Genomic DNA, 114,552 nt, shown 5'->3' on the forward strand with positions numbered 1-114,552 from the left:
CTGCGCGTGCCCGCCGGTGGTGTGCACGCGTTCCTGGGGCCCAACGGCGCCGGCAAGACGACGACCATCCGGATGCTCCTGGGGATGGTGCGACCGGACGCCGGGGAGATCCGTCTGCTCGGGCACGCGCTCCCGCAGGGCCTCGAGCCCGCGTTGCGGCACGTGGGTGCGGTGGTGGAGCAGCCGACGTTCTACCCGCACTTCTCCGGCCGCGAGAATCTGATGCTGCTCGCCGTGGCGGCGGGCGTTCCCGCGTCGAAGGTCGATGCGGTGCTGGACCAGGTCGGCCTCGCCGGGCGCGGGCGCGACCGCTTCCGCAAGTACTCCCTCGGGATGCGCCAGCGGCTTGCGATCGCCGCAACCCTGCTGCGCGACCCGCAGCTCGTCATCCTCGACGAGCCGACGAACGGGCTGGACCCCGCGGGGATCCACGACGTGCGCGAGCTGATGAGGTCGCTCGCCGACCAGGGCCGGACCGTGCTCGTCTCCAGCCACGCGCTCGCGGAGGTCGAGCAGGTGGCGGACACGGTGTCGATCGTCGTGCGGGGTGCGTTGGTCGCGGAAGGGCGCGTCGCGGACCTGCTCGGTGAGCGGTCGGGCACGACCGTGCGGGTACGCGTGGACGAGACGGACGACGCGGCCGCCGTCCTGCGGCGCACCGGGTGGACCGTGCGCGACGACGCCAACCACCTCGTCGTCGACGGTGCGCCGTCGGCGGCCGAGGTGAACCGCTCGCTCGTGGCGTCGGGCATCTACGCGCACGAGCTGAGCCTGGTGCGGCCCGACCTGGAGGCGGTCTTCCTCGACCTCACGCGCGAGGTGGCCTCATGACGCGTGCCCTGCGCGCCGAGCTCCGTCGGATCCGCCTGCGGACCGTCACGTGGCTGATGCTCGGCCTCCTGCTCGTCGTCGCCGCCGGGTTCGTCGCCACGTCGTGGGACGACGCGCGGCCGAGGACGGCCGCCGAGCTCGCAGCAGCCCACGAGGCGTACGAGGACGACGTCCGCACCATCGCGGACATGGTCGTGCAGTGCCGTGCGCTCCGCGAGAAGAACCCTGACTTCGATCTCGACTGCGATCTGAAGGCCAACCCTGAGTCGTCGTATCTCTGGAGCGGCAGGTCCTTCGCTGACGTCCTGGCCAGTGCGGTCGACGGGCTCGCCGCGCCGCTCGCGGGCGCTGCGCTCGTCGTCGCGGTGTCGTTCGTGACGGCCGAGTTCGGCGCTCGGACCATCGCGCCCTGGCTCGTCGTTGTCCCGCGCCGAACCCGGGTGGTGCTCAGCAAGACCTCGGCCGCCGCGATCGCCTCCGTGCCCGGCGCAGTGGTGACCGTCGCGGTGACCGCGCTGGGCCTGATGGCGTTGTACGCGGCCTGCGGGCGCTCGGTCGGTGCGGCGGGCGTCTGGGGGCCCGTGGTGGGGACGGTCGGTCGTGAGCTGGTCCTGGTGGTGCTCGCCGCCGTCGTGGGCACGGGACTCGCCTTCGCGCTGCGGCACGCCACCGCGGTTCTCGGCGTCCTGGTCTGGTGGGTGATCGCCGTCGAGGTGACCCTCCCCGTGGTCCTGCCCGGGTGGGTCCCCGTGACGGTCGCGACGAACGCGAGCGCCTGGCTGACCGGTCGGGCGACGTACACGGTCGAGCAGTGCACACCCGATCCTGCCCAACCCACGACGCCGTGGTGCCAGGACGTGGAGCACGTCGTCGGCGGGGGGCAGGGACTGATGGCGCTCGTCGTGCTGGCTGTGGTGGTCGCGCTGGCCGGCGTCCTCGTCTTCAAGCGACGGGACGTCACCTGACGCCCGTCCACTTGCTGGTCTCGTGAACCACGATGTGAGACGGATCATGGGTGGCGTGACACCGCGCCTACGGAGGCGTAGCCTCGCAGGCGTGCAGACGATCCTCCTCGTAGTACTTCCTGAGCGCGCCGGCTGAGGCCACCCGCACAGGCCTCGTCAGCGCGCTCACCCCTCGTTCGCCCGTGCCGGGCCCGGGGGGTTTTGTTTTGCCCACCACGCACGACCTCGCAGAGCAGCACCACCAGCAGCACCAACCCGAGCAGCACCACCGCACGCAGGGAGACACATCGATGGTCACCGGTCCTCACCCGGCGCCGCCGCGCACACCCGCCCCGTCGCCGACCGCCGTCCCGACCCCCGCCCGCACGACGCCGAGCGTCAGCGAGCAGGTCACCGGCGCGCAGTCGATCGTGCGCTCGCTCGAGGAGGTGGGCGCCGAGGTCGTCTTCGGCATCCCCGGTGGAGCGATCCTGCCGACGTACGACCCGCTGATGGACTCCACCCGCCTGCGCCACATCCTGGTGCGCCACGAGCAGGGCGGCGGGCACGCCGCGGCCGGCTACGCGTCGGCGACCGGGCGCGTGGGCGTCTGCATGGCGACGTCCGGTCCCGGCGCGACGAACCTCGTGACCCCCATCGCCGACGCGCACATGGACTCGGTCCCGCTGGTCGCGATCACCGGGCAGGTGGGCGCGTCGCTGATCGGCACGGACGCGTTCCAGGAGGCCGACATCGTCGGCATCACGCTGCCCGTCACCAAGCACAACTACCTGGTCACCGACCCCGACGAGATCCCGCGCGTCATCGCGGAGGCGTTCCACATCGCGTCGACGGGTCGCCCCGGCCCTGTGCTCGTCGACATCGCCAAGTCCGCGATGCAGAGCCAGACCACGTTCGCCTGGCCGCAGGAGATCTCGCTGCCCGGCTACCACCCGGTGACCAAGCCGCACGCCAAGCAGATCCGCGAGGCGGCCCGGCTGCTCGCGACGGCTCGTCGGCCCGTCCTGTACGTCGGGGGCGGCGTGATCCGCGCCCGCGCATCGGCGGAGCTGCGCGCCCTCGTCGACGCGTCCGGCGCGCCCGCGGTGACCACCCTCATGGCCCGCGGCGCGCTGCCCGACTCGCACCCGCAGAACCTGGGTATGCCCGGCATGCACGGCACCGTGGCCGCCGTCGCGGCGCTGCAGAAGGCCGACCTGATCGTCGCCCTCGGTGCCCGGTTCGACGACCGCGTCACGGGCCTGCTGTCGAGCTTCGCGCCCGGTGCCGCGGTCGTCCACGCCGACATCGACCCGGCCGAGATCGGCAAGAACCGCACGGCGGACGTGCCGATCGTCGGCGACCTGCGCGAGGTCATGGCCGACCTGCTGCCCGAGCTCGCTCGTGAGCACGCCCAGCACGGCAAGCCTGACCTCGAGGGCTGGTGGAAGACGCTCGACGACCTGCGCGAGTCCTTCCCGCTGGGCTTCGACGAGCCGTCGGACGGGCTGCTCGCGCCCCAGCACGTCATCTCCAGGATCGGCGCGCTGTCCGGCCCGGAGGCGACGTACGTCGCGGGCGTGGGCCAGCACCAGATGTGGGCCGCGCAATTCATCCGCTACGAGCGCCCCAACGCGTGGCTCAACTCGGGCGGTCTCGGCACCATGGGCTACTCGGTCCCCGCGGCCATGGGCGCGAAGGTGGGGGAGCCGGACCGCACGGTCTGGGCGATCGACGGCGACGGCTGCTTCCAGATGACCAACCAGGAGCTGGCCACCTGCACGATCAACGAGATCCCGATCAAGGTCGCGATCATCAACAACTCATCGCTCGGCATGGTGCGCCAGTGGCAGACCCTGTTCTACGAGTCGCGCTACTCCAACACGGACCTGCACACGGGCCACGGGACCAAGCGCGTGCCGGACTTCGTCAAGATGGCGGACGCGTACGGGGCCGTGGGCCTGCGGTGCGAGTCCAAGGCCGACGTCGACGCGACGATCAAGCGCGCGCTCGAGATCAACGACCAGCCCGTGGTCGTCGACTTCACGGTCTCGCGCGACTCGATGGTGTGGCCGATGGTCGCCGCCGGCGTGAGCAACGACAAGATCCAGTACGCCCGGGGCATCAGCCCGGCGTGGGACCGGGAGGACTGAGCGCGATGAACCTTGATGCCACAGCCCGACCCACGGATGCAGAGGACTGAACCATGAGCCGTCACACCCTGTCGGTGCTCGTCGAGAACAAGCCCGGCGTGCTCACCCGCGTCGCGGGCCTGTTCGCCCGACGCTCGTTCAACATCCACTCGCTCGCGGTGGGCCCCACCGAGCACGCCGAGATCTCGCGGATCACGGTCGTCGTGGACGTCGACGAGCTCCCGCTCGAGCAGGTGACCAAGCAGCTCAACAAGCTGATCAACGTCATCAAGATCGTCGAGCTCGAGGACGCGGCCTCGGTGCAGCGCGAGCTGCTGCTGGTCAAGGTGCGCGCCGACGCGTCGCAGCGCACGAGCGTCCTCGAGGTCGTGAACCTCTTCCGCGCCCACGTCGTCGACGTGGTGCCGGACTCGGTCGTCGTCGAGGCGACCGGTTCCCCCGCCAAGCTGGAGGCGCTGCTCGCGGCGCTCGAGCCGTTCGGCGTCCGCGAGATCGTGCAGTCCGGCACGGTCGCCATCGGACGCGGCTCCCGATCGATCACGGACCGGGCGCTCGAGCGCGTCTCGCGTTCGGCCTGATACCTCTTGTCTCGCACACCCACATCACCTAAGGAGTTCCACCGTGGCTGAGCTGTTCTACGACGACGATGCCGACCTGTCGATCATCCAGTCCAAGAAGGTCGCCGTCATCGGCTACGGCAGCCAGGGGCACGCGCACTCGCTGAACCTGCGCGACTCCGGCGTCGACGTCACCGTCGGCCTGCGCGAGGGTTCCGCCTCGCGTGCCAAGGCCGAGAACGAGGGTCTGAAGGTCGCCTCGGTCGCCGACGCCGTGGCCGGCGCCGACGTCGTCGTCATCCTGGCGCCCGACCAGGTCCAGCGGATCGTCTACCGCGAGGAGATCGAGCCCAACCTGCGCGACGGCGCTGCCCTGGTCTTCGGCCACGGCTTCAACATCCGCTTCGGCTACATCAAGCCGGCCGCGCAGCACGACGTGCTCATGGTCGCCCCCAAGGGCCCGGGTCACCTGGTGCGCCGCGAGTACGTCGACGGCCGCGGCGTGCCCGTGATCGTCGCCGTCGAGCAGGACGCCTCGGGCTCCGCCTGGGACCTGGCGCTGTCCTACGCCAAGGCGATCGGTGGCCTGCGTGCCGCCGGAATCAAGACGACGTTCACCGAGGAGACCGAGACCGACCTGTTCGGCGAGCAGGCCGTCCTGTGCGGTGGCGTGTCGCAGCTCATCCAGTACGGCTTCGAGACGCTGACCGAGGCGGGCTACCAGCCCGAGGTCGCGTACTTCGAGGTGCTGCACGAGCTCAAGCTCATCGTCGACCTCATCTTCGAGGGTGGCATCACCAAGCAGCGCTGGTCGGTCTCCGACACGGCGGAGTACGGCGACTACGTCTCCGGTCCGCGCGTCATCACGCCCGACGTCAAGGCGAACATGGGTGCGGTCCTCGCGGACATCCAGTCCGGCGCCTTCGCCGAGCGCTTCATCAACGACCAGGACGCCGGCGCGCCGGAGTTCAAGGCGCTGCGCGAGAAGGGTCAGAACCACCCGATCGAGCCGGTCGGCCGCGAGCTGCGCAAGCTGTTCGCGTGGGTGAAGCCCTCGGACACCGATTATGTGGAGGGAAGCGCCGCGCGCTGATCTCGACTCACGGAACGGCACCCCGGGGCTCCTGGGGTGCCGTTCGTCGTTCGTGCGCAAGGATGGACCGACGACGACGAAGGGTTGACGATGACCGACACCACGGCTGACGACGAGTACGGCGCGGACGCGATCGCGACGGACGGCGACGACCGCATCAGTGCGTTCTGGCAGGCGGCCCGTGGCCACCTGGGCTTCGGCAAGATGGAGTCGATCGTGGGCGGCAACCCGCTCGACGTGGTCCCGCCGCCGTCGTTCTCGTACGGCGAGGGTGCGGAGGCCGACGAGGTGCTGGCGCAGATCCTGGCGGGCTCGAAGACGGAGTCGTCGTACCCGCGTGCCGAGTCCGGTGACGAGCTCCCGCGGGTGGGGGACGTCGCGATCGTGCTGGACGGCAGCGGTGAGCCGAAGGCGCTGATCCGCACCACCGAGGTGGAGGACGCGGACCCGGTCGTGGAGCGGTTCGAGCTCGTGTACCCCCTGAACGGCCCGACGCCTGCGGTGGACTGACCAGCGCGATGGCCGAGGAGTGAGACGGGCGTCCCGGTGGGTGGGATGCGGTCGTAGGGTGGCGACATGAGCACCCCGCTGGGATCCCGTGACATCAACCTCGCCGTCGTCGCCGGCGACGGCATCGGCACCGAGGTCGTCGAGCAGGGTCTGCTCGCGCTCGAGGCGGCGCTCACGGGCACCGGCGTGACGGTGAGCACGACGGACTTCGACCTGGGTGCGCGCCGCTGGCACGCGACCGGCGAGACGCTGACGGACGCCGACCTCGGCGCGATCCGCACGCACGACGCGATCCTGCTGGGCGCCATCGGCGACCCGACGGTGCCGAGCGGTGTCCTGGAGCGCGGGCTGCTGCTCAAGCTGCGCTTCGCGCTCGACCACTACGTCAACCTGCGTCCGTCCAAGCTGTTCCCCGGCGTCCCGACGCCGCTGGCGAACCCGGGCGACGTCGACTTCGTCGTCGTGCGGGAGGGTACCGAGGGGCCGTACGTCGGCAACGGCGGCGCCATCCGCGTCGGCACGCCGCACGAGATCGCCAACGAGGTCAGCGTCAACACGGCGTTCGGCGTCGAGCGCGTGGTCCGTGACGCGTTCGCCCGTGCTGCGGCCCGCCCGCGCAAGAAGCTCACGCTCGTGCACAAGCACAACGTGCTGGTGCACGCCGGTCACCTGTGGCGCCGCACGGTCGAGGCCGTCAACGCCGAGTTCCCGGACGTGACGGTCGACTACCTGCACGTCGACGCGGCCACGATCTTCCTGGTCACCAACCCCAGCCGGTTCGACGTCATCGTGACCGACAACCTGTTCGGCGACATCCTCACCGACCTCGCGGCCGCGATCACGGGCGGCATCGGGCTGGCAGCCTCCGCCAACATCAACCCCGACCGCACGGCGCCCAGCATGTTCGAGCCCGTGCACGGCTCCGCCCCCGACATCGCCGGTCAGGGCAAGGCCGACCCCACCGCCACGGTGCTGTCCGTCGCGCTCCTGCTGGACCACCTGGGTCTGTCCGACGAGGCCCGCACGGTCGAGGCCGCCGTCGCCGCCGACATCGCCGAGCGTGGCGGCCGAGTACGGTCGACGGCCGAGGTGGGCAAGGACCTCGCCGCGCGCATCGCCGGCTGATCCGCCGGCGCAGCCCTCGTCGGACCGACGTGGGCGCGGCACCGCTGTCCCCCCCGCCGTCGTCACCGGTACCGTCGACTCGACCCTGGTGAAAGGCCCCATGATGAGCACCCTCGCAACCCCCACGTCCGCGGACCTGTTCGAGATCCGTCGCACCACCACCCCCGTGCCCGACGAGCAGCGCGAGGCCGCGCTGGCCGCGCCCAAGTTCGGCACGGTGTTCACCGAGCACATGGCGCGCGTGTCCTACACGCACGAGTCCGGCTGGCAGGACCGTCGGGTCGAGCAGTACGGCCCGCTCCAGCTGGACCCCGCGACGTCGGTCCTGCACTACGCGCAGGAGATCTTCGAGGGTCTCAAGGCGTACCGGCACGGCGACGGGTCCGTCTGGACGTTCCGGCCGCAGGCGAACGCGGCGCGCTTCGCGCGTTCCGCGACCCGCCTCGCACTGCCGGTGCTCGACGAGGCCGACTTCCTCGGCGCGATCGAGGCCCTGGTCCGCACCGACCTGGCCTGGGTGCCGTCGGGCGAGGAGACGAGCCTGTACCTGCGGCCGTTCATGTACGCCTCGGAGCCGTTCCTGGGCGTGCGGCCCTCGCTCGAGGCCGAGTTCCTGGTCATCGCCTCGCCGGTGGGCCCGTACTTCGCGGGCGGCGTGCGCCCGGTGGCCATCTGGGTCGACCAGACCTACCACCGCGCCGGTGCCGGTGGCACGGGCGACGCCAAGTGCGGCGGCAACTACGCCGCCAGCCTGCTGCCGCAGCAGAACGCCTACGACAAGGGCTTCGAGCAGGTCTGCTTCCTGGACGCGTCGACGAACACGATGCTCGAGGAGCTGGGCGGCATGAACGTGTTCCTCGTGAGCGCCGACGGCAGCGTCTCGACGCCGCCCACGTCGGGCGCGATCCTCGAGGGCGTCACGCGGTCGTCGATCATCCAGCTGCTGACCGACGCGGGCCACGAGGTCTCCGAGCGCCCGCTGCCGCTGACCGAGGTCACGGCCGGGCTGGCCGACGGTTCCATCGCCGAGGTCTTCGCGTGCGGCACGGCGGCGGTCGTGACGCCCATCGGGCGCCTGGCGAGCGACGACTTCGACCTCACGGTCGGCGACGGCGCGGCCGGTGCCGTGACGAGCCGCATCCGCACGGAGCTCACGGACATCCAGTACGGCCGCGCGAGCGACCGGCACTCCTGGCTGCACCGCCTGGCCTGATCGCGCGCCGGCGTGACGAAGGGCCGCACCGATCGCTCGGTGCGGCCCTTCGTCGTGCTGGAGGTCAGCCGGCCGGCACCATGCGGGCCGTGCGGGACAGGACGCCGGAGAGCAGCGACCAGACCGCGATGCCGATGAGCAGGTTGACGAGCCCCGAGCACAGGGCCGTCTCCGTGTCGTCGGTCCAGGTCAGGGGCAGCAGTGCGACGACGAGCGTGCCGAGCCCCATGATCCAGCCGAAGAAGGCACGGGGCTTGGGCGTGGACAGGACGAGCGCGTACAGCAGGGCGCCGGCGACGACGGCCGTCGCGACCCCGCCGACGACGTACGCACCCATGGTGCTGTCCGTGCCGAACGGGTCCTGCGTGACCAGGTCGACGTCGAGGATGCTCTCGAAGATGACGGTGCCGGCCACGCCGATCAGCGCGGCGACCAGCGCCGTGGCGACGACTCCGGCCCAGTACGGTCCGGCGGCGATGGCGGGCCGGGTCGCGGCGGGGGCCGGCACGGCCGTCGGCTGTGGGGGAGCCGTGTCGGGGGCAGGGGTCGCCGCGTACACGGGCTGGGCCGGCTGCAGTGCGGGCGGCTGGTCGGCCGGGGCGGCGGGCTCGGGTGGGATCGACCGTCCGGCCGCGGGGATCCGGGTGGTGGGAGGCTGGTCCGGTGGGACGGACATGCGTGCTCCTTCGCTCGGGGGACGTCGGTGAGCGAGCGCCCACCACGACGTGCTGCTCGCCCCAAACTAGCGACGGCGAGCGGATCAGGCCCGGCGAGAGCTGCCGTGGACGTCGTCGGAAGGCCGTCGCGACGCGGTCGCGTCCAGCAGGTGGAACACGTGACCGACGGGCAGGACGTGTGCCACGATGGGCTCGTGACCACCGTTCGTAGCCTGGCGCTCATTATCGAGTAGCGCGTCGACCCACCCGTCGACGCGCAGACCTCCCGTACCTCGGGGGGTTTTTTTGTTGGTCCGGCACCACCCCCGCCGGCCGGCAGCGACGTCGTCCCGCATCCCGCACCACCCCCGCGGCACCGGGACGACGCAGCCAGGCATCGAGCACAGCACGTGAGCCAGCGAAGTCTGCACCGAAGAGAGCCGATCGTGACCCCCAGCACGGAGTTCCACGTCTACGACACCACCCTGCGCGACGGCGCGCAGCAGGAGGGCATGAACCTGTCGGTCGCCGACAAGCTCGCGATCGCCCCGTTGCTGGACGAGCTGGGCGTCGGCTTCATCGAGGGCGGCTGGCCGGGTGCGGTGCCGAAGGACACGGAGTTCTTCAAGCGCGCCGCCAAGGAGCTGGACCTGCGCAACGCCGAGCTCGCGGCCTTCGGGTCCACGCGCAAGGCCGGCACGCGCGCGGCCGACGACCCGCAGGTGCGGGCACTGCTCGACTCCGAGGCGCCCGTCGTCGCGCTCGTCGCCAAGCACGACCTGCGGCACGCCGAGCGCGCGCTGCGGACCACGGGCGTCGAGAACATCGCGATGATCGCCGACACGGTCCAGCTCCTGGTGCGGGAGGGCCGGCGCGTCGTGGTCGACGCCGAGCACTTCTTCGACGGCTACCGGTTCGACGCGGCCTACACGCGCGAGGCCGTGCTGGCGGGGTTCGAGGCGGGCGCCGAGGTCGTCGCGCTGTGCGACACCAACGGGGGGATGGTCCCCACCTGGGTCGCGGACATCGTGCACGAGGTCCGCGGGTTCGTCGGGCCGGACGCGATCCTGGGCATGCACGCGCACAACGACTCGGGCTGCGCGGTGGCCAACACGCTCGCGGCGGTCGAGGCGGGCTGCTCGCACATCCAGGGCACCGTCAACGGCTACGGCGAGCGCACCGGCAACGCGGACCTGCTGGCGGTCGTCGCGAACCTGGAGCTCAAGTACGGTCGCAGCGTCCTGGCGACGGACGACGAGCACTCCGGTGGCCTCACCGAGCTGACGCGGATCGCGCACGCCATCAGCGACATCACCAACATCTCGCCGTTCGCCCGCTCGCCGTACGTCGGTGCGAGCGCGTTCGCGCACAAGGCTGGCCTGCACGCGTCCGCGATCCGTGTCGACCCCGACCTCTACCAGCACATCGACCCGGCCGAGGTCGGCAACGACATGCGCATGCTGGTCAGCGACATGGCGGGGCGGGCGTCGATCGAGCTCAAGGGGCGCGAGCTGGGCTTCGACCTGTCCGGCCGCGCCGACCTCCTGGGCCGCGTCACCGACCGCGTGAAGGACGCCGAGGCGCACGGGTACACCTACGAGGCGGCCGACGCGTCGTTCGAGCTGCTGCTCGTCGAGGAGATCGAGGGTTCGCGACCGAAGTACTTCACGGTCGAGTCGTGGCGCGCGATCGTCGAACGCAGCGGCGGACGCGGAACCCCCGCGACGGCGGAGGCGACCGTGAAGCTGCACGCCGGGGGTGAGCGTCACGTCACGACGGGCGAGGGCAACGGACCCGTCAACGCGCTCGACCACGCCCTGCGGCTTGGACTGCTGCGCGTCTACCCGGAGCTCGAGGACTTCGAGCTCATCGACTTCAAGGTCCGCATCCTCGACTCGATGCACGGGACGGACGCCGTCACCCGCGTCCTGATCGAGACGAGCGACGGGAACACGTCGTGGAGCACGGTCGGTGTGGGCCCCAACCTGCTCGAGGCGTCGTGGGAGGCGCTCACGGACTCGGCCATCTGGGGGTTGCGACACCGCAGGATCGCGCCGCGCTGACGCCGCACCGGGCGAACGTGGCCTCTGCGTCATAGCCTCGGACCACACGACGACGAGGGGAGCACCGTTGGCCGGCACGCAGCCGTCCGGGCGCGTCCCGGACGACGCAGCCGAGGACCTCACGGGTCCGTCGCGCTGGGGGTGGTGGCTGGTGGTCGTCGCGGTCCTGGCCGTCGTCGTCCTGCTGGTGGTCCAGCCCTGGACGGAGCACGAGACCGAGCCGGCGGCCACCGACACGGCGTCCGGTCAGAGCTCGTCGGCGTCCGACGTGCCGAGCCCCACGACCACCGGCGCGACCTCGTCGTCCACCACGCCGCCTGCGCTGCCGGGGTCGGACGCCGTCTTCGACGGGACCACGCTCGCGGCGCTCTTCGTCACCGACGACCAGCTCGTGGCGACGGTCCCCGCGGCATCCAGCGGCGTGCAGCCCAGCATCGGGCCGGACGAGGTGGCGTGGGGCCTGCCGGCGGGGTCCAGCGTGGACCCGGCGTCCTGCACCACTGCCGTCACGGTGGTGAGCAAGAAGCCCAAGCAGTTCGACGCACGCTCGTCGGGCAACGACGCGATGACCTGGCAGGAGCGCGTGACGGTGCTGAGCACGGCGACCGCCGCGCAGAAGGCGTTCAGCGACCTCGTGGCGACGGTGGACGCGTGCCCCGCGTACTCGCAGGTGAACCCTGGTTCCGCCGGCGACTCGTGGAGCGCGCAGCCCGCCATCGAGGGGCAGAGCGCGTACCCGTCCATCGTCCAGGAGGTGAACGCGACGCGAGACGGCACCGCGGTCCCCGAGTACCACGGGCACCTGCTCGTCGGGAACGCGATCGTCACCTGGACGGCGAGCGCCCTGACCCCGGGCGACCAGACCGCAGCTCTCGCGACCCTGGGCGACGCGAGCACCCTGGACGCGATGGTCCAGGACCGAGCACAGCTGGCGGTCGCCGCGGTCGGCTGACGACGTACGGTGGTGACGGGACGTCGCCCGGACGTCGGCGGGACGAACGAAGGAGCACGGTGCACGGCGAGTACAAGGTCGCGGGTGGCAAGCTCGTCGCGGTCGACGTGGACGTCGTCGACGGGCTCCTGCACGGCGTCGTCGTCAGCGGCGACTTCTTCCTGGAGCCCGACGACGCACTGCCGGTGCTGGGCGCCGCGCTGGAGGGACTGCCGGCAGACGCGCCGCCGGCCCGCCTCGCGCAGGCGGTCACCGACGGGCTGACGACCGCCGAGCGTGCGGGCACGATCGCCGGGCCGGTCGCGATGGTCGGTTTCGACGCCCGCGCCGTCGCGCTGGCCGTCCGCAGGGCACTGGGCCACTCGACGGCGTGGTCGGACCACACCTTCGAGCTCATCGACCCCGGCCCGCTGCCGCCGGCCGTGCACGCCGCGCTCGACCAGGTGCTCACCGAGGAGCTGGCCGCCGGCCGGCGAGGGCCGACGTTGCGGTTCTGGGAGTGGGTCGAGCCGGCCGTCATCATCGGGTCGTTCCAGTCGGTCCGCAACGAGGTCGACCTCGAGGCCGCGCAACGGTACGGGATCACGCTGGTCCGGCGGATCTCCGGCGGCGGTGCCATGTTCATGGAGGCCGGCAACTGCATCACGTTCTCCCTCGTGGTGCCCGTCTCGCTCGTCGACGGCATGACCTTCGAGGAGTCGTACACGTTCCTCAACCAGTGGGTGCTCGGCGCGCTCGCCGACGTCGGGGTGCAGGCGTTCGTCACCGGGCTCAACGACATCGCCTCGCCCGCGGGCAAGCTCGCCGGCTCCGCGCAGAAGCGGATGGTCGGCGGTGCCGTGCTGCACCACGTGACCATGTCCTACGACATCGACGCCGACAAGATGCTGCAGGTGCTGCGCATCGGGCGGGAGAAGCTGTCGGACAAGGGCACGACCTCCGCGAACAAGCGGGTCGATCCCGTGCGCTCGCAGACGCAGCTCCCGCGCGAGGCCGTGATCGACGCGTTCGTCGCGCACTTCCGCAGCCGTTACCGCCTGGTCGACGGGGCCTTGCGCGACGACGAGCTCGCCCGCGCGCACGACCTGGCTGCCACCAAGTTCTCCGACCCGTCCTGGACCCTGCGGGTACCGTGATCGCATGCGCACGCTGCTGAACATCATCTGGCTGGTCCTCGCGGGCTTGTGGATGGCGCTCGGTTACGTGCTCGCGGGGATCATCTGCTGCATCCTGATCGTCACCATCCCGTTCGGCATCGCGTCGTTCCGCATCGCCGCGTACGCACTGTGGCCGTTCGGGCAGACCGTCGTCTCCAAGCCGACGGCTGGTGGGTGGTCGGTGCTCGGCAACGTCATCTGGTTCATCGTGGCGGGCATCTGGCTCGCGCTGGGTCACATCGCGGCGGGCATCGCCTTCTGCCTCACCATCATCGGCATCCCGCTGGGGCTCGCGAGCTTCAAGATGGTGCCGATCTCGCTGTTCCCGCTGGGCAAGGACATCGTGCCGTCGGACCGCATCATGGCGGCGTACGGCTGATCCGTCAGGCGGTGAGCACGTAGAGCAGTGCACCCGCGCCCAGCACCACGGTCACGACTGCGCAGGTCGTGACGAGCCGCGCCCCGGTGACCTCGAGCCGGGAGCGGTGGTACGACCCCCATGCGAGCGCGCACGCGAGGACCAGACCGAGTCCGGCCAGCCCCCACGAAGCCGGCCCGAGGACGGGCTCGAGGACCTTGCCGGCGGCGACCGACACGGCGAGCAGCGACAGGCTCGTGCGGCGCCACGCCAGCTCGGTGCGGTGCGGCTGCAGGCCGTGGTCGCCGACGTGCCGTGCGGGTCCGGCCTCGCTCATCGCAGCCTCACGACGAGCTCCCCAGCAGCGTCCCGACCAGGACGGACAGGCCCGCCAGGACCACTCCGACGGCGAGCACGATCGACCCCGTGGGTGCGGGCAACGGTTGGGACGTCCGCGCCGCGCGCTCGTTGCGGGCCCAGGAGTACCAGGCCCACGTGGGTGCGACGATGCCCAGCACCACCAGGATGATCGCGGCCGTCCGACGCCACGGCGCGTCGATCGGCAGGTCGAGGGCCTCGAGCGCCACGCCGCCCGCGAGGAGCGCGAGCGCCGTACGGATCCATGCCAGGAACGTGCGCTCGTTGGCGAGGGAGAAGCGGGCGTCGGGTTCGGAACCGACGCCGAAGAGCCAGCGCGGTCGGCGCGAGTCGGAGGACACCACGTCGTCAGTATGTCGCGCGCCGGCGGGTGACGATGCGATCGGGGGGTATCTGGTGCCCGCGCGCGTGCTCCTGCTGCCCGACGAAGGAGATGCCATGACCGACCTGGAGCGCGACCTGCGCCGCCTCACCGTCCTGCGCTCGCGGGAGGTCGCGGCCCGGCGCCGCCGCCGCGTGCGCGTGCGTCAGGAGCTGGTGCTGCGCGGCGTCGGGGTGCGTCCGTCCGCCTGACGAGCGCCGCGACGAGCAGATCAGCGCGGGCCGAACACCGCGGACCCCACACGGACGAGCGTCGCCCCCTCGGCCACGGCCGCCTCGAGGTCCCGGCTCATGCCCATCGACAGCCCGACCGCGGTCGGCACGCGCTCGACGACCTCGTCGCGCAGCTCGCGCAGCGCCCGGTAACCGGCCCGGACCAGTGCGTCGTCGGCCGAGTTCGCGCCGACCGTCATGAAGCCGGTCAACCGCAGCCCACCCAGGCCCGCGACATCGGCGGCCATCGCGGCGGCCTGCTCGGGCCGGACGCCGTGCTTCGTCGGCTCGCCCGAGACGTTGACCTGGACCATCACGTCCAGGCCACCCGGCGCGCGGTCGGCGAGCCGCTGCGCGAGCTCGATGCTCGCCACCGACTCGACGCACGACGCCCACCGCAGCGCCGGGTTGACCTTGTTGGACTGGAGCGGCCCGATCACGTGCCACGTCGGATGCAGGTCCGCGAGCACCGGGGCCTTCGCGACGAGCTCCTGCACGCGGTTCTCGCCCAGCAGCACCGGCAGCGCGTCGGCGCCGCGGTCCTCGTCGGCCGCGAGCGCGGCTGCGACCACGTCGGCCGGCATCGTCTTGGAGGCCAGCAGCAGCCGGACGTCGTGCGGGTCGCGGCCGGCGGCGTCGGCGGCCGCCGCGATGCGTCGGCGCACGGCGGTCAGCCGGGCCGCGACGGCGCGGCGCAGGTCCTCGTCCATGGCTGCTGACGCTACCGGGAGCGGCGCTCAGTCCCGTGCGATGTCCGCCACGGTCGCGGACGTCAGGCGCACGAGGTCGTCGGGTGCGAGCTCGACATCGAGGCCGCGCCGGCCGCCCGAGACCAGGACGGTGTCGAACAGCCAGACGGTCTCGTCGACGACGGTCGGGTGCGGCGTCTTCTGGCCCAGCGGGGAGATGCCGCCGACGACGTAGCCGGTGGCCCGTTCGGCGTCGTGCTTGTCGGCCATCGCGGCCTTCTTCCCGCCGGCGGCGTGCGCGAGCGCCTTGAGGTCGAGCGTGCCCGTGACGGGGACGACGGCGACGGTCAGGACGCCGTCGACGCTCGTCATGAGGGTCTTGAAGACCTGCTCCGGCGGGACGCCGAGCACGTGCGCCGCCTCCAGGCCGTAGCCCAGGTCGGACGCCGGGTCGTGCTCGTACGGGTGCGCGGTGTGCGGGACGCCCGCGGCTTCCAGGGCGACGAGGGCGGGCGTCGCCGCGTGGGCCTTCTTGGTCACCGTGCCAGGGTAGAGGCGGTCAGAGGGCGAGGCCGACGAGCGCGCCCACGCCGTAGGTGATCGCCATGGCCAGCGAGCCGCCGACGACGTTGCGCACCACGGCGCGTCGCACGGGCGCGTTGCCGATCCGGGCGCTGACCGCACCCGTGACGACGAGCGCGACGACGACGGCCGCGAACACCGCGGGCACGACTCCTGCGCCCCAGGCGGCGAGCGCGACGAGGAGCGGGATCACACCCCCGACCAGGAAGGACGCGAGCGAGGCGACCGCCGCGTGCCACGGGTTGGTGAGCTCGTCGTCAGGCGTGGCCAGGCCGGCGCGCTCCGCGTCGCGCTGCGAGCTCACCGAGACGTACTCACCGGCGGCCATCGACAGGGCACCCGCCACCAGGCCGGCGACGCCGGCGGTGAGCACCGACGCGCGCGTCGCCGACGCCCCCGCCACACCGACGACGATCGCGGCGACCGACACGATGCCGTCGTTCGCGCCGAGCACGCCGGCACGCAGCTGGTTGAGCCGGCTCGCGCTGACCGGTGCGGGCGCGACGGGCTGCACGTCCGCCGGGGCGTGCGGGGTCAGGAAGTGGGCCGAGATGGTGCTCATGGAGCCCACCGTAGGACGGTCGGTCGTGTCTGTCATCGAAGCAAAGCCTCCCCTGACCTGCGCAAACACAGGAAAGCCTTGCCTTGTTCCCGCGCATCGGCGACCGCCGCCGGGAGCTCGCGTCAGAGCGCCCCGACGGCCGTGATCCGCAGCTGGACCTCGCCCACCTCGTCGGACGCGACCAGGTCGACGAGGGCGTCGATGCGCCAGTCGTGGTCGCCCTCCGCCTCGTCGAGCACCTGCCGGACGCGCCACACGCCGACGGCCGGGGTGACCTGGAACAGCGCCGGTCCGCGGGCGGGTGGTCCGGTGAGGATCTCGTCGTGGTCGTCGTAGAACGGGTCGAGCGCGGCCGACCAGCGCTCGGACGTCCACGGCTCGCCGTCCTCGTCGACGTCGCCCAGCGCCGCAAGCGCGCCGTACGCCTCGCGGGACGCGAGCTCGACCCTGCGGAACATGGCGCCGCGGACCAGGGCGCGCAGGACGCGGGGGTTGGCGGTGAGGGGTTCGGGGGTGTCGTCGTCGACCGCGCCCGGGCCGTCGGCGCCGTGCTCGTCGAGGGGGTTGGACAGGCGCTCCCACTCGTCGAGCAGGCTCGAGTCGGTGCGTCGCACCAGGTCGCCGAGCCACTCGACGATCTCCCACAGCTCCTCGGTGCGCGCGTCCTCGGGGACGGTCTGGCGCAGGGCCCGGTAGGCGTCGGCGAGGTAGCGCAGCAGCACGCCCTCGGTGCGGTCGAGCTGGTAGTGCGAGACGTACTCGGCGAACGTCGAGGCGCGCTCGTGCATCTCGCGCACCACCGACTTGGGGGACAGGGCCAGGTCGGCGACCCACGGGTTCGTCTGGCGATACGTCGCGAACGCGGCGTCGAGCAGCTCGGCGAGCGGCCGCGGATAGGTGACGCCCTCGAGCAGCGCCATGCGCTCGTCGTACTCGATGCCGTCCGCCTTCATGGCCGCCACGGCCTCGCCGCGAGCACGGTTCTCCTGGGCGGCCAGCACCTGGCGCGGGTCGTCGAGCGTGGCCTCGATGATGCTGACCACGTCGTGCGCGTAGGCCGGGTCGTCGCGGTCCAGCAGGTCGAGCGCGGCGTAGGCGAACGGGGACAGCGCCTGGTTGAGCGCGAAGTTGGCGGGCAGGTCGTGCGTGAGGCGCACGGTCCGGCGACGACCCTTCGGTGCGCTCGGGTCGTCGACCCAGACGCGCTCGATCACGCCCGCGGCGCGCAGCGACCGGTAGACGGCGATCGCCCGGCGCACGTGCAGTCCCTGGGCGCCGGCGGGCTCGTGGTTGTCGGTGAGCAGGCGTGTCATCGCGGCGACCGGGTCGCCCTCGCGGGCCAGGACGTGCAGCACCATCGCGTGGCTGACCTGGAAGCTGGACGTCAGCGGCTCGGGCGGGGCGTCGCGCAGGCGCTCGAACGTCTTGTCGGTCCAGTTGACGTGGCCCTCGGGGGCCTTCTTGCGGACGATCTTCTTGAGCTTGCGCGGGTCGTCGCCCGCCTTCTCCAGCAGCTTGCGGTTCTCGATGACATGGTCGGGGGCCATGACGATGACCTCGCCGACGGTGTCGAACCCCGCGCGGCCGGCGCGGCCCGCGATCTGGTGGAACTCGCGTGCCGACAGGTGCCGCATGCGGACCCCGTCGTACTTGACCAGGCTGGTCAGCACCACGGTCCGGATGGGGACGTTGATGCCGACGCCGAGCGTGTCGGTGCCGCAGACGACGGGCAGCAGCCCCTTCTGCGTCAGGCGCTCGACGACGCGTCGGTACTTGGGCAGCATCCCGGCGTGGTGGACCCCGACACCGTGCCGCAGCAGGCGGGACAGCGTCTTGCCGAATCCCGGGCCGAACCGGAACGCCCCCAGCTCGGCGGCGATCGCGTCACGCTTCTCGCGGCTGGCCAGTGGCGTGGACAGCAGCGACTGCGCCCGCTCGACGGCCTCCTTCTGCGTGAAGTGCACGACGTAGACGGGGGAGCGCTGCGTGCGGACCAGCTCGTCGAGGAGCTCGTGGAGCGGCTCGACGGCGTAGGTGAAGGTCAGCGGGACGGGCCGTTCCGCGCTCGCGACGACGGCCACGTCCGTGCCGGTGCGACGCTCCAGGTCCTCGGCGAAGAACGTGACGTCGCCCAGCGTGGCGGACATCAGCACGAACTGCGCGCGCGGCAGCTCCAGGAGCGGCACCTGCCACGCCCAGCCGCGCTGCGGGTCCGAGTAGAAGTGGAACTCGTCCATGACCACCTGACCGACCTCGGCGTCGGGGCCGTCGCGCAGCGCCAGGTTGGCCAGGATCTCGGCCGTGCAGCAGATGATCGGCGCGTCGTTGTTGACCGACGAGTCGCCCGTCATCATGCCGACGTTCGCCGACCCGAACGCCTCGACCAGCGCGAAGAACTTCTCGCTGACCAGCGCCTTGAGCGGCGCGGTGTAGAACGTGCGCCGGCCCTGGGCCAGCGCGACGAAGTGCGCAGCCGTCGCGATCAGGGACTTGCCCGAGCCGGTGGGGGTGCTGACGATGACGTGCTCGCCGCTGACCAGCGACAGCAGCGACTCCTCCTGGTGCGGGTAGAGGACCAGCCCGCGCTCGGTCGTCCACTCGACGAACGCCTCGTAGAGCGCGTCCGGGTCGGTGGGGTCGGCCGGGATCAGGTCGGCGAGGGTGGGCACGGGGCTGATCCTCGCACGCGGGTCCGACGGGCAGTGCTCGTCGGACCCCTCAGGCGGGCGGCGCTTCGTCGTCGGACAGCATGAGCTGTACCCACGCGACGTCGCGCCACGCACCCAGCTTCCATCCCACCTCGCGGTACGTGCCGACGGGTTCGAACCCGAAGGAGCGGTGCAGAGCCGCGCTCGCCTCGTTGGGCTGTGTCATCCCCGCGACCGCGGACCGGAACCCGGCCGCGCGTAGTGCGGGCAGAAGCTCGGCGTAGAGCGCCCGGCCGACACCGGACCCGCCATGACCCTGCTCGACGTAGGCGCTGACCTCGGCAGTGAACCGGTAGGCCGGGCGCGGACGGAACTGGCCGCCGTAGGCGTACCCGCGGACGGCGCCGTCGACCTCCGCCACCAGCCACAGGTGCGCCGCCGCGATCCGCTCCGCCATCTGCTCGGTGCTTGGTGGCGTCGTCTCGAACGTCGCGGGCGAGTCCGTCACATAGGGCGCGTAGATGCGGGCGCACTCCGCGGCGTCGTCGGGCGCCGCCGGACGGACGATCATCCCAGCCAGCCGCGCGTCGCCGACGTCACGCGCGAGCCGTCGAGGTCGGCGAGCTTGAGTCCCGCGAAGGCGGCCGCGACGGGCGAGGTCTGGACGCGGAACGGCGGGTCGTCACGCTCGAGGGCATCGAGGATCACCTCGGCGACGCCGTCGGGGTGCTGAGCGTTCGCGAAGACCGCCCCGGTCCGGCCCAGGTAGGCGCGCAGGGCGTCCTCGTACGGCCCGGCCGCGGCCAGCATCGCGTCCGAATCGGCGACGGCCGATCCCGCGAAGTGTGTGGCGACCGCGCCGGGCTCGACGACCGTGACGGCGACGCCCTGCGAGGCTGCGACGGGGTGCAGGCTCTCGAGGAACCCCTCGGCCGCGAACTTCGCCGCGCAGTAGGCCTCGTTGAACGGCTGCCCGACGACGCCGCCGACGCTGGTCACCGTCACGACCCTGCCGCCACTGTCACGCAGGTGGGGGAGTGCCGCCCGGGTGGCCGCCACGACCGCGAAGAAGTTGACCTCCATCGCGGCACGGAAGTCGTCGAGGTCCAGAATCTCCGCAGTGCCGACCAGGCCTGCGCCCGCGTTGTTCACCAGCGCGTCCAGGCTGCCGTGCGTCGCGACGACGTCGTCGACCAGCGCGGCGACGTCGTCGGCCCGCGTCACGTCCAGGTCGCGCACGTCCAGCGTGACGCCGGACTGCGTGGCGGCGTCCGTGAGCGCGGCCGCCCGGCCCTGGTCGCGGACCGTCGCGACGACGTCCCAACCGCGGCTCGCCGCGAGGACGGCGGTGGACAGGCCGATCCCGGAGGACGTGCCGGTGACGAGGAGGGTGCGTGAGGTCATGGGCACAGTCTGCGCCCGCTCGTCGCGCGACGGCGCGGCGGCGTCGCTAGTTTCGGAGCATGCTGCCGTTCGTGCTGCTGGCGTCGCGGGCGCAGGACGTCGCCGCCGACGGTGAGTACGCGGCGATGCTGCGCTTCGGCGGGCTGTCCGCGGACGAGCTGGTGCGCGTCCGGCTCGAGGCGGGTCCGATGCCGGAGCTCGACCTCGACGCGATCTCCGGGGTGATCGTCGGCGGCAGCCCGTTCGACGCGAGCGCGGCGCACAAGTCCGACGTGCAGGTCCGCGTCGAGGCCGAGATGAGCGCGTTGCTGGACCGGCTGGTGGCGCGCGACTTCCCGTTCCTGGGGGCCTGCTACGGAGTCGGCACACTGGGGGTGCACCAGGGCGCGGTGATCGACCAGACGTTCGGGGAGGAGATCGGGCCGGTCGCGGTCACCCTGACCGACGAGGGTCGCGCGGACCCGCTGCTCGTCGGGCTGCCCGAGACGTTCGACGCGTTCGTCGGGCACAAGGAGGCCTGCCGCGTCCTGCCGCCGTCGGCCACGCTGCTGGCGTCGTCGGCGACGTGCCCGGTGCAGATGTTCCGCGTCCGCACCAACCTCTACGCCACCCAGTTCCACCCCGAGCTCGACGCGGAGGGCATCGCCACCCGCATCCGCGTCTACCGGGAGTTCGGCTACTACGACCCGGTCGAGGCCGACGCCGTCCTGGCCCGGGTCGAGGGTGTCCAGGTGCCGCACGCGCACCGGATCCTCGCGGAGTTCGTCACGCGCTACGCCCGCGCCTGACGCGCCACCGCACCTGGTCCTGGCAGGCGCGCCCTGTTCACTCGTCCGGGTGATACCGCCAACCGAGCGAGTGCTGGGAAGGTTCGCGTGGCCGCAACTGCGCGGCATGGAGCAGGGGGAGTGCGCCGTGAGGTCTCGTCTTGTCGTCGCCGTGACGGCGGCCGCCGTCGTCGCCGGACTGTTCGGAGCGCCGCCCGCGGTCGCCGTGGAGTCCTACGGGCTCACGGTGAGGGTCGAGTCGGCGACGGGGACGCCCATCGCGGGTGAGGACGTCGCGGTCTGGTTGCCAGGCGCGGACCACACTCGCGACGACAACTCCGACGGCGAGCCCGACGGTCGCGTCGCCGTCGGCACCACGTACAGCGACGGCGTCATCGTGTTCCACGACATCGCCGAGGGCGACTACGTCGTGCAGATGTCGAGCGTCAAGGACTTCGGCACGACCTACGACGCGTCCGTCACCGTCGCGGGCGGACCCGCCGCCGTCTCGTTCGTCGATCAGCACGTCGTGACCCTTTCCGGGACGGTGCGTGACGCGGTCACGGGCAAGGGTGTGCCGTACGCGAGCCTGGTCGGTTACCAGCCGGGCGGGAGCGGCTACCTCTACCTGAACACCGACGCCGACGGGACCTACCGCACCCTCACGCGCACGGGGACCTACACCGTCGACGCCACGGCGTACGGCTACCGCGCCGACAACAAGTCGGCCACGCTCACCGTCCCCGAGGGCGCGGACCGATCGGGCGGCGACGTCCGCATCTACGCCGAGTCGTGGATCGGCGGTCAGATCACGTCAGGTGGCAAGGGCGTGGACTCATTCGTCCACGTCGGCTCGGTCGCGTCGCACAGCTCGCCGTCCGGTGTATGGCACGAGCAGGTCACGCCGGGCCGATCCGTCACTCCGTATGTCGCCGGCGGCGCCTCGACGTTCACGACGTATTACGGGAACACGGTCCGCAAGCCCGATGCCAAGAAGGTCACCGCCTCGCTCGGCCGAAGCGTCGACCACGTCGACATCGCGATGGTCCGGTCGGCGACGATCTCCGGGACCGTCGTCGACCGCAAGGGGAAGCCCGTGCGGAACAAGACCGTCCAGGCCGTCAACCTGGGGCGTGCGGGCACGGCGAAGACGAAGACCGACTCGAAGGGGAGGTACACGCTCGGTCGCCTCGCCACCGGCAAGGTCGTCGTGTACGTCTCCGGAGGCTCGAAATCGCTGCCCGCGTACGGCCAGCGCACCGTCACCGCGACGCAGGGCAGGAAGGTCAGCGGCGTCAAGGTGACGTTGTCGTCGGACGCCGTCGTCTACGGCCGGATCACGACCACGGGGTCCAAGGTCACCCGGCAGGACGTGAGCCTGAAGGACTCGCACGGCGAGTACTACGGCACGCTCCGGCCGGACTCGCAGGGCTGGGTCGGGTTCGCGGCGCTCCCGGCGGGGACGTACTACGTGCACGTCGACGGCTCCAACGTGCGCAAGAAGGTCACGGTCAAGGCGCACCGGCAGGTGTCGTTCGGGACGATCACGCGTGGCCGGCAGGTCACGGTCAAGGGAGTCGTGCGCACGGCCGCCGGCAAGCCGGCGACGTCAGCCCTCGTGTCGGTGGCTGACTCCCACGGGATGGTCTACGCGACCGTGCGGACGAACAGCCACGGCTCGTACTCCGCGAAGGTCGTCTCGGGGAAGTACACGGTCACGGCCATCGCCAGCTCCGGCACGGATGCACCGGCTCGCGTGAGCCTGACGGTGAAGAAGGGCAAGTCGGCGAAGAAGAACCTGCGGCTGGCGCACGGGGCCACCATCACGGGCAAGGTGCTCAACTCCCACGGTCGTCCCGCGATCGGGGTGCGCGTCGAGACCCTCGACGGCCGGCACGCCACGACCAGCACCGCGGGCACGTACACCATCACCGGCGCCCGCGCAGGGCGCACGACCCTGATCGTCTGGGACCCGAGCTACGTGGGTGGCTACCGTTCGACCACGACGACGGCGACCGCCAAGGCCGGCAAGACCGTCACGGCGCGGACGGCGTCCGTGCACTGAGGCCGCACGCGGAGACGAGGCGGTTGCGCAGTTCGTTGGAGCGCTCCGCGTAGTCGCGCTGGCGGCGGACGTAGTCGGCCTTGCCGTCCGGGGTCTCGATGGCGACCGGCTCCAGGTCGTACGACGAGAAGTCGTACGGGGACGCGGCCATGTCGGTGTAGCGGATCTCGCGGGCCAGCTCGAAGGAGTCCAGCAGGAGGTCGCCCGGGACCAGAGGCCCCAGCTTGGTCGCCCACTTGTAGACGTCCATCGCGGCGTGCAGGCAGCCCGGTTGTTCATCGGCGACCTGCGTCGTGCGGGTGGGCTGGCGTGCGTTCAGTGGGCCCGCCTCCGGCGTGAAGAAGCGGAACGCGTCGAAGTGGCTGCAGCGGATGCGGTGGCTCTCGACGACGGCGTCGGTGGCGGCCTCGCCCAGGCGCAGGGGGAGCGCGTGGCGGTGCTCGTCGGGCCGCTCCCGGTAGACCATCGCCCACTCGTGCAGGCCGAAGCAGCCGGTGAAGGCGGGGCGGGAGGCGGTGGCCTCCAGCAGCCCGACGACGAAGGACACGGCGCTGCCCCGTTCCGCGAGGAAGGCGTCGACGTCGAGCGAGACCCCGCCGTCGTCGGCCGTCCGGTACCAGCGCCTGCCGGCGAGCGGAGAGGGGCCGTCCGGACCCGGCTCCAGGACCACGCCGGCACCCGGGTGCCACACCCGCAGCGTCGCCGGCTTGGTGGGGTAGTACTCGAAGAGGAAGTCCTCGACCGCGTGCTTCTCACCTCGCGCCCGGCGGGTGCGGTGGTCCGCCGTGAGTGCGTCAGCCCGGGCCGCGTGCGCGGTCGCCGTCGGCAGCCAGGACGCGGCCGGGAGCCGGGTCAGGTGCTGCGCGTCGGGCGTGATCCTCACGCACCCAGGGTAGGTGTGTTGTCCGGCGCGACCATCGCGGTCAGACTGCGAGCATGCTCACGCTCTGCCTGGTCCTGGCTTCGCTCGCGGCGCTGCTGCACGTCATGTTCTTCGTCATGGAGTCCGTGCTGTTCACGCGGCCGGCCGTGCACGCGCGGTTCGGGACGCGGTCGCAGGACGTCGAGGCCGCCAAGCCTTGGGCGTTCAACCAGGGCTTCTACAACCTGTTCCTCGCGGTCGGCACGCTGGTGGGGGTCGTGCTGGCGGCGGCCGACGAGGCCACGACCGGGCTCGCGCTGATCCTGTTCGGGTGCGGGTCGATGGTGGCCGCGGCGCTCGTGCTGGTGATCCCGCAGCCGCAGATGGCCCGTGCGGCGGCGATCCAGGGCACTCTGCCGGCGCTCGCGGTGGTGCTGGCGATCGTCGAGCTCGCGTCCTGAGGACCTGTGCTGCGGTCTCGCATCCTGGAAGATCCCGTTCCGAGGATTGAAATACTCCCCGGGTGCGGGCCTACAGTGCCATGTGAGTACTGACGCGGCACCGGCCCACCGGGACATCTACACGCACGGCCACCACGAGTCGGTGCTCCGCTCGCACCGCTGGCGCACGGCCGAGAACTCGGCCGCCTACCTGCTCGGTGTGCTCGAGCCCGGCCAGAGCCTGCTCGACGTCGGGTGCGGCCCGGGCACCGTCACGCTGGACCTCGCCAAGCGGCTCGCCCCCGGCGAGGTCGTCGGGATCGACATGTCCGCGACCGTCATCGAGAGCGCGCGTGCCGCCGGCAAGGACGCCGACGCCGCCAACGTGACGTTCGACGTCGCCGACGCCTACGCGCTGCCCTACGCCGACGACTCGTTCGACGTGGTCCACGCGCACCAGGTGCTGCAGCACCTGTCCGACCCGGTCGCGGTGCTGCGCGAGATGCGGCGGGTCGCCAAGCCCGGCGGGTTCGTCGCGGTCCGCGACGCCGACTACGCGGGCATGACGTGGTTCCCGTCGTCGCCCGGGCTCGACGAGTGGCTCGCGCTCTACCACGAGGTCACGCAGGCCAACGGAGCCGAGGCCGATGCTGGTCGACGGTTGCTGTCGTGGGTGCGCGAGGCCGGGTTCGACCCCGCAGGCATCGTCCCGAGCGCCGGCGTCTGGTGCTACGCGACCCCGGAGGACCGCGCCTGGTGGGCGGGCCTGTGGGCGGACCGCTCGGTCGCGTCCAACTTCGCCGCGCAGGCGATCGACCACGGCCTGGCCGACGAGGTGGGCCTGGAGCTGCTCGCCGACGCGTGGCGCGAGTGGGGTCAGCAGCCCGACGGCTGGTTCTCCGTGCTGCACGGCGAGGTGCTGGCCCGCGTCTGACGGGTTGGCCGCTGTGCACCGCGGCTAGGCTGCTGCGGTGCGCATCGCGAGATTCACCACCGGCAACGACCCCCGCTTCGCCCTCGTCGACGGCGAGCCCGGCTCCGAGGAGCTCGTCGTCGTCACGGGCGACCCGCTCTACATGCCGGTGCAGCCCACGGGTGAGCGCATCCGGCTCGACCAGGACGACGTGCGCCTGCTGGCGCCGGTGATCCCGCGCTCGAAGATCGTCGGCGTCGGTCGCAACTATGCGGCGCACGCGGCGGAGCTCGGCAACGAGGTGCCGGCCGCGCCGCTGCTGTTCCTCAAGCCCAACACGTCGGTGATCGGCCCCGACGACCCCATCGTGCTGCCGGACTGGACCGAGCACGTCGACCACGAGGCCGAGCTCGCCGTCGTCATCGGCAAGGTCACCAAGGACGTCGCGCCGGAGCGGGCGCTCGACCACGTCTTCGGGTACACGGTCGCCAACGACGTCACCGCACGCGACGTCCAGCGCAGCGACTCGCAGTGGACCCGCGGCAAGGGCTTCGACGGTTCGTGCCCCATCGGTCCCTGGATCGTCCCCGGCCTCGACGTCGACGACCTGGCCGTGCGTGCCCGTGTCAACGGTGAGACGCGCCAGGACGGCCGCACCTCGCAGCTGATCTTCGACGTCGCCTACCTCGTGTCCTACATCTCCGAGGTCTTCACGCTGCTGCCCGGCGACGTGATCCTCACCGGCACGCCCGCCGGCGTGGGCCCGATCGTGGACCGCGACGTGGTGGAGTGCGAGGTCGAGGAGATCGGCGTGCTGCGCAACCCGGTGCTGCGCCGAAGCTGACCGGCGCCGCCGCGCGCGTGAATCAGACGGTCCGGTCGTGAATCAGGCTGCTGCAACCGGCTGATTCACGCGTGAGCGACTGATTCATCGGGAGTTGGGTGGGTCGGCGAGCGGCCGCCGCACGCTCGGGGGCGTCGTTCAGCCATCGTTCACCGGGGGTAGGCGGACGTTCGTCCGCGGTGTGCTGGGACGTCGGCCACCGGTCATGGCGCGTCGTTACGTTCGCGGCATGTCAGGAACTCACCCGTCCGACGAGGCGGCCACGCCGGTGGCGCTCGTCGTCATCCCCGCCCGGGGTGGTTCGCAGGGTGTCCCGCTCAAGAACCTCGAGCGCGTCGGCGGGGTCTCCCTGGTCGGCCGCGCGGTCTCGTCCGCGCTCGCCGCACCGGGCGTCTCCCGCGTCGTCGTCTCCACGGACCACGCGGGCATCGCCGCCGAGGCGCGCCGGTTCGGCGCGGACGTCGTCGAGCGACCCGCCGACCTGAGCGGGTCGACCGCCTCGTCGGAGTCCGCCGTGCTGCACGCGCTGGACACGCTCGACGACGAGTACGAGGTCACCGTGCTGCTGCAGTGCACGTCCCCGTTCGTCGACCCGCGGGCGCTGGGCGCCGCGGTGGCGCAGGTCGCCGACGACGAGGCCGACGTGGTCGTCGCCGTCGCGCCTACCCATGACTTCCAGTGGGTGCTGACCGACGGCGAGGCCCGGCCGGTCGGTCACGCGGTCGACCATCGCCCGCGCCGCCAGGACCGTGCCCCGCACTTCCGTGAGACCGGCGCGTTCTACGTGATGCGTACTGCGGGCCTGCGGGCGGCGGGCACGCGGTTCTTCGGGCGCGTGGCCCTGCAGCCCGTCGACGAGCGCACGGCGATGGAGATCGACGAGCCCGCCGACCTCGAGCTCGCACGTCGGCTCGCGCAGGAGGTGGGTGTCACAGCGCTCGACGTGGACGCCGTGGTCACGGACTTCGACGGCGTCCACACCGACGACCACGCGCACCTCGACAGCAACGGCCTCGAGTCGGTGCGCGTCCACCGCGGCGACGGCATGGGGGTCGGTCTGCTCCGGCGGACCGGCGTCCCGCTGCTCATCCTGTCCACCGAGCGCAACCCGGTGGTCCGCGCCCGCGCCGACAAGCTCGGCGTGGACGTGCTGCACGGCATCGAGGACAAGGCGGCGGCTCTCGACGAGTGGATCGCCGTCAACCGCCTCGACCCCGACCGGGTCGCCTACGTCGGCAACGACGTCAACGACCTGGGCGCCATGACCCGCGTCGGCTGGCCCATCGCGGTCGCCGACGCTCACCCACGTGTCCGTGCCGCCGCCCGCCTGGTCCTGACCAGGCGCGGCGGGGACGGCGCCGTGCGGGAGGTGTGCGACGCGGTCGTCGCCGCCCGCACGTCCAGCAGTCCATCGCAGCCCGTGCTGCACACCAGCGGCCGACCGGCCGCGACGACGACCCCCGGAGGGATCACCCGCATGACTCGCAACGACGTCCAGCCCGTCAGCATCGGCCAGCACCTGGTCGGCGACGGTCAGCCCGTGTACGTGATCGGCGAGATCGGCCTGAACCACAACGGCGACGTCGACATCGCCCGCAAGCTCATCGACGTGGCCGCCGACGCCGGCGCGCAGGCCGTGAAGTTCCAGAAGCGCACGCCCGAGATCAGCACGCCGAAGGACATGCGCGACAAGCTGCGTCAGACGCCGTGGGGCGAGATGACGTACCTCGAGTACCGCTACCGCGTCGAGTTCGACCGCGAGCAGTACCAGAAGGTCGCCCAGCACGCCGCCGAGCGCGGCCTGCAGTGGTTCGCGTCGCCGTGGGACGTGCCGTCGGTGGAGTTCCTCGAGGACCTCGACGTGCCCACGCACAAGGTCGCCTCGGCGTCGCTGACCGACACCGAGCTGCTGTCCGCGCTCGCGGCCACCGGCAAGCCGATCATCCTGTCGACCGGCATGTCGACGCTCGAGCAGATCGACGCGGCGGTCGAGATCCTCGGCAGCGACAAGCTCGTCATCCTGCACGCGACGTCCACGTACCCGCTGCCTCCCGAGGAGGCGAACCTGCGCACGATCGACACGCTGCGTGAGCGGTACGGCGTCCCGGTGGGCTACTCGGGTCACGAGCGCGGCCTGCAGATCTCGCTCGCGGCCGTCGCCCTGGGCGCCGTGGCCGTCGAGCGGCACATCACGCTCGACCGCACGATGTGGGGCTCGGACCAGGCCTCGTCGCTCGAGCCGGCCGGCCTGGAGCACCTGGTGCGCGACATCCGCATCCTGCAGGACGCGCTCGGTGACGGCGTCAAGCGTGTGATGCCGGGTGAGCTGGCCCCCATGTCGCGTCTGCGTCGGGTGGGTGCCTGACGATGTCCTCCCAGTCCGTGAGTGTCGCGGTCGTCGAGTCGCCCCTGCAGCTGCTGGGGGCGCTCGAGGCGCACGCGGCCGGCCTGGCCGGCCCGCGCACCGAGATCCGGGTGCGCTCCGGCGTGCCCGCGCTCGACGCGGCCGCACGGACGATCGACGCCTCGGGCCTGCCCGCCGGCGTCCGCATGCACCTGGGGGCGACCGCCGACGACGTGTCGGCGGCGCCCCGGGGTGCGTGGTTGGTGGGGGACGCGTTCTCCGGCCAGTGGCAGACGGCGTTCGTCCGGCGCTCGCCGCGCGGCCAGGTGGTGCTGCTCGACGACGGGCTCGCGACGGTCACGCTGGCTCGCGCGCTCGTCGCCGGCACGCCGGCGGTCCGGGCGAGCCGTCGCTCGAGCGGTGTCACGGGGACCGCGCGCGCCGCGCTCGGCTCGATGGTGACGCGCAAGCTGCGCCGGCTGGCCAAGCAGGGCCGCGTGACGCTGTTCACCGCGATGCCGCTCGACGTGCCGCTCATGACGCACCTGCACGGCATCGGCGTGGACGTCGTGACGCACCGCTTCGAGTGGCTGGCCACGCGCCAGGCACCCGTGGCGCCGGGGGAGCACACGGTCGTCGTCGGGTCCGGGCTCGTGGCCGACGGCTGGGTGCGTGCCGACCCCTACGTCGACTGGATCCGGAACCTGACGGTGGACGGGCCGGTCGCGTACCTGCCGCACCGCCGGCACGACCCCGACGTGCTGGCACGGATCGCCGCGATCCCAGGGGTGCGCGTCGACGAGCCCGGTCTGCCGGTCGAGATGCGGCTGCGCGGGCTGCGGCCCCCGCAGCGCGTCGTGTGCCTCCCGTCGACCGCGTACGTGCTGCTGGACGCGATGCACGCCTCCACCGGCGTCCGCATCCACGCGCTGCCGGTGCCCGACGACTGGTGGACGGGCAAGGCCGCGCCGGACGTGCGCGAGCACCTCTCGAGCGTCCTCGCGTTACGGCCGTCACGGATGCGGGCCGACGAGATCCGCGCCCAGGCGCGGGAGAACGCGGTGCGGCCGAACGCCTAGGCTTGTCCGGTGACCACCACCCCCTCGTCGTCCGTCCGCGTGCGCTTCTGCCCGTCCCCGACGGGCCTGCCTCACGTCGGTCTCATCCGCACCGCGCTGTTCAACTGGGCCTACGCCCGGCACACGGGCGGGACCTTCGTGTTCCGCATCGAGGACACCGACGCGGCGCGTGACTCCGAGGAGAGCTACCAGCAGCTGCTCGACGCGATGCGGTGGCTGGGCCTGGACTGGGACGAGGGCGTCGAGGTGGGCGGCCCGCACGAGCCGTACCGGCAGTCGCAGCGCTACGACCTGTACGCCGACGTCACGCGTCGGCTGGTCGAGGCGGGGCACGCGTACGAGTCGTACTCGACGCCCGAGGAGATCGAGGCACGCCACCGCGCCGCGGGGCGCGACCCCAAGCTCGGCTACGACGGCTTCGACCGCGACCTGTCCGACGAGCAGCGGCTGACATTCCGCGAGGCGGGCCGCGAGCCGGTCCTGCGGCTGCGGATGCCCGACGAGGACATCACGTTCACCGACCTGGTCCGCGGCGACGTCACGTTCCGCGCCGGCTCGGTGCCCGACTTCGTCATCGTCCGCGGCAACGGGCACCCGCTGTACACGCTGGTCAACCCCGTGGACGACGCCCTCATGGGCATCACGCACGTGCTGCGCGGTGAGGACCTGCTCTCGTCGACCCCACGTCAGGTGGCCCTGTACCGCGCGCTGCTGGACATCGGCGTCGCCACGGTGATGCCGCAGTTCGGCCACCTGCCCTACGTCATGGGCGAGGGCAACAAGAAGCTGTCCAAGCGCGACCCCCAGGCCGACCTCTTCCAGTACCGCGCCCGCGGTTTCACGGCCGAGGGCCTCATCAACTACCTGTCGCTGCTGGGGTGGGGCCTGTCCGCGGACCGGGACGTGTTCTCCGTCGAGGAGCTCGTCGCGGCCTTCGACGTCGCGGACGTCAACCCGAACCCCGGACGCTTCGACCCGAAGAAGGCCGAGGCGATCAACGCCGCGCACGTGCGCATGCTCGCGGCCGACGACTTCCGCGACCGCCTGGTCCCGTACCTGCACGCCGCGGGCCTGGTGCCGGCCGACTCGTTCGCGGACCTCGCACCGGCGCACCAGGACCTGCTCACGGCCTCGGCACCGCTGGTGCAGGAGCGCATGACGTTGCTCGGCGAGGTCGTCGGCATGCTCGGGTTCCTGTTCACGCCCGACGACGAGCTGACGATCGCCGACGACGCGCGCGGCGCGCTGCGCGACGAGTCGGCGGCGGTGCTCGACGCCGCGACCGCCGTGCTCACCGACCTGCCCGAGTTCACGACGGCCGCGACGCAGGAGGCCCTGCAGGCCGCGCTCGTCGACGAAGCCGGCCTGGGGATCAAGCCGCGCCTCGCCTTCACGCCGCTGCGCGTGGCGGTGACGGGCCGGCGCGTCTCGCCGCCGCTGTTCGAGTCGATGGAGCTGCTGGGCCGCGAGTCGACGCTGGCGCGGATCGCCGCGCTGCGCGCGAGCCTGTGAGCGCTCCGCGCGGCGCTGTGAGCCTTCCGCCCGTCGACGGGGTCCTGTTCGACATCGACGACACGCTCGTCGCGACGCGCGAGGCGTTCGCGCACGCGTTGTCGCTCGTCGCCCGGCAGTACCTGCCGGACGTGCCGCCGGAGCGCGCTGACGAGCTCGTCCTCGCCTGGCGCGCGGACGTCAACGACCAGTACGGCGCCTACACGCGCGGTGAGACGACGTATCGGGCGCAGCGGATGGCTCGCGCGAACGACCTGCACGCCGCCTTCGGAGGGCCCGTCCTCGACGACGACGCGTACGAGGCCTGGGACGCAGTGTTCGACACGGGCTTCCGCGACGCGTGGGTGGCGCACGACGACGCGTCGGCAGTGGTCGATGAGCTGCTGGCCGCCGGCCTCGTCGTCGGGGCGCTGTCGAACGCAGCCACGGCCTACCAGGTCGCCAAGCTGGAGCGCGCCGGCCTGGGGGACCGCGTGCCGATGCTCGTCGGCGTCGACACGCTCGGATTCGGTAAGCCCGACCCACGCGCCTTCGCCGAGGCCTGCCGCCGACTGGGCACCGAGCCCGCACGCACGGCTTACGTCGGTGACGATGTCGTCCTCGACGCCATCGCCTCACGGGACGCGGGCCTCGTCGGCATCTGGCTGGATCGCCCGGGCGACCGGCGCATCCCGGTGAGCCACGACCAGGCGGCGGCGGTGCAGGCTCGCATCACGTCCCTCGACGAGCTGCCCGGGCTGCTGAGGATCAGCGCCTGAACGCGCGGTAGGCGCGCACCACGTACGGCTGGTCTGCCGCGTCGCCGGCCAGGTCCGGGTGGGTCGCGACCAGCTCGTCGATCTCGGCCAGCCGTGCCTCGCGCTCGTCGGGCGGCATGGTGAGCAGGAACGACCGGCTCGCAGCCAACGGGCGCAGCGCCGCCGTGGGGATCCGCTGCACCCAGCGGAACTCGGCCGCCTCGAGCGGACCGAAGTCGTCGCTGAGGACGGGCGAGTCGAAGTGGTCGGCGAGGTCGTCGCCGCGGTGCACGATCCGCGAGAACTCGGCGACCCACGGCTCCGACTCGTCGCGGATGTTCCACAGGACCGTGAGCTGGCCACCTGGGCGCAGCACGCGGGCCAGCTCGGCCGACGCAGCGGCCTGGTCGAACCAGTGCCAGGCCTGACCGACCGTGACGGCATCGACCGACACGTCGGGCAGCCCGGTGGCCTCCGCGGTCCCGGCCGTCGCCGGCACGCCCGGCAGGGTCCGCTGCAGCTCGGCACGCATCTCGTCGGTCGGCTCGACGGCCAGGACGTGCGGGACCAGCCCGACGAGCGACGCGGTGAGCTTGCCGGTCCCCGCGGCGAGGTCCAGGACCGTGTGCGCACCCTCCGGCACGGCCCAGCGGACGGCGTCATCCGGGTAGCCGGGCCGCGTTGCGGCGTACACGCCGACGCCGGCTGCGAAGGAACGCGCGCGCTCGGCGGTCATGCCCGTAGGGCCTCGAGCGCCTGTTCGTGCAACAGGCCGTTCGTCACGAGCGCCGAGCCGCCGAGCGGTCCGGGCGTCCCGTCGATCGACGTGAACGAGCCGCCGGCCTCGGTGACGATCGGGACCAGCGCCGCCATGTCGTGCAGCTCCAGCTCGGGCTCGCAGGACACGTCCACGGCGCCCTCGGCGACCAGCACGTGCGACCAGAAGTCGCCGTAGGCGCGGGTCCGCCACACCGACCGGGCCAGATCGAGGAAGCCGTCGAGCCGGCCGCACTCCTCCCAGCCCGTGAGGCTCGAGTAGGACAACGACGCGTCAGCGAGCCGGTCCACGCGCGAGACCTGCAGCTGCGTCGCGGAGGCCAGCGACTTCCCCGTCCACGCGCCGGTGCCCTGGGCCGCCCACCAGCGGCGGCCGAGCGCGGGTGCGCTGACGACGCCGACGACGACCTCGTCGCCGTCCATGAGCGCGATGAGCGTGGCCCACACCGGCACGCCGCGCACGAAGTTCTTGGTGCCGTCGATCGGGTCGACGACCCACCGGCGCGGCCCGAACCCGGTGTCCGCGCCCTCCTCGCCGTGCACCGCGTCGCGGGAGCGGGCCCGGGACAGCTGGCTGCGGATCAGCTCCTCGGCCGCCTTGTCGGCGTCGGACACCGGCGTCAGGTCCGGCTTCGTCTCGACCCGCAGGTCCTGGGCCTTGAAGCGGGACATCGTCAGGCCGTCCACCTGGTCGGCCATCACGTGGGCCAGGCGCAGGTCGTCGTCGTACCCGGAGCGCAGGTTCATGGCGCTCAACCTAGCGGGAGTCAGGTCCGGTCGTCGGCCGTGCCCAGGCGGCTGGCCAGCAGGCGGCGGAACGACTCGACGCGCGCGGCGCGGGCAGCGCGGACCTCGTCGTCGGGCGCCGTGGCGACCCACTCGTCCAGCTCGCAGTCCGGGGCGTCGTCGGCATGCGTGCAGCCGCGCGGGCACTCGTCGGCCACGTCGGCCAGGTCCCCGAACGCCCCCAGCAGGTGCTGTGGGTCGACGTGCGCGAGCCCGAAGCTGCGCACGCCCGGGGTGTCGATGACCCAGGTGGGGGCGTCGGTGGACGGGACGCGCAGGGCGACGGCCGACGTCGACGTGTGCCGGCCGCGGCCCGTGACGTCGTTGACGACGCCGGTGGCCCGGGATGCGTCTGGGACCAGCGCGTTGACGAGCGTGGACTTGCCGACGCCCGAGTGCCCGACGAGCACGGACATGCGCCCGTCGAGCGCCTCCCGCAGGTCGGACAGGCCGTGGATGACGCGTTCGTCGCGCGGGCCTGACGTCTGCGTCACCACCACCCGCACGCCGATCGGGGCGTACATCGCGACGAGCTCGGCAGGGTCGGCGAGGTCGGCCTTGGTGAGCGCGAGCAGCACGTCCATGCGGGCGTCATAGGCCGCGGCGACACAGCGGTCGATCATGCGCGTGCGGGGTTCCGGGTCGGCCAGGGCCGTCACGACCACCAGCTGGTCGGCGTTGGCGACGATGATGCGCTCGATGGGGTCGGTGTCGTCGGCCGTGCGGCGCAGGACCGTGCGCCGGTCGGTGATGCGCACGATGCGGGCCAGGCTGCCCTCGTCGCCCGACGAGTCGCCGACCAGGTCCACGCGGTCGCCCGGGACCACCCGGTTGCGGCCCAGCTCGCGCGCCTTCATGGCGACCGTGCGCCGCTCGTCGGGACCGCCCGGGTCGACCAGGACCGTGTACCGGCCGCGGTCCACGCCCGTGACCAGCGCGGACACGGCGTCGGCATGCTCGGGGCGCTGCTTGGTACGGGGACGGCTGCCACGGCCCGGACGGACCCGGACGTCGCGCTCGTCGTACTGCCGCTGCGCCATCAGATCGCCGCCATCAGCGCGCGCCGAGCATCCCGGTCCACAGCCCGACGAAGTCGGGGATCGTCTTGGCCGTCGTCGCGACGTCCTCGACCTCGACGCCGGGGACGCGCAGGCCGATCAGCGCGCCGGCCGTCGCCATGCGGTGGTCGGCGTACGTCCGCCACACCCCGGCGTGCAGCGGGCGCGGCGTGATGACCAGGCCGTCCGACGTCTGCTCCGCCTGGCCGCCCAGGCGTGTGATCTCGGCCGCCAGCGCCGCCAGCCGGTCCGTCTCGTGACCGCGCAGGTGCGCGATGCCGCGCAACCGGGTGGGGGAGTCGGCGAGCACCGCGAGCGCGGCGATCGTCGGCGCGATCTCTCCCGCGGCGTGCAGGTCCAGGTCGACGCCGTGGATCGCGCCCGTCCCCGTCACCGACAGGCGGTCGCCGTCCAGGGACGTGCGCGCGCCCATCCGCTCCAGGAAGCCGGGCAGCAGGCCACCGGGCTGAGTGGTGCTCGACGGCCAGCCAGGGACGGTGACGGTTCCACCCGCGACCATCGCGGCGCACAGGAAGGGTGCGGCGTTGGACAGGTCGGGCTCGACGCGCACGTCACGGCCCGTGATCGCCCCCGGTGCCACCTCCCAGATGGCGGGACGCGAGTCGTCGACCCGCACACCGGCTGCCCGCAGCACCTCTACGGTCATCTCGATGTGCGGCAGGCTCGGCAGGGTGGGACCGGTGTGGCGCACGACGAGGCCGCGCTCGAACCGAGCGCCCGCGAGCAGCAGGCCAGAGACGAACTGGCTCGACGCGGAGGCGTCGACGTCCACGTGCCCGCCCTCGACCGAGCCGGTGCCGTGGACCGTGAACGGCAGCCGACCGGTGTCGCCCTCCTCGTCGACGCGCACGCCGAGCGCCTGCAGCGCGCGGATCACCGGTCCCATGGGCCGTGCGAGCGCCTCGACGTCGCCCTTGAAGTGCACCGGGCCGTCGGCGAGCGCGGCGACCGCGGGCAGGAACCGCATCACCGTGCCGGCGAGCCCGCAGTCGATCGTCACCGACCCGCGCAGCCGCCCGGGCGTCACGGCCCAGTCGGTGCCGCGGTCCACCTGGACGCCCAGCGTCTCGAGCGCCGCCGCCATGAGGTGGGTGTCGCGCGACGCGAGCACGCTGCACAGCAGGCTGGGGGAGTCCGCGATCGCGGCGAGCACCAGGTAGCGGTTGCTCAGGGACTTGGAGCCGGGCACGTCGACGACGGCGTCCAGCGGCTCCGGTGCGAGAGGGGCCGGCCAGAGCGGGGCGGTCGCGGTCGTCATGGCACCCAGGTTAGTGGCCCGTGCGCTGGTGGCGGCCGGGTGCCCGGGGTGCGGACCGGGTCAGCCGGCAACGTCGGCTCAGTCGTCGGTCGTCGGCTTGTGCCGGTCCCACGCGTCGTGCATCCGCCAGGAGACGCCGGGACGGCCCTCGCGGTCGATGCCGACGAGGATGGCGCCGCCGGTGAAGGCCAGCGCGCGGACGAACCGCTCGCGCCGCCCCTTGGCCAGCACCTTGTCGCGGCCGTCCGCCTCCTTGTCGGGCAGGTTCACCACGACGAGCGGCGCCGTCAGGACGGCCAGCGCGAGGGCGGCCGTGCGCGGCGCGCGGCCCGCCGCGAGCAGCGCGCCCGCGCCGGCGATCGCCACACCGTGGGCCTGCACCGCGCTCGTCAGCTGACGGTCGGACAGGGTGGGCAGCTCGACGCCGGTCCGGCGCTGGATCATGGCGAGCGCGCCGCGGACGTCGGCGGTGTGAGCGGCGGGATGACGCACCACGTCGAGCCCTTCGGCGACGAACCAGCTCGCGAACAGCGGGCGGGCGAGGCGGCGCAGCAGCACGGCAGATCTCCTTCGTCTCGGCCGGGCGGGCTGGTCGGTGCCCGGCCGTGGTCCTGGCAGCCACGCTAGTCGGCGGCGGCGCGGGACGCGACGGGGGAGGGCCGCGCGACGGGTGTCGGGAATGTCGTCGGCGCGCCGACGGTTGTGCCCCACATGCCGTGCGCCTCACCCCCACGTCCCGCAGCGACACGTCCGACGACGACGTTGCCCACCCAGTTGCCCACCCAGACGACTGCGCAGGACTTCACCCCCTGGCAGCCTGCTGAGCCCACGGCCCGGACGCTGGCCAGTGGAGCCGCCGTTTCCGGCATAGGCTCGTGGCCAATGAGCGAGGACATCGACGGGGACACGAACCGGGCCCCGGAATCCGAGGACGAGGCGGCGCGCAACGCGCGCTTCGAGGCTGACGCGCTGGTCTACCTGGACCAGCTGTACGGCGCTGCCCTGCGGATGACGCGCAACCCGGCCGACGCCGAGGACCTGGTGCAGGAGACCTTCACCAAGGCGTTCGCGGCGTTCCACCAGTACCGCCCGGGCACCAACCTCAAGGCGTGGCTGTACCGCATCCTCACCAACACGTACATCAACTCCTACCGCAAGAAGCAGCGCGAGCCCCAGCAGTCGCACGCGGAGGAGATCGAGGACTGGCAGCTGGCCCGCGCGGAGTCGCACACGTCGTCGGGCCTGCGCTCGGCCGAGGCCGAGGCGCTCGACCACCTGCCCGACTCCGACGTGAAGGACGCGCTGCAGCGCATCCCCGAGGAGTTCCGCATCGCCGTGTACCTGGCGGACGTCGAGGGCTTCGCGTACAAGGAGATCGCCGAGATCATGGGGACGCCCATCGGGACCGTGATGTCGCGGTTGCACCGAGGCCGGGGCCAGCTGCGCGAGATGCTGGCCGACTACGCGCGGGAGCGCGGCCTCGTCGCCGCGGCACCCGCCGGCACGGAGGACGCACGATGAGCGAGTGGACGGAACCGCCTGCCAAGGCGGTTGGCGACTGCGGCTGCGACGAGGCGGTCAACGAGCTGTGGGCCTACCTCGACGCGGAGCTGGAGCAGCACGACGCCGAGCGCGTGCGTGCGCACCTGGCGGGCTGTCACGGCTGCCTCGAGGAGCACGACGTCGAGCTCGTGGTGAAGAAGCTGGTGCAGCGCTGCTACGCGACCGCGGACCTGGCGCCCGACGAGCTCCGCGCCAAGGTGCGCGCGAGCCTCACGGTCACGGTGCGGACGACGATCGTCGAGAGCGCGTCCGACAACTGACGTCGGAGGACCCCGAGCACGACGAAGGCCCCGGTGCGCTGCTGCGCTGCCGGGGCCTTCGTCAGTTCGCGGACGGCCGCGCCCAGTGACTGATCGGTGATCAGGCGTTGGGACGCTTGCCGTGGTTCGCGGCGCTCCCGGCACGGGAGCGGCGCTTGCGGCCACGCTTGCTCATGGGATCTCCTTCGGGTTGCGCCTCTACCGGCGGCCGGCAGGAGGCGAGGTGCACGTCGGTTGCACGACGTGCACGACGACCATCAAGTCTCCCACACGGGGGCGGTCGGGACGCAATCGGCTCAAGTCGACCGTCTCGCGGGCCGATGCATCGGACGTGACGCAGCCGACCCAGTCCGTGATCCCGTTCCTGCACGCCCTCGCGAGCACGGGCGGCTCCGACCTGCACTGCAAGGTCGGTTCGGCGCCCCGCGTGCGCGTCGACGGCCGCCTGCGCAAGCTGCAGGTCCCCGACCTCAAGCCCGCGGACACCGAGCGCATGCTCGAGGAGGTCCTGCCCGACGACCTGGTCGCGGAGTTCCGCCAGTCGCACGAGGCCGACTTCGCGTACTCGCTGCCCGGCGTCGGCCGGTTCCGTGTCAACGCCTACCAGGCGCGCGGCACGTACGGCATGGTCTTCCGCCGGGTCGCCGTGGGCGCGCAGTCGCTCGGCGACCTGCACGTGCCCGAGGTCGTCGGCGAGCTCGCGCTCGAGCCGCGTGGCCTGGTGCTGGTGACGGGCCCGACGGGGTCCGGCAAGACGACGACGCTCGCGTCGATGGTCGACCTCATCAACACGTACCGCGAGGTCAACATCGTCACGATCGAGGACCCGATCGAGATCCTGCACCAGGACAAGAAGGCGATCGTCTCCCAGCGTGAGATCCGCCAGGACACCGCCGACTTCACCTCCGCACTGCGTGCCGCGATGCGTCAGGACCCCGACGTCATCCTCGTCGGTGAGATGCGTGACATCGAGACCGTCCGCGCCGCCCTGTCCGCCGCCGAGACCGGTCACCTGGTCCTCTCGACGCTGCACACGATCGACGCGCCCGAGACGATCAACCGCATCGTCGACTTCTTCCCGCTGCACGAGCAGAAGCAGGTGCGCGTGGCGCTCGCGCAGGCGCTGCGCGGCATCGTCTCCCAGCGCCTGGTGCGGCGCGCCGACGGCGGCGGCCGCCGGCCCGCGATCGAGGTCATGATCAACACGGGCCGCACGGCCGAGGCGATCCTGGACCCGGCCGAGGCGCCGCCGCTGATCGACCTGATCCGCGAGGGCGACTACTACAAGATGCAGACGTTCGACCAGCACCTGTTCCAGCTGGTCCGCGACAACGTCATCACGTACGAGGAGGCCGTCTCGGCCTCGTCGAACCCCCACGACCTGACGGTCGAGCTCCGCCAGGCGGGCCTGGTCGCGTAGCACTTCCCCCTCCGAGCGCGCCCTTCGCGCGTCGAGCGCACCCCATCTAGCGGGCGCGCTCGATGCGCGAGGGGCGCGCTCGTCGTTGCGGGGGCGCCCGATGGGGGTTGCCCTCTGGAGGGACGCGATATATCTTGTCTTGCGACGGACGAGATATATCGCGAATGGAGCATGTCATGGCTGAGGAGTCGTGGGTCGTCGGAGGCCCGCAGATCATCGAGGTCGAGCAGGTCGAGGCGCTGCGCGTGCAGCTCGTCGGTGGGCGGGTGGACGTGGTGGCGCACGACGAGCCGACGACGCGCATCGAGGTGCACTCGGTCGACGGGCGCCCCTTGGAGGTGACGCTCGACGGCGGTGAGCTGCGCGTCGGCTACCAGTTCACGCTCGGCGGCTGGGAGGGCTGGCTCGAGAAGTTCCGCAACTTCCGGGACAAGGACCGGGCCGACGTGGCCATCGCGGTGCCCCGCGACGTGCGCACCAAGCTCGGCACCGTCAGCGCCGAGGGGCTGCTCGCCGGGATCGAGGAGGACGCGTCGGTGTCGACCGTGTCCGGCTCGCTCGTCACCGACGGGACGCGCGGGCGGCTGTCCGCGCACACGGTCTCCGGCGAGATCGTCGTCCGCGAGCACGCCGGCACCCTCAAGCTCAACACCGTCTCCGGTGACCTGTCCGCATCCGGCGAGCTGAGCCTCGTGCAGGCGAACTCGGTCTCGGGCGGGCTCACCCTGGACGTCACCGGGGGGTCGGCGTCGGTCACCGCGTCGACGGTCTCCGGCGACGTCACGCTGCGGCTGCCGCAGGAGCAGGGTGTCAAGCTGCAGGCGCAGTCCGTCTCGGGACGGCTCGTCGTGGACGGCGAGGAGTACAAGGGTGGCAAGCCGGGCCAGCGCAAGGTGGACGTCGTGCGCGGCGACGGCACCTGCTTCGTCTCGGCGAACACGGTCTCCGGCCACGTCACGGTGCTGCGGAGCGCGTCGTGATGGCGCCGGTGTTCGCCCACGGCCAGCTGCGCCTCTACCTGCTCGCGCTGCTCGGGGACGGGCCCAAGCACGGGTACGAGCTCATCACCGAGCTGACCGCGCGGTTCGGGGGCACGTACCGGCCGAGCGCCGGGACGATCTACCCGCGGCTGTCGCGCCTGGTCGACGAGGGTCTGGTGACGCGCACCGACGAGGAGCGCAAGAGCGTCTACGCGCTGACCGACGCCGGCCGCGCCGAGCTCGCGTCGCGGCGTGACGAGATCTCGGACCTCGAGGAGGGCATCGCCGAGACCGTGCGCGAGCGTGCGTTCCAGGTGCGCGACGACGCCCGCGGATCCATGCGCGGCCTGCGGGCCGAGCTGGAGGCGCAGGCCCGCAAGGCCCGCGCGTCGGCGGTGCCCGGGTACTCGGCGGGCGACGACGCGCGGCACACGGCCCACGCCCGGGCGGCCGAGGCGGAGGGGCTGATCAACAGGTTCCGTGACGAGGTGCGGGCCGACCTGCGGCGGGCCGCCGCCGCCGGCCGCGTCGACGAGCAGACCGTGGCGCTCGTGCGACGCACGCTCGACGACGCGCGGCAGGTGCTGCGCGACACGCTGCGGTAGCCCGCGATGTACCCGTCGGCGGTCGTGCGGGTGGTCCTACGCCTCGTCGTCGGGCTGACCCAGCCAGGTGTGCCAGCCGGTGTGGAGCACGAGCCACGCCATGAGGCCGTAGCCCGCCTGGCTGGGCAGCTCGCCGTCGCCCGCGGCCATGTCGCCGAGCCACTGCTCGTGCGCCGCCAAGGGGGAGTAGGTGTCGACGTACGGGACGCGCCGCCGGCTCGCGACGTCGCCGAAGGCCGCGGCCAGGTCGGCCAGCCGGTCGGCGTCCGCGACCTTGCCGGGAGGGGGTCCGACGACGAACGCGGGCACCTTCCACTGCTCGGCGACGTCGAGCACGTTCGCGAGGTTGAGGCGGCTGCGGGCCAACGAGAGCCCGGCGCCGAGGTCCGCACGCCCGAGCCCGACGACCAGCCGGTTGTCGGCTTCGGGTGACAGGCGCCGGCGCACCTCGTCCTCCCATCGGGCGCCCAGCTCCGTCGTCGTCTCACCCGGGACCGCGAGCGTGACGACCGTGAGCCTGTCCGCGCCCGTGGTGCGGGCCGCGACGCGGCCCACCCACCCCAGGGCCTTGGGGTCCCCGGTACCGGCAACCAGCTCGTCGCCGACCACCACGAGCCTCAGCTCACCCAACGCCACCACTCCTCGGTCTCGGTCCAACCGTCCGGTCCTCTGCTGAGCCCCAGTGTCTCAGGCCGTCCTGGTGCGGAGCTCGCTGCGTGAGCGTGTCGCGGGTGCGACGAAGGCCACCCCCTGCGCAGGGGGTGGCCTTCGTGGTCAGCGGGCCGACGTCAGCGGGCGAAGGCCTGCTCGACGAGCGATGCCTGCTGGGCCTGGTGCTTCTTGGCCGAACCCGCCGCGGGCGACGCCGACTCGGGACGCGACACGACGCGCAGCGTGCGACCGAGCAGCTGCGGCAGGTGCATCGAGACGAACGACCACGGACCCTGGTTCTGCGGCTCGTCCTGGACCCACACCAGCTCGGCACCGTCGTAGGGCGCGAGCGCCTCCTTCGCCGCCTCGCCGTCGAGCGGGTACAGCTGCTCGACGCGGACGATCGCGGTGCGCTCGTCGCCGGACTTCGCGCGCTGCGCCAGCAGGTCCCAGTAGACCTTGCCCGAGCAGAGCAGGACCCGGTCCACCTGGCCGGCCTTGGCGGCGGCCAGGTCGTCCCCGATGACCGGCCGGAACGTGCCCGAGGTGAAGTCCTCCACCGCGGACGCGCCCGCCTTGAGGCGCAGCATCGACTTGGGCGTGAAGACCACCAGCGGCTTGCGCGGGCGCTGGTAGGCCTGGCGGCGCAGCAGGTGGAAGTGCGACGCGGGCGTCGACGGCTGGGCCACGATCATGTTGTCCTGCGCGCACAGCTGCAGGAACCGCTCGATGCGGCCCGACGAGTGGTCGGGCCCCTGGCCCTCGTAGCCGTGCGGCAGCAGCAGCACGACCGACGAGCGCTGGGCCCACTTCTGCTCGGCAGACGAGATGAACTCGTCGATGATCGTCTGGGCGCCGTTGACGAAGTCGCCGAACTGCGCCTCCCACAGCACCAGCGCGTCCGGGCGCTCCACGGAGTAGCCGTACTCGAAGCCGAGCGCGGCGTACTCGCTCAGCGAGGAGTCGTACACCCAGAACTTCGCCTGGTCCTGCGACAGGTACAGCAGCGGCGTCCACTCGGCGCCCGTCTCGCGGTCGTGCATGACCGCGTGACGCTGCACGAACGTGCCGCGACGCGAGTCCTGCCCGGCCAGGCGCACCGGGGTGCCCTCCACGAGCAGCGACCCGAACGCGAGCAGCTCGCCGTAGCCCCAGTCGATGCCACCCTCGCGCGACATCTGCTCGCGCTTGGCGAGCAGCTGCGCCAGCTTGGGGTGGACGGTGAAGCCCTCCGGCGGACGCACGTGCGCCTTGCCGATCCGCTCCAGGGTGTCGGCCTCGATCGCCGTCTTCCACCCGACCATCACACCAGCGTCCTCGAGCTGCGACTCCGGGCGCTCCAGACCGGCCACGGCCTCGGCGGGCGGGGGCGTCCAGCCGTCCTCGCGAGTCTCGGCGAACACGCGCTCCAGCTGCTGCTGGTAGTCCTGCAGCACCTGCTCCGCGTCGTCCATCGTCAGGTCGCCGCGCGCCACGAGCGTCTCGGTGTAGAGCTTGCGCACCGAGCGCTTGGCCTCGATGAGGTTGTACATGAGCGGCTGCGTCATCGACGGGTCGTCGCCCTCGTTGTGACCGCGGCGGCGGTAGCACAGCATGTCGATGATGACGTCGCGGTCGAACTGCTCGCGGTACTCGAACGCCAGCTCGGCGGCGCGGACGCACGCCTCGGGGTCGTCGCCGTTCACGTGGAAGATCGGCACCTGGAGGCCCTTGGCCACGTCGGTCGCGTACTGCGAGGAGCGCGACGACGACGGGCCCGTGGTGAAGCCGACCTGGTTGTTGATGATCACGTGGATCGTGCCGCCGGTGCGGTAGCCGCGCAGCTGCGCCAGGTTGAGGGTCTCGAAGACCACGCCCTGGCCGGCGAACGCCGCGTCACCGTGGATGAGGATCGGCAGGACGGAGAAGCCGTCGCCGCCCAGGTCGATGCGGTCCTGCTTGGCGCGCACGATGCCCTCGAGGACGGGGTCGACGGCCTCGAGGTGCGACGGGTTCGCGGCCAGGTAGACCTGCGTCGTCGCCCCGGACTCGGCCGTGAACGTGCCCTCGGTGCCCAGGTGGTACTTCACGTCGCCCGAGCCCTGGACCGACTTGGGGTCCTGGTTGCCCTCGAACTCGCTGAAGATCTGCGCGTACGACTTGCCCGCGATGTTCGCCAGGATGTTCAGGCGGCCTCGGTGGGCCATGCCAATGCCGACCTCGTCGAGGCCGTTGTCGGCGGCCTTGGACAGGATCGCGTCGAGCAGCGGGATGACGGACTCGCCGCCCTCCAGCGAGAAGCGCTTCTGGCCCACGTACTTGGTCTGCAGGAACGTCTCGAACGCCTCGGCTGCGTTGAGGCGGCGCAGGATGCGGACCTGGTCCTCACGCGGCGTGCGGGCGTAGCCCGACTCCAGGCGCTCCTGGAGCCAGCGGCGCTGGCGCGGGTCCTGCAGGTGCATGTACTCGATGCCCGTGGTGCGGCAGTACGAGTCGCGCAGCAGGCCCAGCACGTCGCGGAGCTTGGCGCGCGGCTTGCCGGTGAACCCGCCGGTGGGGAACGAGCGGTCCAGGTCCCACAGCGTCAGGCCGTGGGTCTGGATGTCCAGGTCCGGGTGCTTGCGCTGGCGGTACGCGAGCGGGTCGGTGTCCGCCATGAGGTGGCCGCGCGAGCGGAACGAGTGGATGAGCTCGCCGATGCGGGCCGGCTTGATGGCCTCCGCGTCCGGGTCGCTGGAGGTGTCGCGGACCCAGCGCACGGGCTCGTACGGCACGCGCAGTGCCGCGAAGACACGGTCGTAGAAGCCGTCCTCGCCCAGCAGCTTCACACCCAGGATGCGCAGGAAGTCGCCCGACTGCGCGCCCTGGATGATCCGGTGGTCGTACGTGCTGGTCAGCGTCAGGACCTTCGAGACGCCCATGACGTTGAGGCGGTCCTCGGACGTGCCCGCGAACTCTGCGGGGTAGTCCATCGCGCCGACGCCGATGATCGTGCCCTGCCCCTGCATGAGGCGCGGCACCGAGTGGACGGTACCGATCGTGCCGGGGTTGGTCAGCGAGATCGTCGTGCCGGCGAAGTCGTCGACCGTCAGCTTGTTGCCGCGCGCACGGCGCACGACGTCCTCGTAGGCGCTCCAGAACTGCGCGAAGTCGAGCGTGTCCGCCTTCTTGATCGACGGGACCATGAGCTGACGCGTGCCGTCCGGCTTGGCCAGGTCGATCGCGATGCCGAGGTTGACGTGGGCCGGCTGCGTGAAGCCCGGCTTGCCGTCGATCGGGGTGTACGCGGCGTTCATGGCGGGCATCTGCTCGAGCGCCTCGACCAGCGCGAAGCCGATCAGGTGCGTGAACGAGATCTTGCCGCCGCGGCCGCGGGACAGGTGGTTGTTGATGACGATGCGGTTGTCGACCATCAGCTTGGCCGGCACGGCGCGCACCGACGTCGCCGTGGGGACCTCGAGCGAGGCCTCCATGTTGGTGACCACGCGAGCTGCCGGGCCGCGCAGCTTCTGCACGTCGTCGACGGCCCCGTCGGCCTGCGCCGTGGCCTTGAGCGCGGCCTCGGCGTACGGCGCGGTCGCGGGCTGCGCGGTGGCGACCGGGGAAGACACGGGCGCCGGCTCGGCGTCCACGGTCTTCGTCGCCGCGCTCGCGGTCGGGTCGGCCGGCAGGTGCTTCGGCTTGGGCGGGAGCGCCGTGGGGACGGCCGGCATCGGCTCGTCCTTCGAGGGCGCCTCCTTGACCTGCGTCGGCTGGGCCCTCGGGGGAGCGGGAGCGTCCGTGGCGGGAGCGGCACCGTTGCCGTTCGTCGTCGCATCCTGCTCGCCGGGCTTGTAGCCCTCGAAGAAGTCCCACCACGCGGGGTCCACCGCGTTCTTGTCCTTCAGGTACTGCTCGTACAACTCGTCCACGAGCCATTCGTTCGCGCCGAAATCGGCACGGATCGAGTCAGGCTCCGCCTTCTGGGACACGCGAGGATCGCCCACTTCCGCTGCGGACCTCGTCCGCGTCGTTGCCGGTTCTGTCGGCGTCAACACTACGGCCTTCCCGCGGTCCCACGACTCGGGGAAACGGCCAGATCGGACACCGGGCGAGACCTCTTCACCTGCTCGACACAGCACGGTCAAATCCGGGCAAGGACACCGGCTCCCCGCCCTCAAGCGCAGGTCGACGGACGCCCTCGCAGGTCATGGTTTGACCGCCCCGCTGAGACGGCGCCGCGCGGGCTCGGTCGGATGCCCGGGCGGTGCCGCTCGGTACCGCCCGGTGTCGGGTTCCTCACAGGGTGGTGAGCGCGGCGATCTCGCCCGTCGGCGGGGCGCCCGAGGCGGGCAGCGTCACACGCATCGTGCACCCCGTCTCGGTGTCGGCCACCTCGATGCGGCCGCCGTGCAGCTCCACGGCCCAGCGGACGATGGCCAGACCCAGCCCGGTGCCGCCCGTCGAGACCTGGCCGGTGGTCGCCGGGCTGTTCCCCCGCACGAACCGCTCGAACACGTGCGCGCGCTGGGCGGCGGCGATGCCGGGGCCGTTGTCGATCACGTCGATGCGCACGTCGCTGCCCACGCGGCTGGCCTCGAGCCGCACCTCGTCGTCGGCAGGGGAGTGCCGCGCGGCGTTGTGCAGGAGGTTGGCGACCACCTGGTGCAGGCGCTCCGGGTCCGCCGGGACCGACAGGTCGGGGGGCTGCACGCTGACCGGGAAGCGCAGGTGCTTGTCGGCGCCGACGAGCTGGGCGCCGTCGGCGGCCTCCTGCAGGAAGTCCGCGAGCCGCACCTGGCTGATCTCCAGGGGCGCGTCGCCGGCCTCGAGACGGGACAGGTCCAGCAGGTAGGTCACCAGGCGCCCCAGCCGCTCGGTCTGGGCGAGCGCCGCCTCCATGGTCGCGGGGTCCGCCTCGTCGACGCCGTCGACGATGTTCTCGAGCTGGGCCTGCAGCGCGGTCACCGGGGTGCGCAGCTCGTGCGACACGTTCGCGACGAGCTCGCGGCGGAACTGGTCGTTCTGCTGCAGGTCGTCGGCCATGGTGTTGAACGCCTCGGCGAGCTGCCCCACCTCGTCCGCGCTCGTCGCGCGCACGCGCCACGTGTAGTCGCCGGACGCCATCTGCCGTGCCGCGTGCGTCATCTCGCGCAGCGGCGACGTCATGCCCCGGGCCAGGACCTGGGTGAGCACCAGGGAGATGACGATGGCCAGCGGAAGCGTCCTCGTCGGGCCCAGGTGCTTGGACAGCCCCAGCCACGTGATGAACGACGCGAGCGTGACGGTGGCCGCCACGAGCACACCCAGCTTGACCTTGATCGAGCTGAACCGGTCGAGCGGACGGACGTCCGGGAGCCGCGAGCGGCCGGGCTCGCCGCGCACGTGCCGGGGGACGACCGCCACGGGGTCAGGCGCCGTCCTGCTCATGGGTGTCGGCCGGCTCGAAGGCGTACCCGACGCCGTGCACGGTGCGGATGAGGTCCGGGCCAAGCTTGCGACGCAGCGCCTTGATGTGGGAGTCGACGGTCCGCGTGCCGCTCGCGTCCACCCAGTCCCAGACCTCGGCGAGCAGGCGCTCGCGGGTCAGCACCGTGCGCGGGCTCGCGACGAGCGCGAGGAGCAGGTCGAACTCGGTGGGCGTCAGGTGCACCTCGGCGCCGTCGCGGGTCACGCGCCGCTGGGCGCGGTCGATCAGCACGTCGCCGATCTCGACCGGCGGGTCGGGCTGGGCCGCGACGGCCAGCTCGGCCGCCTGCGCGGCGCGCTCGGTGCGCCGCAGGAGCGCCTTGGTGCGGGCGACGAGCTCGCGCATCGAGAAGGGCTTGGTCATGTAGTCGTCGGCACCGACGCCCAGGCCGATCAGCATGTCCGTCTCGTCGTCGCGGGCCGTGAGCATGAGGACCGGGACGGGACGCTCCGCCTGGATGCGTCGGCACACCTCGAGCCCGTCGATCCCGGGGAGCATGACGTCCAGGACCACGACGTCGGGCTGGAGCGTGGCGGCGCGCTCGACGCCCAGCAGACCGTCACCGACGGCCTCGACCGCCCAGCCCTCCGCCGCGAGGCGGCGCGCGATGGCCTGCGCGATCGCGGGCTCGTCCTCGACGACCAGCACCGTCGTGGACCCGCGCCCTGGCGCGGGCACCCGTGCACCGCTCGGAGTCGTCATGCGCCCAGATTGGCACACGACGCGCGTCGTCGGGCGTTGTCCGTGCCGGACGCGCCTGTGGACGAACCCCGACGAGCGGCGCGCTCCCGCTTTACGATAGGTCGCACCATGAGCAGCTCAAGTCGCTGCCGGCGTCCCGCCCAGGCCTGCAGGCCAGGGCCCGACCGTGCCGGCCCCCTCGCTGAACTGTCCACCGCCCCGAACCACCGGGGCCCCGAGTGCTGACCGAGTGGCTGCTGGTCGGTCTCGGCATCGTCCTGACCCTCGGCACCGCGGTCTTCGTCGCCAGCGAGTTCTCGCTGGTCACGCTGGACCCGGGCGTCGTCGAGAAGCAGACCCCGCGCGACGACCGTGCCGGTCAGGGCGTGCTGCGCGCGCTGCGCCGGCTGTCCACCGAGTTGTCCGGTGCGCAGGTCGGGATCACCGTCACCACGGTCCTCCTCGGGTACACGACGCAGCCGGCCGTGCTGCGGCTGCTGCGGTCCGTGCTCGACGGCCCGCTCGGCACCGCCCTGTCCGGGGTGATCGCGGCCGTCGTCGCGATCATCCTGGTCAACGGCTTCTCCATGGTGATCGGCGAGCTGGTCCCCAAGAACTTCGCCATCGCTCGCCCGCTGGCCACCGCACGGGCGGTCATCCCGTTCCAGAGCGCGTTCACCACGGCGCTGCACCCCGTCATCGCGTTCTTCAACGGGAGCGCCAACGCCCTGCTGCGGCGGGTGGGGATCGAGCCCCGCGAGGAGCTGTCCGGCGGGCGGTCCCCGCAGGAGCTCGCCGCGCTGGTGCGGCGGTCCGCCGAGGTCGGGACGCTCGACGAGTCGACGGCCACGCTGCTGACGAACTCGATCGACTTCTTCGAGCTGACGGCCGTCGACGTCATGACGGACCGGCAGCGCCTCGTCGTCGTGCGCCGCGACGACTCCGCGGCCGACGTCACGTCCCTGGCGCGCGCGACCGGCCACTCGCGGTTCCCCGTGATCGGCGACGACAACGACGACATCGTCGGCCTGGTGCACGTGCGCCGCGCCGTCGCGGTGCCCTACGAGCGACGCGCCGAGGTCCCGGCCGCGGCCCTCATGGTCGACGCACCCCAGGTTCCCGAGACCGTCCACCTGGGCCCGCTGCTGGTGGAGCTGCGCGAGCAGGGGCTGCAGATGGCCGTCGTGGTCGACGAGTACGGCGGCACGTCGGGCGTGGTCACGCTCGAGGACGTGGTGGAGGAGCTCGTCGGGGACGTCGCCGACGAGCACGACCGGCGTCGGACGTCCGCGGCCCGCGCCGCGGACGGCTCGTGGCACCTGCCGGGAGTCCTGCGGCCCGACGAGCTCACCGAGACCACCGGGCTCAAGGTGCCCGACGACGGTCCCTACGAGACGCTCGGCGGCCTCGTCATGGCGCGGCTCGGCCGGATCCCGGCCGAGGGGGACAGCCTTGACGTCGACGGCGTGCTGCTGCAGGTCGAGCGGATGGACGGGCGCCGCGTCGAGCGGTTGCGCGTCGTCGCGCTCGACGACGAGACGGGGGAGGACGCGTGAACAGCACCACCGCGCTCGTCATCGCGATCGGCCTGCTGGCCGCCAACGCGTTCTTCGTCGGCGCCGAGTTCGCCATCATCTCCGCGCGCCGCAGCTCGATCGAGCCCCGGGCGGAGGCCGGTGACCGCCGTGCACGCACGGTCCTGTGGGCCATGGAGAACGTCTCGCTCATGCTCGCGTGCGCGCAGCTGGGCATCACCGTGTGCTCGACGAGCCTGGGTGTCGTGGCCGAGCCGGCCATCGCGCACCTCATCGAGGACCCGCTGCACGCGATCGGTGTGGGGGACCAGTGGACGCACCCCATCGCGTTCACGGTCGCGCTGCTCGTCGTCGTGTACCTGCACGTCGTGCTCGGTGAGATGGTGCCGAAGAACCTCGCCGTGGCCGGACCCGACCGTGCCGTGCTCTGGTTCGGGCCGGCGCTCGTGTGGATCGCGCGGGTCGTCCGGCCGATCATCGTTGTCCTGAACTGGTTGGCGAACCACGCGCTGCGGGCGGTGGGTGTCGAACCGAAGGACGAGGTGTCGTCGGCCTTCACCGCTGAGGAGGTCCAGTCGATCGTCGAGCGCTCGCAGGCGGAGGGGCTGCTCGAGGACTCCGAGGGCCTGCTGCGCGGTGCGATCGAGTTCTCCGACCGGACCGCGCGCGACGTCATGGTGCCCGCGGCAGAGCTCACGACCGTGGAGCTGGGCGCGACGCCGCAGGACGTCGAGCGGCTCGTCGCTCGGACCGGCTTCTCGCGCTTCCCGGTGCTCGGCGAGGACGGTGTGGCCGCCGGCTACCTGCACCTCAAAGACGTCCTGTACGCCGACGCGGCGACGCGCACGCTGGCCGTGCCGACGTGGCGTGTGCGGGCGCTCGCCGTCGTGGGTCCGGACGCGGAGGTCGAGGACGCGCTCGGGGCGATGCAGCGATCGGGTGCCCACCTGGCGCGGGTCGTCGACGGGGGTGCCACCGTGGGCGTCGTGTTCCTGGAGGACATCCTCGAGGAGCTCGTCGGCGAGGTGCGGGACGCGATGCAGCGGGAGCAGTGGCCGGGGCGGTGACGTCTGCGCGCACAAGATCTTCACAACCGGTCGAGAGGGTCGCGGGCCTGGGGCCGCGGGTCCCGGCCCGGGCCCGGGAAACCGTTGTCGCGCGGTCGTCGTGCGGCCCTCTCGGCGTGTCGTGCGGCGTGTCGCGCGCATGGTGGTGGCTGGGTGGGTCCGGGTTCCGCCCGGGCTCATGGGCCGATCGGTTGGACGTGCGTCCAGGGGGCTTGGAAGGGTTCCCACGACCCGTTATGGTTTCGTGATCGCGCCGGCGTCGTCGTCGGCAGGTGAGTGCCCCGTCGGGGTCTCGCGGATCCCGACGAGGAGGTGTTGTGCGGCCTGAGGACAGCGTGCCCGATGCGGCACCCCGCACCCGTCGTGAGCTGCGCGAGGCCGAGCGCCAGGCCCAGCTCGCCGCGGCGTCAGCCGGATCGTCCGCAGGTTCTGCACCCGCGTCCGCCGGGCCCGTCGTCACGGCACCTCCCGTCACGAGCCGCCGCGCCGCTCGACTGAGCGCCGGGTCGTCGGCCGTGCGTCCCGCGCAGCCGTCTGCCCCGCGCCCCGCGCCCACCACGCCGCCCACCGGGCGGATGCCCGCGTGGACGTCCGGCACCGACATCCGGCCCGGCAGCGACGTCCGCACCGCGGCACCCGGACGCCGTTCCGTCCCGGCCCCGCAGCCGGCCTCGATCATCGAGAAGTCCGCCGCACCCGCAGCAGGGCCCGTCGCACCTGTCGCGCAGCGAGAGGGCGTCGGCGAGCGGCCGGAGCCGCGCGGGACCGCGCGCGACCACGCGATCACGCCGACCGCCGTCACCTCGAGCTTGTCGCCGCGCGCAGCGATGCCGACGGCTCGGCGCCCGCACGCTCCAGGCCAGCCGGACACGCCTGCGGCCGGCCAGGGCGTTGCTCCTCGTCCCGTGACTCCTCCGGCAGGGGTCTTCCACGCCGTGGCACCCCAGACGGTGGCCCCCCAGGCGGCGGCTCCTGGGGCAGCGGCCCCTCAGGGGGCGGCCCGCGCGTGGACGGCGTCCCGCGTCGATGCCGGGACGGGACCTGTCGCGCCCCTGGCGGACGCGGCCACCACGGCGATCCCGCGGACGCCTGCGCCGCTGCCCACGGTCGCCACGGCGACGGTGCCCGAGCAGTCCGGCTCCGCCGCGACGCCTACGCCCTCGTCGACCACGAGCGCTCCGGCGCCGAGTGCTCCGGCGCCCGGTGCTCCCGCGCCGGGTGTTCCCGTGCCGAGCGCCGTCTCGCAGGACCGCAGCCACGGGCAGCCGGCGGCGAGCGCCCCTGACGCTGGCGCGGTGCGCGCGACGTCGCGGCGCCAGTCGACTGGTCGTACCGGCTCGAGCAGGCCGGAGCCCGGGCGACGCCGCCGGCCTGCGCGAGCGGCGACGCGGCTCGGTGTGCTCGCGGCGCTGGCCGGTGTCACCGTCGTCATCCCCGTCAGCCAGGGCGCGATCGCCGGCACCGAGGTGCTCTCCGGCGCCCCGCTCGACAAGGCGACGCTGCCCAGCACGGTCAGTGCGCTCGCCGCCGCCCCGGCGTCGATCCTGCCTCCCGCGTCCCTGGTCCCCGGTGAGGGGGCGATCGCCGCCCGTGCCGCCGCCGACGCCGCGAGCCGCAGCGAGTCGCGCTCGCTCCTGCCGGGCTGCGACCCGCGCGAGCGGTCCGCCGGATCGAACGGCCTGCTGCCCGCCAAGGACCTGTGCACGCTCTGGGACGGCCACACGCGCCTGCGTGCCGACGCGGCCGCGAGCCTCGCGGAGTTCAACGCCGCGTACGTCGCCCGGTTCGGCGCGGACATGTGCCTCGCGTCGGGTTACCGCACGCTCGCCGAGCAGCGCAGCGTCAAGGCGAGCCGCGGAAGCCTCGCGGCGCCTCCGGGCAAGAGCAACCACGGCTGGGGTCTCGCGGTCGACTTCTGCTCGCAGCTCACCAGCGGCGAGCGGTGGGCGTGGCTCAACGCCAACGCCAAGGCGTTCGGCTGGGAGAACCCGGCTTGGGCGCTGCCCGGCGGCAGCGGTCCGCACGAGCGGTGGCACTGGGAGTACACCAAGGGCGTCAAGGCCGACGGGGAGTACTACGGCTCGTAGCCGTCGTACCCCGTCGTACCCCGCCCGCGCACGGGCGGGGCCCCGCACTCACTCCAGGCGAAGGCCCCACGTGATCGTGTGCGTGCCGCCCTCGGCCAGCTCGACGAGGTCGTCGCCCGTGCGGAACGCGTCCGCGATGCAGCTCATCGGCTCGATCGCCACGCCACGACGCTGGATGTGCGGGATGCCGTCGCCGGTGCACACCTGCCACGCGGCGCACGCGTCGTCGGCCCACAGCGCCACCGTGCGGCCGTCGCCGCCCGTCAGCCGCGCCCACGTCAGCCCGTCCTCGTCGCGCAGCGATTCCACCCAGGCGTCGTCGAACGCGATCCCGCGCAGCGACCGCGGCGACCGCAGGTCCGCGACACCGTCCACGGGCTCGTCGCCCGTCGGCAGCAGGCGGTCGTCGACCGTGACGTGGCGTGCGGCGCCGAGCTGGAGCGTGCAGTCGTCGACGGCGCTGTCGCCCGGCGAGAGCCACGGGTGGAAGCCGACCCCGTACGGGGCGATGCCGAGGCCGACGTTCTCGGCCTCGGTCAGGACGCGCAGGCCGTCGTCGGTCAGGGTGTAGGTGACCTGGACGCGGACCGACCACGGGTAACCGGGCGTCGGGACGATGGTGTGCGCGAGCGTGACGCTCTGCGACGTCGTCGCGACCTCCTCGAACGCGACGTACGCGACGAGGCCGTGCAGCGCGGTGCTCCGGCCGTGCTCGCTGACCGGAACCTCGTACGTGACGCCGTCGCGGTCGTACTCGCCGTCCCGCAGCCGGTTGGGCCACGGGGCGAGGACCGCGCCCGAGAACGCCGGCGCCATCGCGTCGGCAGGATAGGGGAGCGCGACGTCGCGCGACCCGACGCGGTACTCGCGCAGGCTGGCGCCCACGGCTGCGACGACGGCGTGCTGGTCGCCCAGCGTGAGGATGTGCTGTGTTCCGGTCGGGATGTTCACGCTGACAACGTAGTAGGTCTTCGCCCGTGGCCGTGCCATCACTCGTCCGGGTGAGCGGCGTCCCTCCCTGTGGACAGAGGGCTGACCGGGGCGGCGGATTCCCCTAGTCTCGCGCTCCACAGAGCGGTACGAATCGTACGAACCGGGCAGGGGGTCCGATGGACGGCGTAGCCATCCTCGAGAGCGAGGTGCGCGAGCTCATCCGCCGCCGCGGCGTGGATCCCGTGCGTGATCGGCCGGCGATCACGGCCCTGGTCAGCGACGCGATGGCCGACTACGACCAGCGCTCGATCCTCGGCTCCGTGCCGCCGCTCGTCGACGCGGGCGCCGCGCACAAGGCTCTCGTCGACGCCGTCTCCGGGCTCGGGCCGCTGCAGCGCTACCTCGACGACCCCGAGGTGGAGGAGATCTGGATCAACTCGCCGGCGCAGGTCTTCGTCGCGCGGCGAGGCGAGCCCGAGCTGACGACGACGGTGCTCACCGACCCGCAGGTGCGCGACCTCGTCGAGCGGATGCTCAAGGCGAGCGGTCGGCGCCTGGACCTGTCCAGCCCGTTCGTCGACGCGTCGTTGCCCGGTGGCGAGCGCGTGCACGCGGTGATCCCCGACGTCACGCGCCAGCACTGGTCCGTGAACATCCGCAAGTACGTCGTCCGCGCGGCCTCCCTCGACGAGATGGTCGCGCTCGGCAGCCTCACGCCGCACGCTGCGGCGTTCCTGGCGGCCGCCGTCCAGGTGGGCCTGAACGTCCTGGTCTCGGGTGCGACGCAGGCGGGCAAGACGACCATGCTCAACGCCCTAGCCGGCTCCGTGGGCGCGCGCGAGCGGGTGGTGAGCTGCGAGGAGGTCTTCGAGCTGCGCCTGAGCGTGCGGGACTGGGTCGCGATGCAGTGCCGGCAGGCGAGCCTGGAGGGGACGGGCGAGATCGCGTTGCGACGGCTCGTGAAGGAGGCGCTGCGCATGCGGCCCAGTCGGCTCATCGTCGGCGAGGTCCGCGAGGCCGAGGCGCTCGACCTGCTCATCGCGCTCAACGCGGGCGTGCCCGCCATGTGCACCATCCACGCCAACTCCGCGCGCGAGGCGCTGGTCAAGCTCTGCACCCTGCCGCTGCTGGCCGGGGAGAACGTGTCGGACCGGTTCGTGGTGCCCACCGTCGCCTCCGCCGTCGACCTCGTCGTCCACCTCGACCTCGACCAGCAGGGCCGGCGACGCACGCGGGAGATCGTCGCGGTGCCCGGACGTGTGGAGCAGGGAGTGGTCGAGACCGCGGAGATCTTCTCGACGCGCGGCAGCCAGCTGGTCCGGGCGGACGGTTTCCCGCCGCACGCGGAGCGGTTCGCCCGTGCCGGCGTCGACCTGGCCGCACTGCTCCGGGGGCGGGGCTGACGTGGGAGTCGTGGTGGGGCTCGTGCTGGGGGCCGGCCTGGCGTGCGTGTGGTGGTCGTTCTGGCCGGCCGGTTCGCGCACGGCGGCGGCCGGTTCCACGACCTGGCAGGCACGGACCCAGGACATGCTGGCCCAGGCGGGCGTCGCCGGCGTGACGCCGGGTGGGCTCGTGGCTGCGAGCGCGTGCCTGGCAGTGTTCGTGCTGTTCGTCGGGTTGGCGCTCACACGCACGCCGTCGATCGCCCTGTGCTTCACGGTGTTCGCGGCGATGGGCCCGACGGCGCTGCTGCGTGGTCGGGCGCGGCGACGGCGGGTGCGCCTCCGGGAGCTGTGGCCGGAGGTCGTCGACCATCTCGCCTCGGGGATCCGGGCCGGGCTCGCTCTTCCCGAGGCCGTGGCACAGCTCGGCGAGCGTGGGCCGGCCGAGCTGCAGGAGCCGTTTCGCGCCTTCGCGGAGGACTACCGCGCGACGGGCCGGTTCACGGAGTGCCTCGACCGCCTCAAAGCTCGTCTGGCCGACCCTGTCGCCGATCGCATCGTCGAGGCGCTACGCCTGACGCGCGACGTCGGCGGGACCGACCTGGGCAAGCTGCTGCGGACGCTGTCGGCGTTCCTGCGCGACGACCTGCGCACGCGTGGCGAGCTCGAGGCGCGCCAGTCCTGGACGGTGAACGCCGCCCGGCTCGCGGTCGCGGCCCCGTGGATCGTGCTCGCGCTGCTCGGCACGCGGTCCGACGCCGCCCAGGCGTACAACTCGACCGCCGGGCTCGTCGTGCTGGTGATGGGCGGTGCGTGCACCGTCGTGGCGTACGCGCTGATGCTGCGGGTCGCGCGCCTGCCCGAGGAACCGCGGGTCCTGCGGTGAGCGGCGCGGTGACCGGGGCAGCCATCGGCCTGATGGGCGGCAGCGGGCTGGCGCTCGTCGTCGCTCGCCTGCGGTCGAGGCGCATCACGCTCGACCAGCGGCTCGCACCGTACTTACGGCCACAGCGTTCGTCGTCCGCGCTGCTGACCGGGCCCGTCGCCCGGGGGCCGCTCAGCACCCTCGAACGGCTCGCGTCGCCGCTGATGGCCGACGGCATCAGGTTCGTGGCGCGGATCGGGTCCCCGAGCGCGGACCTGCGCCGGCGCCTCGAACGGGCGGGCCGGCAGGAGACGGTCGAGCAGTTCCGCGCCGGCCAGGTGGTCGGCGCCGTGCTCGGGCTCGTCGCCGGACTGGTGCTCGCGCTCGCGCTCGCAGCGAGCCGGCACTCGTCGGTGCTGGCGCTGGCGGTCCTGGTCGGCGTCTTCGGGGTGTGCGGATTGCTCGCTCGGGACTGGATGCTGACGCGTCAGGTGCGTGCGCGGGAGGCCCGGATGCTGGCGGAGCTGCCGACGATCGCCGAGCTCATCGCGCTGGCCGTCACCGCGGGCGAGGGGGCGGTCGGAGCGCTCGAGCGTGTGGTGCGCAGCTCGCACGGCGAGCTCACCGCCGAGCTGGCGCGGACGCTCGCCGACGCGCGGTCGGGCACCCCTGTCACGACCGCGCTGGACCGGCTGGCGGCGCGGTCCGGCCTGCCGCCCCTCATGCGGTTCGCGGAGGTCGTCGCGGTCGCGCTCGAACGCGGGACGCCGCTGGCGGACGTGCTGCGCGCGCAGGCCCAAGACGTCCGTGACGAGGGCCGACGCACGCTCATGGAGTCCGGTGGCCGCCGCGAGCTCGCGATGATGGTCCCGGTCGTCTTCATGATCCTGCCCGTGACGGTGGCGTTCGCGGTGTTCCCCAGCATGGTCGCGCTGCGAGTCGGCCCATGACGCACGAGCCCGAGCCGATCAGCGGCTCGCATCCCCCTCACACGCCCGACCTGGGCGACGACCGGAAGGACGACCATGACCATCCGACATCGCGTCACCGCGCTGCTGCCACGCAGGAACGACACCCCGATCACCGCGCGTGCGTGGATGGCGTTCGAGAGCCGGGTCCGGGCTCTGCACGGCCAGGACCGGGGAGACGTGCCCGGCTGGGTGCTGGTCACGCTCATGACGGCGGGCATCGTTGCCGTCCTGGGCGTCCTGGCCAAGGATCAGCTGCAGGACGTGTTCAAGCAGGCAATGTCGACCGTCAAGCCCTGAGGCGTCCCGCGGGCGCTCGCGGGGACGGCGGGTCCGCGATCGTCGACTTCGTCCTCGTCGGTGCTTTCGTGACGCTGCTCTTCGTCGCGATCGTGCAGCTCACCCTCGTCCTTCACGTGCGGAACACGCTCGTGGACTGCGCCGGGGAGGGGGCCCGCTACGGGGCGCTCGCGGGCAACGGGACCGGTGACGCCGAGGCGCGGACGCGGGACCTGGTCCGCAGCTCGCTGTCGGCGCGGTTCGCCGACGACGTGTCGGCCCGCCGGGTCGAGCGCGGCGGTCTCGACGAGGTCGAGGTGGTCGTACGGGCGCCGCTACCTGTGGTCGGCCTGATCGGCGAGGTCGGTGACCTCACCGTCAGCGGGCACGCGCTCGCGGAGGTCCCGTGAGGTTCGTGGTCGAGTGTGTCGTCGACCGTGTGCACCGCGCGACGCACGGCGCGGACGGCTCCGCGGACGACGGCAACGCGGTCGTCGAGTTCATCGGCGTCACGCTCGTCCTGCTGGTGCCGCTGGTGTACCTCGTCCTGGTGCTCGGCCGCATCGAGGCGGCGACCTTCGCCGCGGAGAGTGCCGCCCGGGAGGCGTCACGTGTCTACGTGCGCGCGGACACGGCGGAGCAGGGTGACGGCGCGGCGCTCGCGTCGGTCGAGCTCGCGCTGCGGGACCAGGGGTTCGACGACGACGCGGCGCAGGCGCTCGACCTCGTCTGCTCGGCTGATCCGTGCCTCACGCCGGGGGCGGCCGTCGAGGCGGACGTCAGCATCCGGGTCGCGCTGCCGTTCGTCCCGCACTTCCTGCGCCGGGCCGTCCCGCTCGAGATCCCTGTCGAGGCGTCCCGCGTGGCGGCCGTCGACGAATACCGGGCAGCGGGATGACGCGCGGCTGGCGTCGACGGGTGCGCGAGGCCACCGACGCCGACGACGGGCAGATCCTGCTGCTCACGCTCGGGTTCGTCGTCGTCGGCCTGCTGCTCGTGACCGTCGTCGCGTCCGCCGCCGGCGTGCACCTCGAACGCAAGCGTCTGGTCGCGCTCGCGGACGTCATGGCGCTCGACGCGGCCGATGCGGTGGCCGACGAGGACTACTTCGCGCCCGGCGCGGGGCAAGGGGACCCCGACACGGAGCCGGCGACGGTCTCGTCGGCGTCCGTGCAGGCTGCTGTCGCCGCGTACCTGCAGGCCAACCCGGAGGCGTCCGCCCGCTGGAGCCAGTTCGGCTGGAGCGCGGAGGCGACCGACGGTGGCGTCACGGCGCACGTCGAGGTCGCGGCGGTCGTGCGTCCGGCTCTCGTGTCGTGGGTGCTCTCGCCGTGGAGCGACGGGATCACGATCACCGCGGAGTCCGACGCCCGGACCGGATGACACCGGACGGGGCCCCGAACCGGCCTCGGTGGGGTCTGCGCCGCCGGAGCGGGTAGCCTGGTCGGTCGTGGCCACCACCGACTTCCCCGCCGAGATCCGCGAGCTTCGCTCCACCCTGGGCTCCATCCAGGCCGTGAGCGACCCGACGGTGCTCAAGGCGAAGATCGCCGAGCTGTCGGAGCAGGCCTCAGCGCCGAACCTGTGGGACGACCCCGAGGCCGCGCAGAAGGTGACGAGCGCGCTGTCCGCCGCCCAGTCCGAGCTGGACCGCGTGAACAAGCTCGGCGGACGCATCGACGACCTGGAGACGCTCGTCGAGCTCGGCACCGAGATGGACGACGAGGACTCCCTGACGGAGGCCGAGGCCGAGCTGGTCAAGATCCGCAAGGACCTTGGCGAGCTCGAGGTCCGCACGCTGCTGGCCGGCGAGTACGACCCGCGTGAGGCCGTCGTGACCATCCGCGCCGGCGCGGGTGGGGTTGACGCCGCCGACTTCGCCGAGATGCTCATGCGCATGTACCTGCGCTGGGCGGAGCGCCACGGCTACCCGACGACGGTCATGGACACGTCCTACGCGGAGGAGGCGGGGCTGAAGTCCGCCACCTTCGAGGTGAAGGCGCCGTACGCGTTCGGGCACCTGTCCGTCGAGGCAGGCACGCACCGCCTGGTGCGCATCTCGCCGTTCGACAACCAGGGACGCCGGCAGACGTCGTTCGCGGCGGTCGAGGTCATCCCGCTCATCGAGCAGACCGACTCGATCGAGATCCCCGAGTCGGAGATCAAGGTCGACGTGTTCCGCTCGTCCGGCCCCGGCGGCCAGTCGGTCAACACCACCGACTCCGCGGTGCGCATGACGCACATCCCGACCGGCATCGTCGTGTCGATGCAGAACGAGAAGTCGCAGATCCAGAACCGCGCCGCCGCCCTGCGCGTCCTGCAGTCCCGCCTGCTCCTGGTCCGCAAGGCCGAGGAGGACGCGAAGAAGAAGGAGATGGCCGGCGACATCAAGGCCAGCTGGGGCGACCAGATGCGTTCCTACGTGCTGCAGCCGTACCAGATGGTCAAGGACCTGCGCACCGAGCACGAGGTCGGCAACCCGGCCGCGGTCTTCGACGGCGACATCGACGACTTCATCGAAGCGGGCATCCGCTGGCGCAAGGAACAGGAGATGGCCGCGGAGTAGGACCGCCCGGGTCGCCTCGTGACGGAGTCGTCGCCGTGATGTGACCTGCGCGTGAGTCGTCGTGGGCATGCTTCTGAGGCACGCCGGCCCGCTCGCTGCGGTCGCCGCCGCACCGGACAAGCCTTTCCGGCGGCTCTTCGTGAGTGCGTGGCTGCTGCTCTTCGTGGGGCTCGGGCTGCTCGGGTCGCGGTGCGCGGCTCGGTGGGGTCTGCGCGTTCGTGCCGTGCGAGCCACTCGTCGGTTCGGTGGGCTTCGTCGGGGTCGACGGCCAGCTCGAGATCGTCGTCGGCGAAAGAACGGCGCCGGACGTGACCGGGCTCCAGGTCGTGGGCGGGAACGACCCGGACGCCGAGGACGCACCCGTGCACTGGGAGATCGAACGGGTCCGCCCGACCGTGCTCGACGCCCCGGTCGTCGTCGGTGAGGTGCCTGCGGGATTCCGGCAGACGATCCCCGCGCACGGCCCGTACACCGGACCCGCGGCCGGCGTCGGCAGTCAGATCAGCGGTGTCGAGGCGGACAACGGGTGTGCCTTCGGTATCACGCCGTGGCCCGACGCGGCGCCGGCTGCCGGTCAGGTGGAGTCGTCGGGAGTCGTGTCGAGCCGCGAGGACTTCGATCGCGACGGCGAGGGTTTGACCGCCTGCTACGACGCGGCGCGAGTGGCGACCGCGAAGCCCATCGCCGTGGCGGGGTGCCTTGCCATCCTCGCGTCGTTCGCCCTCGTCATCGGCATCTCCTCGGCCCGTGCACGTTGGCGGGCCGAGCTGCCGGTGGGCCGGTGACCCTCGGGCGCCCCGGCGGAGTTTGTTGGCCGCCGCAACAAGTGGCCGGCGTCACAACGGTCGCAGCGCGGTCACGACTCGGTCGCAGAGGTCACGATTTGGTTACTGGCGCCGAACTGCCTTGTCGCGACGGTGTCGGAGGCATATGTTGTGGCCCGCAACAATAAGTCCGAGCGCGGGGATGCGCCGGCGGGAGACGGGCGCGATGACGCGCTGTCATGAGAGGGAGCACGATGCGACGGAGCATGATGCTGGGGATGGCGGCCGTCACGGCCACCGGGCTGCTGCTGGCAGGCTGCAGCAGCAGTGACGACAACTCGCCGAGCGACAACGGCAGCAGCGCGGGCGCGGGCGACAAGCCCAAGGTCGGCGTGATCCTGCCCGACACGAAGTCGTCGGCCCGGTGGGAGACCGCTGACAAGAAGTACCTGCAGGAGGCGTTCGACGCTGCCGGCGTCGACTCCGACATCCAGAACGCCCAGGGCGACGCGACGCAGTTCCAGACCATCGCGGACCAGATGCTGACCAACGGCGTCAACGTCCTGATGATCGTCAACCTGGACTCCGGCTCGGGCAAGGCCGTGCTGTCCAAGGCCAAGGCTGCCGGCGTCAAGACGATCGACTACGACCGCCTGACGCTGGGCGGCGGCGCGGACTTCTACGTGTCCTTCGACAACACCAAGGTCGGTGACCTCCAGGGTCAGGGCCTCCAGAAGTGCCTCACGGACGCCGGCAAGGAGAAGGCAAACATCGCCCTGCTCGAGGGCTCGCCGACGGACAACAACGCGACGCTCTTCACCGCCGGCGCCAAGGGCGCCCTCAAGGCGAAGGTCGACAGCGGCGACTACAAGTACGTCGCCGAGCAGGCCGTCGAGAAGTGGGACAACCAGATCGCCGGTACCGACTTCGAGCAGATGTACACGGACACCAACGGCAAGATCGACGGCGTCTACGCGGCCAACGACGGCCTGGCCAACGCGGCCATCGCGATCCTGAAGAAGAACAAGGCCAACGGCATCCCCGTGACCGGTCAGGACGCGACGGACCAGGGTCTGCAGAACATCCTGGCCGGCGACCAGTGCATGACCGTCTACAAGGCCGTCAAGAAGGAGGCCGAGGCCGCCTCGCAGCTCGCCATCGCGCTGGCCAAGGGCACCGACACGTCGAGCCTCGCCACCGGCAAGACCCAGGACACCGAGTCCAAGGCTGACGTCCCGTCGGTCCTGCTCGACCCGCAGGCGATCTACTTCGACAACGTCAAGGACGTCATCGCCGACGGCTACACCACCAAGGAGAACGTCTGCACCGCCGCGCTTGCCGACAAGTGCGCGAAGGCCGGCATCTCCTGACGCCTCGCACCATGGCGACAGCCCCCGGGCAGTCACCCAGGTGAACGCTGGGGCCGGCCGCAGCAAGCGGCCGGCCCCAGCGTGGCGCCCGTGCACGACCCGCAGCGAGACGCTGCACATACAGCTCAGGCCCGCGGGCACGCGGGACCGATGGACACGCAGAGGTGGACGATGACAGAACCAGCGCAGGCCAACCCGCAGGGGCGGCCACCGATCCTCGAGGTCAGAGGTGGGCGGAAGAACTTCGGCGCGGTGCACGCACTGCGTGGCGTCGACCTCGTGGCGCGGGCCGGTGAGGTCACGGCACTCGTCGGCGACAACGGCGCCGGCAAGTCGACGATGATCAAGTGCATCGCCGGCATCTACGGCTTCGACGCCGGTGACGTGCTGTTCGAAGGCCAGCCGGTGCACATCTCGGACCCCTCCGAGGCCAACGACATGGGCATCGAGGTCGTCTACCAGGACCTCGCGCTGTGCGACAACCTCGACATCGTCCACAACATGTTCCTGGGCCGTGAGCTCAAGAAGGGCATCCAGCTGGACGAGGCCGCCATGGAGGCACGTGCCGCGGAGGTGCTCGCGTCCCTGTCGGTGCGCACCGTGCGCTCGATCCGCCAGCACGTGGCCAGCCTGTCCGGTGGTCAGCGCCAGACGGTCGCCATCGCGCGCGCCGTGCTGTGGAACTCCAAGCTCGTCATCCTCGACGAGCCGACCGCCGCGCTCGGCGTCGCGCAGACCGAGCAGGTGCTGCAGCTGGTCCGCCGCCTGGCCGACGCGGGCCTCGCCGTCGTGCTCGTCTCGCACAACATGAACGACGTCTTCGAGGTCGCGGACTCCATCAACGTCCTCTACCTGGGCCAGACGGCCGCGCAGGTGCGCACCAAGGACAGCTCCCGCTCGGAGGTCATCGAGCTGATCACGAGCGGGTCCATGAGCCCCGTCGGCGCGGGCAGCGGCCCGGCGCTGAGCAAGACCACCACCGACTCCGCGAACGGGAGCACCCCGGCATGAGCACGTCCACCCGTCCCGCGGACCCGGCCGCCCCGTCCCTGCTCGCAGGGACCGTCGAGCAGCCGACGTTCGGTGAGTCCGTCAACAACTGGGTCCGCAAGGTGCGCGGCGGCGACATGGGTTCGCTGCCCGCCATCCTCGCGCTCCTCGTCCTGGTGCTGGGCTTCTTCGCCCTCAAGCCGGAGAAGTTCCTCTCGGCGCTGAACATCGCCAACCTGTTCCAGCAGGGCGCGGTCGTCACGACCATCGCCATGGGCCTGGTCTTCGTCCTGCTCATCGGCGAGATCGACCTGTCGGCCGGCTTCACGTCCGGCGCCTGCGGTGCCGTGCTCGCCCTGGCGCTGACGAAGCTGGACTGGCCCTGGTACCTCGCGTTCGGCGCGGCCCTGGTGACCGGCGTCGTGATCGGCACGCTGCTCGGGTTGTCCGTGGCGCGCATCGGGATCCCGTCGTTCATCATCACGCTGGCGGCGTTCCTGGCGCTGCAGGGTGTCGTGCTGCTCATGATCGGCACCGGCGGCAACATCTCGATCAACGACAGCGTGATCATCGCGATCCAGAACAAGAACGTCCCGCCGGTGCTCGGGTGGGTGCTCGGTGTCCTGGCGGTGGCTGCCTACGCCGCCACCAGTCTGTTGAGCTGGCGCGGGCGTCGCTCACGCGGGCTGCTCACCGCCCCGTTCGGACTGGTCATCCTCAAGATCGTGGTCCTCGCCGTCGTGATCCTCGGGCTGATCGGCGTGCTGAACCAGAACCGGAGCCTGAACTCGAACGTGAGCATCACGGGTGTCCCGATCGTGGTGCCGTGCATCGCGGTGCTCGCGCTCGTGCTCGGCTACGTGCTCACCAAGACGGCGTTCGGCCGGCACATCTACGCCGTCGGCGGCAACGCCGAGGCCACGCGTCGCGCCGGTATCAACGTCAAGGGCGTGCAGACGGCCTGCTTCATGATCTGCTCGACGATGGCGGCGTTCGCCGGTGTCTTCGCGGCGTCGCGTGCGACGTCCGTCGACCCGAACGCGGGCGGTTCCAACGTGCTGCTCTACGCCGTGGGTGCCGCCGTCATCGGTGGGACGTCCCTGTTCGGTGGCAAGGGCCGCATCATCGACGCCCTCATCGGTGGCGCCGTGATCGCCGTCATCGACAACGGCATGGGGCTGCTCGGCTACTCGTCCGGCATCAAGTACGTTGTGACCGGCGCCGTCCTGGCCATCGCCGCCTCGGTCGACGCCATCTCGCGCCGACGGGCGCGGGCCACAGGTCGAGGCTGACCGCAGGACGGAAGAACGACCAGCTGGTCGGGGGGAGGGGTAGGTGCGGCTCGGTGCGGGTCCGCCGGTGCGTCGGGCCGACGCCTCGGCGCAGGACGACGTACGCCGCGCCAACCTCTCCGCCGTCCTGAGGCTGCTGCACTTCCACGGTGCGGCGACCCGCTCCGAGCTGGTCGTCTCCACCGGGTTCAACCGCTCCACCGTCGGGTCGCTCACGTCCGAGCTCGTCAAGCTCGGGCTCGTGCGTGAGCGACCCGGCGTGGTCGGGGGCAAGGGCCGCCCGTCCAACGTGGTCGAGCCGGTCAGCACCGGCGCCCACGTGCTCGCGTTCGACGTGACGCCGTCGAGCGTGGGCGCCGCCCGGGTGGGTCTGGGCGGCTACATGCTGCAGATGCGCCGACGTCTGCACACGACGCACCCGCACGACGTGGCGGACGTCGTCGACACGATCGTGACGCTGGCCACCGAGATGCAGGCGCGAGCCGCAGCGGGGTCCGTCTGCCTGGGGATCGCCGTGAGCGTGATGGGCAGCGTGCGCCAGCCCGACGGCCTGGTCCGCCGGTCACCCCCGCTCGGGTGGCACGAGGTGCCGCTCGCCGACCTGCTGCGCGAAGCGACCCAGCACCGATTCCCGGTCGCGGTCGGGAACGACGGCGACCTGGGGGCCGTCGCGGAGTACCTGCGTGGTTCCGCGCGCGGGGTGCAGGACGTCCTGTACGTGCGCGGCGAGGTCGGCGTCGGTGGTGGCGTCGTCGTGGACGGCGAGCTCCTCAAGGGGGCCGGCGGGTACGCCGGCGAGGTCGGGCACATCGTCGTCAAGCCCGGCGGCCGCGCCTGCTCCTGCGGCGCCAAGGGGTGCTGGGAGGCCGAGATCGGCGACAACGCGATCGTCCGCGCCGTCGGCCGGGACCCTCGTGAGTCCGACATCGACGACGTCGTCAGCGACGTCGCCATCGGCAACCGCCGCTCGATCGCGGGCGTTCGCAAGGTGGGCGACTGGGTCGGGCTGGGTCTCGCGAGCCTGGTGAACCTGTTCAACCCGAACATCGTCGTCCTCGGTGGGTCGTTGGGTGCGCTGTACCCGACGATGGAGCCGACGCTCGCCGCGTCCTATGCTCGTGCGCTCGGACCGATGCGCGAGCAGGCACGCCTGGTCCGTTCCGAGCTGGGCTCCGACGCGCAGCTCGTCGGTGCGGCGGAGGTCGGTTTCGCGGACGTGCTCGAGGACCCCGCGGGCACCGTCGCGGCGCGCCGGCGGGAGATGCGGGACATGCCGACGCAGCGTGACGCCGAGCCCGACATCGACGACGTGCGCACGCCCAGCCGCTGATCCTGGCGACACATCGGGCAATTCACCCCGCTGTGTCGCCGAGCGTGCGGACTCACAGGTGGGCGTCGGCGTGTCACCGCGGGGCGCCCACCGTGCCCGTGCCTACCCTCGACGAGGCCAGAGCACGACCCCCGCCTGTTCCCGAACCTGGCCCCGCGAGCACCGTGATCCGTCTTGAGAATGTCACCAAGGTCTACGCCCGTGGCGCCCGACCGGCGCTGGACCGCGTGTCCCTGGATGTCGAGCGGGGCGAGTTCGTCTTCCTCGTCGGCGCGTCCGGCTCCGGGAAGTCCACGTTCCTGCGGCTCGTGCTGCGCGAGGAGCGCGCGTCCGCCGGCAAGGTGTTCGTCGCGGGCAAGGAGCTCGGCAGCCTCTCGTCGTGGAAGGTCCCGCAGCTGCGTCGTCAGATCGGCGCTGTCTTCCAGGACTTCCGGCTGCTGCCCAACAAGACGGTCTTCGAGAACGTCGCTTTCGCGCTGCAGGTGATCGGCAAGCCGCGTCACCACATCCAGACGGTCGTGCCCGACACGCTCGAGATGGTGGGCCTGGCCGGCAAGGAGAAGCGCCGGCCCCACGAGCTCTCGGGTGGTGAGCAGCAGCGCGTGGCCATCGCGCGCGCGTTCGTCAACCGTCCGCCGATCCTGCTGTGCGACGAGCCCACGGGAAACCTCGACCCGACCACCTCCCTGGGGATCATGCGCCTGCTCGACCGCATCAACCGCACCGGCACCACCGTGGTGATGGCCACGCACGACGACGAGATCGTCGACCAGATGCGCAAGCGCGTGGTCGAGCTGAGCACCGGGACCATGGTGCGCGACCAGTCGCGCGGCGTGTACGGCTCGGATCGCTGAGGGGTCGACGTGCGCTTCCAGTTCATCCTGTCCGAGATCGGCATCGGGCTTCGTCGCAACCTGTCGATGACCATCTCGGTCATCCTCGTCACCTTCGTGTCGCTGACCTTCGTCGGCTCCGCGGCGCTGCTGCAGATGCAGATCGGCAAGATGAAGGACGACTGGTACGACAAGGTCGAGGTCTCCGTCTTCCTGTGCCCCAAGAACTCGTCGGCCAAGACGTGCGCGGGTGGTGAGGTCACCGACGAGCAGAAGCAGGAGATCCGGGACGCGCTCGACGCGCCCGAGGTCAAGCCGTACATCGAGAAGATCTACTTCGAGTCCAAGGACCAGGCGTTCAAGTCGTTCCAGCGACAGTTCAAGGACCAGTTCTGGGCGTCGGCGACGACGGCCGACGACATGAACTCGTCCTTCCGCATCAAGCTGACCGACCCCGAGCAGTACCAGGTGGTCGCGGAGGTCGTCTCGGGCCGGCAGGGCGTGGAGGACGTCGAGGACCAGCGGCGCCTGTTCGACCGCCTGTTCCTGGTGCTGGACCGTGCGACGCTGCTGGCCAGCGGGTTGGCCGCCGTCATGCTCGTCGCGGCCGTCCTGCTGATCACCACGACCATCCGCCTGTCCGCGCTGTCGCGTCGCCGCGAGACCGGGATCATGCGGCTCGTCGGCGCGTCCAACGTCTTCATCCAGCTCCCGTTCATGCTCGAAGGTGCGCTGGCCGCGACGGTCGGCTCGCTGCTGGCCGTCGGTGGGCTGTGGCTGGGGGTGGAGTACCTGATCACGGACTGGTTGGGGGCGTCCGTGGGGTGGATCCCGTACGTCACGACGTCCGACGTGCTGACCGTCGCGCCGTTCCTGATCGCGATCGCCATCGTGCTGGCCGCGATCTCCTCCCTCGTCACCCTGCGCCGCTACACGAAGGTGTGATCATGCGTCGTCTTCCCTCCCGCCTGGTCGCGGTCGGCGTCGTCGGTGCCATCGCCGCGACGCTCACGTTCGGCGCGCTCGCGCAGCCCGCGCTCGGCGACTCGATCGACGACAAGACCGCCTCCGCGCAGAAGGAGAAGGCGAAGATCGCGCAGCAGCGCGAGGACGCCGAGGACGCGATGGAGGGCGTCAACGACGACCTGGCCAAGACGTCCGACCGGCTGCTGGAGATCCAGGGTCAGATCCCCGAGGCGCAGCTCAAGCTGGACAAGGCCAACGCGGCGCGGGACAAGGCGCAGCGCGCCGCCCAGCTGACGGCCCAGCGTCTGCAGGACGCCAAGGACCAGAAGGCGACCCTGTCGGACTCGATCGACCAGGACACCGAGCAGGCCACCAAGATGCGCGCCGCGATCGGCCAGATGGCCCGCGAGGCGTACCGCACCGGGGGAGCGGTGTCCGGCGTCGAGGTGGTTCTGGACTCCACGAGCACCGACGACTTCGTCGAGCGCTACGGCATGATGACGACCGCGTTGCGGGCGCAGGGACAGGTGCTCGACGAGCTCAAGGAGTCGGAGTCGACGGGCAAGAACGCCCAGGTACGGCTCTCGGCGGTGCAGGACCGGATCGCCGAGCTCGACGCACAGGCGAAGAAGCAGTACGCGGACGCGAAGACCTCCGCCGATGCGGCAGCGAAGGCGCGCAAGGAGCTGGACGACCTCGTGGCCGAGCAGAAGCAGAAGCAGGCTGACCTCGAGTCGAAGAAGGCCGAGATCGCTGACCAGCTCAAGAAGGCCGACCAGGAGCAGGCCAAGGTCGAGACCGAGCTGAAGCAGCTCGCGTCGCAGGCCAAGGCGCGCGACGCGGAGATCGCCCGCAAGAAGGCGGAAGCCGCGAAGAAGAAGGCGGCGGCGGCGAAGAAGGCAGCCGAGGAGGCGAAGAAGAACGGCAAGCCCGCTCCGCCGGCGTCCAACTCGAACTCGAACAGCAAGCCGCTGACCGGCGCGATCTTCAGCAACCCGACGAGCGTCAGCCCCATCCACGTGACCTCCGAGTACGGGATGCGGTTCCACCCGATCCTGCACTACTGGCGTCTGCACGCCGGGATCGACCTGCGCACCTGGTGCAACACCAAGGTCTACGCGGCGCGCGACGGCATCGTCCTGTGGTCGAAGTACCGCTACGGGTTCGGCAACCAGGTGATGATCGACAGCGGCAGCTACCAGGGCAAGTCGCTGCAGGAGAGCTACAACCACCTGACGCGCGGCGTGGTGCACTCCGGGGAGTTCGTCGAACGGGGTGACCTCATCGGCTACTCCGGCAACACCGGGACGTCGGCGGCCTGCCACCTCCACTTCGAGGTGTACGTGAACGGCTCGACGGTGAACCCGCGCCCGCTGCTGGGCTTGTGATTTCCCGTTCGTCGCACGACGAGGCCCGGGTAGGCTCGTCGGCTGGTGCGTGAACGTCGCGCGCCGCGAAGGGATGCACACGATGGCCAAGGAAGTCGGGCGCAAGCTCATCGCCTCCAACCGCAAGGCGCGCCACGACTACACGATCGAGGACGTCTTCGAGGCGGGCATCGTGCTGTCCGGGACCGAGGTCAAGGCGCTGCGCATGGGTCGCGCGTCGCTGATTGACGGGTTCTGCGAGGTCGACGGCCACGAGCTGTGGCTGCACGGCGTCCACATCCCCGAGTACTCGCAGGGGACGTGGACCAACCACGCGCCGCGTCGCAAGCGCAAGCTGCTGCTGCACCGCGAGGAGATCGATCGGCTCGAGGCCAAGACGCGCGAGAAGGGGCAGACGATCGTCCCGCTGTCGCTGTACTTCCTGGACGGCCGCGCCAAGCTGGAGATCGCGCTGGCCCGCGGCAAGCGCGAGTACGACAAGCGCCAGGCCCTGCGCGAGCGGCAGGACAACATGGAGGCGGTCAAGGCCATGCGGGAGAAGCGCGACCGCTGAGGTCCTTCCCCCGGGGGCTCCACTTCCGATACCTTTCCTTTACTCAACCTTTGGGTGTTCGCTGAGAGGGGTCGGAGATGGCCTGGTGGGCGCGGGGTATCGGAGCGGTGATGGTGGGGGCGGGCGTCCTGGCGCCGTCGGCAGCGATGGCCGACGACGGGACGGCGGCGGCGCGGTCGATCCCGCACTATGCGGAGACAGTGGTGCTGGAGGCGGACGGCACGGCGCACGTGACCGTCGATTTGACGTTCGACTTCGGCGGCGAGCCCGGGCACGGTCCGTTCCTGACCGTGCCCGAGCAGGAGCCCACCGACGACGGCCGGACCCGTGCGTACGAGGTCTCGAACGTCACCGCGGCCAGCCCCAGCGGTGCGCCCGCGGACGTCCAGGTGGACGACGACGGGCAGACGGCGACCATCCGTGTCGGCGACCCGGACGTCGGCGACGTCGACGGCGTCCAGACGTACCGCATCGGCTACGACGTCTCCGACCTGGTCGACCCGGACGCCACCACCGGCGACGGCGACCAGCTCTACTGGGACGCGATCGGGACCGCGTGGCAGGTACCGCTGGGGGACGTCAGCATCGACGTCTCGGGCCCGGCCGACGTCGAGCGCGTGGAGTGCTTCGCCGGGACCTCGGGATCAACCGAGGCGTGCGACGCGGCCGACCAGGTGGGCGGGCACGCCGTCTTCCACCAGGCGTCCGTCGAGCCCGGGGACGGTCTCACGGTCGCCGTGGGCTGGCCTGCCGCGACGTTCCCGGACGCCTCGCCGGTGTTCGTCGGCGACCAGGCCGACGACGGGTCCGCGGCCTCGTCCGTCGACGGCGGCGGCTCGGACATCGACGACGACCTGGCACAACAGCTCATCGACGGGGGGATGTCGGGCTACGACGACGGTGAGATGCCCGGCAGCACGTTCTTCGGGCTCGGAGCCGGCGGTCTCGTCGCGCTGCTCGTCGGCGGATTCGTGCTGATCGCGATCCTCGCCGTGCGGCGCTCGTCGCGCCCCGGTGCGAAGCCGGAGCAGCCGCCCGCCGAGGTGCACGAGCTCGCCCGACGCGGCTACCTGCGCATCGACCGCACGAAGTCCGCCGGGCAGGTCTCGACTCTGGACTGGAACCTGGTCCCGCTGCGGCCGGCGGACGGCAGCCTGAGCTCGCGCGAGCGCGCCTGGTACCTGGCCCTGTTCGGCGCCGGCATGGTGCCGGTCGCGTGGAGCAACGCGACCATGCCGCCCATCGCGATGCAGGGCTTCTGGGCCGGGAGCGGCGGCTCGTCCGGCGCCGGGTTCGGCGGCGGCGGCGCGGGCGTGAGCGGGGGAGGTGGCTTCTCCGGCGGAGGCAGCGTCGGTGGAGGCGACGGTGGCGGGGGAGGCGGCGGCTGGTGAGCCGGCGGGCCGTGAGCGGGGTGACCCGGTCATGATCGTCATCATGCTGGTCATCGTCGTGGCGACCCTCGCGGTGCTCACGCGGCGTGGCTTCGGGGTAGACGGCTTCTTCGGCGACGACGGCGGTGGAGACGGCGGCGACGGAGGGTCGGACGGCGGCGGTGGTGGGGACGGAGGCGGTGGCGGGGACTGATCAGCGCAGGATGTCGGCGAGGTCGAAGCTCACCGGCTCCTCGAGCTGTGCGTAGGTGCAGGTCTCCGCGTCGCGGTCCGTCCGCCAGCGACGGAACTGGGTGGTGTGCCGGAAGCGGTCGCCCTCCATGTGGTCGTAGGCGACCTCGACCACCAGGTCGGGGCGCAACGGCACGAAGCTGAGGTCCTTGCCGGCGTTCCACCGGCTCACGCTGCCGGGCATCCGGTTGCCGGCGTGCGCCTCCTGGTCGGCCCACCGGCCCCACGGGTGCTCGGCAAAGTCGACCACCAGCGGGGCGAGCTGCTCGACGAGCTCGGCCCGCCGGGCCATCGGGAACGACGCGACGACGCCCACGTGCTGCAGGCGCCCGTCGTCGGTGTACAGGCCCAGCAGCAGCGAGCCGACGATGTTCCCGCTCTTGTGCTTGCGGTACCCGGCGACCACGCAGTCGGCGGTCCGCTCGTGCTTGACCTTGAACATCGCGCGCTTGTCGGGCTGGTACGTGCCGTCGACGGGCTTCGCGACGACGCCGTCGAGGCCGGCCCCCTCGAACTGCGTGAACCAGCGCTGCGCCTCGTCGAGGTCGCTCGTCGCGGGCGTGACGTGCACGGGCGCCTTCGCGTCGGCGAGGGCCTCGACGAGGCGTCGTCGGCGCTCCGCGAACGGCGTCTGCGTGAGGTCGTCGTCGCCCAGGGCCAGGACGTCGAACGCGACAAAGCTCGCCGGCGTCTGCCCGGAGAGCAGCTTCACGCGGCTCGCCGCCGGGTGGATGCGCTGCTGCAGAGCCTCGAAGTCGAGCCGGTCGCCCGTGACCACGACGATCTCCCCGTCCAGGACGCACCGGTCCGGGGTGTTCGCCTTGATCGCCTCGACCACCTCGGGGAAGTAGCGCGTCATCGGCTTCTCGTTGCGGCTGCCGAGCTCCACCTCGTCGCCGTCGCGGAACACGATGGTGCGAAAACCGTCCCACTTGGGTTCCACGTGCCCCACGTCGGGGATGTCCTTGACGGACTTGGCGAGCATCGGGGCAACCGGCGGCATCACGGGCAGGTCCATGTACCCATAGTGCCCGCACGCACCCACAGGTGAACCACGGGAAGACCACAGAGGTTTCGCCGGTGGGCGCACTTGTCTGTACTCGTCGGCACCGCACGGGGGCCGCGTGAGGAGGGCAGGACCATGGACGACGACCAGACGCAGACGCCCACGGACGCGCCGGACGGCGTCCAGCCATCCCACGCGGTGACCGGGGTTGAGGGGCCCGAGGTGTTGACTGCACCGGCCGGGGGTACCGCAGTGCCCCCGGCCGAGGGCGCCGCCCGCCCGCGGCGGAGGGTCGCGATCGGTGCGGCGCTCGTGGTCGGGATGGCCGTCGGAGGAGGTGGGACGGCCGCCGCGCTCGGGCGCACTCCGAGCGCGGCGGCCGCCGGTTCCACCACGGAGCCCGTCACGACGCCCGTCGAGGCGCCGTCGTGGCCCGGGCTGTCGGCGGTGCCGTCGACCCCGCGCGGGTCGTCGGGCGAGTCGTCGCAGGAGGGATCCGCCGACGGCGGGACGGGGTACGGCGGCGCGCCCGACGACTCGTCGGGCGAGCTGCAGGACGGCACGGGAGCATCGGGGACCACCGGCACGACGGTCGCGACGGGCGACGCCGCCGAGGGCGTGGTGACCGTCGCCGCGCTGGTCTCGGAGAACGGGATGCAGGGCGTCTCGGCCGGCACCGGCATGGTGCTGACGTCGGACGGCATCGTCCTGACCAACAACCACGTCGTCGAGGGCGCGACCGCCGTCCAGGTCACGGACCCGACCACGGGCACGACCTACGACGCGACGGTCGTCGCGACCGACGCCCGCGCCGACGTCGCCGTCCTGCAGCTCACCGACGCGTCCGACCTGGCCACGGTCACGCTCGACGACGACTCCGGCGCGGCCGTCGGCGACGACGTCACGTCGGTCGGCAACGCCGAGGGCCAGGGAACGCTGATGGCTGCGTCGGGCGCGGTCGTCGCGCTCGACCAGACCATCACCACGCAGACGGAGACCGTCGGCGACCTGTTCGCGTTCTCCGCAGGCGTGGTCGAGGGCGACTCCGGCGGCCCGGTGTACGACGACGAGGGCGAGGTGGTCGGCATGACCACGGCCGTCTCGACGAACGGCGTGCAGACGATCGCCTACGCGATCGACATCCAGGACGCGATGGCCGTCGCCGTCCAGCTGGACCCGGCCCTGTCGTCGTCGGACGCCGTCTGACGGGAATCAGGTGGGGGCGGGGCCGGTTGAGCCTGTAGTGTGAGCCACGGTCCCTCGGGACCGGTTGACAACTGCACATGGGGGTGATCGGTTTCGACGGTGATCGTCGAGCCAGGAGAAGCGGGTCGAGGACGCACGGTTATCTCGATAACGATCCGTGCAAACCAATAGGTGCCGATTCCAAGCGCACCGACTTCGCCCTCGCCGCCTGAGCGAGCCCCGAAGTCCGTTGGCCTGAGTACGCTCTCGACTCAGTAACCAGCGTCATCTAGAGAGCCACTGCTGATCGTCATCGTCGGTGTGACGGTCGGGACTTCTAGCCGACTGAGCCCGTCCACCTTCCTGTCCGCGGGAGGGGTGGGGGCCGAGAAAATCCATCGCGGACTGCACCCGGAGAAGCCCTGGTTCCACGTCATCGGACGCGGGTTCGATTCCCGCCACCTCCACAACGCTGACCTGCGGGTCGTGTCGATCAGAAGAGAAGCCATCCGAGGCAACGGATGGCTTCTCTTCTGCGTGTGGCCCCCTTCCGAGAGCCGCGCGTTCGCGCGCTGTCGGGAAAGCCGGTGACCGGTCGGCAGGCGAGCTTGACGTACAACGCTTAGCGTCACGCGGTCGTCGCTCGACAGCTCATCGAGGCCGCCGGCGGCTCTGCCATGGAATGCACTCGCATCGCCGCTCGTGCGGCTGACGGCGTGATCCTGAAGCGCGTCGATCGGCTCACTTCGTTGAGCGCGGGCGCGAGCGACGGCCTCAACAGCCAACTACGCAAGTCGCTGGGCTGTCTATAACCATCGGAACGGCGGGCAGAGTTCCTTGCGCCACCGCTTGCATCCGCCAGCTCGTTCGGCCGCCGCATCTCACGCACCTCCTGCTCGACCTCGAGCTCCCGGGCGTTGTCCGACGTGGTCGCGCCAAGGGTATTCCCGTCGTCGATGTCAGCCTGCCGCAACCACAGCCGCACCGACCCGATCTCGTAGCCGAGCTGGTTCGCGACCCGATGGACGGGCCCGTAACGGTGCCCAACTCGGCCCGCAGCGTGCGGGCCACCCGGACTGCGGCGTGTTCTTGTCCTGCGAATGCCGACTCGTGGTCGGCTCGCCGCGCGACGGATTCTGCGGCATGGCTCCATTGAACTTGCCGCTCCGCTCTACACCGCTTGCGGCGACTACACCCGTACGATGCAGTGCATGCCCGCAGCCGACGAACCCGCCGCCTTTGCACCAGACGAGCTGACCAACTCGACCAGAGACAACGCTGCGGCCGGCCAAGGAGACCAGGCTCCGCTGACGGAGGGGGCGGATGACGACTTAACCGCGTCCGCCGACGCAGACTCGGGCGCCGAGGGGGAGGGTGGGGAGCCTGAGGGCCTCACTGCCGACGAGAGTGAGGATCTCGTCACAGCGGAGCCAGACTCCCCTCCCGTGACCTATTCCGGCCAGGACTTCGACGTCGCCGGTCTGGTGCACCGCCTGAATCGCAACGACATCCTTGTTCCGATCTTTGGTCATAATGACGACCGCATCACGTCTGCGGGCTTCCAGCGGTCGTTCGTTTGGAACCGGCCACAGATGGATCGCTTCATTGAGTCATTACTTCTGGGTTACCCAATTCCTGGAATCTTTCTTATCAGGCAAGTCGATCGACGCTACCTCGTTCTGGATGGACAGCAGCGACTGCGGACGCTCCAACACTTTTACAGCGGAATCTATGACGGGAAAGAGTTCGCTCTTCGAAATGTCTCGGAGCGCCTGCGCGGGCTCACGTATAGGACCCTCGATGGCGAGCAACGACGACTCATCGACGACGCTTTTATACAGGCAACGATTGTTTCATCCGACGGTAGCGTTCAGGCGCTCGACTCCATATATAAGATCTTTGAGCGCTTGAACGCAGGAGGCACGCAACTGACCGCCCACGAGATCAGGGTGGCACTGTTCGCGGGGCCATTCATCGACTTCCTGGATCGTTTGAACTCCGATGTGGCGTGGCGCGCGCTCTATGGCAAGAGGTCACCGCGCGTGAGGGACCAGGAACTCGTCCTTCGAATCGTCGCTCTCTACCTAAACGCTGCTTCATATAGGCGGCCGTTAAAGAGCTTTCTCAACGCGTTCGCTCAGGCAAATCGCGACATGACCAGCCTTGGCGCCGACACATTGGCGGACCGGTTTGGGACGGCCGTATTGATGGTAGCCGGCACGGCGGGGCGTGATGGCATTCGCTTCCAGAGCGCTCAGATCAATTCCGCGCTCGCAGAAGCGATCATAGTCGGGCTCATGCGCCGCCTTGACCAGAGGACATCTCCTGATCCCGAGCGGATCGCAGAAGCAATTGCCTCCCTTAAGGCAAATCCAGCCCTACAGGATGCGATCACACGCGCGACAGCCGATGAAGAGAACGTTCGCGCTCGGCTGGAAATCGCCACAGCGGCCTTTGCAGGGATCTAGGCGTGTGGACTGGACCATGGCCGTCGCTGGAGATTAACCAACTGGACAATTCGCTCAAGCTCGTTGAGGCCCTCGTCCGCACTCCTGAGCGTGGTCGTCCTGATGAGGTGACGGCTGCCCTGGCCCGCTTCCTGGTGGTGAGGACGTGTGGTTACCTAGAGCAGGTCGTCGAGGTGTGCTGCCGGTCCTTGATCGCAAGCAAGTCCGCTCCCGTCATCGCGTCGTTCGGCGGTAGCTGGCTAGGTCGCGGCACCAATCCCGCTCCGGAGAAGCTCGCCGTGCTTGCGGGTCGGTTCAGCCGACCATGGGCAGACGAGCTGGACGAGTTGCTCAATCGGGATGACCAGAGACTCAGGCGCGAGATCGCGTTGCTCGTCGACCGGCGGAACAAGATCGCGCATGGGCTGAGTGAAGGCATCGGCTCGAGGAAGGCGCTCGATCTACTTGATCCCGCTCGGGAGGTTGCTGACTGGTTTATCCTTCGTCTAGACCCGCGCAGCTGAGTACTTGCGGTTTCCCAGAGGAACTCGGCCAACTCGTGGTTCGCCAGGAGCGTCAACCCTTGGCTGCGGGGGTGCGGTGACGAGGTGTACTTTCACGCGCGGTGCCTGGCCGGTCGTCACGGCGTGCTCGAGGTCCGACTTCCAGCATCGGTGCATTTTGGATCGACCGCGCATGGATCGGGTGACCCTCATTGAGCACGTCAACAAGGCGGCAGAAGATCGGCTGGGAGTGCAGGTTCTGCCGTCGCGAACCTGCAAATGGGGCGTTCGCGAATGTCCGCTGGTAGCGCCGGATCGCCTTCAATTCTCGCCACGCTCGCACACGGATGCCCGTCCCCCTCGAGGGGCGGGCATCCGTCGTCCGGTCAGATGCCTAGCGACTTGCGCGTGAGCGGGCCCGCGATGCCGTCGGCCTCGAGGTCGTGCTCCTTCTGGTAGGCGATGACTGCGGCCTTGGTCTTTGGGCCGAAGATGCCGTCGGCGGTGATGCCCAGCTTGGTCTGCAGCGCCTTGACGGCGGCGCCGCGGCTCCCCTGGATCAGGACGTCGCGATGGGTGTCGGCGGCCTTGCGGTACTCCATGTGCCAGTTCTCCTTGGGGTTCACGTCCTTGACCCAGCCGTGGCTGGCGCCGTGACGGCGGACCCAGCCGCGCGCGGGCTTGGGCAGGTCGAGGGCGAGCCCGAGCTCGTGCTGGGAGTGGCCCGGCGGCAGCGCGAACGCGCCCTCGTGGGCGAGGAACTTGTCGCGCAGCGCTTGCTGCTCCGCGTGGGTCCGGCCCGCTGACGTGACGCCGTCGGGGCAGCCGGCCGCCCGCATGCGCGCGTAGCTGGCCGCTGCACCCGACGCGAGCCAGTGCTCGTCGTCGTCGATCTTGGTGGTCTTCATCGTGCACTCCTGCCCGTGTCGTCGTGGACAACGAGAAGGACGCGTGCGTGGCGCCGCAAATACTTCCGGCGCGCATCCGCGACAAGAATTCAGCGGGGTTCGCGCAGGCCGCTGGCTCGGCGGACCGGGCGCTCGACGGCGGCGCGGATGGCGTCGGCGGTGCCGATGACGCGCACGACATCGCGGGCGCGCGTGACCGCGGTGTACAGGAGCTCGCGGGTGAGCAGCGGGGACGTGACCGGGGGGAGCAGCAGCGTCACGCGCGCGAACTGGCTGCCTTGGCCGCGGTGGACGGTCATCGCGTGGACCGGTTGGACCGCGGGCAGTCGGTACGGGCGCACGAGGCGCGGGGCGTCCGGGTCGCCGAACGCGACGCTCACACCGTCACCGTCCGCCACGACGACGCCCGTGTCGCCGTTGTGCAGGCCGCTGGAGCGGTCGTTCTCGGTGACGAGCAACGGGCGGCCGAGGGGCCAGCCGCCCGTCGTCGGCGCGCCCGTCGCCGCCGCGATCCACGCCTCCGCCTGGGCGGCCCAGTGCGCGACGCCGAACGGGCCCTCGCGGTGGGCGAGCAGCAGGCGGTGGGCACCGAGAGCAGCGAGGGCTGCGGGCGCGTCACCGGCCCGTGCGGCGTCGGTCAGCGCGCGACCCGAGGCTTCGACGTCGGCGCGCAGGCCCGCGACGTCCTCGGCGGTGAGGCGTTCGGAGGACGGTTCGACGAGCTCCCGGTGCGGGTCGCCCGCGCGCAGCAGGTCGATCGTGGCGTCGGCGTCACCGCGGCGGATCGCCTCGGCGAGCTCGGCCAGCGAGTCGCCGTAGCGGTGCGCCTGCGTGAGGCGCACGACGCCGCCGGGCAGCGACGCGACCAGGTCGCCCAGCACGGCACCGGCCTCGACGCTCGCGAGCTGGTCCGGGTCGCCGACGAGAACCAGGCGGGCGCCCGGGCGCAGGGCCTCGGCCAGCCGGGCCATGAGGGGCAGGGACACCATCGACGACTCGTCGACCACGACGACGTCGTGCGGGAGGCGGCGTGTCCCGTCGTGCCGGAACCGGGTCGTGGTGCCGGGGCGCCACCCGAGCAGTCGGTGCAGCGTCGTCGCCTGGAGGTCGCCGACGGCCGCCCGGTCTTGCTCGGACAGCGTCGCGACCTCGGCGTTCACCGACTCCTGCAGGCGGGCAGCGGCCTTGCCCGTCGGGGCGGCCAGGGCGACGCGCAGGTCCGGCCCGGCGGCGGACTGCAGCGCCGCGACGAGGCGCGCGACCGTGGTCGTCTTGCCGGTGCCGGGTCCGCCCGTCAGCACCATGAGGTGGGAGGCGGCGGCGGTGCGCAGGGCGTCGCGTTGCGCGGCGTCGGCCGGCGACGGGTACAGGCGGCTGATCGAGCCGGCCAGCGCGGCCTCGTCGAACGACGCCTTCCGCGCCAGCCGGTCGTGCATCGACGTGCGGACCGTCTGCTCGTCGCGCCAGTAGCGGTCGAGGTAGACGCGGCCGTCGACGCAGCGCAGGGGGCGGTCCGCCAGTCCGTCGGGGCCGTCGGCGACGAGCGGGGAGCGACGCACGGCGGCGTGCCAGTCGGCGGCGGCGGGCCAGGGGAGCGGGACGGGCTCGCCGTCCGTCTCGGCGGTGACCTCGGCGGCCACGTCGTCGAGCGTGACGCACACCGAGCCGCGGCGCAGCGCTCGCACGGCCAGCGCCGCGGCGAGCAGGACCCGCTCGTCGTCGTCCCCGCCGATCGCGCCCAGCCGGGCGGCGACGTGGACGTCCGCGCTGGTCAGGACGTCGGCGTCGACCAGGTCGCCCAGAACGCCCGTGACGCGCCAGGGGACGTCGGGTGCGTACGTCATGCCGCACCTCCCGCCAGCAGGTCGGAGAGCGCGACGACGAGCGCGGCAGGCGGCCGCCACGACACGACCCCGTGCGGGACACCGTCGACCGTCGGCGTCGTCGGGCCGGCCATGCCGCGCAGGAACAGGTACAGGCCGCCGCCCAGGTGCGTGCCCGGGTCGTACGACGGCAGACGCCAGCGCAGGTAGCGGTGCAGCGCGGCCGAGTAGAGCAGCAGCTGCAGCGGGTAGTGCGCGTCCATCATCGCCGCGGTCGTCGCCTCGGGGCGGTAGTGCCACAGCGTGAGGGGTTCGTCGTACGGGCCCAGGCGGTTGGTCTTGTAGTCGACGACGAGGTAGCGGAACCCGCCCGGCACGGGCGCCGGGACGCGCAGCACCGCGTCGATCGAGCCCGTGAGGTAGCCGCGCAGGTGGGAGGCTGCGAGGGCCTCGTCGTCCAGGCGGTCGGCGTAGGGCGCGAACGGGTCGGTCGCCGGCAGGTGCGTGCGCAGCAGGGCAGCGATGTCGCGCACGGTCGCGGCACGGGCCGACGACGATGCGACGTCCCCGCCCGCGAGGGGGAGCTCGAACTCGAGCTCGGCCAGTCGGTCGCGGCGTGGGACGTCCGCGAGGGTGGCACCGCCGGCGAGCGGGCCGAGCGGGGTGCGCAGCGTCGGCAGCAGCGCGGCGGCGACCTCGTCGGCGCCCGCGGCCAGCAGGGCGCCCGTCCTCGCCTCCGTGCAGCGGGCCGTGAGCTCCGCCAGCAGGTCCGGGGCGTCGGTGTCGACGAGCTCCAGCACGCGGTGCGCGAACGTGCCGAACGCCGTGCCCGCCGGCAGGTCGGCCATGGGCGAGGCGACGCCGTCGGGCGCAGCCGGTGCGGGCGTCGAGGCGACTGTCTCGGACGCGTCCGGCTCGTCCTGCACGCCCGGCTCCTCGGGCTCCGACCCGACGCGCTCGCGGGCCGGCCCGTGCGCCGCAGCGTCGTGCGCGGCGGCCGTGAGCGCGGAGTAGGAGGTGCGGCGCCAGGCGGTGTCGAGCACGCGGCCCAGGCGGGCCACCCGCAGCTCGTCGGCCGACGACGCCGGCGGCGACCAGCGCGGGCGCGTCTCCGCGGCGGTGACGACCTCCAGCTCGAGCGCCTCGCCACCGCGCGCGACGAGGGTGCGCAGCACGGCGGTCGTGCGGTCGTCGGTCGTGGACCGCACGAGCGGGGCGGGGTTGCCGGCCGCGTCCCGCTCGCCCAGCAGCAGGCGCGTGAGCGCCCCGCGCGACGAGTTCGCCGACGGCGCCCACCACGCCACGACCTGGCTCGTCGCCCGGGTCAGCGCGACGTACGCGAGGCGCAGGCCCTCGCCGTCGTCGGCCTCCTTGCCGGCCGCGAACGCGTCGTCGTATCCCGGGCTGCCCTTGCCGCCCACGTGCAGCAGGCGGGTGTCGTCGCGGTCGTAGCCGATGGTCGTCGGCGCCTGCGGCGTGAACTTGTCCCACAGGTACGGGACCATCACGACCGGGAACTGCAGGCCCTTGCTGGCGTGCACGGTGATGACCTGGACGGCCGCGGTGTCGGTCTCGAGGCGCCGGCTGCGCTCCTCGGCGTAGTCCTGCGCGGCCTCGTCGACGCGGGCGCGCAGCCACTCGAGCAGGGCCGCCGGGCCCAGGCGGTCGGCGGTCGCCGCGGCGTGCAGGGCCTCACCGATGTGCCGGACGTCCGTCAGGCGACGCTCGCCGTCCGGCAGCGCGACGAGGCGTTCGCGCAGGCCGGCGGCGGCCGCGGCCTCGACGAGCGAGGCGACGCCCTGGTCCTCCAGCACGCGTGACCAAGTACGGACGCGGTCGGTGAGCCGGTCGCGGGCCTCGTCGTCCGCGCGCGCCAGGTCACCGGCGGTCCAGCCGACGAAGGGCGTCATCGCCGCCGCCGCGACCAGGCCGTTCACGCCCGGACGGGCCAGCGCGGACAGCAGCACGAGCCAGTCGCGGGCGGACGGCGTGCCGAACACGCTGGACAGCATCGAGATCACGGCGGGCACGCCCACGTCCGCCAACGCCTGCTGCACCGCGACCGCGTCCCGGTTCACGCGCGTCAGCACGGCGATGTCACCGGGCTGGACGGGACGCCACGCGTCGCCGTCGCGGAGGCGTTCGTCGGTCAGCGTGCGCAGCACCTGCTGCGCGACGTCCGCGTGCAGGAAGGTGCGCACGGTCCCGATCGGCGGGTTCTTGGCGTCGTCGGGCGCGTGCACGGCCGCGCGCGTGACCTGTCGCAGGCGGACGGCCGGGCCGCCGTCGAGCCGTCGGCCGGTGCGGGCGGGCTCGATGGGGTGCACCTGGATGCGGTCGTCGCCGAGCGCGGTGCCCGTCAGGATCGGCGCGAGCCCGTCGAGGACAGCCGGGTCCGCGCGCCAGTTGCGGTGCAGCGTCCGCGTCGTCGCGACCGCTCGCGCCCGCAGGTACGTCGCGACGTCCGCACCGCGGAACCGGTAGATCGCCTGCTTCGGGTCGCCGATCAGGACCAGGGTGCGGTGCTCGTGGAACGCGGTCCGCAGGATGTCCCACTGCACGGGGTCGGTGTCCTGGAACTCGTCGACCATCACGATGCGGTACCGCTCGCGCACGCGCTGAGCCGCCGCCGCGCCGGTGTCCGGGTCGGTCAGCGCGTCGCGCAGGAGGACGAGGAGGTCGTCGTAGTCCAGGACCCGCAGCGAGCGCTTGCGCCGGTGCAGCTCGGCACGCGCCGCCGTGGCCAGGCCGAACGCGTCGCCGGGACGGGTGCCGCGCTCGGCGTCCGCCGGTTCCAGGACCGCGACCGCGTCGCTGATCGCCTCGTGGGCGACGGCTCGCGCGTCGGCGACCGTCAGCGTCGGGGCGTCGTCGGCCGCGTACTTGCGCAGGTACAGGTCGTCGACGACCTCCGCCTCCAGGCCCGCGATGTCGGGGACCAGCTGCGCGTCCGGGTCGACGTCGCCGATCGTGCCCAGCGACGTGAGCATCTGCTGGCAGAAGCCGTGCGTCGTCGTGATGGTGGCGGCGTCGAACTCCGTGATCGCCTCGCGCAGGCGGTGTGCGCGGGCCTCGCGGTCGGTGGCGGCCAGGTGCGCGACGACGGGATCGGTCGTGATACCGTCCCGCAGCGCCCGTTCGACCTCGACCAGGCGCTCGCGGACGCGTTCGCGCAGCTCGGACGTCGCGAGCCGGCCGAACGTGACGAGCATGATCTCCGGCAGGCGGGCCACGCCCTCGGCCACGTACCGGGCAGTGAGCGACGCGATGGTCGTCGTCTTGCCGGTCCCGGCGCTCGCTTCCAGCACCACCGTGCCCTCGGGCAGCGGTCCGCAGACGTCGAACGGCTGCTCCGTCATGCCTGGGCCACCTCCTCGTGCTCGAGCAGGTCGAGCCACAGCGCCATCGCGAGCGCGCCGAACCGCGTCTTCTCGCCGGGGGCGCGGCGACGGTCGGCGTCGCTCGGCGGCCCGGTTAGGGTGTCGAACGTGAACGGGTCGCCGAACGCGAGCAGGTGGTAGTCGTCGGCGGCCTCGAAGCCGCCGCGACCGTTCGCCGCGTCGTCGGCCGAGCCCAGCTCCTTGCGCGCGGACTCCAGCGCGTCCCGCTCCTCGCCGCCGCCGCTGCGCGGGTGCGCGTACGCCAGGCTCGTGGCCAGCGGCAGGGGGAGCGGCGCGCGCATCGCTTCGTCGTACAGGTCGACGAGCCGCGCGAGCACCGCCGCCGGTTCCGTGGGGGCGCGCGTCAGCGCGACCCTGCACGTGCTGCCCTGCCCTCTCCCGACCGTCACCGCGCGGAGCTCGCGCTCCGGGAACGTCGCCGCCAGCGCCAGCAGCTCCACCCAGGCGCGCAGGCGGTGCTTGGCGCCGAGCCGGGAGAACACGGTCCGGACCAGGACGCCGTCGCGCACGCCGTTGACGGTTCCGGCCAGGCGTCGGCCGCCCGGCAGTGGGACGACGACGTCGAACGACGCGGCTGGCGCCTGCAGGTAGCGCTCGCCGGCCGCGAGCAGGGGCCTGACCTGCGCCTGCACGGCGTCCAGCGTCGCGCCGCCGAGCGCGCCGGGGGGCATGTGGCCGCGGCGGCGCTCGGCCCGGCCCGCGTCGTCGAGGTCGACGCCGGCGAGCGCAGCGGCCAGCAGCCGGTCACCGATCGACCAGCGCTCCAGGGCGTCGAGCTCGAGCGGCAGGCGGTCGTCGAGCTGCGGCTCGTCGCCCGGGAGCGTGGCGCCCAGCCGTCGCCGCACGAACGCGCGGACGGGGTGCTCGAGCGTCGCGACGAGGTCGGCGAGGTCGATGTCCTCGGTGCTGCCGGGGAGCGGCTCGTCGAGGAACGGCTGCGCCCGGTGCGGTCCGCGCCCGATGCGGGCCGCGGCCTCGTCGAGCGCGTCGAAGCTGAACGGCTCCGCAGGCCGGCCGAGCGCGCCGGGGACGAAGTTGCGCTCGTCGACCGTCTGCAACGGGTGGTGCACGACGCGCCCGCGTGCACTTTCGGCGACGACCGCGTCGAGCGCGTCGAGCAGCTCGCCGACGGGCACGGCGGGCGGCCTCGGCGCGCCGGTGCGCTCGTCGGCGCCCGAGTAGACGACCACCAGGTGGTCGGTCGCGCTCGTCACGGCGTCGAGGAAGAGCTGGCGGTCCTCCTGCCGGGCGTCGCGCTCACCCACGAGCGGGGTGCGTGCGAGGACGTCGTCCCCGTCGCGGGCGGTGGACCGCGGGAACGCGCCGTCGTCCATGCCGAGCAGCGCGACGACCCGGTGGGGGACCGCTCGCATGGGCGCCAGGCTGCAGACCGTGAGCGCGCCGGTGCGGAACCCGGACCTCGTCGGACGGCCCCGGAGCGCCGGCTCGAGCAGCGCGACGACGTCGGCGAGGCGCAGCGTCGTGCCGTTCGCGGTGTCCCGCGCCGCGGTCAGGACGCGCGCAGCCTGGTCCTGCTGCCAGGCGTCCTGCGGCGAGGTGTCGGTGAGCAGCAGGACCGCCCGGTCGAGCGCGTCGAACCACTCGCCCGCGGGCCTCGCGCCGTCGAGCGCGTGCAGGGTCCCGGTGAGCCGGTCGACGAACTCCGCGAGCCGCCCGACGAGGTCGACGTCCGTCGAGCCGACGTCGTCGACGGGCAGCACCGCGCCGACGAACCGCTGGTCCTCCTCGGCCATCGCGACGCCCAGCAGCAGCCGGTCGAGCGCCGTGGCCCAGGTGCCCTGCGCGACCCTGAGCTGGTACTTCGCTCGTCGGTCCTGGTCCTCGCCCCACCGTGCGCCGGACTCCAGCGCCCACGCCCGGATCCGGTCGAGCTCCTCGTCGTCGAAGCCGAACCGCCGCCTGACGGGCGCCTGGCCCGCCAGGTCGACGACTGCCGACGCGCCGACCCGCGAGTCCGCGAGCTCCAGCACCGCCTGGACGACGGCGAGCACGGGGTTCTGCTGCGCGGGCGCGCGGTCGGCGATGCGGACGCGCAGCGTCCGGCCGGGGTGCTCGTCCTCCGCGTGCGTGGGTCCGAACGCCGCCTCGACCAGCGGCGCGAACGCCTCCACGTCCGGGCACATCACGATGATGTCGCGGGGCTGGAGGGTGGGGTCGTCGGCCAGGAGGCCGACGACGACCTCACGCAGGACCTCGACCTGACGAGACCTGCCGTGCGTGGCGTGGACCTGGACCGTGCGGTCGGGTGCGTGCAGCGGGCCGTCGGTGCGGTCGTCGGCGATGCGCTGCTGGAGGTGGCCGAGGGCGGTGCTCGGTCTGGGCGGCGTCTCGATCTCCTCGACGCTGGACGCGTGGGCCTTGACGCGGGCGGCGAGCTCGGTGGCGTCCCCGGCCATCGACGTCAGGAGGGGATGATGGGCCGCGACCCTGGTCCGCGGCGTGCCCTGCGGCTTCGCGTCGAGCGTGCGCCACAGCGCGCGCGACGGCTGCGGGAGCCACAGGTGGACCTCGCGGTGCCGCGCGAGCGCACCGAGCACCTGGAGGTGGGCGTCGGGCAGGTGCGTGGCGCCGAACACCGAGAGCCTGTGCGGGAGGTCGACGACGTCCGGGGTGCCGGCCAGCGCCGCCACCGCCTCGTCGATGCGCTGCGCCGGTGCGTCCTGGCCGATCGCCGCGTGGACCTCTCGCCACAAGCGCGGCTGCCAGCGCAGGTCGTCGGGCAGGTCCGTGCCCGTGCCGTCGGTGTCGCGCCCCGCCGCCCAGTCCGTGAGGAGCTGCGGGCGCTGGGTGTCGTACGTCGTGAACAACCGCGCGACGCGCTGCGCGAACCGCAGCCGCCGCCCGCGGTGGACCTCGTCGCCGTCGAGGTAGCGGCGCACGTGGCGCATCCAACTCGCGGTGAGGTTCGCATCGAGCGCGGCCAGGACGCTGGCGGTCAGCTGCTGCTGCGCCCACGGGTCGTCGTCGCCCGTGACGCCGAGCGCGCTCGCCAGCACGTCCGCGACCAGGCGCCGTGGCGACGGGAACAGCACGTTGGCGCAGATGCCGTCCGCGTCCGCTGAGCCCAGGTGGTGCGACAGCCGCTGCGCGACCCACCGCTCGACGCCCCGCGTCGGCACGGCGACGACGTCCGGGACGAAGGGGTCGGCGGGTGCTTCCGCGAGGAGCGAGCCAAGACCAGCAACCAGGACATCGCTGCGTTCTGCGACGTGAACACGCAGCCCGGAGCCCGTCGTGGTCGACGTCGGGCTGGTCACGCGTGCCACTCTAGCGACGGCCTCGCGCGCGTCGACCGAGCTCGCCCACAGGGATCGTCGCTCCGGGTCGCCGTGCCGGCCGAACCCGTAGCGCGCACGACCTCATCATCGCGGCGACCGCCGTCGAGCACGGCCGCACGGTCGTGTCTGCCGACGCTCGCGCACGCTACGCGGACCTGCCCGACGTGGCGTGGTTGCCGGCGCCGGGCGACGATCTTTGACGCCACCCGAGCGGTGAGGATCTGACGGGCACGACCGAAGCATCGGCAGACGGTCACCCGCCCTGAACGCCTGCCCGAGTGGCGTCAGGGGCGCGTCGACGGTTCGCCTCCGTTTGCCCGCCCTCCCTCGGAGGAGAACAGTCAAACCGGTCCGGTGATCAATGGCGAAAATCGGAGGTGTTCACCATGGCAAGGATCGGGAGGCGGACCGCGGCGATCGGCGCAGCGTTCGCACTCGTGCTGGCGGCGGGAGGAAGCGCCGTAGCGGCCAACATGTCCAGCGAGGAACAGGCGTTGGCGACGACACGTCAACCAGCCGCCAGGACGATCGAGCAGAAGGTCAACCGTCTGCTCGCCAAGATGACGACGAAGGAGAAGCTGCAACAGGTCCAGCTGCTCTCGGACGGGCAGGTCACCGACGCCAACGCCAAGGCCGGCGTGGGCTCGGTGTTCAGCCTGGTCGACGCGGAGCAGATCAACCACCTGCAGCGCGTCGCGGTCGAGCAGTCTCGGCTGCACATCCCCATCCTGTTCGCCTACGACACGATCCACGGCTACCGAACGATCTTCCCGGTGCCGCTCGGGGCCGCGAGCTCCTTCGACCCCGCGGTCGCGCGAGCCGACGCGGCCGTCGGCGCGAAGGAGTCCGCCATCCAGGGCCTCAAGCAGGTGTACAGCCCGATGGTCGACGTGTCGCACGAGCCGCGGTGGGGGCGCATCGTCGAAGGGGCCGGGGAGGACCCGTACCTCGGCGCAGTGATGGCGGCGGCCCGTGTGAAGGGCACGCAGGGCACGGACTACAGCGCTCCGGACAAGGTCGTCGCGAGCGTGAAGCACTACGTCGGGTACGGCGCGGCCGAGGGCGGTCGCGACTACAACACCACCGACATGTCCGAGTCCGTCCTGCGCAACACGTACCTGCCGCCCTTCAAGGCGGCCATCGACGCGGGTGCCGGCACCGTCATGTGCTCGTTCAACGCGCTCAACGGCGTTCCCGGCTGCGCCAACAAGTACACCGAGACCGACATCCTGAAGAAGGAGTGGGGATTCGACGGCTTCATCGAGAGCGACTACACCGCGGTCGCCGAGCTGCGTGCGTGCCCACCGGTGCGGCCCGACGACGGACCGTGCGGGCACGGCATCGCGGCCGACGGGCCCGATGCAGGTGCCGCAGCCCTCATGGCCGGCACCGACTCGGAGATGGTCAGCACGTACCTGCGCGACTACGGGACGGAGCTGCTCAAGGACCGCAAGATCACGATGGCGCGCCTCGACGACGCCGTGAAGCGCATCCTCCGCGTCAAGTTCCGGGCCGGGCTCTTCGACCACCCCTACGTCGACGTCGCCAAGGCCGGCAGCGCCGCGAGCTACGGCAAGCCGGCCGACCTGGCGAAGGCACGGACGGCCGCGGCGAGGTCGATGGTGCTGCTGAAGAACGAGGGCAAGGCGCTCCCGCTCGACGCCAGCAAGTCGACGGCACTGATCGGGCCGTTCGGCCAGACGGTCGACGAGATGCTCGGCCCGTGGTCCGGTCGTGGGTCCGACGACCTGGCACCGAAGTTCGTCACGCTGATCGACGGACTCAAGGCGGCCAGCGCGGGCACCGTCACGTACGCGGCGGCGTGCAACCTGGCGCACAACTTCGACCCGCCCAACAACGCCACGCCGCCGATCACGGCCGACGACGAGGTGTGCGCCGGTCCGGGGACCGATGGGACAGACATCGAGGACGCCGTGGCGGCGGCAAAGAACGCCGACCAGGTGGTGCTCGCCCTCGGCGAGAGCGGGTTCATGAGCGGCGAGTCCAACAGCCGCAGCCAGCTCGACCTCCCGGGCCACCAGGAGGAGCTGCTCAATGCGGTCGCGGCCACCGGCAAGCCCGTCGTCGTCGTGCTGCTCAACGGGCACCCGCTCGACCTGACGGCCGTCGTCGACAAGCCGGCCGCGATCCTCGAGGCCTGGTTCCCGGGGACCGAGGGCGGCAACGCGGTCGCCGACGTCCTGTACGGCAAGGTCAACCCGGGCGGCAAGCTCCCGGTCTCATTCCCACGGGGCGTCGGAACGGTGCCGTACTACTACAACCACGAGCCGTCGGGTCGCCCGTGCGACGCGACGTTCAAGTGGAACGCGCGGTACCGCGACCTGCCGACGTGCGACCCGCTCTTCGAGTTCGGCTACGGCCTCAGCTACACGACGTTCGACGTCTCGAAGCTGAACCTGAGCCGCACCAGCATCGGACGCAACGGGCAGGTCACGGTCTCGATGGTCGTGAAGAACACCGGTGACCGCGCCGGGGACGACGTCGCCCAGCTCTACATCCACGACCCGGTGGCGAGCATGTCCCAGCCGGTGCGCCGGCTGCGCGGCTTCGAGCGGGTGACGCTGGCGGCAGGGGAGTCGAAGAAGGTGACGTTCACGCTCGACAAGACCGACTTCGGCTTCCACGACAACCAGGGCAACTTCGTCGTGGAGCCCGGGGAGATCGAGGTCTACGGCGGGGACTCGTCGGGCGCGACGATGACGACCTCGTTCATGGTCACGCGGTGACGACACCCTGACCCCATCTGGGCGAGCGCCGCGGTGCACCTGGGAGCGCCGTGGCGTCTCGTCGCGCCCGGCTCACGCCGCTCGCGGCGCAGATCAGCCGAGCATGCCGCCCCATCGGACGTCGCCGTGGGCGAAGACGACGACACTGCCCGCACCCTCCCAGAGGTCGATCCACGTCGGCGTGCGTCGCCGCCCCGCGAGCACAGGCCCTGAGGTGTCCCGAAGCTTGGCGCGGTCGTCGTCGGCGATCCAGTCGATCTCGCAGCCCGACGATCCACCGCAGCCGCATCCCTCCGCCGCCAGGAGCGCACCGTCGGCGACCAGAGCCCTCGCGTCGGCTGTCGTGATGCTGGCCTTCGCCCGCGTCAGGAGCGTGCCGGCCGGGTCGAACAGGTCGCCATCGGCGTTGTACTCGCCGGGGCGCACGTCACGGGCGCGCGGCGGCATCGCCTTGACCTCGGCCAGGGTCTCGGCGAACGACTTCTGACGCTTCACGGATCGATCGTCACACGCTGCCGCGCGTGGGCGCGCACCGGCAATCAGGCCGTAGCGGCCGCCAGCCCACGGGACCTACGATCGCGCTCGTGGCGCACTACCTCCCGTTCCTCGCGTTCGCGCTGGTGCTCGCGCTGATCCCGGGCCCGGACATGCTGCTGACGACGAGCAGCACGGTCATGCGGGGCAGGCGCATCGGATTCTGGACGCTCGCGGGTGTCACGGTGGCGGGTGCCGTGCAAGGAGTGCTGGCGGCGTCCGGGCTGGGGGCGGTCATCGTCGCGTCCCGCCCGGCGTTCGAGGCGATCCGCTGGGCAGGGGTCGCCTACCTGCTGTACCTCGGTGCGCGGGCGCTCCAGTCGGCGATCGCGGGGCGGCAGGCGGACGTCGTCGTCATCGACGAACGCGCGGTGCGGCCGCGGGCGGCGTTCCGGCAGGGCTTCTTGTGCAACATCACGAACCCCAAGGTGCTCGCGTTCAACCTGTCGGTGCTGCCGCAGTTCGTCTCGCACGACGCGGGCCTCGCGCAGCTGCTCACCTACGCGCTGACCGCCACCGCCGTCGGCATGGTCGTCCTGCTCGTGGTGGTGGCAGGGGCCGATGCGGCGCGGCGCGTGCTGGCGTCAGGGCGGGCGCGTCGTCGCCTCGAAGGAGTGGCCGGCGTGACGTTCGTCGGGTTCGCCGCGGCACTCGCGGTCGAGGGCTGACGTCACCGCGCGGGGCGCACGAGAAGGATCTCGGATCCGGGCGCCCCGACGAGCTTGGCATCGCACGTGTACAACGGGCAGCCGAGTGCGGTGGCCAGCGCGAGGTAGGACGCGTCGTATGCGGTGAACTGGTGGCGCAGGTGCCAGATTCTGTCGGCGAGCGGTTCGAGCTCGTGCCGCACGATCGTGAACGCGAAGTAGTCGCGTCGTGCCTGGTCAGCGATGGCCGGCGTGATCTTGCGACCCAGCACCAGGCCGCGGAGCACGGACAGGACCTCGACGTCCAGGGTGTGCGGCGCGCTGATGTCGCCGGCCAAGGCATCGAGGAGCGCGGCGGTGGGGCTGCGGCCGACGAGCGCCTCGACCATCGCCGAGGCGTCGACGACGATCATCGTCGGCCGGCGCCGACCTCGGCGACGATGTCCTCGGCCGACGGTCCGTCCGCGCGGTCCTGCGTTCGAAGGCGAGCGGCGACCTCGGCGTTCGTCGGACGGGCCGCGAGCTTGGCGAGCTCGACGGCGACGTACGCCGAGAGCGACGTCCCCGCCTCAGCCGCGCGCTCCTTCAGCGTCTGGGCGACGTCGTCAGCCACGTCGCGAATGTACAAGGTGGTCACGATGGTCATGCTAGCAGCGTGCAAGCACGAGGCCCGGAGTCGCCTCAGCCGACGACGGCGGCGACCGCCTCGATCTCCACCAGTTGGTGCTCGTACCCCAGCACGGTGACGCCTAGCAGGGTGCTGGGCACGTCGTGCTCCCCGAATGCGTGGTGCACCACGTCCCACACGATGCCGAGGTCGGAGCGCTCGGAGGACGCGACGAGCACCCGGGTGCTGACGACGTCCTCGATGGCCGCGCCGGCTGCGCCGAGTGCCGCGGTGAGATTGTCGATGCATCGCGACGCCTGGCCCGCGTAGTCGCCGATCGGCGTCACCGACCCGGCCTCGTCGAGCGGGCACGCACCCGCCAGGAAGATCAGGCGTGCATCGCGGTCGACCGTCGAGGCGTAGGCGTACGGCGCGTCGCACAACGCGGGTGCGCGGACGAGGCGGACGGCGGCGCCCGTCGCGCCATCCGCTCGCGCGCCCGTCGTGCCGTTCAGTGCTCGCCCTTGATGACGAAGTACGAGCCGCGGATCGTTCCCGCGAGCTTCGACTTCTGCCGCGCGAACCTGAACGCGGACAGCTCGTCGGGCACGTCCATGCCGTCGGACAGCTTGAACCCGACCGCGCGCTTGCCGCCGTCGGCGAGCGTGTAGAGCACGTTGATCGACAAGCCCGACTCGTAGAAGACGTAGGACCAGCGGACGCCGTCGACCTCGAACTGCGTGGCCTCGAGCGGTGGCGACGCGATGACCAGGTCGCGCTCGGTGCGCAGGACCTCGTGCACGTACTCGACGATCGACGAGGCCTCGTCGGCCGGGTCGACCGTGAACGTGTGGTCGTACTTGTTCGTGAAGTAGCGCGCCTCGTTGGCACGCAGGCCGGCGAGGGCCTCGGCCACGGGCGAGGATTCCAGCCCCGCGGTGGACACCTCGGTGAAGTCGACGACGTACGACACGTGCACCCTCCTGACCTGGACCGACCCGCGTGACACTACCGCGTGACGAAAACAGACTCTTGACACGAATCGGACACCGGGCCGTACTGTGTGAATGCGCCTATTAGGCAGGAACATTTACTAATTAGCCCCGGGAGACCCCCATGCTCCGCACTCGCGTTCTCGCCACGGCCGCCCTCGGCCTCGCCGCGGCCCTCGTCGTCCCGCAGTCCGCCCAGGCGACGTCGTCGTCGCCCGACGTCCCGAAGAAGGTCGTCACCGCCTACTTCGCCGACTGGGACGTCTACGGCCGCGGCTACTACGTCAAGGACATCCCCGTCGACAAGCTCAACGTCATCCAGTACGCGTTCGGCGTGCCGGGGTACGACGCGGCCACCGGCAGGGCCAGCTGCGACCCCGTGGACCCGTGGGCCGACTACCAGCAGGTCTACTGGGGACCGGAGAACACCGTCGACGGTGTCCCCGACGACCCGAGCAACCCCGACCAGCACCTGTTCGGCAACTTCAACCAGCTGCGCAAGCTCAAGGCCGCCAACCCGCACCTCAAGGTGGAGATCTCGCTGGGTGGCTGGACGAAGTCGACGTGGTTCTCGACGCTCGCCTCGACGCCCGAGCTCCGCAAGGCCTTCGTCTCGTCGTGCATCGACACCTTCATCAAGGGCAACCTGGCCGGCGGTGGGTGGCCGGAGAACGCCGGGGGAGACGGGGCCGCGGCCGGGCTCTTCGACGGCATCGACATCGACTGGGAGTACCCGACCCAGGTCGCCGACGGCAACGTCAACCCGGGCCCCGCCGACCGGCACAACGCGACCCTGCTGGCCGCCGAGTTCCGCAAGCAGCTCGACGCGTACGGCAAGACGACCGGCAAGCACTACCTGCTCACGGCAGCGCTGCCCGCGGCGACGAGCTCGACGAAGTACTTCGAGCTGAAGGAGATCAGCAAGTACTTCGACTGGGACAACGTGATGACGTACGACTTCAACGTCGCGAGCGGGCCGAAGGCCGCGCACAACACGCTGTTCACGCCCGACCCTCGCGACCCCAACGCCAAGAACCTCACCTGGAACACCGCCGGGACGGTCGCGCACTACCTGCTCAACGGGGTCCCGGCCAGCAAGATCGTCGTCGGCGTCCCGTTCTACGGCCAGCAGTACCTGCGCACCGGGACGGCCAACCACGGCCTGTACACGCCGTTCGACAACACGGGGACCGACGTGAACTCGCTGGCGCCCGACGTCGCCCCGCAGCCGACCTACCACGCGCTGGTCGACGTGGGCGGGTACGTGGACGCCGCCGGCACCACGGGCGGTGCCGGGTACACGGCCTACTGGAACCCGCTCGCCGGTGAGCCCTACCTGTTCAACCCGGCCGCGTCGCACGAGCTCACCACCGGCGCCGCGACCGTGCCGACCGTGATCGCGTTCTCCAGCCCCCGCTCGATCGGTGAGCGGACCAAGCTCATCAAGACGCTCAACCTGCGCGGCGCGATGGCGTGGGAGATCAGCCAGGACTCCGACAGCCACGCGCTGATCAACGCGCTGGCGCCCGTCCTGCAGTAGCTGCCACGACGGCGAGGACTCCCGATCCATCGGATCGGGAGCCCTCGCCGTTCGTGCGGCTCGTCAGACGCGGCGGTTGGCGTCGAGCTCCTGCGGGGTCGCGTCCGCCGTGGGGCGAGGGGCGTCGCTGGGGATGGTGGCCACGCGGCTCTCGTCGGCGGGTGCGCTGCCGGCGGTCTGCTCGTCGAGGTCGGCGCGCTCGGTCGGTACATCGCCCTCGGTCGTGACGTCGGGGTCGACCTCGTCCGCCGCGCTCAACCGGCCGTCGGCCGCAGGGGAAGCGGGACGAGGGTCCGGGCCCCGTCGTCAGGGCCCGGACCGGAGGTCACCGCGCGAGCTTGGCCCGGACGCCCGCGACGAGGTTGGCGGGTCGCTGCTGCTCACCCTGCTGCGCCCCGAGCACGACGAGCGAGGCGACGAGGGCCGGCGTCACCCACTCCAGGACGCGCTGCCTGCGCTGCACACCCGCGACGTCGGGGGGTGTGTCGGACGTCGGCGTCACGCCGCCGCCGGAGGGGACGGAGCCTGCTGAAGCGAGCTTGGTGCCCAGGTAGCCGCTGTAGACGGTGGTCCCCACGGCCGCCACCGTGAGCAGGGACTTGACCGCGGTGTTCGCGCCTGCACCCTTCTGGTGGGCGACACGACCGCGGTTGGCGACGATGAGGCCGATTCCGCCCGCGACGTGCGCCACGATGGCACCCGCGCTGACCGGGGCCCACCTCGCCCAGCCGACGGACGCCGTCGGCAGGCGGTCGGTGGGGTCGTTGACGCTCTTCGAAGCGCCGTTCAGGCCGACGGCCCCCATGAGGGACCCGCCGAACCAGGCGGCTGCGCCGACGTCGTGGAGCGAACGGACGAGCAGGTTGGAGGTGACCACGATGATCTCTTTCGCTGGCGCGACGTCGACCCTTGGACCTTGTCCCGATCATGGGCGACGCTCGCGGACCTCCACTGTCTGCCGGGGGAGGTGGGGGCGCATCTCACCGCGCCTCGCGCGCTGAGAGAGTTTGCCAGGAGGCGTGTGCCTACGCCGCGATGCGTCGTCGGGCGCCCGAGATCATCCGCCCGACGTTGACGGTCCAGCCCACGCCGAACACGCGCGGGTTGACCAGGTGCGCGCTGTCCGGGTCCCACATGCGCTCCTTGACGCGCGCGACGGTCGGGACCCGGAAGTCGTAGGGCACGAAGCCGACGACGACGCCGTGCCACTCGCGCTCGTCGGCCGGTGTGCGGATCTCCTTGACCACGGCGGCGACCGCGAGCCCGAGCGTGACGAGCCGGATCACCCGTCGAACCTTGCGCGGGCCCTTCGCATGCTTGTCGGACATCGCATCTCCCCGGTCAGCCGTGGTCGTCCCACTATCCACCGCGACGGGACGACGCGCAGGGCGGCCCGGCGTGCTCCGGGCCGCCCTGCGTCGTGGTCAGGACCGGATGAACTCGAGCAGGTCGGCGTTGATCGTCGCCGCCTCCGTGGTCGGCATGCCGTGCGGGAAGCCTGCGTACGTCTTGAGAGTGCCGTTCTGCAGCAGCTCGGCCGACAGCGGGCCGGAGTCGGCATACGGGACGACCTGGTCGTCGTCGCCGTGCATGACGAGCGTGGGGACGGTGATCTTCTTCAGGTCCTCGGTGAAGTCGGTCTGGGAGAACGCGACGACGCCGTCGTAGTGGGCCTTGGCGCTGCCCATCATCCCCTGGCGCCACCAGTTCTCGATGACCGCCTGCTGCGGCTCGCGACCGGGGCGATTGAACCCGTAGAACGCGGTCGACGGGAAGTCCAGGTAGAGGTTGGCCCTGTTGGTCGCGACCTGCTCCTGGATGCCGTCGAAGACCTCCTTCGGCAGCCCGCCCGGGTTCGACTGGGTCTGGACCATGATCGGCGGAACGGCGGCGATCAGGACGGCCTTCGACACCCGGTCCTCGCCGTGGCGGGCGATGTAGTGGACCACCTCGCCGCCGCCCGTGGAGTGGCCGATGTGGACGGCGTCGTGCAGGTCCAGGTGCGCAGTGAGCGCGGCGAGGTCGTCGGCGTAGTGGTCCATGTCGTGACCGTCGCTGACCTGCTCCGAGCGGCCGTGGCCGCGACGGTCGTGCGCGATGACGCGGTAGCCGTGCTGGACGAAGAACATGAGCTGCGCGTCCCAGTCGTCCGACGACAACGGCCAGCCGTGGCTGAACACGAGCGGCTGACCCGAGCCCCAGTCCTTGTAGAAGATCTCGACACCGTCAGGAGTGGTGATCGTGCCCATGTGCATCCTCCGTGGTTCTGATGGGTGACCGCGGTCGCGTCGGACCGGGGTGGTTCGAGCGTATGAGCGCTCACACCTGTGCGCGCGGCGACGGTGCTACGGGCATGTGAACAGTGCGTGACCAGGGCTTTCGTGTCGTTCGCCGTTCTTGGTACGTCCGCACCGGACGCTGCGCCCGGGGCAACCGAGTATCTCCGCACGGAGGCCCGGTTCTTCACTCGTATGGGCGAGCCGACGGCGGCGGGATGGACCGGGTACCGGGCGACCGGGATCCGGCTCGTGGCGCGCGCGCTCGGTTGCACGGCGTTGACCCTCGTCGAGCAGGACGTCCGGGGGCGGTCGCGCCTGACGTGCTGGGATGACGAGGGTGCGATCGCCCCCCGTCCGGCGCTCGCGGTCCCCGCGGGTGCCTTGGTCCGGCGGCCACTGCTGCGGCCGGCGATCGACGACGACGGCGCGATCGTGCTCGTGGTCCGCGCGGGGGCCTCGGGGCTGGCGGCCTGGCGGCTGGAGCGTCCGGGCGGCTTCGACGCCGACGACGTCGCGGCCGCGGAGCGCATCGTGCCCGTCCTCGCCGACCCCGGGATGCACCGACGTCCGACGGCCGCCGCGGCGAGCGACGTCCTGACTGCCCGCGAGGCTCAGATCCTCGCGCTCGTCGGACGCGGCCTCACGTCCGGTGCGGTGGCGCGACGGTGCGGCATCAGCGTCCGCACCGTGCACAAGCACCTCGAGCAGGCGTACCGCAAGCTCGACTGCCACGACCGCCTGAGCGCGGTCCTCCTGGCCCGCGACACCGGCCTGCTGTCGCGCGCGGCCCTCGAGCCTGCGGTCTGAGGCGACACGAACCGTCGCGCTCGCGGCGGCGGCCCCGTCAGGGCAGGGGCACGCGCCCCTCGGCCAGGTCGAGCGCTCGGGCGTGGGGGACGCCGAGGACGAGCAGGCTCCCCGTGGTCACCGCGGGGAGGGTGACCCTCTCGCGAGCAGGGTCGTGGTCGGCGACGGTGAAGACGGCCGACCAGGCCAGCTGGCTGAGGACGTCGGCGGGCAGGTGGCGTTCGAAGACCCCGTCGTCCTGACCGCGTCGGACGAGCGCGGTGAGCGGCGCCTCCACCTGGGCGAGTGCCGCATGGATGGCGACCCCGAGCTCGCCTCGTCGCAGGACGACGAGGACACGGTAGCGATGCACGAGCGGCCAGAGCCGGCCGACGAACGCTGCCCAGGCGGCGTCGGCCGGCACGCCGGGAGGGTCGCTCGCGGCCAGGACGGCTGCGATCTCCGTCGCGGCGCGCGCGGCGAGCGCCGGCAGGAGGTCGGAGCGGGACGGGAAGTAGCCGTAGACGGTCCGGCGGACGACGCCCGCGGCGGCCGCGATCTCGCCCATGCCGGCATCCGGGGCGGTACCGAGGACCTCGATCGCGGCATCCAGGATCCGCTCCCGTGTAGGGCCGCGGCCACGCGGCTCGGTGGACCTCGTCGGCATGGACGCCATCATTGCACATCGGTGTGCAACGGACGTAGATTGCACATCGGTGTGCAACACCGCTCGCCGCGCCGCGGCACGTCCCACGCGGCACGTCCCACCGCAGCACGTCCCACCGGCAGAGGAGGCAGGCGCTATGACCACGTCCGACATCGCACCCACGACCATCCGCCCGTTCCGCGTCGCAGTCCCGGACTCGGAGATCGACGACCTGAAGGAGCGCTTGGCTCGGACCCGCTGGCCCGACCCGGAGACCGTCCCCGACTGGTCGCAGGGCGTCCGTCTCGAGAACGCTCGATCGCTCGTCGAGCACTGGTTGCACGCGTACGACTGGCGGCGCCTCGAGTCCCAGGTCAACGCCTTCCCCCAGTTCCGCACCGAGATCGACGGGACCGACATCCACGTCGTGCACGTGCGCTCCCCGTGCCCGCACGCGATGCCGCTGGTCCTGACGCACGGGTGGCCGGGGTCCTTCGTCGACTTCCTGCCGATGATCGGCCCGCTCACGGACCCCGTCGCACACGGGGGACGGGCCGAGGACGCGTTCGACGTCGTGGTCCCGTCGTTGCCGGGCTTCGGCTTCTCGGGCAAACCGACCGGCACGGGCTGGGACGTCGCCCGCATCGCCGACGCGTGGACCGAGCTGATGTCGCGGCTCGGCTACGACCGATGGGTCGCCCACGGTGGGGACTGGGGTGCGGTCGTGACCACAGCCCTCGGTGCGAAGCGGCCCGACGGGCTGCTCGGGATCCACCTGAGCACGCCCTACGTCGTCCCGGAGCCCCTCCCGGTCGAGCTCACGTCCGACGAGCGGCGAGCCGTGGACGGCCTCGCGCTCTACGGTGGTCCGCTCGGCGGGTCCAACCATCTGCAGGGCACCCGGCCGCAGACCGTCGGCTACGCGCTGGCGGACTCGCCGGCCGGCCAAGCGGCCTGGATCTACGAGAAGTACCAGTCGAAGACGGACAACGACGGGCTCGCGGAGCAGGCTCTGCCCGTGGACGTCATGCTCGACGAGATCTCGCTGGCCTGGTTCACCAACAGCGCGGCCTCGTCGGCACGCATCTACTGGGAGAACCGGTCCGCCACGATGTCCGGCCCCAGGCTCACCCTGCCCGTCGCGGTCACCGTGTTTCCGCGCGACGTCCCGCGGATGCCGCGCACCTGGATCGACGACACCTACGCGGACCTGATCCATGTCGGCCAGGCCGAGGCGGGCGGGCACTTCGCGGCGCTCGAACAGCCCGACGTACTCGTCGCCGAGCTTCGCACGGGACTGCGGAGCCTGCGCGGTTGACCGATCTCCATCACTTCGTGCGCGCGTCCGCGGTCGACGAGCTCCTGGGGTCGGCGTCGGCCTCGTCGTCGGCGTCCAGGCGGCGCAGCTCGGTCCGCACGGCCGCGAGGACCGCCGCAGCGACGCGGTCGTCGTCCGACGACGTGAGCGTGGGCGCGTGCACGACGATCTTCACGGTGTCCCTCCTGATCCACCGGTGCCGCCCGTGCGGGTGCGGGCGTTGTACTCGAGCACGCGGCCGGTGTTCGGGATGATGAAGTCGTTCATCTCGGCGGCGATGGGCCCGTCGAGCTGGAGCTGGTCGGCGGCCTGGCGGGTGTCGACGTAGCGGCCGGCACCCTGCACATCAGAGATGCGACCGGGCGTCGTCACGGGCGCAGCGCCCGGGATGACGTTGCCCGCGGCGTCGACGGGGGCCAGGACCGTGGCGGCTCCCTGCTCCGGGGTGATGACCGAGCGCAGGTTGCGCAGGTAGCCGGCGTCGATCTCGAACATCTTCAGCCGAGCGCCGGGCCTCGCCTCGAGGATGAACTCGACGGCCCGCTCGAACGAGCCGATGTTGATGTTCAGCTTGTCGCCGCCCGTCCGGATCCGCGTCCGGCCCGTGGCGTCGATGCTGATGTACTCGCGGCTGCGGCGCGCCACGTCGCCGGTGCCGCCCTCGATGCGGAACACCACGGGGTTGCCGCTGCGGGACGTGAACATGAGCCTGCTGAGCGCGCGGGCCTGGTCCGGGCCGGGGACGCGGGCCGGGAGCTGGATCCACACGCCCTGCTGGCGGGTGCCGGTGCCGGCCTCGAGCGCTCCGAGCGCGGCGTCGAGCTCGTCGGCCAGGGCCGCCGCGTCGTCGCCCGGGAGCTCGACGGGAACGTCGCCCACGCGCGGTGGGCTGCCGGGGGTGACCGCGCCGGCGGCGAGCGCGTCGGCCTCGCGGGTCGCCGCCGTGGCCTCGGCATCGCGGCGCGCGGCCTCGGCCAGCAGGTTGTCGGCCCGCGTACGACGGCCGGCCTGGTCGGCCGCGACCGCCTGGTCCAGCAGCTCGTTCGCCTGCCGGCGCAGCTGGGCCGCCTCACGGTGGGCGGCCTCGGCCTGGACCCGGAGCGCCCCCTCGAGCTGACGCTCGGCGATCTCGGCGGCGGTGCTGCCGGCGCCCGCGGGACGGGCGACGAGCCCGGCCTCCCCGAGCAGCGCGAGGATGCCGCGTTGCTGGTCGGGGGTGTACCGGGAGATGCGGCTGAGGAACGCGGCCATGTCGGTGGTCGTCGAGAACGTGCCCGTCATCAGGTGCTGCGCCTGCGCCGGCTCCAGCATCGACAGCACCTCCATGAGCCGGACGGCACCCTGGGCATCGCCGGCGAACGTGGCGGCGAGACGGCGTGCGGCCTCGGCTGAGGCGGGCTGGTCCGCCGCGGCCATGAAGATCTCCAGGCCGCGCACCGCCTGCCGGCTGAACTGCGCGCCGGACAGCTCCAGCACGCGTCGGGCCGTCGCCGATGCGGCCCACTCGGCGAAGATCTGGGTGATGCGTTGCCGGAACTCGCCGGTCAGCGCGCTCACGGCGATGTCGTTGGCGAACAGGACGGCGGACGCCCGCATGTTCGCGAGCGCCTCGGTGGCCGCGGCACCGAAGTTGGCCAGCGTGTAGCCCTCCTGGCGGAGCTGGGTCACCAGGTCGCCGACGACCGTGCGGGCGGTGCGCCCGCCGGAGCCGAGGGCGCGCATGACGGGAGCCACGGAGAACTCGGCGAGCACGCCCATCGCCGAGCCGATCGCCATCTCGCGGACGTACGTCCGCCAGCTCGAGAGGTGGCCGTCGTGCACGGCGATGTCGACGACGTCGCGCGCGAACCGCGACAGCAGCGCGGAGGTGGACCCGCCGACGATGCCGATCGTCAGCTTCTCGAGCACGATGCCGGTCCACACCCGGCGCACGGTCGCGGTGCCGATCGCGCGTCCGATGGGCGCCGCGACCATGGCAGCGCCGCGGAACCCGACCGCCCCCAGGTACCCCTCGACGGCGGCCATGAGGAAGCCCTCGACGCTGAGCCGAGCGTTGAAGAACAGCACGCGCACGACGTAGATGAGCTCGCTGATCGCGATCGACGCGAGCACCACCTTGGCGCCGCCGCCGGCCGAGACGAGGGCCGCGATCAGGCCCGCCTCCCACGCGATCGCGATGACCCCGATCACCGTGATCGCGATGCCGAGCGCCTGGTAGAACTCGCCGGCCTTGCCCAGGCGCATGTAGACGATGGCCGCCTCGAACTCGTCGGCCGAGCGGCTGAACACCTCCCCGACCGTGGTCCACGTACCACCCTCGCGGCGCTCCACCTTCTCCAGTCGCACGGTCCACATGGGCAGGTCGTGGATGGGCGTGTAGTCGACGCCCACCAGGCGCAGGCTGGTCTGGATCGTCACCTTCTCGAAGTCGTCGTCGGTGATGTGCGCGCGCTCGCACGCGTTGCCGACGACCTCCCGCAGGAAGTCCTCCGACGTGATCTCGCGCGGGTCGGTGCCGGCCGCCAGGCGTTGGAAGAGCGCGTCGCGCTCGGCCTCGATGGCCGCCCGGAACCGCTCGGCCGCCTCGGCCTTGAGCTCCTTCTCCTTGCGCTCGGCGACGAAGGCGGAGCTGACCCGGCCCAGCACGTCGCGGCCCGGCACGCCGACCGTCAGACGGCGGTCCTCGTCGCGGTCGATGTCGACGGTGCCCGCGCTCGTCTCGTCGCCCGCGTGGTAGGTGTTCGCGCGCGCGTCCAGCCAGCGCCGGGTCATCCGCTCGCAGAGCGCCACGAACGCCGGGTGCGTGCGGTGCCGGGTGGCGCGGCTGTGGGCCAGCAGGTCCAGGACCGTGGTGCCCAGGCTCCGGCGCTCGCAGACTTCGACCAGGTGGTCGATCTCACCGGCCGCGTCGAGGTCGTCGAGCGCGTACTCCCACGCCGTGCCCCCGGCGGGACGGACGTCCGCCGCGGCGCCCAGCGTCCGGCTGAAGAAGGCCGCGAGCTCCGCACGCCACACCAGGTCGCGGCTCTCGCGCGAGACGATGTCGCGGATCTGCCGGGCCAGGTCATGACCCACGGGACGCAGGAGGGCGGCGCCCACGGTCTCGGCGTCGAGCGGCAGGTGGACTCCCGCGGCGACCACGACGGTGCCGCCCCGGGCCTGCACCGCGGGCGACGCGGGGCCGCGGCGGCGGGGGGCCGGCGTGAGCGCGGGAAGGGTCGCCCCCCAGGCGAGGGCCGCGTCGCGGACGGCGTCCGGCACGCCGGGGGAGTCGGTGTACGCGACCCAGTGGTCGACGACGGCGCCCGGCTCGGGGGCCGGCAGACCGGCCTCGGACAGCAGCATCCGGCCCGCGAGGTCGACGGCGTTCTCGGCCACGTCGCGACGGGTGCGCAACGGCAGCACGTCGACGCGGACGGGCCGCGTCCCCGCCTCGTCGAGCATCCGCTGCCAGGGGAAGCCGTAGTGCGCCGCGAAGCCGGCCGTGTCGAGCGTGCGGCTCGCGTCGGACAGGGGGAGCCGCAGGCTCGTCGCCGGGCCGGCCTCGAGCAGCGTCGCCGGCGTGATGTCCGGGACCTCCATGCCGGCCCAGACCAGGCGGGCGCGGCGCAGCAGGCTCGTGGCCGCACCGTTGCCCGTCACGCGGCGCGCGTTCGTCCGGTGCAGCAGGGGCAGCCCGGCGATCTCGCCGTCCGTGTCGAACGTCGCCAGCAGGGACACGTCCGAGTCCGAGACGGTCGCGCCCGAGGCGATGGTCCGGCCGCGCCGGTTGCCCAGCAGCTCGAGTGCGCGGGAGTCGAGCCGTGGCATGAGGTCGCCGAGCGTCGTCGCGTCCTCCACCTCGACGACCCACACCGCGACGTAGGCCTCGGTCGCGTCCAGGTCCTCGTAGAGCGCGCGCTGCGGCAGCACGCTGCCCCGGGCCGGGTCGGGGACGTCCGACATCACCTCCTCGACCCAGTCCGTGAACTCGTCGAGCCGGGCCCGCACGTGGGCGGAGCGCACCACGCGCCAGCCACGGCCGGTGGAGGGGCGCGTTACCGGGACGGGGACGCGCTGGCCGTGCCGGTCGTAGGACGGCACGCCGTACCCGTCCGGGTCGTCGCGGTCCTCGTCGTAGGCCTCGCGCGGGTCCTCCACCGGCCGTGGCGCGGCCGACGACGCCTCGTCGGCCCGCTCCGCGAGCAGGCGGGACGCCTGTGCGAGCCGATCGCGCACCTGCCGTCCCACGGCCTCGCGCAGCGCGTCGAGCGCCGCGTCGTCGGGGTAGCCGACCACGCGGACGGTGACGGGCACGTGGCAGTGGACGACCGTGGGTGTCGTCGTCGCTGTCACCGTGCGCCGCCTGACCGCTCGCTCTCAGCGCTGCAGCGACAGGATCCGCAGGCCGCCGATGGGCCTGCCGACCGCGTCGCGCGCGACCACGTCGAACGCCTGCAGCGAGCCAGGTTCGTCCGTGCGCTGCAGCGCGACCTGCGCGAACGTCCCCTCCCGCCCGACGGTAGTCACCAGGCGTCCGTCACCCCACGCACGGGCGGCGCGCTGCGGCTGGCGCTCCAGCAGAGGCTTGACGGCGGCCCCCAGTCGAAGCTGGCGGTGCAGGTCCAGCTCGCCCATCCCGTCGATGCTCAGCGTGCCCTGCACGGCCTTGCGGCTGAACCCGACGCGGATGTCGGGCTTGCCACGTGTGCCGGCGAGCATCAGCTGGCGGCGGCCGACCTCCGGCACCACCACCTCGCGCAGCGACCGCAGCAGCCACCGCTCGCCCGCGCCCAGGTCCTTCGACGTGAGCTGGTGCAGGTCGAGCGCGAACTCCGAACCGTCGGCCGGTCCGAACACCTGGAACTTCAGCTTCATCGACTTGTCCTTCAGGACGGCGATGTTGCGCTGGCCCTGGTGCGGGTCGTTGATGACGTCGTACGTGGTGGTGTCCGGGATCGGGCCGCCGTCGGGCACCGAGTACGCGTTGGCGACCAGGCACAGGTGGCCGTCGGTCGCGTTCTCGATGTCCGCGTCGGTGGGCGTCCACGGGATCGCGCCCAGGACGGGGTCCTGGATCCTGCACGTGATGACGTGGGCGTCGTTGGCGCTGGTGCTGCCCTGGCCGGGCGCGACCTCGGCGGCGAAGCCCGTGAGGTGGCGGCGCGCGTTGAACGGCTGGAACGGGCCGACGAAGGGGTTCATGACGTACGCGTCGACGTGCACGTCCTCGACCGTCGCCGCGCTCGCGTTGGAGACGCGCACCTTGATGGTCGTGGCCTGGCCGATCTTGGTCTGCGTCTGGCTGACGCCGCCCTCCAGGAAGATGCTCGTGTTGTTCCACTGCGGGTTGGTGCCGGTGTACGGCCGTGCTCCGGCCGTGTCGACGGCCCCGGCGGTGCCGAAGTCGACGCTGAGGAAGAGGCTCATGGTGTGCTCCCGTGGTGAGGGGCCGGCGGCGTCGTCGGCCTAGGCGAGGTAGCTGATCTGGAAACCCGACAGGCTGACGCTGTCGGTGGTGGCGGCGTTGTCGAGCGTCGCCAGGACGAAGTAGCGGAAGGTCGTGTTGTCGACCGTCGAGAACGCCGGGTCCGTCGCGACGGTGTTGTCGAACGGGTTGGCGTCGCCCGTGACGCGGGCCAACCGGTCGCTCGCGCCGGCACCCGTGAGCCGTGCGCGCATGAGGTTGACGCGCAGCGAGCCCGCGCCCGTGTTGACGCCGGTGGCCCGCAGGCTCGAGACCTTGACGCCCTGCGGCAGCACGGCCGATGCGATACCGGACAGCGACGTCTGCACCGCGGGCCGGACGGCGTTGCCCGACGTGTCGAGCGCCCAGGCGCCGCCGCCGGACGTCGCGACGAGGATCGGCGGGAGCGTGACGACGCGGGTCTGCGCCCCCGGCCCGGCCTCGAGCGCGTCGAGCACGGTGTCGATCTGGGTGACGACGCCGGACAGGGCGCCGAGGTCGGCCTGCAGCGCGGCGAACCGCACGTTGAAGCCGTTCGGCCCGGACGCCTGGACGCGGTCCCGGTTGTCCACCCAGGGGGTGTGGCTGAAGGTCGGTGTGAAGCTCACGCTCGCCATGGCGGTGTGTCCTTTCTCAGTCCTGGGGTCGTAGCGATCGCACGGCCCGGTGCCAGCGGAACGCCGGATAGGTGAAGCTGGGATCGAGCCCTCCCGGTGCGGTGCCGAGCTCGACGACGGCGGACCGGAGCTGCTCGGTGAGCACCTCCACCCCCACCGGGTGCAGCGTGTGCAGCGCATTCATGAGGAGGTAGTACTGGTCGCGCGAGATACGCGCGCCGGCCAGCTCCGGTCGCAGCCGCACCTCGAACGCGTACGGTCCAGGGGCGCCGGCCTCGCGCAGCGTCGCCCGGACCCAGGTGCGGCCCGGCACGCGGGCGGTCGCCGTGACGGTGGGTGCGGTGGTCGACATGAGCTGGACGCCCTGCCGGTCAGGGGCGGTCGGCACCACCTGCGCGCTCGACCAGCCCAGCCGCGTGGTGGGGGAGACCGCGGTCGGTGCCGGGTCGACGGTCAGCACGGCCGACCCGCCGACCTCCAGCTCTACCGCACCTGTCACGCCCACGGGGTCGCCCGGCGGTCCGGCGACGACGACGGTCGTGCCGGCGCGCGCCACGAACGCGAAGCCTGCGGCGTGCGCGTCGACGGCCAGGCGGTCGGCGCCGAGCACCGGGTGGGTGAGCACCAGGCGCCGGCCCTCCCGGGCCAGGTCACCGGCCGGCGCCGCCGGGCGGTAGGCCTGCGCGACCGTGACCTGGCCGGGTTGGCCGTCGGCGTCCAGGGCGTCCAGCAGGGCGACGAGCGGCCCGACGAGCCCACGGTCCGCCTGCTTGTCCTCGGGGTTGGGACCCAGCACGAGTCGTGGATCGGTGAGCGTCGCCAGGTAGGCCGGGTCGAACGCGGGGTCGGGCGGCCCGACGACGTCCTCGCCGACGCCGGTCGTGCCGTCCGCGGCGATGCTCGCGCCGTCGGCCATCGGGCCGGGGAGCACCTGGAGGGTGACCGTCGCCGTCGTCGTGCGGCCGGCCCGGACCACGTCGCCGGACAGGGCGAGCGGGCCGGGGCTGGTCGCGGTGAGGGTGGCCGTCGGCGCGCCCGGTCCGGTCGGGACGAGCGTCGCGCGGTCTCCGCCGCCGAGGAGCGCGAACCGCACCTCGGCGTCGGGCGGGACGGCCGCGGCGGCGAAGGTCGGCGTGCCGAGCGACATCTCGACGGTCACGGGGGTGCCGACCTCGAGGCGGGGGGTGCCGCCCACCTGCAGCACGGGCCCTGCACCCGACGGCCCGAGCAGCAGCGGGCGGCCGGGTGCGCAGGCGACGACGACGACGCCGTCGGCCCGGTGCTGCACCAGGTCGAAGCCGGCGCGGTGCGCCAAGGCCGCGAGCCGCCCCGGGCCTACCACCGGTGCGGCGAGCAGCAGGCCGCGGGCGTCGGCGCGGCTGCCGCCGGCGGCCGCGTCCCAGCCGGCCAGGACGGTCAGCGCGCCCGGGTGCCCCGACGCGTCGAACAGGTCGGCCAGGCGGCTCACGGCCGCGGCCGCCGTCGGACGCATCAGGTGCGGGTCCGGGACGGGCAGGCCCGGGTCGCGCGCGGGGTCGTCGGGCACCGGGGCGAACGTCACGCGCGGGTCCGTGCAGCGGCCCAGCAGCGCGGGGTCGGCAGCTCCGTCCTCCGGCGGCCACATCCGGTCCTCGGTCGCGCCGGGCCGACCGTCGCCGTCGATGCTCTCCGCCAGACCGAGGGCCGCCGGCCAGACGCGCAGCACCGTGCCGCCGGAGCGTGCGGGGCCGTCCGTGTCGTCGACGACGAACGGGTCGGCGATCCCGTCGACCACCGGGACCAGGCGATTGAGCACGGCCTGCAGGCCGCCGGGCGTCGGCAGCTCCCAGCGGCGGAAGAGCGCCAGGCGGGACCGGTAGCTCTCGTCGGACTCGCCGAGCACCGGGTGGAAGTGCGTCCGCGCGACCGAGCTGATGCGCACCTCGTCGATCGTCCCGCGGAAGCCGGACGCGTCGGGCCCGAGCACCACGTCGCCGGCCGTCCCGACGGCGCCCAGCGCGCCGCTCGTCGCGGCCTGCTCGACGCCGTCGACCACCACGGCCAGTCGCGCGTCCGCCCCGTCGCGGGACAGGACGAGCGCGACGTGCGTGAACCGGTCGGTCGACAGGTCGACCGCGGCGGAGACGCTCAGCGCCACCGTGCCGTCGTCGACGGTGGCGCGCACCGACTGCCGTCCGCCCAGGCCCAGGTCGCCGACGTCGAGAGCCCACACCGGGCTGCCCGGCAGGCCGCGCCGCGCCACGAAGCCGAGGGTCGAGACGGCGTCGGGCCGGACGAACAGCTCGACCGTCAGCCCGTCGCCCGCGGCCACGTCGAAGTCGGCGTGCGAGGCGATCGTGACCGAGCCCGCGCCCGGGAAGCGGACGCCGCGGTCGTAACGCGCGGGGACGCCCGGGGTCGCCGTCCCGGACAGGACGCCGTGGTGCGGCGTGCGGCCGGGGAAGATCGCCGCGGCGTCGGTGATCGCGGGCACGGCACCGGGTGCGTCGTCGAGGTGGAAGAGCGCGACGGTGGCCGGGTCCACGGAGTAGGGCGTGGGCGGGAAGCGCGGGACGGCCAGGTCGGCCCCGACCAGGTCCAGGCTCGCGCCGGTGGTCCGGGCCACCACGCGCTGGTCGTGCACCTCGCGGGTCAGCCGCGTGAGCCGGTCGCGCTCGGCGCCCACCACCCACAGCAGCCGGGCGGTGGTGCCGAGCAGCGCGGTGGCACGCCACCGGTCCTGCGCGGGGGCGGTCGGCCCGTCGATCTCGCGCACGCCGGTCAGGCGCGCCTCGGGGGTGAGCCCCGACGGCAGCACGACCGCGACGCTGTCGCCGTCGCCCAGGCCTTCGGTCGCGACGACGGCGGTAAACGCACCCGCGAGCGGGTCGGTCCCGGAGACCTCGACGGCGGTCCCGCGCGGGCCGGTCCCGACGGCGCGCAGGACGTACGACGCCTCGGGTGTGGTGCCGTACAGGGCGCGGTGCTCGACGAAGTCGTACGGGACGGCGACGGCCGCGTCGGGTGTCGCCCCCGCGACGAGCGGCAGGTCGAGCGAGTCCGCACCGCGTGCGAACGGCAGCGTCAGCCGGCGGCACATCGCCTGCACCGCGGGCGGCGGGGCCAGGGCGGGGATGGTCATGGGATCACGACCTCGAGGTCGACGAGCCCGGAGTCGGGCCGGAAGACGGCGAGCTCGGTCGGGCCCATCACCAGGTTCTCCCCGACACCGGCCTCGTACGCGACCGACTGGTACCCGACCGGGCCCAGGCTGAACCGCCCGAACACGCCGGGGCCGCGCCGCAGGTGCATGGCCTGCACGTCGAGCACACCCGCCTCGTCGGTGAACGCACGCATGACCTGCGCGAACAGCACGTCGCCGCCCAGCCGCAGGGCGGCCGCCTCGGCGCCCACGCGCTGCAGGACGCGCGCGAGCAGGGCGTCCTGGTCGTAACCGGGCTGGACCACCAGCCGGGCGCGCACGCCGACGTCGATGTGGTCGGCCTCGATGACGTTGGGGTGCACGCCGGGCGGGCGGACCAGGTCGAGCGCGGCGGTGACGCGCTCGAGCACGCCGCGCACGGAGCCGGCGGGCAGCCACGGCCAGCGGAACTCGTGCGCGACGACCACGTCGAACAGGTACGGCTCGCCGAAGCGGCGCTCGGCGGCGAACAGCCGTCGGCCGAAGTCGAACAGCCCGAAGTACGACTGCGACACGTCCACGCCGCCCAGCGGGTCGGAGATGAGCACGTCGACCACGCCGTCCACGGCGAGCACGGCTTGCTGCACGGCCTCGATGGTCCACAGCGTGCGCGCGGTGCCGACCAGGCGCCCGCGGTAGACGTCGTCCGGCTCGGGAGCGTTCCCGCCGCTGGTGGGGGCCGCGTTGGTGACGGTGAGCGTGGCGGGGCCCAGGTCCGCGAAGTAGACCGCCGCGTGCTCGGGCTCGATCGCGGTGATCGTGGCCGGGGCGACGTCGCCGAGCGGTCCCGGGTCGAGCGCCAGCACGGGCACCGTCGCCACGGGGGCGAGCGAGGTGAGCGTGACCGGTCGGGTCGTGGTGAACAGCGTGCCCGTCGCCGTCGTCAGGACCGTCGCCTCGTTGACCAGGTAGGTGCGGCCGGGGACGCCCGAGCCGAGCGTGATCGTCACCTCGCCCGAGGCGTGCAGCGCACGCCGGTCGACGCCGATGTCCTCGCCCAGCAGGTCCAGGCTCGCGCCGTCGGCGGTCGAGACGAACCCCGCGTAGTAGCTCGCCTCCAGGCGCTTCCACAGCTCGGCGTCCTCGGCTGCCGCGACCTCGAGGATCTTGCGCAGGGGGCTCGTCGTCGTCAGGTCCACGTCCGGGCCGAACGCGACCCGCGCGCGGGCCAGCGCCTCGGCCAGCACCACGTCGAGCCCCTTGACGACGTAGCCGTCGTCGGTGACGCCGTACTGCGTCTGTGCCATCTCGCTCACCTCCCGCTCACCACCGCACATCTGCCAGGACCTGCACGGTCGCGGCCGCACCGGTCGTCGGGTCGGAGGTCGGGTCCGCCACGTCCGCCGCTGGCGCGACAGGGGACACCGTGATCTCGACGAGAGCCGTGCGCACGTCGCCGCGCGCCGCCTCCACGCCGGGATGCGCCACCAGGTACTCGGGGTCGTCGTCGAACAGGACCCTGTCCACCGATGCCACCCGCGGATCGCTCGCGATGGACCGGATGATGCTCAGGCGCAGCACGTCCTTGACCATGGGACGGGGCAGCGCGGCCGTGAACGTGTCGCGCACGTCCAGGCCGTAGCGGACGTCGAGCAGGTCGCTCGCCCACGGGGTCGCGAGCCGCAGCTCGAGGCCCTGGCGCAGGTTCTGGACGCCGGCGATCTCGACCAGCCGGCCGGCCTCGAGCACCAGGTCCCCGTCGTCGAGGAGCAGACCGTGTCCGTAGGCGGCCTGCTCGCGGGCGTCGCGGGTGCTCATGACGCGCTCAGCTTGCTGTGGCCGGCGGACTTCGACGACCACTGGCCGGGACCGTCGGGCGCGATGCCGTCGGTGAGGCCGCGAGCGTCGGTGGTCAGCACCTTCATGCCCCCCGCCGAGAGGTTCGTCGACTCGCCGGCGATCAGGGACGTCACGGCCAGGCACGGTTTGGTGACGGGCGCGGGCGGCGACGACGTGGGTGTGGAGCAGCCGCTGATCGTCGCGCCCATGACGTCGGCCCGGGCGATCACCGGCTTGCCGTCGACCTTCAGCGCGCTGCGCCCGCCGGTCAGCGTCACCGAGCCGCCGTGCGCGCACTGCAGCTGGGAGCCCGTGGTCAGGACCGTGGCCATCACTTCACCTCCACCGCTGCGCCGTCGAGCGTGAGCGAGACCTGCCCGTTGCCGAACGTCAGCTTCTTCTGGCTGGTGGTGATCGAGATGGCGCCGTCGGAGTCGACCGTGATGGTCGTGCCGCTGCTGTGCTCGATCGTGATCGTGTCGTCGTCCGGGACGCTCGGTCGCGTGCCGACGTCAGGCAGCGCGGACGTCCCGACCAGGACGTGCAGGCCGCGGGCCTGCAGGACGCGGGCGCCGCGCGCGTCGATGAGGTCGTTGACGCCCTTGCCGGTCGGCTTGCCGTCGCCCCCGAGCTCGGTGGGCAGCGCGAGCCACCAGTCACCGACGTGGTTGGGCGGGGGCGTCGACGACGGCTGCGACGGCCAGATCCAGCCCGCGACGATCGCGTCGTTCGTGAGCGACCGGTTGTGCGCCAGCACGGCCCGCATGCCTGGGTAGACGGGCGTCACGAGGCCGACCTTGTCGAACGCGAACGGCGAGGCCACCGGCTTCTTGACCAGCTCGTCCTCGGTCGAGACGGGGCTCTCGGTGCTGGGTGCGGTCACGCCTCGCTCGGGGGCCTGGGCGTAGTGCAGGCTCACGCGGTGGGCGTCGGTGGCGGCTGCGCCGTCGGCCGCCGTATAGGCACTGACGTCGCCGACGTCGATCGCGGGGTTGTCCTGGCGTGCGGCGAGGACCGCGCGATTGAACTCGTCGACGACGCGGCTGGCGGGGGTCGCAGCCGGGGCCCGGGCGCCCCCCGTGACGTCCGCGAGGACCAGCTCGCACACGTAGCCGGACTTGGTGGAGTACGTGACGGTCAGCGCGCTGATGCGCTTGCGGCCCGTGACCGCGGGCAGCTTGGCGACGATCGACTGGCCCACGCGCAGGCCGGGGTGGCCCAGGACCGTGACCGTGTGGCCGTCGGTGACGGAGCGGTCGTCCCCGCCGGAGGGCGTCGCCCCCGACGAGCCGCCGGACGAGCCGCCCGACGAACCACCCGACGAGCCGCCGGACGCAGGGCGGTCGGTCTGCGCGCTGCCGACCTGGACGACGTTGTCGTCGACCTCGATCGGCGCCGTCGCCGTGCCCACGGCGGCCCCGATCGCGACGACCCCGTCGCCGACGACGAGCGCCTTGCCGGCGAGCTCGGTGAGCTGTGAGAGCGCGGACAGCACCGAGCCGCTGCGGATGGTGAAGTCGCGGCTCGTCGTCCCCAGCGACGACCCGTCGGCGAGGCGCACGCCTCCGCCGGCGGGGGCGGTCACGCCGGCCAGCAGTCCCCGGACCACCGTGTCGAGGTCGCCCGACCCGCGCAACGTGCCCGACGCGCGGGTGTGCAGCAGGAGGTAGCCCGTCTCCTCCTGGCCCTTGAGGACCACCTTCGCGCGGCCGTCGTCGCCGACGCTCGCGTCGATGTCCGTGATCCGACCGCGCAGCACAGGGTGGTCGCCGAAGATCGTGCGCGGGTCGTCGAGGTAACCGAGGCTGATCGAGACGTGCAGCGCGCCGTCGTGGTTGGCCCCTCGCAGGATCGTCGTGTCCTTGTCGGGCAGGTCGTAGACCGTGACCTGGAAGGTGGTCGCGGTCGCGCCCTCGCGAGCCGTGATGGTGACGTCCGAGTCCAGGATCAGGCCCAGCCCGTAGACGCTGTTGCTGATCGTGAGCGGCAGGCCGAAACCGAACGCCGAGGCGACGGCCGCGAGCGCCCCGCCGGGGGAGCCCGCGGCGCTGATGGTGATCTTGTGCCACAGCACGAACCCGCTCATCGCAGACCCACCCGCGCGGTCAGGACCGACCCGAAGGAGCCGGCCGCGTTGAGGTTGCCGAGCGCGATGCGCACGTCGTCGACGACGAGCAGCACCTCACCCGCGGCGTACAGGAGGCCGGGCAGCAGCCGGCGGCGCAGGAGCTGGACAGGTGTGCCGTCGGCCGACTGCCGCACGACGACGCCCACGAGCATGCCCTGGGCCTGCTGCGCGGCCGAGCCGACCACGTCCAGCGGTGTGCGCGGGTCCGCGTCGCGGTCCAGCAGGTGCTCGGGGACGTCGACGTAGAGGTCGAACCGGTACGTGGTCTCGCCGAGCGCCAGCAGGAACGACTGCGGGAAGCCGTCGGCGGGGTCGACGGGGAGCGACCGCAGCCCGGCGGTGCCGGTCGTCGTCGCGAGGGTGGGGGTGGGCACGGTGCGCCTCCCTTCAGGGGCCCGGTGTGCGGGTGACGGGGTTGGGCGGAGGGACGGACGGCAGCGCCGCCGTCGCGATGGCCAGGGCGAGGTCGAGCGCCTCGCCGGCCAGCTCGGCGATGGCCGAGCGGGGGACGTGGACGAGCGTGATGCTCACGTCGAGCGCCTCGCGCTTGTTCACCGAGTGCGTGAACTTCAGGTCGCTGATCTGCATGTCCGTGCTGACGGTCATGCCCGCGACGACCGGGATCCCGGCCAGAGCGAGCGCCGGGGCGGCCGCCGCGGCCGTCCAGCGGGTCGCCAGCGCCAGCGTCTCCAGGGCCTTCTTCATGAGCAGGCGTTCCTGACCCACCAGCACGGCCTCGATCTGGATGGTCTTGGCCGTCGGCGACACCGCCTGCAGGAACCGGCTGCCCTGGACGCGTTCGATCTTGTAGCCGTCGCTCAGCACGATCGACTGCACGGCGAACAGCGGCACGGGGCCGACCAGCACGGGCGGGTTGCCCTTCAGGACGCTCACGGCTCACCCCCGCGCGCCGAGCTCGGCGCCGAGCGCATCGAACACCCGGGCGACGACCGCGTCGGCCGTCGCGTCGTCGAGCCCGACGACCTCGACCTGGACCGGGAACCAGTAGTGGACCTCCGCCGGGCCGTCGTCGTGCGACGCGCGGCCCGCGGCCACCAGGTCGGCGGCGGCTCCGGGCGCGGGGACGACGAGCTCGCCCTCGTGCACCAGCGCGATGCCGGTGCGCTCGACGCGGGCTGCCGCCTCCAGGTCCAGGTCGTCCCCGCCCAGGTCCCCGGCCACGTCACGCCTCGATGCCGACGCTCAGCGCCATGCACGTGAAGTTGGCCTGCGGGACGCCGTCGATGACGACGTTGCTGGGCGTCGCGCTCGTGACGAGGCAGCGGCTGAACTTGAGCGCCTTGAACGACCAGTCGTCGCCCGTGGACTCGGTGACCGCGATCTCGAACTCCTTGCCGGTCAGGGCCAGCTCCGTGAGGTCGGCGACCGCCGTGGCGATCGCGGGGACCGCCATCGTGAACGTGATGGTCACGGGTTGACGGACGACCCCGACGTTGTCGGACTCGATGCTGTGCAGCACGGTGTGCGGGACGGAGAAGGTCGGCGAGATGCTGGTGATCGGTGTGATCGTCGTCGTGCCGAGCTTGACCTCGAGCCGCGTGTTCCAGTCGGGCATGGCGGGTCTCCTATTCGAACTTGAGGGTCAGCGCGACGCGGTGGATCGCGCCGGCGTAGTCGACGGCCACCAGGACCTCGACCACCCGCTGCGCCTGGGCGTCGTTGACCTGCTGGTCCTCGGCGGCCGTGCGCAGCGGCTTGTCCAGCAGCGTCAGGATCGGGATGACGATGTCGTAGCCCTCGATCACGCCCTGGCGGACCAGCGGCTCCAGCACCGCCTCGAGCTGCGCACCCAGGGTGCGCAGGCCGGACCGGCTGACGCGGACGTTGCCGATGGTGCGGATGAGCTGGGCCTTGAGCAGGAACGAGACGTTGTCGATGGTGCGCACGACGTCGATGTACTTCTTGCCGCCGCCCGGGTCTCCCGTGTAGCCCTCGCCCAGGTACACGCCCTGGCCGGGGATGAGCGCGGGGTCGACGAGCCAGTTGACGCCCTTGCCGGCGGGGCCGGAGCTGAACGACTCCGAGCCGTTGAGGGCGTCGATCTCCGTCGCGCTGAACGGCTTGCTGTCCACCTTGACGGACTTGAGCAGCATCGAGATGTGCGGTTCGTAGCCGGCGATGGTGCCGGCGACGGCGGCCGCGACGTCCTCGTCGCTCTTGTGCGCGACGAAGACCATGCGCTCGCTGGCCAGCGCACCGGCGACGATCGTCGCGTCGGTGGCCTCCTTCTCGAGCATGGCCACGCCGATGCGCTCCATGCCGTCGCCGCCCGTGTTCGACACCCCGACGACGTGGTCGGCGAGCGCCCGGATGGCGCCACCGGCCGCGGCGGCGGCGGTGTCCAGCGGGGTGGCGGCGAGTGCCACGATCTGCACGTCGTGCGTGGCGAGCTCCTCGAGGCCGGCCTCCCAGTCGGGGGCGGCCTCGTCGACGCGGACGCCCGTGACCTGCGACGGTCCGGGAATCTGGTTGAACGCGAGCGCGATGGCGTCGCCGAGCTCGCCCGGAGCGCGGCGCTTCGCCTCGCCGGGATCGCTGAAGACGGCGGCCTCGCCGACCGTGAGCAGGTCGGCGGGCGGCGCCGCGGGCGGCGTGACCCGGCCGACGACCGCCACGTTGCCGTAGGCGCGCACGGCCGGCGCGAACATGTCGGAGACCGGGTTCACCCGGACGTACCGGACGGTCATGGTCGTGTCCCTTCGTGAGATGCGGTGGGTGGCACGTCGTCCGGTGGAGCGGTGTGCCGGTGCGGACGCCGGAGGACCGGCGGCCGATGCCGAGGGCTGGGCGGGGTGCGATCTCCGGTGCGGGGTCGCCTCCCCGGGACGCGGAGCCGGCGGCCGGTCACGGCGGGCTCGCGAACAGCGGGAGGACCCCGGCGGTGGCGAAGAGGGCGTCGACGGCGTCGTCGTCGGGCTGTCCGGCGGCGGTGGCCGCGGGCAGGACGACCGCGACGGCGAACGCGCGCGAGGGGTGCCCGAAGGTCGCGTCGGCGCTTCCGGGCGGTCCGGCGGCACCGGCCGCGCGCAGCCGTCGGGCGGCACGCAGGGCCGCGACCAGGTCACGGTCCTCGCGGACGGCGAGCGCGACGTCGAGCGTGATGGTCCGGGCGTTGACGGGGTCGGCCGGATCGAACGGGGGCGCGGGCTTGAGATGGACCTCGGCCAGCACGTACTCGGCGGACTCACGGAGCTCCTCGACAGTCGTGATCCGACGCCGGGCCAGGAACGCGTCCAGGTCGAGGTAGCGGAACCGCGAGCGGAAGTCGGCGAGGCTCGTGATGTGCTCGATCGCGTGGGTCACGGCCGACTCGATGCCGCCGGGGTCGACGGCCGCGACGACATCGAGCAGGACCGTCGCGTACAGGTCCGCCCACACCTCGTCGCCCGTTCGCTCGACGAGCCCGCGCAGGTCCGCGGTGGTGTACGTCGGCTGCTGCTGGGACCAGGTCAGGGCGACCCGGTCGGCGCCGGCCAGCGCGTGCTCGGGGCGGACGGTCTGCACGACCGCGTCCGTGATGCTGTCGAGCTCGACGCCGTCGGTCGCGTAGACCTCGTCGACGAGGCGCCGCAGGTGCGGGTAGTCGGCGGCGGCGGGGCCCTTGAGCAGGGCGGCCAACGCGCCGGCGTCGTGCAGCTGGGCGAGCGCCCGGTCGGCGAACGACCCCATGACGTGCCTCCCTGCGCTTCTGCGGTTGCGGACCCGACCACTCTCCTTCCCGTCGGCGACGCGAGACATACGCACTACTGCGCACGCCCGAGCGGTATCTCGGAGCGGGTGAAGCGGATCCGGACCAGGTCGATGACCGTGATGCGGGCACGAGATGCGTCTGATGCGATAGGTTCAGAGCATGCGCACGACGGTCACCATCGACGACGACCTGCTTCGCCGCGCCAAGCAGGCGGCGGGTGCTCGCGGAGAGACTCTCGGGTCACTGGTGGAGGAGGCGCTGCGCCGGCTCCTGGCCGAAGCGACCACCCGCCGGCCAGGCGTCGAGCTCCCCCTGTTCATGGGTGGCACGGGGCCTAGGCCGGGTGTCGACCTCACGTCGAACGCGGCGCTCGAGGACCTCACGGACGAGGACCGACGTGCTGCTGTGTGACGTCAACGTCCTCGTGGCCGCCCATCGGCCCGACCACCCGCACCACGCCGCCGCCCGGTCCTGGCTCCAGGCAGCGGTCAACGGGGTGGAGGCGGTCGTCGTACCCGACGTCGTGGCCTCGGGCTTCGTCCGTGTCGTGACACACGCACGCGTCTTCGAGGTGCCGACGCCGCTCGACGGGGCGTTCGGGTTCCTGCGCGAGCTCACCCGCGGACCGGCCGTCGTCGCGATGCCGCCGGTGGACGGGCTCGTCGACCGGCTCGAGGCCGTCTGCCGAGAGGCCGATGCGCGAGGCTCGCT

110 protein-coding genes, 1 other RNA gene and 1 pseudogene (2 of these 112 running past the window's edge) are annotated in these 114,552 nt (G+C 72.2%); 61 read left to right on the forward strand and 51 right to left on the reverse strand.

Features of this window, described 5'->3' with window-relative positions; translation table 11 throughout:
- The 8 genes from IC607_RS13060 to IC607_RS13095 form a co-directional block, all read left to right on the forward strand.
- Positions 1-831, forward strand: partial view of an ABC transporter ATP-binding protein gene (locus IC607_RS13060; protein ID WP_191787849.1) — the 3' portion only. It extends 93 nt beyond the left edge of the window; the window shows 831 of its 924 coding nt (coding positions 94-924); its start codon lies beyond the left edge, outside the window; its stop codon occupies positions 829-831.
- Complete coding sequence (locus IC607_RS13065) at positions 828-1,796, forward strand: ABC transporter permease subunit (protein ID WP_191787850.1); 969 nt, start codon at positions 828-830, stop codon at positions 1,794-1,796. The genes IC607_RS13060 and IC607_RS13065 overlap by 4 nt, the downstream gene beginning before the upstream one ends.
- Before the next feature lie 290 nt (positions 1,797-2,086).
- Positions 2,087-3,928: an acetolactate synthase large subunit gene (locus IC607_RS13070; protein ID WP_191787851.1), complete on the forward strand. Its 1,842-nt coding sequence runs from the start codon at positions 2,087-2,089 to the stop codon at positions 3,926-3,928.
- Positions 3,929-3,981: 53 nt separating this feature from the next.
- The gene (gene ilvN / locus IC607_RS13075) at positions 3,982-4,506 is read left to right on the forward strand and encodes an acetolactate synthase small subunit (protein WP_191787852.1); all 525 of its coding nucleotides are present in this window, start codon (positions 3,982-3,984) and stop codon (positions 4,504-4,506) included.
- Positions 4,507-4,549: 43 nt separating this feature from the next.
- Entirely contained in the window at positions 4,550-5,578 is a 1,029-nt protein-coding gene (gene ilvC / locus IC607_RS13080) for a ketol-acid reductoisomerase (protein ID WP_191787853.1), read from the forward strand.
- 90 nt (positions 5,579-5,668) lie between these two features.
- Entirely contained in the window at positions 5,669-6,088 is a 420-nt protein-coding gene (locus tag IC607_RS13085) for an ASCH domain-containing protein (protein WP_191787854.1), read from the forward strand.
- 66 nt (positions 6,089-6,154) lie between these two features.
- On the forward strand, positions 6,155-7,213 hold the full coding sequence (locus tag IC607_RS13090) for a 3-isopropylmalate dehydrogenase (protein ID WP_191787855.1): 1,059 nt from the start codon (positions 6,155-6,157) through the stop codon (positions 7,211-7,213).
- Between the two features lie 103 nt (positions 7,214-7,316).
- Complete coding sequence (locus tag IC607_RS13095; RefSeq protein ID WP_191787856.1) at positions 7,317-8,426, forward strand: branched-chain amino acid aminotransferase; 1,110 nt, start codon at positions 7,317-7,319, stop codon at positions 8,424-8,426.
- Between the two features lie 64 nt (positions 8,427-8,490).
- On the opposite strand, the gene IC607_RS13100 is transcribed toward IC607_RS13095, so the two are convergent.
- Positions 8,491-9,102 (reverse strand): DUF6069 family protein, encoded by a 612-nt coding sequence (locus IC607_RS13100; RefSeq protein WP_191787857.1) that lies wholly within the window; start codon positions 9,100-9,102, stop codon positions 8,491-8,493.
- A gap of 426 nt (positions 9,103-9,528) precedes the next feature.
- Here IC607_RS13100 and cimA point away from each other — a divergent pair, with 426 nt between their 5' ends.
- The 4 genes from cimA (at position 9,529) to IC607_RS13120 (ending at position 13,633) form a co-directional block, all read left to right on the forward strand.
- The gene (cimA, locus tag IC607_RS13105; RefSeq protein ID WP_370526211.1) at positions 9,529-11,145 is read left to right on the forward strand and encodes a citramalate synthase; all 1,617 of its coding nucleotides are present in this window, start codon (positions 9,529-9,531) and stop codon (positions 11,143-11,145) included.
- 67 nt (positions 11,146-11,212) lie between these two features.
- Positions 11,213-12,097 carry a hypothetical protein gene (locus IC607_RS13110; RefSeq protein ID WP_191787858.1) on the forward strand — a complete coding sequence of 295 codons (885 nt, stop codon included), beginning with the start codon at positions 11,213-11,215 and terminating at the stop codon, positions 12,095-12,097.
- Positions 12,098-12,156: 59 nt separating this feature from the next.
- Complete coding sequence (locus IC607_RS13115; RefSeq protein ID WP_191787859.1) at positions 12,157-13,233, forward strand: biotin/lipoate A/B protein ligase family protein; 1,077 nt, start codon at positions 12,157-12,159, stop codon at positions 13,231-13,233.
- Between the two features lie 4 nt (positions 13,234-13,237).
- Entirely contained in the window at positions 13,238-13,633 is a 396-nt protein-coding gene (locus IC607_RS13120) for a YccF domain-containing protein (RefSeq protein WP_191787860.1), read from the forward strand.
- Positions 13,634-13,637: 4 nt separating this feature from the next.
- Here the strand turns inward: IC607_RS13120 and IC607_RS13125 are convergent, their stop codons facing one another.
- Positions 13,638-13,949 (reverse strand): DUF202 domain-containing protein, encoded by a 312-nt coding sequence (locus IC607_RS13125; protein ID WP_191787861.1) that lies wholly within the window; start codon positions 13,947-13,949, stop codon positions 13,638-13,640.
- Between the two features lie 7 nt (positions 13,950-13,956).
- Positions 13,957-14,334 carry a YidH family protein gene (locus tag IC607_RS13130; protein ID WP_370526212.1) on the reverse strand — a complete coding sequence of 126 codons (378 nt, stop codon included), beginning with the start codon at positions 14,332-14,334 and terminating at the stop codon, positions 13,957-13,959.
- 94 nt (positions 14,335-14,428) lie between these two features.
- Between IC607_RS13130 and IC607_RS17645 the strand changes: the two genes are divergently transcribed.
- On the forward strand, positions 14,429-14,563 hold the full coding sequence (locus IC607_RS17645; RefSeq protein WP_255502325.1) for a hypothetical protein: 135 nt from the start codon (positions 14,429-14,431) through the stop codon (positions 14,561-14,563).
- A 20-nt stretch (positions 14,564-14,583) separates the two neighbouring features.
- Here IC607_RS17645 and IC607_RS13135 read toward each other — a convergent pair whose 3' ends face one another.
- The 6 genes from IC607_RS13135 to IC607_RS13160 all read right to left on the reverse strand — a co-directional run bounded on the left by IC607_RS13135 (position 14,584) and on the right by IC607_RS13160 (position 20,469).
- Entirely contained in the window at positions 14,584-15,294 is a 711-nt protein-coding gene (locus IC607_RS13135; RefSeq protein WP_191787863.1) for a YggS family pyridoxal phosphate-dependent enzyme, read from the reverse strand.
- Between the two features lie 27 nt (positions 15,295-15,321).
- Positions 15,322-15,813, reverse strand: a complete 492-nt coding sequence (ybaK, locus tag IC607_RS13140) for a Cys-tRNA(Pro) deacylase (RefSeq protein ID WP_191787864.1) — start codon at positions 15,811-15,813, stop codon at positions 15,322-15,324.
- Between the two features lie 19 nt (positions 15,814-15,832).
- Positions 15,833-16,417, reverse strand: a complete 585-nt coding sequence (locus IC607_RS13145; protein ID WP_191787865.1) for a VIT1/CCC1 transporter family protein — start codon at positions 16,415-16,417, stop codon at positions 15,833-15,835.
- Between the two features lie 122 nt (positions 16,418-16,539).
- Positions 16,540-19,086 carry a DEAD/DEAH box helicase gene (locus IC607_RS13150; protein ID WP_191787866.1) on the reverse strand — a complete coding sequence of 849 codons (2,547 nt, stop codon included), beginning with the start codon at positions 19,084-19,086 and terminating at the stop codon, positions 16,540-16,542.
- Between the two features lie 49 nt (positions 19,087-19,135).
- Positions 19,136-19,636 carry a GNAT family N-acetyltransferase gene (locus IC607_RS13155; protein WP_191787867.1) on the reverse strand — a complete coding sequence of 167 codons (501 nt, stop codon included), beginning with the start codon at positions 19,634-19,636 and terminating at the stop codon, positions 19,136-19,138.
- Positions 19,633-20,469 carry an SDR family NAD(P)-dependent oxidoreductase gene (locus IC607_RS13160; RefSeq protein WP_191787868.1) on the reverse strand — a complete coding sequence of 279 codons (837 nt, stop codon included), beginning with the start codon at positions 20,467-20,469 and terminating at the stop codon, positions 19,633-19,635. The genes IC607_RS13155 and IC607_RS13160 overlap by 4 nt, the downstream gene beginning before the upstream one ends.
- A gap of 59 nt (positions 20,470-20,528) precedes the next feature.
- On the opposite strand from IC607_RS13160, the gene IC607_RS13165 reads away from it, so the two are divergent.
- Together IC607_RS13165 and IC607_RS13170 are read left to right on the forward strand one after the other, a co-directional pair.
- A complete protein-coding gene (locus IC607_RS13165; RefSeq protein ID WP_191787869.1) occupies positions 20,529-21,257 on the forward strand; it encodes a glutamine amidotransferase in 729 nt (242 codons plus the stop codon).
- A 127-nt stretch (positions 21,258-21,384) separates the two neighbouring features.
- Positions 21,385-23,301, forward strand: coding sequence for a carboxypeptidase regulatory-like domain-containing protein (locus tag IC607_RS13170; protein ID WP_191787870.1), 1,917 nt, complete (start codon positions 21,385-21,387; stop codon positions 23,299-23,301).
- Here the strand turns inward: IC607_RS13170 and IC607_RS13175 are convergent.
- Entirely contained in the window at positions 23,273-24,178 is a 906-nt protein-coding gene (locus tag IC607_RS13175) for a 3-methyladenine DNA glycosylase (protein WP_370526263.1), read from the reverse strand. The two genes, IC607_RS13170 and IC607_RS13175, sit on opposite strands and share 29 nt — an antisense overlap.
- Positions 24,179-24,237: 59 nt before the next feature.
- Here IC607_RS13175 and IC607_RS13180 point away from each other — a divergent pair, with 59 nt between their 5' ends.
- From IC607_RS13180 to IC607_RS13210, 8 genes and pseudogenes are all read left to right on the forward strand, one after another.
- Positions 24,238-24,624: a DUF1304 domain-containing protein gene (locus IC607_RS13180; protein ID WP_191787871.1), complete on the forward strand. Its 387-nt coding sequence runs from the start codon at positions 24,238-24,240 to the stop codon at positions 24,622-24,624.
- A gap of 82 nt (positions 24,625-24,706) precedes the next feature.
- Positions 24,707-25,537, forward strand: coding sequence for a class I SAM-dependent methyltransferase (locus IC607_RS13185; RefSeq protein WP_191787872.1), 831 nt, complete (start codon positions 24,707-24,709; stop codon positions 25,535-25,537).
- Positions 25,538-25,574: 37 nt separating this feature from the next.
- Positions 25,575-26,360 carry a fumarylacetoacetate hydrolase family protein gene (locus IC607_RS13190; RefSeq protein WP_191787873.1) on the forward strand — a complete coding sequence of 262 codons (786 nt, stop codon included), beginning with the start codon at positions 25,575-25,577 and terminating at the stop codon, positions 26,358-26,360.
- Positions 26,361-26,589: 229 nt separating this feature from the next.
- Positions 26,590-27,705, forward strand: a pseudogene (locus IC607_RS17510) (cytidylyltransferase domain-containing protein); the annotation flags it as partial.
- A gap of 132 nt (positions 27,706-27,837) precedes the next feature.
- Positions 27,838-28,725 (forward strand): N-acetylneuraminate synthase family protein, encoded by an 888-nt coding sequence (locus IC607_RS17515; protein ID WP_225225049.1) that lies wholly within the window; start codon positions 27,838-27,840, stop codon positions 28,723-28,725.
- A gap of 2 nt (positions 28,726-28,727) precedes the next feature.
- Positions 28,728-29,783, forward strand: a complete 1,056-nt coding sequence (locus IC607_RS13200; protein WP_191787875.1) for a hypothetical protein — start codon at positions 28,728-28,730, stop codon at positions 29,781-29,783.
- A gap of 9 nt (positions 29,784-29,792) precedes the next feature.
- The gene (gltX, locus tag IC607_RS13205) at positions 29,793-31,295 is read left to right on the forward strand and encodes a glutamate--tRNA ligase (protein WP_191787876.1); all 1,503 of its coding nucleotides are present in this window, start codon (positions 29,793-29,795) and stop codon (positions 31,293-31,295) included.
- Positions 31,296-31,312: 17 nt separating this feature from the next.
- On the forward strand, positions 31,313-32,053 hold the full coding sequence (locus IC607_RS13210; RefSeq protein ID WP_370526214.1) for an HAD family hydrolase: 741 nt from the start codon (positions 31,313-31,315) through the stop codon (positions 32,051-32,053).
- Here the strand turns inward: IC607_RS13210 and IC607_RS13215 are convergent.
- From IC607_RS13215 to IC607_RS13235, 5 genes are all read right to left on the reverse strand, one after another.
- Positions 32,043-32,768 carry a class I SAM-dependent methyltransferase gene (locus IC607_RS13215; protein ID WP_191787878.1) on the reverse strand — a complete coding sequence of 242 codons (726 nt, stop codon included), beginning with the start codon at positions 32,766-32,768 and terminating at the stop codon, positions 32,043-32,045. The two genes, IC607_RS13210 and IC607_RS13215, sit on opposite strands and share 11 nt — an antisense overlap.
- Positions 32,765-33,556 carry an inositol monophosphatase family protein gene (locus tag IC607_RS13220; RefSeq protein WP_191787879.1) on the reverse strand — a complete coding sequence of 264 codons (792 nt, stop codon included), beginning with the start codon at positions 33,554-33,556 and terminating at the stop codon, positions 32,765-32,767. The genes IC607_RS13215 and IC607_RS13220 overlap by 4 nt, the downstream gene beginning before the upstream one ends.
- Positions 33,557-33,576: 20 nt before the next feature.
- Positions 33,577-34,635 carry a ribosome small subunit-dependent GTPase A gene (gene rsgA, locus IC607_RS13225; protein WP_191787880.1) on the reverse strand — a complete coding sequence of 353 codons (1,059 nt, stop codon included), beginning with the start codon at positions 34,633-34,635 and terminating at the stop codon, positions 33,577-33,579.
- 13 nt (positions 34,636-34,648) lie between these two features.
- Positions 34,649-35,932, reverse strand: coding sequence for a 3-phosphoshikimate 1-carboxyvinyltransferase (gene aroA / locus IC607_RS13230; protein WP_191787881.1), 1,284 nt, complete (start codon positions 35,930-35,932; stop codon positions 34,649-34,651).
- A gap of 78 nt (positions 35,933-36,010) precedes the next feature.
- Positions 36,011-36,490 (reverse strand): DoxX family membrane protein, encoded by a 480-nt coding sequence (locus tag IC607_RS13235; protein WP_191787882.1) that lies wholly within the window; start codon positions 36,488-36,490, stop codon positions 36,011-36,013.
- 153 nt (positions 36,491-36,643) lie between these two features.
- Between IC607_RS13235 and IC607_RS13240 the strand changes: the two genes are divergently transcribed.
- Together IC607_RS13240 and rsrA are read left to right on the forward strand one after the other, a co-directional pair.
- The gene (locus tag IC607_RS13240; protein ID WP_370526215.1) at positions 36,644-37,453 is read left to right on the forward strand and encodes a sigma-70 family RNA polymerase sigma factor; all 810 of its coding nucleotides are present in this window, start codon (positions 36,644-36,646) and stop codon (positions 37,451-37,453) included.
- Positions 37,450-37,755 (forward strand): mycothiol system anti-sigma-R factor, encoded by a 306-nt coding sequence (rsrA, locus tag IC607_RS13245; RefSeq protein WP_191787884.1) that lies wholly within the window; start codon positions 37,450-37,452, stop codon positions 37,753-37,755. The genes IC607_RS13240 and rsrA overlap by 4 nt, the downstream gene beginning before the upstream one ends.
- A gap of 100 nt (positions 37,756-37,855) precedes the next feature.
- Here rsrA and IC607_RS17905 read toward each other — a convergent pair whose 3' ends face one another.
- Positions 37,856-37,930, reverse strand: a complete 75-nt coding sequence (locus tag IC607_RS17905) for a 50S ribosomal protein bL37 (protein WP_118766687.1) — start codon at positions 37,928-37,930, stop codon at positions 37,856-37,858.
- 156 nt (positions 37,931-38,086) lie between these two features.
- Here IC607_RS17905 and IC607_RS13250 point away from each other — a divergent pair, with 156 nt between their 5' ends.
- From IC607_RS13250 to IC607_RS13260, 3 genes are all read left to right on the forward strand, one after another.
- Positions 38,087-39,175, forward strand: a complete 1,089-nt coding sequence (locus tag IC607_RS13250; protein ID WP_191787885.1) for a type IV pilus twitching motility protein PilT — start codon at positions 38,087-38,089, stop codon at positions 39,173-39,175.
- A gap of 176 nt (positions 39,176-39,351) precedes the next feature.
- Positions 39,352-40,155, forward strand: coding sequence for a DUF4097 family beta strand repeat-containing protein (locus tag IC607_RS13255; RefSeq protein ID WP_191787886.1), 804 nt, complete (start codon positions 39,352-39,354; stop codon positions 40,153-40,155).
- On the forward strand, positions 40,155-40,760 hold the full coding sequence (locus IC607_RS13260; protein ID WP_191788102.1) for a PadR family transcriptional regulator: 606 nt from the start codon (positions 40,155-40,157) through the stop codon (positions 40,758-40,760). Before IC607_RS13255 ends, IC607_RS13260 begins: the two co-directional genes overlap by 1 nt.
- Positions 40,761-40,796: 36 nt before the next feature.
- Here the strand turns inward: IC607_RS13260 and IC607_RS13265 are convergent, their stop codons facing one another.
- From IC607_RS13265 to IC607_RS13280, 4 genes are all read right to left on the reverse strand, one after another.
- Entirely contained in the window at positions 40,797-41,390 is a 594-nt protein-coding gene (locus IC607_RS13265; RefSeq protein ID WP_191787887.1) for a GDSL-type esterase/lipase family protein, read from the reverse strand.
- Between the two features lie 158 nt (positions 41,391-41,548).
- Positions 41,549-45,361 carry a multifunctional oxoglutarate decarboxylase/oxoglutarate dehydrogenase thiamine pyrophosphate-binding subunit/dihydrolipoyllysine-residue succinyltransferase subunit gene (locus tag IC607_RS13270; RefSeq protein ID WP_191787888.1) on the reverse strand — a complete coding sequence of 1,271 codons (3,813 nt, stop codon included), beginning with the start codon at positions 45,359-45,361 and terminating at the stop codon, positions 41,549-41,551.
- 307 nt (positions 45,362-45,668) lie between these two features.
- Positions 45,669-46,775: a sensor histidine kinase gene (locus IC607_RS13275; RefSeq protein WP_370526218.1), complete on the reverse strand. Its 1,107-nt coding sequence runs from the start codon at positions 46,773-46,775 to the stop codon at positions 45,669-45,671.
- Between the two features lie 4 nt (positions 46,776-46,779).
- On the reverse strand, positions 46,780-47,541 hold the full coding sequence (locus IC607_RS13280; RefSeq protein ID WP_191787890.1) for a response regulator transcription factor: 762 nt from the start codon (positions 47,539-47,541) through the stop codon (positions 46,780-46,782).
- A 218-nt stretch (positions 47,542-47,759) separates the two neighbouring features.
- Between IC607_RS13280 and IC607_RS13285 the strand changes: the two genes are divergently transcribed.
- The 3 genes from IC607_RS13285 to IC607_RS13295 all read left to right on the forward strand — a co-directional run bounded on the left by IC607_RS13285 (position 47,760) and on the right by IC607_RS13295 (position 52,209).
- Entirely contained in the window at positions 47,760-49,076 is a 1,317-nt protein-coding gene (locus IC607_RS13285) for a hemolysin family protein (RefSeq protein WP_370526219.1), read from the forward strand.
- Positions 49,073-50,122, forward strand: a complete 1,050-nt coding sequence (locus IC607_RS13290; RefSeq protein ID WP_191787891.1) for a hemolysin family protein — start codon at positions 49,073-49,075, stop codon at positions 50,120-50,122. The genes IC607_RS13285 and IC607_RS13290 overlap by 4 nt, the downstream gene beginning before the upstream one ends.
- A gap of 317 nt (positions 50,123-50,439) precedes the next feature.
- Positions 50,440-52,209: a D-alanyl-D-alanine carboxypeptidase family protein gene (locus IC607_RS13295; RefSeq protein ID WP_191787892.1), complete on the forward strand. Its 1,770-nt coding sequence runs from the start codon at positions 50,440-50,442 to the stop codon at positions 52,207-52,209.
- A 48-nt stretch (positions 52,210-52,257) separates the two neighbouring features.
- On the opposite strand, the gene IC607_RS13300 is transcribed toward IC607_RS13295, so the two are convergent.
- A complete protein-coding gene (locus IC607_RS13300; RefSeq protein WP_370526221.1) occupies positions 52,258-53,160 on the reverse strand; it encodes an aldose 1-epimerase family protein in 903 nt (300 codons plus the stop codon).
- A gap of 158 nt (positions 53,161-53,318) precedes the next feature.
- Here IC607_RS13300 and IC607_RS13305 point away from each other — a divergent pair, with 158 nt between their 5' ends.
- The 19 genes from IC607_RS13305 (at position 53,319) to IC607_RS13395 (ending at position 70,272) form a co-directional block, all read left to right on the forward strand.
- Positions 53,319-54,545, forward strand: a complete 1,227-nt coding sequence (locus tag IC607_RS13305) for a CpaF family protein (protein ID WP_191787894.1) — start codon at positions 53,319-53,321, stop codon at positions 54,543-54,545.
- A 1-nt stretch (position 54,546) separates the two neighbouring features.
- Positions 54,547-55,410 carry a type II secretion system F family protein gene (locus IC607_RS13310; protein ID WP_191787895.1) on the forward strand — a complete coding sequence of 288 codons (864 nt, stop codon included), beginning with the start codon at positions 54,547-54,549 and terminating at the stop codon, positions 55,408-55,410.
- A gap of 32 nt (positions 55,411-55,442) precedes the next feature.
- Entirely contained in the window at positions 55,443-56,339 is an 897-nt protein-coding gene (locus IC607_RS13315; RefSeq protein WP_191788104.1) for a type II secretion system F family protein, read from the forward strand.
- 75 nt (positions 56,340-56,414) lie between these two features.
- On the forward strand, positions 56,415-56,657 hold the full coding sequence (locus IC607_RS13320) for a hypothetical protein (RefSeq protein WP_191788138.1): 243 nt from the start codon (positions 56,415-56,417) through the stop codon (positions 56,655-56,657).
- A gap of 38 nt (positions 56,658-56,695) precedes the next feature.
- Complete coding sequence (locus tag IC607_RS13325) at positions 56,696-57,046, forward strand: TadE family protein (protein WP_370526265.1); 351 nt, start codon at positions 56,696-56,698, stop codon at positions 57,044-57,046.
- Positions 57,043-57,534, forward strand: coding sequence for a pilus assembly protein (locus IC607_RS13330; protein WP_370526222.1), 492 nt, complete (start codon positions 57,043-57,045; stop codon positions 57,532-57,534). The genes IC607_RS13325 and IC607_RS13330 overlap by 4 nt, the downstream gene beginning before the upstream one ends.
- Positions 57,535-57,554: 20 nt before the next feature.
- Complete coding sequence (locus IC607_RS13335; RefSeq protein ID WP_370526223.1) at positions 57,555-58,019, forward strand: hypothetical protein; 465 nt, start codon at positions 57,555-57,557, stop codon at positions 58,017-58,019.
- 67 nt (positions 58,020-58,086) lie between these two features.
- Complete coding sequence (gene prfB / locus IC607_RS13340) at positions 58,087-59,202, forward strand: peptide chain release factor 2 (RefSeq protein ID WP_191787897.1); 1,116 nt, start codon at positions 58,087-58,089, stop codon at positions 59,200-59,202.
- A gap of 218 nt (positions 59,203-59,420) precedes the next feature.
- Positions 59,421-59,987, forward strand: coding sequence for a hypothetical protein (locus IC607_RS13345; protein ID WP_191787898.1), 567 nt, complete (start codon positions 59,421-59,423; stop codon positions 59,985-59,987).
- 257 nt (positions 59,988-60,244) lie between these two features.
- A complete protein-coding gene (locus tag IC607_RS13350; protein ID WP_225225018.1) occupies positions 60,245-61,336 on the forward strand; it encodes a sugar ABC transporter substrate-binding protein in 1,092 nt (363 codons plus the stop codon).
- A 171-nt stretch (positions 61,337-61,507) separates the two neighbouring features.
- Positions 61,508-62,347, forward strand: coding sequence for an ATP-binding cassette domain-containing protein (locus tag IC607_RS13355; protein ID WP_191787900.1), 840 nt, complete (start codon positions 61,508-61,510; stop codon positions 62,345-62,347).
- A complete protein-coding gene (locus IC607_RS13360; protein WP_191787901.1) occupies positions 62,344-63,618 on the forward strand; it encodes a sugar ABC transporter permease in 1,275 nt (424 codons plus the stop codon). The genes IC607_RS13355 and IC607_RS13360 overlap by 4 nt, the downstream gene beginning before the upstream one ends.
- Before the next feature lie 43 nt (positions 63,619-63,661).
- Positions 63,662-64,948, forward strand: coding sequence for an ROK family transcriptional regulator (locus IC607_RS13365; RefSeq protein ID WP_191787902.1), 1,287 nt, complete (start codon positions 63,662-63,664; stop codon positions 64,946-64,948).
- 164 nt (positions 64,949-65,112) lie between these two features.
- A complete protein-coding gene (ftsE, locus tag IC607_RS13370) occupies positions 65,113-65,802 on the forward strand; it encodes a cell division ATP-binding protein FtsE (protein ID WP_191787903.1) in 690 nt (229 codons plus the stop codon).
- Positions 65,803-65,811: 9 nt separating this feature from the next.
- The gene (gene ftsX / locus IC607_RS13375; protein ID WP_191787904.1) at positions 65,812-66,726 is read left to right on the forward strand and encodes a permease-like cell division protein FtsX; all 915 of its coding nucleotides are present in this window, start codon (positions 65,812-65,814) and stop codon (positions 66,724-66,726) included.
- Between the two features lie 2 nt (positions 66,727-66,728).
- Positions 66,729-68,135 (forward strand): M23 family metallopeptidase, encoded by a 1,407-nt coding sequence (locus tag IC607_RS13380; RefSeq protein ID WP_191787905.1) that lies wholly within the window; start codon positions 66,729-66,731, stop codon positions 68,133-68,135.
- Positions 68,136-68,217: 82 nt separating this feature from the next.
- Positions 68,218-68,688, forward strand: a complete 471-nt coding sequence (gene smpB, locus IC607_RS13385) for an SsrA-binding protein SmpB (protein ID WP_191787906.1) — start codon at positions 68,218-68,220, stop codon at positions 68,686-68,688.
- Positions 68,689-68,765: 77 nt separating this feature from the next.
- A complete protein-coding gene (locus tag IC607_RS13390; RefSeq protein ID WP_191787907.1) occupies positions 68,766-70,079 on the forward strand; it encodes a DUF2207 domain-containing protein in 1,314 nt (437 codons plus the stop codon).
- Between the two features lie 43 nt (positions 70,080-70,122).
- Positions 70,123-70,272, forward strand: a complete 150-nt coding sequence (locus IC607_RS13395) for a hypothetical protein (protein ID WP_191787908.1) — start codon at positions 70,123-70,125, stop codon at positions 70,270-70,272.
- On the opposite strand, the gene IC607_RS13400 is transcribed toward IC607_RS13395, so the two are convergent.
- Positions 70,273-71,328, reverse strand: coding sequence for an ATP-dependent DNA ligase (locus tag IC607_RS13400; RefSeq protein ID WP_191787909.1), 1,056 nt, complete (start codon positions 71,326-71,328; stop codon positions 70,273-70,275).
- 123 nt (positions 71,329-71,451) lie between these two features.
- Here IC607_RS13400 and IC607_RS13405 point away from each other — a divergent pair, with 123 nt between their 5' ends.
- The 4 genes from IC607_RS13405 (at position 71,452) to IC607_RS13420 (ending at position 75,472) form a co-directional block, all read left to right on the forward strand.
- Positions 71,452-72,522 (forward strand): S1C family serine protease, encoded by a 1,071-nt coding sequence (locus tag IC607_RS13405; protein ID WP_191787910.1) that lies wholly within the window; start codon positions 71,452-71,454, stop codon positions 72,520-72,522.
- A 79-nt stretch (positions 72,523-72,601) separates the two neighbouring features.
- Positions 72,602-72,971: a transfer-messenger RNA gene (gene ssrA / locus IC607_RS13410) on the forward strand.
- 741 nt (positions 72,972-73,712) lie between these two features.
- The gene (locus tag IC607_RS13415) at positions 73,713-74,969 is read left to right on the forward strand and encodes a DUF262 domain-containing protein (RefSeq protein WP_191787911.1); all 1,257 of its coding nucleotides are present in this window, start codon (positions 73,713-73,715) and stop codon (positions 74,967-74,969) included.
- Positions 74,970-74,971: 2 nt separating this feature from the next.
- A complete protein-coding gene (locus IC607_RS13420) occupies positions 74,972-75,472 on the forward strand; it encodes a HEPN domain-containing protein (protein ID WP_191787912.1) in 501 nt (166 codons plus the stop codon).
- Between the two features lie 365 nt (positions 75,473-75,837).
- On the opposite strand, the gene IC607_RS17520 is transcribed toward IC607_RS13420, so the two are convergent.
- The 4 genes from IC607_RS17520 to recC form a co-directional block, all read right to left on the reverse strand.
- Complete coding sequence (locus tag IC607_RS17520; protein WP_225225019.1) at positions 75,838-76,359, reverse strand: peptidoglycan-binding protein; 522 nt, start codon at positions 76,357-76,359, stop codon at positions 75,838-75,840.
- Between the two features lie 89 nt (positions 76,360-76,448).
- Positions 76,449-78,203, reverse strand: coding sequence for an exodeoxyribonuclease V subunit alpha (gene recD, locus IC607_RS13430; RefSeq protein WP_191787913.1), 1,755 nt, complete (start codon positions 78,201-78,203; stop codon positions 76,449-76,451).
- Entirely contained in the window at positions 78,200-81,541 is a 3,342-nt protein-coding gene (locus IC607_RS13435) for a UvrD-helicase domain-containing protein (protein WP_191787914.1), read from the reverse strand. Before IC607_RS13435 ends, recD begins: the two co-directional genes overlap by 4 nt.
- Complete coding sequence (gene recC / locus IC607_RS13440; RefSeq protein WP_370526226.1) at positions 81,538-84,861, reverse strand: exodeoxyribonuclease V subunit gamma; 3,324 nt, start codon at positions 84,859-84,861, stop codon at positions 81,538-81,540. Before recC ends, IC607_RS13435 begins: the two co-directional genes overlap by 4 nt.
- A 407-nt stretch (positions 84,862-85,268) precedes the next feature.
- Here recC and bglX point away from each other — a divergent pair, with 407 nt between their 5' ends.
- Positions 85,269-87,629 carry a beta-glucosidase BglX gene (bglX, locus tag IC607_RS13445; protein WP_191787915.1) on the forward strand — a complete coding sequence of 787 codons (2,361 nt, stop codon included), beginning with the start codon at positions 85,269-85,271 and terminating at the stop codon, positions 87,627-87,629.
- Positions 87,630-87,722: 93 nt separating this feature from the next.
- On the opposite strand, the gene IC607_RS13450 is transcribed toward bglX, so the two are convergent.
- Positions 87,723-88,124 carry a hypothetical protein gene (locus tag IC607_RS13450; RefSeq protein ID WP_191787916.1) on the reverse strand — a complete coding sequence of 134 codons (402 nt, stop codon included), beginning with the start codon at positions 88,122-88,124 and terminating at the stop codon, positions 87,723-87,725.
- A gap of 89 nt (positions 88,125-88,213) precedes the next feature.
- Between IC607_RS13450 and IC607_RS13455 the strand changes: the two genes are divergently transcribed.
- On the forward strand, positions 88,214-88,831 hold the full coding sequence (locus IC607_RS13455) for a LysE family translocator (protein ID WP_191787917.1): 618 nt from the start codon (positions 88,214-88,216) through the stop codon (positions 88,829-88,831).
- Between the two features lie 2 nt (positions 88,832-88,833).
- On the opposite strand, the gene IC607_RS13460 is transcribed toward IC607_RS13455, so the two are convergent.
- From IC607_RS13460 to IC607_RS13475, 4 genes are all read right to left on the reverse strand, one after another.
- The gene (locus IC607_RS13460; protein ID WP_191787918.1) at positions 88,834-89,223 is read right to left on the reverse strand and encodes a type II toxin-antitoxin system VapC family toxin; all 390 of its coding nucleotides are present in this window, start codon (positions 89,221-89,223) and stop codon (positions 88,834-88,836) included.
- The gene (locus IC607_RS13465) at positions 89,220-89,456 is read right to left on the reverse strand and encodes an antitoxin (RefSeq protein ID WP_225225020.1); all 237 of its coding nucleotides are present in this window, start codon (positions 89,454-89,456) and stop codon (positions 89,220-89,222) included. Before IC607_RS13465 ends, IC607_RS13460 begins: the two co-directional genes overlap by 4 nt.
- A gap of 35 nt (positions 89,457-89,491) precedes the next feature.
- Positions 89,492-89,860 carry a RidA family protein gene (locus IC607_RS13470; RefSeq protein ID WP_370526228.1) on the reverse strand — a complete coding sequence of 123 codons (369 nt, stop codon included), beginning with the start codon at positions 89,858-89,860 and terminating at the stop codon, positions 89,492-89,494.
- A gap of 68 nt (positions 89,861-89,928) precedes the next feature.
- Positions 89,929-90,390 carry a phage tail protein gene (locus IC607_RS13475; protein ID WP_191787919.1) on the reverse strand — a complete coding sequence of 154 codons (462 nt, stop codon included), beginning with the start codon at positions 90,388-90,390 and terminating at the stop codon, positions 89,929-89,931.
- Positions 90,391-90,533: 143 nt separating this feature from the next.
- On the opposite strand from IC607_RS13475, the gene IC607_RS13480 reads away from it, so the two are divergent.
- Positions 90,534-91,949 (forward strand): glycoside hydrolase family 18 protein, encoded by a 1,416-nt coding sequence (locus tag IC607_RS13480; RefSeq protein ID WP_191787920.1) that lies wholly within the window; start codon positions 90,534-90,536, stop codon positions 91,947-91,949.
- A gap of 63 nt (positions 91,950-92,012) precedes the next feature.
- Here IC607_RS13480 and IC607_RS13485 read toward each other — a convergent pair whose 3' ends face one another.
- The 4 genes from IC607_RS13485 to IC607_RS13500 form a co-directional block, all read right to left on the reverse strand.
- The gene (locus tag IC607_RS13485) at positions 92,013-92,207 is read right to left on the reverse strand and encodes a hypothetical protein (protein WP_191787921.1); all 195 of its coding nucleotides are present in this window, start codon (positions 92,205-92,207) and stop codon (positions 92,013-92,015) included.
- 67 nt (positions 92,208-92,274) lie between these two features.
- On the reverse strand, positions 92,275-92,826 hold the full coding sequence (locus tag IC607_RS13490; RefSeq protein ID WP_191787922.1) for a hypothetical protein: 552 nt from the start codon (positions 92,824-92,826) through the stop codon (positions 92,275-92,277).
- A 148-nt stretch (positions 92,827-92,974) separates the two neighbouring features.
- A complete protein-coding gene (locus tag IC607_RS13495; RefSeq protein WP_191787923.1) occupies positions 92,975-93,277 on the reverse strand; it encodes a DUF5808 domain-containing protein in 303 nt (100 codons plus the stop codon).
- Positions 93,278-93,373: 96 nt separating this feature from the next.
- Positions 93,374-94,198, reverse strand: a complete 825-nt coding sequence (locus IC607_RS13500; RefSeq protein ID WP_191787924.1) for an alpha/beta fold hydrolase — start codon at positions 94,196-94,198, stop codon at positions 93,374-93,376.
- 222 nt (positions 94,199-94,420) lie between these two features.
- Here IC607_RS13500 and IC607_RS13505 point away from each other — a divergent pair, with 222 nt between their 5' ends.
- On the forward strand, positions 94,421-95,035 hold the full coding sequence (locus tag IC607_RS13505; RefSeq protein WP_191787925.1) for a response regulator transcription factor: 615 nt from the start codon (positions 94,421-94,423) through the stop codon (positions 95,033-95,035).
- Positions 95,036-95,072: 37 nt separating this feature from the next.
- Here the strand turns inward: IC607_RS13505 and IC607_RS13510 are convergent, their stop codons facing one another.
- A complete protein-coding gene (locus IC607_RS13510) occupies positions 95,073-95,681 on the reverse strand; it encodes a TetR/AcrR family transcriptional regulator (RefSeq protein ID WP_191787926.1) in 609 nt (202 codons plus the stop codon).
- Between the two features lie 136 nt (positions 95,682-95,817).
- On the opposite strand from IC607_RS13510, the gene IC607_RS13515 reads away from it, so the two are divergent.
- Positions 95,818-96,978, forward strand: a complete 1,161-nt coding sequence (locus IC607_RS13515; protein ID WP_191787927.1) for an epoxide hydrolase family protein — start codon at positions 95,818-95,820, stop codon at positions 96,976-96,978.
- Positions 96,979-96,988: 10 nt separating this feature from the next.
- On the opposite strand, the gene IC607_RS13520 is transcribed toward IC607_RS13515, so the two are convergent.
- From IC607_RS13520 to IC607_RS13590, 15 genes are all read right to left on the reverse strand, one after another.
- On the reverse strand, positions 96,989-97,153 hold the full coding sequence (locus tag IC607_RS13520; protein WP_191787928.1) for a hypothetical protein: 165 nt from the start codon (positions 97,151-97,153) through the stop codon (positions 96,989-96,991).
- Positions 97,150-101,313 carry a hypothetical protein gene (locus IC607_RS13525; RefSeq protein WP_191787929.1) on the reverse strand — a complete coding sequence of 1,388 codons (4,164 nt, stop codon included), beginning with the start codon at positions 101,311-101,313 and terminating at the stop codon, positions 97,150-97,152. Before IC607_RS13525 ends, IC607_RS13520 begins: the two co-directional genes overlap by 4 nt.
- 24 nt (positions 101,314-101,337) lie before the next feature.
- Positions 101,338-102,387 (reverse strand): hypothetical protein, encoded by a 1,050-nt coding sequence (locus IC607_RS13530; RefSeq protein WP_191787930.1) that lies wholly within the window; start codon positions 102,385-102,387, stop codon positions 101,338-101,340.
- 39 nt (positions 102,388-102,426) lie between these two features.
- A complete protein-coding gene (locus tag IC607_RS13535) occupies positions 102,427-103,041 on the reverse strand; it encodes a hypothetical protein (RefSeq protein WP_191787931.1) in 615 nt (204 codons plus the stop codon).
- Positions 103,042-103,057: 16 nt separating this feature from the next.
- Positions 103,058-106,162: a LamG domain-containing protein gene (locus tag IC607_RS13540; protein ID WP_191787932.1), complete on the reverse strand. Its 3,105-nt coding sequence runs from the start codon at positions 106,160-106,162 to the stop codon at positions 103,058-103,060.
- Complete coding sequence (locus tag IC607_RS13545) at positions 106,159-107,469, reverse strand: baseplate J/gp47 family protein (RefSeq protein ID WP_191787933.1); 1,311 nt, start codon at positions 107,467-107,469, stop codon at positions 106,159-106,161. Before IC607_RS13545 ends, IC607_RS13540 begins: the two co-directional genes overlap by 4 nt.
- 16 nt (positions 107,470-107,485) lie before the next feature.
- A complete protein-coding gene (locus tag IC607_RS13550) occupies positions 107,486-107,980 on the reverse strand; it encodes a hypothetical protein (RefSeq protein WP_191787934.1) in 495 nt (164 codons plus the stop codon).
- On the reverse strand, positions 107,977-108,333 hold the full coding sequence (locus IC607_RS13555; RefSeq protein ID WP_191787935.1) for a hypothetical protein: 357 nt from the start codon (positions 108,331-108,333) through the stop codon (positions 107,977-107,979). Before IC607_RS13555 ends, IC607_RS13550 begins: the two co-directional genes overlap by 4 nt.
- Complete coding sequence (locus tag IC607_RS13560) at positions 108,333-110,087, reverse strand: hypothetical protein (protein ID WP_191787936.1); 1,755 nt, start codon at positions 110,085-110,087, stop codon at positions 108,333-108,335. Before IC607_RS13560 ends, IC607_RS13555 begins: the two co-directional genes overlap by 1 nt.
- On the reverse strand, positions 110,084-110,503 hold the full coding sequence (locus IC607_RS13565) for a hypothetical protein (protein WP_191787937.1): 420 nt from the start codon (positions 110,501-110,503) through the stop codon (positions 110,084-110,086). The genes IC607_RS13560 and IC607_RS13565 overlap by 4 nt, the downstream gene beginning before the upstream one ends.
- A 13-nt stretch (positions 110,504-110,516) precedes the next feature.
- The gene (locus IC607_RS13570; RefSeq protein ID WP_225225021.1) at positions 110,517-111,023 is read right to left on the reverse strand and encodes a hypothetical protein; all 507 of its coding nucleotides are present in this window, start codon (positions 111,021-111,023) and stop codon (positions 110,517-110,519) included.
- A gap of 3 nt (positions 111,024-111,026) precedes the next feature.
- Positions 111,027-111,311, reverse strand: a complete 285-nt coding sequence (locus IC607_RS13575) for a hypothetical protein (RefSeq protein WP_191787938.1) — start codon at positions 111,309-111,311, stop codon at positions 111,027-111,029.
- Between the two features lies 1 nt (position 111,312).
- Entirely contained in the window at positions 111,313-111,705 is a 393-nt protein-coding gene (locus tag IC607_RS13580; RefSeq protein WP_191787939.1) for a hypothetical protein, read from the reverse strand.
- A gap of 10 nt (positions 111,706-111,715) precedes the next feature.
- Positions 111,716-112,837: a hypothetical protein gene (locus IC607_RS13585; protein WP_191787940.1), complete on the reverse strand. Its 1,122-nt coding sequence runs from the start codon at positions 112,835-112,837 to the stop codon at positions 111,716-111,718.
- A gap of 157 nt (positions 112,838-112,994) precedes the next feature.
- Positions 112,995-113,819 carry a hypothetical protein gene (locus IC607_RS13590; RefSeq protein WP_191787941.1) on the reverse strand — a complete coding sequence of 275 codons (825 nt, stop codon included), beginning with the start codon at positions 113,817-113,819 and terminating at the stop codon, positions 112,995-112,997.
- A gap of 181 nt (positions 113,820-114,000) precedes the next feature.
- Between IC607_RS13590 and IC607_RS13595 the strand changes: the two genes are divergently transcribed.
- On the forward strand, positions 114,001-114,252 hold the full coding sequence (locus tag IC607_RS13595; protein WP_191787942.1) for a type II toxin-antitoxin system VapB family antitoxin: 252 nt from the start codon (positions 114,001-114,003) through the stop codon (positions 114,250-114,252).
- Positions 114,239-114,552: the 5' portion of a TA system VapC family ribonuclease toxin gene (locus IC607_RS13600; protein WP_191787943.1), read on the forward strand. 115 nt of this gene lie beyond the right edge of the window; 314 of the gene's 429 nt are visible here — the first part of the coding sequence; it begins with the start codon at positions 114,239-114,241; its stop codon lies beyond the right edge, outside the window. Before IC607_RS13595 ends, IC607_RS13600 begins: the two co-directional genes overlap by 14 nt.

This window comes from Cellulomonas sp. JH27-2 (genome assembly GCF_014837175.1).
Taxonomy (GTDB): domain Bacteria; phylum Actinomycetota; class Actinomycetes; order Actinomycetales; family Cellulomonadaceae; genus Cellulomonas.

Excerpts from the sequence above, each read along its gene's own strand:
- IC607_RS13550 (WP_191787934.1), bottom strand. The coding sequence starts at position 107,980 with ATGAGCACCCGCGACGCCCGCGAGCAGGCCGCCTACGGACACGGTCTG.
- IC607_RS13555 (WP_191787935.1), bottom strand. The coding sequence starts at position 108,333 with ATGGCCACGGTCCTGACCACGGGCTCCCAGCTGCAGTGCGCGCACGGC.
- IC607_RS17520 (WP_225225019.1), bottom strand. The coding sequence starts at position 76,359 with ATGAAGACCACCAAGATCGACGACGACGAGCACTGGCTCGCGTCGGGT.
- IC607_RS13400 (WP_191787909.1), bottom strand. The coding sequence starts at position 71,328 with ATGGACCTGCCCGTGATGCCGCCGGTTGCCCCGATGCTCGCCAAGTCC.
- IC607_RS13465 (WP_225225020.1), bottom strand. The coding sequence starts at position 89,456 with ATGACCATCGTGACCACCTTGTACATTCGCGACGTGGCTGACGACGTC.
- IC607_RS13595 (WP_191787942.1), top strand. The coding sequence starts at position 114,001 with ATGCGCACGACGGTCACCATCGACGACGACCTGCTTCGCCGCGCCAAG.
- IC607_RS13315 (WP_191788104.1), top strand. The coding sequence starts at position 55,443 with ATGGGCGGCAGCGGGCTGGCGCTCGTCGTCGCTCGCCTGCGGTCGAGG.
- IC607_RS13515 (WP_191787927.1), top strand. The coding sequence starts at position 95,818 with ATGACCACGTCCGACATCGCACCCACGACCATCCGCCCGTTCCGCGTC.
- IC607_RS13590 (WP_191787941.1), bottom strand. The coding sequence starts at position 113,819 with ATGGGGTCGTTCGCCGACCGGGCGCTCGCCCAGCTGCACGACGCCGGC.
- IC607_RS13085 (WP_191787854.1), top strand. The coding sequence starts at position 5,669 with ATGACCGACACCACGGCTGACGACGAGTACGGCGCGGACGCGATCGCG.
- IC607_RS13510 (WP_191787926.1), bottom strand. The coding sequence starts at position 95,681 with ATGCCGACGAGGTCCACCGAGCCGCGTGGCCGCGGCCCTACACGGGAG.
- IC607_RS13395 (WP_191787908.1), top strand. The coding sequence starts at position 70,123 with ATGCTGGTCATCGTCGTGGCGACCCTCGCGGTGCTCACGCGGCGTGGC.
- IC607_RS13100 (WP_191787857.1), bottom strand. The coding sequence starts at position 9,102 with ATGTCCGTCCCACCGGACCAGCCTCCCACCACCCGGATCCCCGCGGCC.
- IC607_RS13360 (WP_191787901.1), top strand. The coding sequence starts at position 62,344 with ATGAGCACGTCCACCCGTCCCGCGGACCCGGCCGCCCCGTCCCTGCTC.
- IC607_RS13070 (WP_191787851.1), top strand. The coding sequence starts at position 2,087 with ATGGTCACCGGTCCTCACCCGGCGCCGCCGCGCACACCCGCCCCGTCG.
- IC607_RS13460 (WP_191787918.1), bottom strand. The coding sequence starts at position 89,223 with ATGATCGTCGTCGACGCCTCGGCGATGGTCGAGGCGCTCGTCGGCCGC.
- IC607_RS13585 (WP_191787940.1), bottom strand. The coding sequence starts at position 112,837 with ATGACCGTCCGGTACGTCCGGGTGAACCCGGTCTCCGACATGTTCGCG.
- IC607_RS13545 (WP_191787933.1), bottom strand. The coding sequence starts at position 107,469 with ATGGCACAGACGCAGTACGGCGTCACCGACGACGGCTACGTCGTCAAG.
- IC607_RS13480 (WP_191787920.1), top strand. The coding sequence starts at position 90,534 with ATGCTCCGCACTCGCGTTCTCGCCACGGCCGCCCTCGGCCTCGCCGCG.
- IC607_RS13160 (WP_191787868.1), bottom strand. The coding sequence starts at position 20,469 with ATGACCTCACGCACCCTCCTCGTCACCGGCACGTCCTCCGGGATCGGC.
- IC607_RS13505 (WP_191787925.1), top strand. The coding sequence starts at position 94,421 with ATGGGCGAGCCGACGGCGGCGGGATGGACCGGGTACCGGGCGACCGGG.
- smpB (WP_191787906.1), top strand. The coding sequence starts at position 68,218 with ATGGCCAAGGAAGTCGGGCGCAAGCTCATCGCCTCCAACCGCAAGGCG.
- aroA (WP_191787881.1), bottom strand. The coding sequence starts at position 35,932 with ATGACGACCGCGACCGCCCCGCTCTGGCCGGCCCCTCTCGCACCGGAG.
- IC607_RS13535 (WP_191787931.1), bottom strand. The coding sequence starts at position 103,041 with ATGGCGAGCGTGAGCTTCACACCGACCTTCAGCCACACCCCCTGGGTG.
- IC607_RS13135 (WP_191787863.1), bottom strand. The coding sequence starts at position 15,294 with ATGGACGAGGACCTGCGCCGCGCCGTCGCGGCCCGGCTGACCGCCGTG.
- IC607_RS13155 (WP_191787867.1), bottom strand. The coding sequence starts at position 19,636 with ATGATCGTCCGTCCGGCGGCGCCCGACGACGCCGCGGAGTGCGCCCGC.
- IC607_RS13125 (WP_191787861.1), bottom strand. The coding sequence starts at position 13,949 with ATGAGCGAGGCCGGACCCGCACGGCACGTCGGCGACCACGGCCTGCAG.
- IC607_RS13540 (WP_191787932.1), bottom strand. The coding sequence starts at position 106,162 with ATGACCATCCCCGCCCTGGCCCCGCCGCCCGCGGTGCAGGCGATGTGC.
- IC607_RS13580 (WP_191787939.1), bottom strand. The coding sequence starts at position 111,705 with ATGCCCGACTGGAACACGCGGCTCGAGGTCAAGCTCGGCACGACGACG.
- rsrA (WP_191787884.1), top strand. The coding sequence starts at position 37,450 with ATGAGCGAGTGGACGGAACCGCCTGCCAAGGCGGTTGGCGACTGCGGC.
- IC607_RS13495 (WP_191787923.1), bottom strand. The coding sequence starts at position 93,277 with ATGTCCGACAAGCATGCGAAGGGCCCGCGCAAGGTTCGACGGGTGATC.
- IC607_RS13255 (WP_191787886.1), top strand. The coding sequence starts at position 39,352 with ATGGCTGAGGAGTCGTGGGTCGTCGGAGGCCCGCAGATCATCGAGGTC.
- IC607_RS13380 (WP_191787905.1), top strand. The coding sequence starts at position 66,729 with ATGCGTCGTCTTCCCTCCCGCCTGGTCGCGGTCGGCGTCGTCGGTGCC.
- IC607_RS13415 (WP_191787911.1), top strand. The coding sequence starts at position 73,713 with ATGCCCGCAGCCGACGAACCCGCCGCCTTTGCACCAGACGAGCTGACC.
- IC607_RS13120 (WP_191787860.1), top strand. The coding sequence starts at position 13,238 with ATGCGCACGCTGCTGAACATCATCTGGCTGGTCCTCGCGGGCTTGTGG.
- recD (WP_191787913.1), bottom strand. The coding sequence starts at position 78,203 with ATGACGTACGCACCCGACGTCCCCTGGCGCGTCACGGGCGTTCTGGGC.
- IC607_RS13500 (WP_191787924.1), bottom strand. The coding sequence starts at position 94,198 with ATGGGCACGATCACCACTCCTGACGGTGTCGAGATCTTCTACAAGGAC.
- IC607_RS13090 (WP_191787855.1), top strand. The coding sequence starts at position 6,155 with ATGAGCACCCCGCTGGGATCCCGTGACATCAACCTCGCCGTCGTCGCC.
- IC607_RS13095 (WP_191787856.1), top strand. The coding sequence starts at position 7,317 with ATGAGCACCCTCGCAACCCCCACGTCCGCGGACCTGTTCGAGATCCGT.
- IC607_RS13350 (WP_225225018.1), top strand. The coding sequence starts at position 60,245 with ATGGCGGCCGTCACGGCCACCGGGCTGCTGCTGGCAGGCTGCAGCAGC.
- ilvN (WP_191787852.1), top strand. The coding sequence starts at position 3,982 with ATGAGCCGTCACACCCTGTCGGTGCTCGTCGAGAACAAGCCCGGCGTG.
- IC607_RS13180 (WP_191787871.1), top strand. The coding sequence starts at position 24,238 with ATGCTCACGCTCTGCCTGGTCCTGGCTTCGCTCGCGGCGCTGCTGCAC.
- IC607_RS13435 (WP_191787914.1), bottom strand. The coding sequence starts at position 81,541 with ATGACGGAGCAGCCGTTCGACGTCTGCGGACCGCTGCCCGAGGGCACG.
- IC607_RS13215 (WP_191787878.1), bottom strand. The coding sequence starts at position 32,768 with ATGACCGCCGAGCGCGCGCGTTCCTTCGCAGCCGGCGTCGGCGTGTAC.
- IC607_RS13065 (WP_191787850.1), top strand. The coding sequence starts at position 828 with ATGACGCGTGCCCTGCGCGCCGAGCTCCGTCGGATCCGCCTGCGGACC.
- IC607_RS13200 (WP_191787875.1), top strand. The coding sequence starts at position 28,728 with ATGTCCTCCCAGTCCGTGAGTGTCGCGGTCGTCGAGTCGCCCCTGCAG.
- IC607_RS13145 (WP_191787865.1), bottom strand. The coding sequence starts at position 16,417 with ATGAGCACCATCTCGGCCCACTTCCTGACCCCGCACGCCCCGGCGGAC.
- IC607_RS13260 (WP_191788102.1), top strand. The coding sequence starts at position 40,155 with ATGGCGCCGGTGTTCGCCCACGGCCAGCTGCGCCTCTACCTGCTCGCG.
- IC607_RS13305 (WP_191787894.1), top strand. The coding sequence starts at position 53,319 with ATGGACGGCGTAGCCATCCTCGAGAGCGAGGTGCGCGAGCTCATCCGC.
- IC607_RS13405 (WP_191787910.1), top strand. The coding sequence starts at position 71,452 with ATGGACGACGACCAGACGCAGACGCCCACGGACGCGCCGGACGGCGTC.
- rsgA (WP_191787880.1), bottom strand. The coding sequence starts at position 34,635 with ATGGCGCAGCGGCAGTACGACGAGCGCGACGTCCGGGTCCGTCCGGGC.
- IC607_RS13390 (WP_191787907.1), top strand. The coding sequence starts at position 68,766 with ATGGCCTGGTGGGCGCGGGGTATCGGAGCGGTGATGGTGGGGGCGGGC.
- IC607_RS13320 (WP_191788138.1), top strand. The coding sequence starts at position 56,415 with ATGACCATCCGACATCGCGTCACCGCGCTGCTGCCACGCAGGAACGAC.
- IC607_RS13220 (WP_191787879.1), bottom strand. The coding sequence starts at position 33,556 with ATGAACCTGCGCTCCGGGTACGACGACGACCTGCGCCTGGCCCACGTG.
- IC607_RS17515 (WP_225225049.1), top strand. The coding sequence starts at position 27,838 with ATGACTCGCAACGACGTCCAGCCCGTCAGCATCGGCCAGCACCTGGTC.
- IC607_RS13355 (WP_191787900.1), top strand. The coding sequence starts at position 61,508 with ATGACAGAACCAGCGCAGGCCAACCCGCAGGGGCGGCCACCGATCCTC.
- IC607_RS13560 (WP_191787936.1), bottom strand. The coding sequence starts at position 110,087 with ATGAGCGGGTTCGTGCTGTGGCACAAGATCACCATCAGCGCCGCGGGC.
- IC607_RS13280 (WP_191787890.1), bottom strand. The coding sequence starts at position 47,541 with ATGACGACTCCGAGCGGTGCACGGGTGCCCGCGCCAGGGCGCGGGTCC.
- IC607_RS13240 (WP_370526215.1), top strand. The coding sequence starts at position 36,644 with ATGCCGTGCGCCTCACCCCCACGTCCCGCAGCGACACGTCCGACGACG.
- IC607_RS13165 (WP_191787869.1), top strand. The coding sequence starts at position 20,529 with ATGCTGCCGTTCGTGCTGCTGGCGTCGCGGGCGCAGGACGTCGCCGCC.
- bglX (WP_191787915.1), top strand. The coding sequence starts at position 85,269 with ATGGCAAGGATCGGGAGGCGGACCGCGGCGATCGGCGCAGCGTTCGCA.
- IC607_RS13530 (WP_191787930.1), bottom strand. The coding sequence starts at position 102,387 with ATGAGCCTCTTCCTCAGCGTCGACTTCGGCACCGCCGGGGCCGTCGAC.
- IC607_RS17645 (WP_255502325.1), top strand. The coding sequence starts at position 14,429 with ATGACCGACCTGGAGCGCGACCTGCGCCGCCTCACCGTCCTGCGCTCG.